The following is a 115,343-nucleotide window of genomic DNA, read 5'->3' as shown; positions in this document are numbered from 1 at the left end:
AAGAATCGGATAGATTTATTGATTAAATAATTCAATTTCAGTATTAGAAACTCTTTTTTTATTCATAACTTTGACAAATTTCATAGTTTTAATTGTAAATGGACAATCTGACATATTTGAGTAATGCTGATTCGGCTTATGTCGATGGCTTATATCAATCGTACAAGCAAGATCCCCAATCGGTAGATTTCGGATGGCAAAAATTCTTTGAAGGTTTTGATTTTGGTCAAAACGCTGGTGGAACAACAAGTTCAGTAGGTGAAGCGACTCCCGAGCACGTATTGAAAGAAATCAATGTACTGAACATGATCAATGGTTACCGTGACCGGGGCCATCTCTTTACACACACCAATCCTGTACGCGAAAGACGCAAATACTACCCTGGCAAAGAGCTCGAAACGTTTGGTCTTGCAGAGACCGATATGAACACAGTCTTCAATGCGGGGGTGGAAGTTGGATTAGGTCCGGCTACATTAAAAGACATCCGTCAGCTGGTAGAGGACACCTATTGCCGCTCTATCGGTGCAGAATTCAAATATATCCGTAATCCAGAAAAAATAAAATGGCTACAAGACCGCATGGAAGCGGATCGCAATATGCCGAAATTCTCCTTGGACACCAAGAAGAGAATCTTAAACAAATTGAACCATGCCGTTGCCTTCGAGAACTTTTTGGGCACCAAATTTTTGGGACAGAAACGCTTCTCTCTCGAAGGTGCAGAGAGCTTAATTCCAGCCTTGGATTCGGTGATCGAAAAAGGAGCTGAGATTGGTATTCAGGAATTTGTGATTGGTATGGCACACCGCGGCCGCTTGAATGTACTGACGAACATTATGGGTAAATCCTATAAGTCTGTGTTCTCAGAATTTGAAGGTAAAACCTACGCCGATGACCCAGAAGTAAATTTTGGCGGGGACGTAAAATACCACTTAGGTTTCTCTTCTGAAGTGAAAACCAACGACGGCAAGACTGTACATTTGAGCTTGGCACCTAATCCTTCCCATCTGGAAACTGTGGATCCGGTTGTAGAAGGAATGGTACGTTCTAAAATTGATTTCAAATACGACGGTGATTCCTCAAAAATTGCTCCGATCCTGATCCATGGTGATGCAGCGATTGCCGGTCAGGGTGTCGTGTATGAAGTGACTCAAATGTCGAAACTGGATGGTTACAAGACTGGTGGTACAGTTCACATTGTGATCAACAACCAGATCGGATTTACCACAAACTATAAAGATGCACGGTCGGGTACTTACTGTACAGACGTGGCAAAAATCACTTCTTCACCAGTCTTCCATGTCAATGGAGATGATGCCGAAGCGGTAGTATATGCGATCAATCTAGCGGTTGAATACCGTCAAAAGTATAAGACCGACGTATTCATTGATTTGTTATGTTATAGAAGATTTGGTCACAATGAAGCCGATGAACCAAAATTCACGCAGCCTTTATTGTACAAAATCATCGAAAAACATCCAAACCCAAAAGAGGTCTATGCGAAAAAATTAATCGCTGAAGGCAGCATTGATGAAGCCTATTCAAAAACTATAGAAAAAGAATTTAAGTCTGAACTACAGGCTAAATTCGAAGATGCAAAAACTGTCGAGGTATTAACCGAAGACATTCCGATGTTCAAAGGCGCTTGGGAAGGATTGCGTCCGGCCAAAAAAGGTGAAGTATCCACCACAACAGACAAAACAAAGGTGTCGAAAGAGACCTTCCTGAAATTAGCAAAAGAGATCACGACGCTACCTTCAGACAAAAAGTTCTTCCGTAAGATTACCCGTTTATTCGAAGACCGTGCAAAAATGATCAGCAGTGATTCATATGATTGGGCAATGGGTGAATTGATGGCGTATGCGACTTTATTGGATCAAGGTAACCGTGTCCGCATCTCCGGACAGGATGTACAACGCGGTACATTTTCACACCGTCATGCGGTATTGACACTGGAAGATTCAGAAGAAAAATATGTGCCGTTGGCTAATATCAAGGGTGGTGACAAATTCTCCATCTACAACTCTTTGCTTTCCGAATATGCCGTTTTAGGCTTTGAATATGGCTATGCTTCCTCTAACCCCAACTCATTAACGGTTTGGGAAGCACAGTTCGGCGACTTCTATAATGGCGCGCAGATCATCGTGGACCAATATCTGTCCAGTGCAGAGACCAAATGGAAGCGTTCAAACGGGCTTGTCATGATGTTGCCTCATGGTATGGAAGGACAAGGTCCCGAGCACTCTTCCGCACGTATCGAAAGATTCTTGGAATTGTGCGCGGATGAAAACATGATCCTTGCAAACTGTACGCTGCCAGCCAACTACTTCCATTTGTTGCGCCGTCAATTAGTTCGCGAGTTTCGCAAACCATTAGTCGTCTTCACACCAAAATCGTTGTTACGTCATCCGAAAGTGGTATCTCCATTGAAAGACTTTACCGAGGGGGCTTTTCAGGAAGTAATCGATGACGCTAACGTAGCGGCCAAAGATGTCAAACGTGTATTGTTCTGTTCAGGTAAAGTCTATTACGATTTATTGGAAAAACAGGAAGCAGACAAACGCAAAGACGTTGCCATCGTACGTCTGGAGCAGTTGTTCCCAATTCCAACAGAACAGCTGAAAGCCGTCCGTAAAAAATACAACAAAGCCAAAGAGTTTATCTGGGTGCAGGAAGAAAATGAGAACATGGGAGCATGGTCTTACTACTGCCGCAAGCTGATGGGAACAGAAATCGCATTTACCGGTTTTGTTGCTCGTAAAGAGAGCGGAAGTACAGCGACAGGTTATATGAAACAACACGTTGCACAACAAGCAGAGATCTTAAACAAATCATTCGAATAAAAACAATTTAAAACCAATTGCGTCTTATGTATAGGACGCAATTGTACATAAAGAACATTATATATGAGCTTAGAAATTAAAGTACCAACCGTAGGTGAATCAATCACGGAGGTAACCTTATCACAATGGTTAAAGCAAGATGGCGATTATGTGGAGATGGATGAAAACATCGCCGAATTGGAATCAGACAAGGCAACGTTTGAATTACCAGCAGAAAAAGCAGGTATCTTAAGAATCATTGCACAAGAAGGTGATACTTTAGAAATCGGTGCTGTCGTTTGTACAATTGAAGAAGGCGAAGCTCCTGCTGGCGGTGCTGCCCCTGCTGCAAAACCTGCCGCCGAAGCAACCCAAGCTGCTGCTCCAGCAGCTGCGGCAACTGATGAAGATCCGGATAGCTACGCTGCCGGTACAGCTTCCCCTGCCGCTGCAAAAATTTTGAGAGAAAAAGGAATCGATCCTTCTACTATAAAAGGAACAGGTAAAGATGGTCGTATCACCAAAGAGGATGCAGAAAAAGCACAGCCTGCTGCTAAGGCTGCCGCTCCAGCTGCAAAACCTGCTGCTCCTGCGACCACGGCTACTGCCGCTCCAGTTGCAGGTGCTAGAAATGAGCGTCGTGAAAAATTATCCTCATTGCGTAAAACCATTGCTAAACGTCTTGTAGCTGTTAAAAACGAAACTGCGATGCTGACGACTTTCAACGAAGTCAATATGCAACCAATCATGGATCTGCGCGCTAAATACAAAGATACGTTCAAAGAAAAATTTGGTATTGGCCTTGGATTTATGTCCTTCTTCACGAAAGCAGTTACAACAGCGTTGGCAGAATGGCCTGCAGTAAATGCCCGTATCGAAGACAACGAAATCGTGTATTCTGATTTTGCAGATATTTCGATTGCTGTTTCTGCACCAAAAGGATTAGTCGTACCAGTGATCCGCAATGCTGAATCCATGTCTTTGGAACAGATCGAAAAAGAGATCGCATCATTGGCCGGAAAAGCCCGTGATAACAAATTGACAATTGAAGAGATGACCGGCGGTACGTTTACCATCACCAATGGCGGTGTATTTGGATCAATGATGTCAACACCAATCATCAACGCACCGCAATCAGCAATCTTGGGTATGCACAATATTATCCAGCGTCCGGTAGCCGAGAATGGTCAGGTCGTGATCCGTCCGATGATGTACATTGCACTTTCGTACGATCACCGCATCATTGATGGCCGTGAATCGGTAAGCTTCCTGGTACGCGTTAAACAATTGTTGGAAGATCCAGCCCGCTTATTGTTGGGCGTATAATATCTATACGACTTACTATAAAAAAGACCTATGCCTCACGGTGTAGGTCTTTTTTTATTTCCGGCCTCAGCCTTGTTGTTTGCCACACTTTTCGAATATTAAATCGTTCATGGACACAAGCACGGTCATTGCATTTTAAATTCTACACCATATTCTTTATTTTCACCTCTGCCCAACTCAGCGTTTAGATGAGTGTGGACCTCAAGTTAGGAAAAGGTTATGAAGAAAAAAATTGCCGTGCTGACAGTTTGCCTTTCAATCTGGACAATGCTCTTGTTTAGTAACATGGCCAATCCAATGGCACCTCATAGTATCACCGGCCAGCTACTTCCAGTCAGCAAGGTTAAGGTCAGCAGCGAACGGATTGATATCCGGATAAAAAGGGATACTCTGGAACACGACTACCAGAGTCATTTTACGATAGTGTACCATATCCAGGCTGCAGAAGCCATGAATCTGCCCCTGCTTTTTCTCGCCTACAATTTGGATGGGCTGCAGCAGGTACTTGTGAACCAGAAGCAGACGGAGGCCAGAACTTTGGACCAGCCCAACGCCACATTTCCTTTTCTCCGTAGAGACAATGGGTCCTATGAAATTACTTACGACAGCCAACAATGGAGGCGGGTATCCCTAACCGATGCATTTTATTTTACAGCCCGCCTTAAACAAGGGGACAATACTGTTCAGGTCCAATACACGGCATCAATGGGCTTCGACCGGCGCGACATCCTGCCCAAGTATGAAATCGACTACCTGCTCTTTCCCTCCAAATACTGGTCTTCCTTTGGTCCAATAGACCTGTACTTGCATCTCGAAGGCAACATGGAAGTTGCAAAACAGGATATAGGAATTCCTGAACAGCAGACCACCGCCATGATCCACTGGATCATTCGCGCAGCCGGGGCTCGGGAAAGTTTTCATATTGACCTAAGTCCCAAAACGTCTATTGTAGCCAAAGCGATCCTATGGGTTAGCCCCAACCTCCTGGCACTGATCGGGTCAGTTGCGCTGCTATTTCTTCACCTACGGGCAATATACAGGAAATATGCACTCGGAAGAAATCGCTTTGCACTTTCAATCGGAAACCTGATCGTCCCAGCTTCGTTTTATACATTTGCATGGTTCTGGTCGGGTTTGGCCAATTATCTGGTTAATGGTGCGTTCGAGCAGCGCTCGCGCGGTTTTATCCTAATGGTCGTGCTGACATTACCCGTCCTATACCTTATCTATGGTTTGGTTTTGTTTTTGGTCGACCGCAGTATGAGAGCCAAACTTTGAAAAGCATTAGCTGATCTATCTGTTCACCGTCAGCTTATTTTCAATCATACGGTTATTGTACTGCTGGATAAAAGCTTTCATTTTGGTTTCCATCGTATCCAGAATGGCTGGCTGGGCTTTCAGCAGATCCTGTTTCATCAGTCGGTCCTGTTTAAGATTATATAAGGAATTAGGTTTCAGACCATCATAAGACATCATATAGTCTTTATAGTAAAAATTATAGCTCCCTGCATTGTTGTTAAGCACAAAATTGTCCCGTCCCGGCTGAAAGGCATCCGACCCGAACGCGAAATAAGGCTTGTCATAATGTAGGTAATTGAGTACGGTAGGCATAATATCTATCTGCTGCACCAGTTTATCTGCTTTGCCTACTAACCGATCCCCCGGCGCATAAAAGATGATCGGGATCTGGAAGCCGCCGGCTGTCGTCTGATATTCGGGCAGATAGCTTACGGTAGCATGGTCTGCACAGATAACAAACAGCGTATTGTCAAACCACGGCATCTTGGATGCCGTAGCAAAAAACTCGCGCAGGGCATTGTCTGTATATCCGATCGGTTCCTGAACAGGCAGCGGACCTTTGGGAAACCGTCCCTGATACTTCGCGGGAACTTTAAATGGATGGTGGGAAGACAAGGAAAAGAAGCTCGCAAAAAATGGCTGTTTGAACGTATTGATCGTTTTGGCAGTGAACTGCAGAAACGGCTCATCCCAGATCCCCCAGATACCGTCAAAGTCCTGATCATTATTATACTCATTCTTCCCATAATAATGCTGGATACCGGCCAATTTCATATAAGCTGAAAAGCCCATGCTGCCGTTCGGAGCTCCATGGAAAAAGGCCGTCTCATAGCCCTTTTCGGCCAGCAGTTTGGCCAGACTGGTAGTCTCGTTACCGGAATATACCGAAAGTACGAAAGGTTCACCTATAGATGGAATGCCGGTGATCACCGAGGGCAGCGCATCGATGGACTTGCGTCCATTCGCATAGGTATCCGTAAATGTGTAGGCATGGCGGATCAATGAGTCCAGGAAAGGGGTATAGCCCTTGTACTTACCCCCTTGGATATCTTTATTCAATTCACCGAAATGTTCTTTCGCAAAACTCTCCAGAATCAACACCACAACATTCTTTTTCTGAAAAGGCTTATCGGTCTTCGGCTGATGAACCGGATTATAAATCGCCATCAGCTGAGGGTCAGAATAATAATGGACGGGTTTGAGATTGACGGCTTTCAGCGTCTTTAAGATGCTAAATGGTGTATTCAGCACAATGTTCATTTCTTCGGGTGTCTCCACATAATCGCCTGCATTGCTCAGGGTGATGGGGCGCGTGCTATGAGCCCAGCCACCACGTACACCTCCTATAAACAGAAATATGGTCAGCAGAAAGAAAGGTATCTGCAACAGCAGTGACTTCCAGGTATACCGCTTCGGACGCTCAATCCGGATCAAACGATAGGATTTGATAAGCCCATAAACAATTAAGGCCAGAATAATGATCAGATACCAATAGTCCAGGCAGAAGTCGAAGGCCAGTTTGAGGAGATTGGACTCGTTTGAAAATTGGTCGAGCACCGTGCCTGTCGTGCGTTTTAGTGTAAAAGGATAATACGCAAAGTCGACCAGGTTCAGTGCAATACCGAGTGAATTGACCACCACAAAGATCCATTTAGACAACTTTTGATAAGTCTGATGATAAGTAAATGGTCCCGGCAGGGTCTGCATCACGATGAAGAGGATATTGAAATACAGTAGCGCTACAATATCAAAACGAACCCCACCGGCAAACATGACGAGCAGTTTGCTTCCATTCACATTGGGGAACAGGGAGGCGTTCATCAGATAAAATCCGCCGCGCAGCAGCGCATAAACGACTAAAAGAAAAGCAAAGCGGATAGCTACAGCAATATAAGGAGCTAGTATTCCTTTTAACTTCATGGCATCAATATTTTAGAAATTCACGATACACTTCCTGGTAATAAGCTTTGGCTATACTTAGAAGGCTGTCTGTCTTAGCCGCCGGATACTCTTTGTTCGCCTTATAATTGACAATGCGACCGACGTTGTCGAAAGATACCGCCTGCTTCGGAGTGATCACGCCAAACGCATCCTTGGAGTTATAAAAAGCCACCTGCGGCGTTGTGGGGTTAAACAGATCGCGGCTCCAGTGATATCGATCAGCCGGCAGTCTCAGCTGCTTCAGCAAGGTAGCAGCAAGGTCCGTTTGATTGCCGATTCGGTCGATTACCTTACCCCGGTATTCCGGTTTGATCACCTCTCCGAAGAAAATCAGCGGAATGTGAAATCTGTTGGGATGAGAGAGGTCCCACTTTTCGGATGGCAGCCGGTGACCATGATCGGCGACAACAATAAACAATGTATTTTTATACCAGGGCTCTTTTTTGGCTTTACTGATAAAATCAAAAACGGCAGAATCGGTATAGTTTGCCGTACTTCTAAACTTATCGGCATTGTTGCTGTTTCCGAACTTGTAACCGTGTTTTAACTCAAAGGGCTCGTGATTGATCAAGGTAAAAACCGTGGAGAAAAACGGTTGTTTTTCCTTGTTAAAATCCTGGATCATCCGATTGAAGACCACATGGTCATACACTCCCCAGGAGGCCCGCTCGGCATCCAGCCCAAAGCTGGCATTGTCAACGACCCTGGAGATGCCGTGAGTGAGCATATAGGATTTGAAATTATAGAACTCGCTCTGTCCACCGTGGTAAAACGAAGTTTCGTAACCTGCCCTGTCAAATTCCTGCCCGATGGCGGGCATATTTTCGTGTTTGTCAATATATTTGATGATGCTTTCCGGGCCTTGAGCGGGGAAACCGCTCAATATCGCCACCATTCCTTTGTCGGAGCGGTCCGCAGCAGCATAAATGCGATCGAATAAAATGCCACCCTTGATTAATTCTTCCATATGCGGAGTAATACCCTTTTCGCCGCCCAGCGACTCGATTAGATCGCCAACAAAGCTCTCCAACATGATAATTACGACATTGGGGCGCGTGGTGTTGAGAACTTCGACAGTGGAATCAGGCTGATTATGAAAGACAGGTTTTAATTGCTCCTGAACGGTCTGCAGATCGTCACCATAAAAGTTATAAGGGTTTTTGAGCTTTGTGCTTTTAGTAAAAAAGTCCCGCAACAATGACCATTGGGTGTTGACCGCCGCATGATTATAAAAGGTTTCTTCCGAGTAGTAAGCTTTGCTCGGGTTGAGGGTAGCGCGGCCATATCCGCCACGAATGAAAGTAAAGAGCACAAAAACACCTACTGCAAGTTTGAGGAAGTTACCGACAGGCGATTTGATATTGTAGAAATGAACCCTTTTAAACATCCAGCGGTAGATATAGTAGCCACAAAATATACCGATCATCATGCCCAGAATCGGAAAAAATACCGGTGTGGATTCAGCAGAGGCAACGGCACCCGAGGGAGATGCAAGAAAGGCGTCGATAGCACGTTTTGATATCTTATCTCCCCATTCACGGTAAATATTAACATTGATAAAGCTGACGACAAAAAATAACACCAGCACAACTACCGTATAAATATCGAGGATCGTCCGTTTGGGATGAGCTTTTGGAAAAAATCCCAGAATACAATACACCAGAAACGGGATCGCACAAATATAAGATACGGCAGAAAAGTCCAGACTCAAGCCGTGATAATAAATTCTGAAAATCTCGTTAAAGTGAGAAAAACCGATTTTCTCAAAGAAAGCGATAATAAAAATCAACCTGTCTATAAAACAGATAATTAACCAAAATAGAAAGTATTGTGTTAACGCTCTAAGCTCGTTTGCAAATCGTTGCATCCCTTATATAAAAATAAAACAGGCAAATTTACATTAATTTACATTAAAATCGGGCTAAATACTTAGTAATATGATGAAAAGATTAAAAACATGTGAACACCCGATAACAAGCTGAGCTCCTCAACAATAATGTTAGCAGAATCATAAGAATTCCTTACTTTTGTGTTCCTAAAAAGTTTGAATATAAAATTTAAAATGAGCATAGCGAAAACTTACAATCCAAAAGAAGCTGAAGAAAAATGGTACAGCTATTGGAAAGAGAACGGCTTTTTCCGTTCTACTCCGGACGAACGTGAACCTTATACGATTGTGATGCCGCCGCCAAACGTCACTGGCGTATTGCATATGGGGCACATGCTGAACAATACCATTCAAGACGTTTTGATCCGCCGTGCCCGCATGCAGGGTAAGAATGCATGCTGGGTACCAGGAACTGATCATGCCTCTATTGCCACGGAAGCTAAGGTCGTCGCTATGTTGAAGGAACAAGGCATTGACAAAAAGTCTTTGACCCGTGAAGATTTTTTAAAGCATGCCTGGGAATGGAAAGAGAAATATGGGGGCATTATCCTGAAGCAGCTTGAAAAACTGGGCGCTTCCTGCGACTGGGAACGCACGCGTTTTACGATGGACCCCGAGTTATACGAGTCGGTTATCCGTGTATTCGTTGACCTGTACAACAAAGGGCTGATCTATCGGGGCTACCGCATGGTCAACTGGGATCCTGAGGCGAAGACCAACATCTCCGATGAGGAAGTTATTTACAAAGAAAAGAATGGAAAGTTATACCATCTGAAATATCAGGTAGAAGGCACCGACAAATACATTGTGGTCGCGACAACCCGTCCCGAAACCATCTTTGGGGACACAGCGGTGTGTATCAACCCCAACGACGAACGGTATACCTGGCTGAAAGGAAAGCAGGTTATCGTGCCGATCGTAGGACGTAAAGTCAATATCATTGAAGACGAGTATGTTGACCTCGAGTTCGGAACGGGCTGTCTTAAAGTGACTCCCGCACATGACGTCAACGACTATGCGCTCGGCAAAAAGCATGATCTGGAGTTTGTGGATATTTTTACGGACGAAGCAAAATTAAATGAAAACGGTCTCCATTACGCCGGCATGGACCGCTTCAAAGTCCGCAAAGAAATTGAGCAGGAGCTCGAAGAAAAAGGACTACTCGAGAAAGTAGAAAATTACACCAATAACGTGGGCACATCGGAGCGCACAGGGGCGGTCATAGAACCAAAAATCTCGAATCAATGGTTCTTGAAAATGGAAGATCTTGCCAGACCGGCTTTGGACAATGTAATGGATGACACCATTAAGTTCCACCCGACCAAATTCAAAAACATCTACCGCAACTGGATGGAAAATGTAACCGACTGGAATATCTCGAGACAGTTGTGGTGGGGGCATCGGATACCAGCTTACTTCTACGGCGACGGCAATGATGACTTCGTTGTCGCACAGACAATTGAAGAAGCACTGGTACTCGCACAGGAAAAGTCCGGTAATGCACGGCTGACAATAACTGATCTGCGCCAGGATGAAGACGTTCTTGATACGTGGTTTTCGGCTTGGCTGTGGCCTATTTCTGTATTCAACGGCATCAACGAGCCCGAGAATGCGGAGATCAACTACTACTACCCCACACAGGATCTCGTTACCGCTCCTGATATTATTTTCTTCTGGGTGGCGCGCATGATCGTCTCGGGCTATGAATTCCGCGGACAGCTGCCTTTTGAAAATGTATATTTTACCGGTATCGTCCGTGACAAGCTGGGCCGAAAGATGTCAAAATCGCTGGGGAATTCACCGGATCCTATTGATCTGATGAATGAATACGGCGCCGATGCGACAAGGATGGGTATGCTTCTTACAGCTCCTGCCGGCAACGACCTACCTTTCGATGTGGAGCTTTGTGTACAGGGACGTAATTTTGCGAATAAAATCTGGAATGCTTTCCGTTTGGTTAAAGGCTGGGAAGCGGTGGAGTCTCCCGCTTCAGAATCAGATAAAATTGCCGCTGCATGGTTTGACGCGAGGTTTAATCAAACATTGACCGATATTGAAGAGCATTTCAAGCACTACCGATTGTCGGATGCGTTGATGGCAACCTATAAACTGGTCTGGGACGACTTCTGCGCCTGGTATCTTGAACTGGTAAAACCAGCGTATGGTTCACCGATTGCTGCCGCAACTTTAGACACTGTTAAAACGTTCTTTGAACGCGTATTGACGCTGGTGCATCCTTTTATGCCATTCATTACTGAAGAGTTATGGCATGATGAACTGTTTGGCAAAAATGCGAAAGACTGTATCATCGTCGCAGCATTCCCTACGGTAGACATTTATGATGAGCAGATGATCAAAGAATTTGCCATCGTCCAACAAATTATTTCTGAGATCCGCAATATCCGCAATTCGAAAGGGATATCACCAAAAGTAGCTTTGCCTCTGGCAGTCAATCAGCAATCAGACATCAACCTTGTGCAATATATTGCGATCATTTCAAAGATTGCGAACTTACAGGAAGTAACCTTTGTGACAGAGAAAGTCGCGGGTGCCACAAGCTTCCTTGCCGGCAAGGATGAATGCTATGTTATACTCGAAAACAACATCGATGTTGCTGCCGAACGCGAACGCATTGAGAAAGAACTCGCTTATCTAAAGGGCTTTCTCGTATCGGTTGAGAAAAAGCTTTCAAACGAACGTTTTGTTCAGAATGCAAAACCCGAAATCGTTGAAAATGAAAAAAGCAAAAAAGCCGACGCCGAAGCTAAGATCAAAATCCTGGAAGAAAGTTTAGCTGCATTGGGCTAATCATCATACAGCAAACAGAAGAGCCCCGTGTCTACCGCAGGACTCTTCTGTTTTATAAGCTCAGTACTCAAGCTGAACTTTGTTGCACGGAATCCTATAAAAAATGAATAACTTTATAAGAAGAAACTTAAATTATACGATTATGGGATTTAAAGAAACATTTCAGATCAACGGTGAAAACCTGCTACAGAAAATTAAGGATATTATCGCTGAGGGCAACGTTAATAAGATCAGTATCTCGGACAAACATGGGAAAGAAATTATGAGCTTTCCGGTTACCGTGGGGGCCATAGGACTTATCCTTGCTCCGGTATTTGCCGCCATAGGTGCTGTCGCGGCTCTCCTGACCGAGTGTACCATCACCGTCGAACGCAATAGCGACAAGAAAGAAGGTGACGGTCCCGATGACAAGCAAGATCCGCCTGCAGACCCTCCAAGGACGATTACCGTTCAGTAAGTAACTTCTTAACGTCTGATCCGATGAAAATAGTAAAGAACATCCTCTGCATTCTTTTTGGACTGCTGTTTATCAATGCCGGCCTGGATAAACTGTTACATTATATGCCTGTCCCGCCGATGGACATAAATATGCAAAAAGTCTTTGAAGCATTTATAACCATCCGGTGGTTATTGCCGCTCGTAGCCATTATTGAAATCATAGGCGGAGCACTGTTCCTTTTTCCACGAACGAGAACTGTCGGTGCTTTGGTTATTCTCCCCATACTTATTGGTATTTTTATCCACAATATGATTTTTGCTCCGGGCGGTCTTCTGTTCTGGGCTCCTCTGTTCCTGATCTGGTTGTGGGTAGTTTTCGAAAACTGGGGTAAGTACAGAAAGCTGATGGCGTAACAGAAAATGCAAAAACTTTGGGTTGCGGCCGATTTTTGGTCAATTATTTGATGTATCCTGCACGACAGTTGCTCCTGTGGGCACATGCTTCAGACAAATGCTGCAGGAGCAATTATTATGCTAGATCCACAAGCTCCTGGCAGCGGGCGTGGGCTATATATTTGCCGACATGTAATTAAACTTGCATATCAAAGCAAATTTATCTTAGTTTGCTGACACGAGCACGATTATAAGTTATTATATGGAAACTTTGCAAACTTTTTTCCGTTTTAATTTTTATTAATAGAAACTTAAATCAAATAATACGTTGAACAGATTTACCCGAATTGCATTTAAAACAATATTGTGGATTATCGGAGTCATCATTGCACTGATCATTCTGGTGATATTTTTAATCAGGCTCCCTGCCGTGCAAAATTATATTGCCGGAAAAGTAACGCATTATGTTGAAGGAAAAATAGGTACTCCGGTCAAAATCGGTTATATCAATATAGACTTTCCGAAAAAGCTAGTTTTAGAGGACATTTATCTTGCGGATCAGAGCCGGGACACATTGGTAGCGGGCAAAAGCATTGCTGTCGATATCAATATGCTGAAACTTCTGAAAAATACAGTCGAGATCCAGAGTCTGGAGGCTGAAGGAATCACTGCGAAAATCCGTCGCACGATGCCCGACAGCGCCTTCAATTTTGATTACATAGTGAAAGCATTTTCCTCCCAGAAAGAGAGTCAGCCCACAGCCGATACTACGTCGGCCCTGCTGTTCAATCTGGATAAAATAAAATTTGACAAATTCCATATCGTCTATTCAGATGAGGTCATCGGCACGAGTGCCGATGTCTACCTAGGCACACTGAATACCAATATCAAAAAGTTTGATCTCACTAAAAATATGGCCTTTAATCTTCCCAAAGTAAAGATTGACGGTCTAAATGCAACGGTAAAGCAATGGAAGCCCGTGGCAGAAGGAGCAGGTCCCGAAGCGGAGGACTTTGGTATCACCGATAAAACCGCCCAGACCACCGAACTGCTTCCCGATGTTGGCATACAGATCGCTGATCTCGCCAATATCGTAGTCCGCTATGAAGACCAGTCCAGCGCCTTAAAAACAAAGTTCATCCTTAAGAACCTTCGCGCCGACATCAATAAAATAGATTTAAACAAGGAACTGGTCGATATTCAGACCATAAATCTCGACGGTTCAGACAATGAGGTCCTCTTTGGTAGATTGGCACGGAAAGCAGCTGCAGATACCAGCAGTGCCGATACAGCCAAAGTCAACTGGGTCGTGTCTGCCAAAGAAATTAACATCGACAATACCCGCTTGGCCTATCGGGATGACAATCAGGCCCGCATGAAAGGTTTTGACTATTTCAATATCAAGATTCCGGGATTAAAAACTAACCTGACGGATCTTTATTATAGCGCTGATTCGATCAGCGGATCGCTGAATGAACTGACGGCATCCGATCACTCCGGACTGCTGATCAAACAGCTTAAGGGGGAATTCAAATACACCGGTACCGGTGCTGAAATTAAAAATTTATATGCCGAGACACCGCGTACGCTGATCCGCGATTACCTAAAAGTAAGCTACCCATCATTGGATGTCGCATCCCAAAAGCCGGAGCTAATCCATGTGGATGCCACGATCAGGAAAAGCCACGTCGATATGCGCGACATTTACTACTTCGCTCCTTTCCTGGACACCATGCAGGTGATGAAGCCGTTGATGGACAAAAAATTTAATATCGACGGCAGAGTAATCGGTAAGGTTAATGATCTGCGTATCCCCAACATTGATTTTCAGACGCTGTCCAATACACGGGTAGTAGCGAGCTTACATCTGAAGGGATTGCCGGACGTAGAGAAAATGTCCATGGACCTAAATCTGAAAAAGCTCACCACAGGCCGATCGGATATCGAAAAGCTAGTCGCCAAATCCATGCTGCCGAGCAGTATTGAACTTCCGAACACGATCGGGCTGACGGGCACATTTAAAGGCGGTATGACTGCCTTCAACACGAACCTTTCCTTGGTAACCGAAAAAGGAACTGCCAAATTCGACGGAAAGGTAGGTATGGCTGGGCGGGATACCACTTACGATGCCTTTGTAAGCATCCGTGACTTTGATATTGGCAAAATCATGAAAATGGACAGTACACTCGGCATACTTTCCTTTGAAGGCAAAATAAAAGGTCAGGGCACCGATCCCAAAAAACTTGTGGCCAATTTTGACGGTAAGCTCAACCGCCTGGATGCAATGGGTTACCGCTACCAGAATATCGACATGAACCTAACGGCAGACAAGGGTGACATGAAAGCGTCTGTCATCAGTCCGGACCCCAATATCAAAGTAAAGCTGGATGCAACAGCGAATATGAAATCCAGATATCCTCAGGTCGATTTTGAACTGGTGGCCGACACCATTAATCTCAAAAATCTAAAACTAATGGATGATGACTTTAAGTATCATGGTAAGCTCGTCGGGCATTTCACCTCCGCTGACCCCAACTTTCTCAACGGCGAAGCCCATCTTACCAATTCATCCATCGCCTACAATAATGCATATTATTCGCTGGACAGCATTTCGCTGATAGCAAAATCAGATACCAGCAGAAACCTGCTGCTGCTAAAATCAGCATTCTTCAATGCCCATCTCGTCGGTAAATACAAGATTCTCGAGCTGCAAAATGCCATTCAGGATATTTTGCAGGTATACTATCAGCCCGGCAAGCCTGTCAAGGTACCAAAGTACGAGCCACAGAATATTGAGTTCTCCGCACAGCTGACCCGAACGAGATTTGTGCAAGATATGGTACCCGAACTAACGGAGATGAAAGATATTACCTTGGATGGTATGTTTAATAGTGAATCGAAAACGATCCTAGCCAAATTAGACGCACCCAAGATTGTATACAACGGGACCGAAATCAATAATGTGACGCTGGATATCAACACTCTGGATAGTACACTCTATTATTCAGCACTGATCAACAAGATCAAAGTTAGTAACATTGAACTCGTCAATACAGTATTCAGCGGCAAAGTCGTCCAGAATAACCTGGACTTTGGCTTATGGATCAAAGATAAAAAAGAAAAAGAGCAGTACCATCTGGGCGCCAATATGCGTGTCGACAATGGTGCTTTCGTATTTAGCCTGCTACAGGATGGTCTGATGCTCAACTACGACAAGTGGACGGTTGATCCAAACAACGTCCTTAAGTTTGGCAGTACCGGTATACAGGCTCAGGATTTTGTCTTGAGCAACAAGGGCCAGGAACTTCGGATATCCTCCCAGGACAGCGTGTTGAATTCGCCGGTCAATATTTCGTTTAAAAATTTCCGCATTGAGACACTCAGCAAAATGCTGGAAAGCGAGACGCTGGACCTGGGTGGTGGCATCAATGGACAGGCTACAATATCCCGGCTCGAAAGCAGCCCTGTATTTGTATCCGACCTGGTCATCAACAAATTCTATGTAGGAAAAGACACTGTCGGAAATGTCAATATCCAGGTCAACAATGCAAAAGAAAACACATATAACGCCAATATCAGTATCAGCGAGAATGGTAATAATGTGAAGCTGAGCGGTGATTTTATCAGTCCGCCGAACGGTGAATCCAGTCTGGATTTCACGCTGGACATCGCGCCGCTGACCATGCAGACTGTACAGGCTTTCAGCTTAGGCTATCTGAAAGATTCCGGAGGAAACCTTGAGGGACAGCTGAAAATAACAGGTTCACCCTCGCAACCACGTATAGACGGCGATGTCCATTTCAAAGAAGCGCAGTTTAATATCGCCATGTTGAATGCGCTGTTTAAGGCGAAGGACGAAACAATCCATTTTGGCAACAAAGGGATTACCTTCCCTAAATTTGAACTGGAAGACAAAAAAGGAAATATAGCCAAGGTGACCGGCTCGGTAGATACCAGAACGTATACGGACTTTGATTTTAATCTCAATGTGAATACAGATAATTTTGAGGTATTAAATTCTACCCAGACCGATAACGACATGTTCTATGGCAAGATGTATCTGACGTCCAACCTCCGGATCCGGGGCAACTTGGACAAGCCGGTCGTCGACGGAACCATCAAAGTATTGGGCGATACCGATTTTATCTTTGTGATGCCAAACGAAGATCCGGGGATGGCCGACCGTAAAGGCGTGGTAGAGTTTGTGGATAAAAGTGATACCACACGCGCCAATGTATTTGCCAAACTCGATTCCATGACCGTTACCAGACTGACAGGTATGGACGTGGATCTGAATCTGCAGACGGATAAGGAAGCAAAATTCAAGATCCTGCTGGATGCCGGTTCACAAGATGCCCTGAATATCCAAGGTCAGGCAGAGCTCAATGCCGGTATCGATGCCAGTAGCAAAATTACACTGTCAGGAACATTCACCGTGGACAAGGGTAGTTATTCATTCAGCTTTGGTCCGGTGAAGAAAGATTTTACTTTTCAAAAGGGAAGCACGATTACCTGGAATGGCGACCCATTGGATGCACAGCTCAATATCACTGCGGCCTATACGACCAAAGCCCCCACGTTGGAGCTGGTGGCTACACAGTTAGGATCCGAAAATCCAAACTTGTACAAACAGCGAGTTCCATTCAATGTACTGCTGAAAATAACAGATAAGCTGTTCCAGCCACAGCTGGGTTTTGATATTGATCTGGATGAGAACAATTCGATCGTTTCGCAGGATGTTGTCAGCAAGGTGAACAATGCCCTGACGACCTTACGCGAGAATCCATCCGAACTCAACAAACAGGTATTCTCATTGATCGTGCTGGGACGCTTTATGTCGACCAATCCGTTTGAAAGTCTTTCCGGTGGAGGCGGCACAGAAGCCATCGTCCGAAATAGTATCAGTTCATTCCTCAGCAGCCAGCTCAACCGCTTGGCATCAGAGCTGATCAGTGGTGTTGAGCTCGATTTCAACCTGACATCCGAGGAAGATTACGCTACCGGAGCCGGACAGACCAGGACTGACTTAAATATCGGTGTATCCAAAATGTTGTTGAACGACCGGCTGAAGATCACGATAGGTTCCAACTTTGAAGTGGAAGGGAATACCCGTCCGGGCGAGTCTGCAAATAATATCGCGGGGGATATTCAGCTCGATTACCAGCTCTCACAGGATGGCCGTTATTTCGCACGGGTATACCGTAAGAACCAGTATCAGGTGACCCTTCAGGGCCAATATGTGGAGACTGGCATTGGCTTCATTATCAATATGGATTACAATAAATTTAAGGAGATCTGGATGAGTTCGAAAAAACTCAAGGAATACTATGACACCAGCAGCAAGGGATTCAGGAAACGATTTGACGTGGAACGCATGGAGACCGACTCCGTATACCGTGACAGCGTGCGCACCGTCATTAGGGATAGCCTTATACTTCATAGTCCAGAATACCGCAAACGGATACAAGAAAGGGAAAAAGAACGACGCAAACAGCAATTGGACTCCAGCAAGACTATTCCCAAAAAAGAAAGTCCAAAAACAAATTTAGATACGATCAGAACGACTGCGATTAAAAATGAAGACGAAGAAAGGAGTTACCATGCGAGCTAAACTGAAATTTACTATTGCCCTATTGTCATTGACGGCACTGATCGCCTCCTGCTCTTCGACCAAGAATCTGAAAGAAGGCCAAAGTTTATATGTCAAAGGAAATGTCATCATCGATTCAGATACCATTTCCAAAGAAAATAAAGAGCGGCTTTCAACACATCTGGAGTCCGCACTGTTACCCAAGCCTAATAAACGCCTTGCCGGAATCCCTTTCAAGCTTTATTTTAATAATATGGCGGGTGACTCCGTGGGTAACAACGTTATCAAAAAGTTTCTCAAGAAGATCGGTGAGGAACCCGTTCTGCTGAGTGACGTTAACCGCGAATACAATGAAAACCTGCTGCGCAACAGACTTGAGAATATTGGTTTTTTCAATGCTGAAGTAAAATCCGATACCTTGGTAGAGGCAAAGAAGGCGACGATCAATTATACCGCCACGCCCAATCTGATCTACCGCATTAGATCGGTCAAGTTTGACGTTGACAGCACGACCCAGCTGGGCAGAGATATCCGTTCGTCTGCGGACAAAAGCCTGCTTCAGGTTGGAAAAAACTATAGCTTGGATGTCATCCTGAATGAGCGTGACCGCATAGACAATGACCTTAAAAATAAGGGATACTATTACTTTAGTCCGGATTACATCCTTGTGCAGGTAGACAGTTCACACCGCAACAACAGGGTCGACATGTATGTAACGGTCAAAAAAGAGACACCTGCTCAGGCCAAGATTCCGTCTAAGATCAATAAAATCTACATCTTTCCTAACTATACGGAGACAAGCGCGGGCTATCAACGCTCAACACGCAACGCCGAACTGTACGATAGCAGTTATTATTTTATCGACCGTAGACACACTTACCGTAGGCCGGTTATCGCCAAGCATATCTTCTTCCGTCCCGGTGACATCTACAATCGTAATGCACACAACCAGACCATCAGCCATCTGGTCAACCTGAACAGCTGGAAGTTTGTCAAAAACAATTTTGTGGACAGCAAAGAAGTGCCCAATGCGCTGGATGTCTATTATTATCTAACACCGTTGCCCAAGAAATCACTTCGGGTCGAGTTACTGGGTAAAATGGCCTCCGTGTATAATGGAACAGAAGTTAATGTCAACTGGACATTACGTAATGCATTCAAGGGGGCCGAACAGCTGAGCTTTAACGTCTTTGGCGGTTATGAGACACAGACCGGTGGAAATGCGGATCTCAATTCCAGCTACTACCGCTATGGAGCAGAAGCGACACTGACCTTTCCACGGATCCTCAGCCCATTTGGAAGCATCAATCCTTCACGCCGTTTCATTCCAAAAACCTACATCAAGGGCCGGTATGAATTTCTAAACCGTCGCAAGGCGTATACGCTTAATTCCATTGCCCTGGATTACGGTTATATCTGGCAAGAATCGGAAGAAAAGCAGCATGATCTTGCTTTATTTGAAGTCACCTATACACAGCCCAAGGGGATTTCCGAAAGCTATCAGAAGCAGATGGATACGATCCCAGCATTGCGCCACGCGATCGAGCCGCAGTTTACCATCGGTCCGAACTACAACTTTACGTTCCAGAATACGATGAAACAGCATTTGAAGAATACCTTTTACTTCAAGGGAAACCTCGATCTTTCGGGCAACGTACTTGGTCTGATCAAAGGAGCTGATTTCAACAAAGGCAAAACATTCAAATTATTTGACGCCTACTTCTCCCAGTACATTAAAATCAGCGGAGATGGGCGGCATTACCTAAAATTGTCAGAAAACTCGCAGCTGGCATCCCGGGTTGCGCTTGGCCTGAGCTATTCGTATGGCAATTCGCGGTCCCTCCCCTACCTAAAACAATATTATGTGGGTGGCCCGAACAGTATTCGCGCCTTTGGTGCACGTGCCATAGGCCCCGGTACAGTTGCTCCTGAAAAGCTCAGCAATGGCTTATTCTATGCTGACCAGACCGGGGATATCAAGCTGGAGCTCAATACCGAATACCGGGCCAAGCTGGCCGGTTTTGTACATTGGGCAGCCTTTATAGATGCCGGTAACGTATGGTTGCAACGGGAAGATCCAAACAAACCCGGAGGTAAATTCAGTAAAAACTTTCTGAATGAACTTGCCGTAGGAGGCGGTGCCGGCTTACGCTTCGATTTCACCTTCTTGATCATACGGACTGATTTTTCCATTCCGTTCCGTATTCCTTACCTGCCCAAAGGCGAACGCTGGGTATTCAAGGATATCGACTTCGGCAGTTCGCGCTGGCGCAAAGACAACCTGATGTTCAACCTCGCTATCGGTTATCCATTCTAATCCTGATGGGGATAGCAGGCTGATAGCAGGGCCTTCGGCAGGTTAACGTTTACGGAAACAATCGACGTAATCTTTTCTTTATTAATCGTTTACAAAAAAAGGGTATCGCCTTATAAGATGGGGCGCATCAGGGTGTTTGTCTCCCTAACTTTAGCGCAACAAGATAACTAAATAGTTGAGAACGATTAAAATTTGAAAAGATGAAATCACCAATGATGAAGATGGCTGGATTATTTGGATTTGTATTCGCCATACTGATGACAAGCCAAAGCGCCCTCGCGCAATCGAAAGTAGACCATGCGCTAAACACTGCAGAAGGAGCTGCAGAAACAGTAAACAAAGCTGGCAAAACCCTTAAGACAATTGGGGGACTATTTAAGAAAAAAAATAAAGATGAGGCGGAGAACGCTCTTCCACCAACCACCACGATACATGTGCAGGGACCGGCTTCATACGATGCTGTAAATCAATTTAAAGAGGCTATAAAATCCTGCAAAGAGGTGAAAAACGCTAACCTAAAATTTAAGAAAGGCAAATCCATGATCACAGTAAATCATACGGGGACGACAGAAGGATTCTTCGAAAGCCTGAATAAGGTGGGTACTTTAAAGGGAAAAAACATTCTTTCTGTGGAAGAAGGAACAATTGAAATCGAAGTTCCGGGAGAATAGCAAAAAACAGGTCTGAAATAGATTGGTATACTGACAATAATTCGTTAAATTCAAGCATTATTTACTAATCCACATAAATGCTCATGAAATATCCATTCTTAGCGAGGGCAAACAGTAGGGAAAGTGGGCTGGATATTCCGTATGACCATGAACACAAATAATTGACATATGAAAGTAACTATTGTTGGAGCCGGAGCTGTAGGAGCAACTACAGCAGACAATTTAATCCGTCGAAATGTCGCAGAAGAGATTGTATTGTTGGATATTAAGGAAGGATTTGCCGAAGGCAAGGCGCAAGATATGGCGCAAACTGCCGCCTTGTTGGGTTTTGAATCCAAAATCAAAGGCGTGACCAATGACTATCTGTCCACTGCAGGCTCTACTGTAGCTGTCATTACTTCGGGCATCCCCCGCAAACCGGGAATGACTCGCGAGGAATTGATCGGAACAAATGCCAATATTGTCAAATCAGTGGTAGAGAATCTGGTCAAACATTCGCCCGACATCATTATTGTCATTGTTTCTAATCCAATGGATACCATGACCTATCTAGCCCTCAAATCGAGTGGCTTACCCAAAAACAGGATTATCGGAATGGGCGGCACACTGGATTCTGCGCGTTTCAAATATCAACTGAGTGAAAAGCTGAATGCTTCGGCCGCGGATCTCAACGCCATCGTGATTGGTGGTCATGGAGATACGACGATGATCCCGCTCATCAAGCACTCCACGTGGAACAGCATCCCTGTCACCAATTTTCTGTCTACCGAGGAGCAGCAGGAGATTGTACAAAAAACGATGGTAGGTGGTGCGACCTTGACGAGCCTGATCGGTACGTCGGCATGGTATGCTCCCGGAGCGGCTACCGCAGCAGTCGTGGAAAGTATCGTGCGTGACCAGAATAAGCTATATACTGCCTCCGTTTATTTAGAAGGTGAGTTTGGGCAGGAAGATATTACCCTTGGTGTACCTGTCATCATTAATAAAAAAGGCTGGGACCGAATTATTCCACTGCAGCTGGATCAGGAAGACAAAGAAAAGTTCAGCAAAAGTGCAGATGCCGTACGCGCCATGAATAATGTACTCAGGGAGATAAACGCGTTATAATAAGACTTTTTTCTTTCCGAGAGGCGGTTATTGACTTAATAATCGCCTTTTTTTGCTACAATCTTTATAGCGAATCATGAAGCTGGCATTTTAAAATAATCCACTTTCGGAAGGCTTAATTTTTTATCTTTGAGCTTATGACGACAGTACCATTTCAAATCTTGGATCTTCAGGGACAAGGAACACATATTTTAGTTGACGTTACACTATACGAGCGCACATTCAAAATGGTCATTGATACGGGCGCCTCGAAAACTGTGTTTGACAAAACACAGCTGGGACATCTTCTGGAAGATCAGCTACTGTTAGAACCGTCCGAAACCCTATCCACAGGACTCGGCACCAACTCAATGGAAAGCTTTAATATGGATATTCCCAGCCTGACTATTGGCGGCTGGCGAATCAGCCATCTCCGGGCGGCCGTGCTGGATCTCAGTTCCATCAACTACGCCTATCAGCAGATGAATCTGGAGCCAGTGATCGGTGTGCTTGGCGGCGATATTTTTGCCAGCTATGGTGCTGTTATAGACTATGCGAAGCAGACACTGAAGCTCAGGGACCGAAAAGTCAGGCGTAAATAGGCCATCGACACTAAAATCTGAACAATCTTTGGTGAATACGCAACCGAAGATAGGTATAATACAGTACAGCGATCAATATACCCAGTCCGCCCATGACATAGAGTGTGGTGCGCAACCCACAGTAGCTGGCCAGCGAACCGATCAGCAGTGTTCCGATCGGAAAGATACCCTGAAAAGCCATTACATAGTAGGAAATAGCCCGCGCCCGATATATTGGAATAGCATGTGTCTGAATATAGGTATTGATACTGGAATTTTGCATCATCATGGCAAAGGAAACCAGCATCACATAGACCAGGGCCATCTGCAGCATGCTGGAATGTGCCAGAAAGAGCAATGCAAGCCCCATGAGTGCGGCAGCCCCCATCACCTGATAGCGAAGGTTGGTTCCCGACTTTAACCGCGCCATGTTGAATGCACCAATCATAGCTCCCAGACCGGCCGCACTTTCAAACCAGGAGAAGGTCCGTTCGTCGCCGAGGAACATTTCTTTGGCAATTGCCGGTAAAAGCGACGTATAGGGAATTACAATCAGGCTGGAAAATGTCATGATAATAATCAGCGATGAGATATGAGGTGAACGTTTCAGATAACGGAATCCTTCCACCAGTCCCTCCCAGTTGCTTCCCTTGCTCAGCTGAACATGCGTTTCGTCTACGCGCATCATCAGCAGGGTAATAATGACCGGCACAAAACTAATGAAATTCAGCGCGAAGCAGACCAGCTCACCATAGGTGCTGAGCAAGATACCACCAATGGCCGGGCCGAGCATCCGGGCGGCATTGAAAATTGTGGAGTTGAGCGCAATAGCATTTGGCAGGTCTTTGCGGTCGCCGACAAGATACATCATGAGGGACTGCCGGCCAAGGACATCGAAGGAATTGATAATCCCCTGTATCAGGCCAAGAACAGACAGCCACAGCACACTTTCCCATTTCAGGTAGACGACCAGTGTCAGCACTCCCGCCTGTATCATCAGGCCGATCTGCGTCATGAGCACCAATTTGTATTTTGGATGTTTGTCGACGAAACTCCCAATAAAAGGAGACAGCACCAGAGAAGGCAACAAGGAAATAAACTGAACAAATCCGAGCCAAAATACAGAGGAAGTCAGTTCATACACCAGCCAGCTGATCGCTATCCGCTGCATCCAAGTTCCCATAAGGGAAATAGCTTGTCCAATCACATGTAAACGGAAGTTTCTATAATGGAGAGATCTAAAAACCTGCATATATAAAGATAATACTATAAAAGTATAACAAAAAATATGGGGAAGAGATTGTGCTTTGCAAAAATAATGATGCAATTCGTCGAAATCAATGTGCAATAGTGGAATATAATCGATAACTTTGTGATGCAATTATTCCGACATTAGAATAATCAAATAATTATCATTCAATAACATATACAATGAAATTTTTTATTGACACAGCGAACCTGGAACAAATCAAGGAAGCCCAGGACTTAGGTGTATTAGACGGCGTAACGACCAACCCAAGCTTGATGGCAAAAGAAGGTATCAGCGGTGACGAAAATGTAATCAACCATTACAAAGCCATCTGTGCGATCGTTGATGGCGATGTGAGCGCTGAAGTTATTTCGACAACTTATGAGGAAATGATCAAGGAAGGCGAAGCGTTGGCAGCTCTTGACAGCAAAATCGTAGTGAAAGTTCCGATGATCAAAGACGGCGTAAAAGCAATTAAATATTTCAGCAGCAAAGGCATTAAGACAAACTGTACATTGGTATTTACGGCAGGTCAGGCGCTATTGGCTGCTAAAGCGGGTGCTACTTATGTATCTCCATTTATTGGTCGCCTGGATGATATTTCTACTGACGGGCTGGCGTTGATCGAAGACATCCGCCTGATCTATGACAACTACAACTTCTCTACACAGATTCTGGCCGCTTCCGTGCGCCATAGTGCACATATTCTGGGCTGTGCCAAAATCGGTGCCGATGTTATGACAGGCCCCTTGTCAGCGATCTTATCCCTGTTGAAGCATCCATTGACAGACAGTGGTCTGGCAACCTTCCTGGCTGATCACGCAAAAGCAGCAGGAAAATAAAAATACTATAGCCCCTATAGGTTCAGAACCGATAAGGAAGATGACAATAATCTTAACCTTATCGGTTTTCTTATGTCGATAAATTCCGTACTTTTGTAGGTGATCTAAGGTTTAACGAACACAAGTCCATGGAACATTCCAACACAGCATATCCAGACATTCTGAAGCGAAACAATCTGAAAGTCACCCAGCCTCGGCTGAGGGTACTTGAGATTATTTCGACGAAAGATTCTGCGATCTCCCAGCCTGAACTGGAAAAGTTATTGGGCAAAGATATCGACCGTGTGACTTTGTACCGCGTGCTGGCGAGTTTCGAGGAGAAAGGCATTATCCACAAGATCTTTGACCTTCATGGTACCGCCACCTACGCCATGTGCTCCACCAATTGCTCCGAGCACGACCATCATGACCAACATGTACATTTCATCTGCCGCGTGTGCAACTCGGTGTACTGTCTGGATGATATCACACTGCCAAAAGTATCGATTCCTGCGGGCTTTAGCCTGGAGGCCATTGCTGTAAATGCACTTGGTGTATGCAATCATTGCAAAAAATAAATCGAACATTATCCGTCCAAAAACTATTTTTCACTTGATTTGTCTATAGTTGGGAATCGAAAGATGTGCCGATTAGATCAGCTATTATCGTGCCGTATGCTGTTTTTTTTGTACCTTGTATGTGGCGCGCCATGGCAGTCATGGATCGATAAGCCGTCAGCGCTGGCGCTGTCATAAGCCCTGAGGGCTGAACATTGAATAAAAATAAAGTAAATGAAAACAAAGAAAGAGAATCCCTATAAGGAGGTGCTGACCCAGCTGATTATCGACATTTTCGAGAAATCAGGCAACAAGCCCCTCAACTATAAACAAGTTTCTTCCAAGCTGAACCTAACGGACAGCGACTCCAAAGCGGCGATTGCCGACATCTTGCAGGATAATGTGCGAAACGGTCTTTTTATCGAAGTAGACCGTGGCAAATTCAGCCTGAAACAACTCAAAGTCTATGTGACCGGAAAAGTAGACATGACGGCGGACGGCTCCGCCTACGTGATTCCCGACGATGAGTTTGAGAACGATATTTACATTGCGCCCCGCAAGCTAAGACAGGCCCTGCATGGGGATATCGTGAAGGTACACACGTTTGAGAAAAGAAGAGGAGGACGCAAAAAAGAAGGTGAAGTCGTGGAGATTCTTCAGCGGGCCAAAACGGACTTTACCGGAACTATCAGCATTTCCAACAATTTCGCATTTTTTATTGCCGATGACCGCAAGATGCTACATGACATTTTCATCCCGCTGGACAACCTGAATGGCGCCAAGGACAAAGAAAAAGTCGTCGTATCGATCACCGACTGGCCTAGCGGCAGTAAAAACCCGGTCGGCACCGTGAAGCATGTACTCGGCGTCAAGGGCGAGAACAATACCGAGATGAATGCCATCCTGGCGGATTTCGGTTTTCCACTGGAGTTTCCGAAAAAAGTCGAGGCCGAAGCCAATAAAATATCCGATACGATCAGCAAGGATGAGATTGCCAAAAGACGCGATTTCCGTCCTGTCACCACATTCACAATTGACCCTGCAGATGCCAAGGATTTTGATGACGCCATCTCTTTCCAGAAGCTGGAAAATGGCAATTATGAAATTGGGGTACATATTGCTGACGTTTCACATTTTGTACTGCCGGACACCGAACTGGACAAAGAAGCCTTCGACCGCGGCACCTCCGTTTATCTGGTCGACCGCGTGATTCCGATGCTGCCTGAAAGGCTATCCAATGGCGTATGCTCGCTACGTCCCCATGAAGACAAGCTCTGTTTTTCAGCCGTGTTTGAGCTGGATGACAAGGCCAATGTGCACCATCAATGGTTTGGCCGTACCATTATCCATTCCGACAGGCGCTTTACCTATGAGGAAGCACAGGAAGTCATTGAAACAAAATCAGGGGACTTTAGCGCTGAGATTCTGAAGCTGAATGAACTGGCCTATATCCTGCGGGAGCGCAAATTCAAAAATGGCGCTATATCGTTTGAAAGTGAAGAAGTTAAATTTATACTCGATGAGAACGGTAAGCCTACAGGTGTATATACTAAAGTCCGTAAAGATGCCCATAAGCTGATCGAAGACTTCATGCTGCTGGCCAACCGCAAGGTGGCCGAATTTATCGGCAAGCAAGGACGGGGCAAAAACAAGCTGACTTTTGTCTACCGTTTCCATGATGTGCCCAATCCAGAGACACTGACCACATTTTCACAGTTTGCCGCCCGTTTTGGTCACAAACTATCGATCAGAACCGATAAGGAAACAGCAAAATCTCTGAATGCCCTGATGACAAAGATTGAAGGCAGCAAAGAACAGAATATGCTGACCTCTCTGGCTGTGCGTTCGATGGCCAAGGCCATCTATACGACCAAGAAGTCTAGTCATTATGGACTGGCATTTGACTATTATACCCATTTCACGTCCCCTATCCGCCGGTATCCGGATGTGATGGTACACAGGTTGCTGCAGTTTTATCTCGATGGAGGCAATAAGATCAATGCTGAACATTACGAGAAGATGGCAGAACATTCTTCACAGATGGAGAAAAAGGCGGCGGAAGCAGAGCGGGCATCCATCAAATATAAACAGGCCGAATATCTACAGGACCAGATCGGCACCGAATATACCGGTATCGTATCCGGTGTGACCGAATGGGGTATGTATGTGGAGATCGAAGAAAATAAATGTGAGGGTATGGTACGCCTGCGTGATATTACCGATGACTTCTACGTGCTGGATGAGAAGAACTATGCGATTATTGGCCAACGGAAGAAAAAGAAATTCCAGTTGGGCGATGAGGTACAGATCCGGGTGAAGAAAGTGGATCTGGATAAAAGACAGATAGATTTTACGTTACTTAGTTAAGATAAAAAAAGCCGGCGCATTGTGTCCGGCTTTATATTTAATACTGAAAGCTAAGCACTGTAGGTGTAGCCTTTGGCACGATTTCTTTGGTTTGATCAACGATTACTTTGCCTCCTTGCTCGATTTTGCAAACCACAGTAAATGGTTTTGAAAACGCTGCTGCAGAAACGGTAATAGTAGCTCCTAAATAAGCTGATGCACTTTCAAACACAGCCGTCTTCCCTCCTGCAAAATATTCATTATTTAAGTCATATATTGACTGCCCAGACGTACCTGCGGCGCCATTCACTTTCCACAACGTTGGTCCTTTAGCATCTGAACCAATTACCTGTGCAGACATTGTACTACCTTCCTCACCTGTATAACCTTTTGCTGTAACTGTAACTTTTAAAGCTTCCTTGTTACCGGTTGGCACCGTGTTGTCATCATCCTTAGAACATCCCACAAACGCTAGAGTCACAAGCGTTAACACCATTAAATACATCGATTTGATTTTCATAATTTGCATACTTTAATTTGTTTTTTTCTGTTAATTATCCGTCCGTGTTTGACAAACGTCTTGCCAAAAAGAAGCATAGACACGCAAAAAGATAAAATATACTCAGAAACCAGTAGAAGAATATTTTCACAGAAAAAACACAGAGCGACTAGTATTCAAGACAATAAAGATTTTGACGAGTCAAACATTGTGTTCTGCTTTTCGCTCCCAGCCTAAGACAACGCTACTATCGTTGTCCTTATTTGACAACATAATAATAACCAGTAGCAGCTGCTAAACTTGCGAGCTCAATATCGGATTGTACAAGCATTAAACGACACCCCATTATTATCACAGCACACCTTACATATTATTGAGCTATCTCAGAAAAGGAAACATTCCGCACTGTTTTTACTCCATTTCGCCAAGTAAAACATCGATTCTGCGCGATGGCAGATTGAATCAAACCAGTGTCGAAATCATTTTTCCATGTGGGAAAATGAAAATTCCACCCGACTAAATTATCCAGACCAAGGACAAAACCGAGCAGACAGGTGGCGGGATCATTTCGACAGTGAACCGGGTCATTTCGTTACAGCGGAGAATGGCACAGACGGGCGTCGAACCGGTTCCGACAGACGGGGAAATGAAACTTCCAACCAGCGAAATCATTTTGACCAAGGACAACATGCACGAGAAGGAGCGCGAACTTTTCAATCCACGCCGGGAAATGGTTGCGCTATTCGGAAAGGAGAACATCCTTTTCGAAAATTAATCTAAATTTTATACACTAACTATTTAATATTCAAAACGGAATCTGTATCTTTGCGAACTTAAAATAATTTAGGTATAAAATTTATAAACAAAAACAGGTAAATGCCTACTATTCAACAATTAGTTAGAAAAGGTAGAGTAGCTCTGGTTGACAAGAGTAAGTCACCAGCGTTGGACTCATGTCCACAGCGAAGAGGTGTATGTACACGTGTATATACTACTACCCCTAAAAAACCAAACTCAGCAATGCGTAAAGTAGCTCGTGTACGTTTAACAAACGGTAAAGAGGTCAACGCTTACATCCCTGGAGAAGGTCACAACTTACAGGAACACTCGATCGTATTGATCCGTGGTGGTCGTGTAAAAGATTTACCAGGTGTACGTTACCACATCATCCGTGGTGCATTGGATACTTCAGGTGTAGCAGGTCGTAACCAACGTCGTTCTAAATACGGAACTAAGCGTCCTAAACCAGGACAAGCAGCTGCAGCTCCAGCAAAAGGTAAAAAGAAATAATTAAACGGAGGAAAGAAAAATGAGAAAGTCAAAACCAAAAAAGAGAATCATTTTACCTGATCCAAAGTTTAATGACGTTCAGGTAACGCGTTTCGTAAACAACATGATGGTAGATGGTAAAAAATCTATCGCTTATGATATTTTTTACGATGCTGTAGAATTAGTAGAACAAAAAACACAAGAAAACGGCCTTGAAGCTTGGAAAAAAGCTTTGAACAACGTTATGCCTTCTGTTGAAGTTAAATCACGTCGTGTAGGTGGTGCTAACTTCCAAGTTCCTATGGAAGTTCGTCCAGAGCGTAAAATCGCTTTAGGTATGAAATGGTTAATTTCATACGCTCGCAAACGTGGTGAAAAAACAATGTTCGAAAAATTAGCAGGAGAAATCATTTCAGCTTCTAAAGGTGAAGGTGCTGCTGTTAAGAAGAAAGAAGATACGCACAAAATGGCGGAAGCTAATAAAGCGTTCTCACACTTCAGATTCTAATTTTGAAGACATTCAAAAAAATATGATTACACCGACCTCCGATAAACGAACAATCCTTTATCAAGGTCGGTGTACTTATTTAACATTACATTTAAACACATAAGGCCATGCAGGCCAGTTGCTTAAAAATATTATGGCAAGAGATTTAAAATTCACTAGAAATATCGGTATCGCTGCACACATCGATGCTGGTAAAACTACAACAACTGAGCGTATCCTTTACTACTCGGGTGTTAACCACAAATTGGGTGAAGTTCACGAAGGTGCTTCCACAATGGACTGGATGGAGCAAGAGGCTGAGCGTGGTATCACGATCACTTCTGCTGCGACAACAGTATTCTGGAACTACCGTGGCAACAAATACCAAGTTAACGTAATCGATACCCCTGGACACGTGGATTTCACGGTTGAGGTAAACCGTTCATTACGTGTATTAGACGGATTGGTATTCTTGTTCTCGGCAGTTGACGGTGTTGAGCCTCAGTCTGAGACAAACTGGCGTCTAGCGGACAACTACAAAGTGCCTCGTATCGGTTTCGTTAACAAAATGGACCGTTCAGGAGCAGACTTCCTGAAAGTTGTAAAACAAGTGAAAGACATGTTAGGTTCTGACGCTGTTGCGTTACAGTTACCTATCGGTGCAGAAGATACATTCAAAGGTGTGGTTGACTTGATCAACAACCGTGGTATCGTATGGAACGAGCACGATAAAGGGATGACTTTTACCGAAGTGCCAATTCCTGATGATATGGTTGATGAAGTAGCTGAATACCGTGAAAAATTATTGGAAGCAGTAGCAGGATACGACGAGTCATTGATGGAGAAATTCTTCGATGATCCGAATTCATTGACTGAGCGTGAAATCTTAGACGCTTTACGTAAAGCTGTGTTGGATAACGCTATCGTTCCTATGGTATGTGGTTCATCTTTCAAAAACAAAGGTGTTCAGACCATGCTGGATTTAGTAATGGAGTTGTTGCCTTCGCCATTGGATCAAGAGGCTGTAAAAGGTACTAACCCAAATACTGGTGAAGAAATCGAGCGTAAACCATCTGTTAATGAGCCTTTCGCAGCTTTAGGTTTCAAAATTGCGACTGACCCATTCGTAGGCCGTTTATGTTTTATCCGTGCTTATTCAGGTAAGTTAGATGCTGGTTCTTATGTATTGAACACACGTTCAGGCAACAAAGAGCGTATCTCCCGTATCTTCCAGATGCACGCAAACAAACAAAACCCTATCCCATTCATCGAGGCTGGTGATATCGGTGCTGTTGTAGGTTTCAAAGACATCAAAACTGGTGATACCCTTTGTGACGAGAAAGCGCCTATCGTTCTTGAGTCCATGACTTTCCCTGAGCCGGTTATCGGTTTGGCGATCGAACCTAAAACTCAGGCTGACGTAGATAAGTTGGGTATTGCTCTAGGCAAACTAGCAGAAGAGGATCCTACATTCGTAGTAAAATCTGACGAAGAGACTGGTCAAACAGTGATCTCTGGTATGGGTGAGCTTCACTTAGAGATCTTGATCGACCGTTTGAAACGTGAGTTTAAAGTTGAGGTTAACCAAGGAGCTCCTCAGGTAGCTTATAAAGAGTCTATCAACGGTACTACTGAACACCGTGAAGTGTACAAAAAACAATCCGGTGGTCGTGGTAAATTCGCAGATATCAAAGTTGTTATCTCTCCAGTTGACGAGGATTGGGATGTTGTTAAGTCTCCGCTTCAATTCGTAAACGAGATCGTGGGTGGTGCTATTCCTAAAGAATACATTCCTTCAGTTCAAAAAGGATTTGAGGTTTCGATGAGCAATGGTGTATTGGCAGGTTACCAACTTTCAGGCATGAAAGTACGTTTGATCGACGGTTCATTCCACGCAGTCGATTCAGACTCCTTGTCATTCGAATTGGCAGCGAAAATGGCTTACCGTGAGGCATTGCCAAAATGTTCGCCAGTATTGATGGAGCCAATCATGAAAGTTGAAGTATTGACTCCAGAAGAGAACATGGGTGATGTCATGGGTGACTTGAACCGTCGTCGTGGTCAAATGCAAGGTTTGGATTCACGTAACGGTGCGCAAGTAATCAAAGCATTGGTTCCACTTTCTGAAATGTTCGGTTACGTAACACAATTACGTACAATCACTTCAGGCCGTGCAACATCTACAATGGAATTTGATCACTATGCAGAAGCTCCACGTAACGTTGCTGAGGAAGTAATCGCAAAATCAAAAGGTAAAATCAAAGGTTCTGTTGAATAATAGAACTTAACAATAAACCGGCCGCTGGTTGTTAATAGCTCTAATCAGCGGTCATTTTTAAATAATATCATATACTATGAGCCAAAGAATCAGAATTAAATTGAAATCTTACGATTACAATTTGGTTGACAAATCAGCTGAAAAAATCGTAAAAACAGTAAAACCTACAGGTGCAGTTGTTAGTGGTCCTATTCCATTGCCTACTGAGAAAAAAATCTACACGGTATTACGTTCACCACACGTTAACAAAAAAGCACGTGAGCAATTCCAATTGTGTGCTTACAAAAGATTGTTGGATATCTATTCATCAAACGCTAAAACTGTTGATGCCTTGATGAAACTTGAATTGCCTTCAGGTGTTGAAGTAGAAATCAAAGTGTGATAGATTTCAATTACTGAACAAAAAAAGGGCTTTTCTTTCGAAAAGCCCTTTTTATTGTAACGTACCTGGTTTAGAATTGGTAACCAACTCCTAGTGAAAAAAGTCTATTCTTAAATTTCCCGGTTTCCTCGGGGTATTTCGAATAATCAGATAAACCAAGTGAATATCCCCCGTTAATTAAAATACCATTTATCAATTTATAACCTGCTAATAAATTGATGCCCGCATCAAACGCCTTATATTTAGCGTCACTAAAGCTTCCTCCAACACTAAGATTTCCTCTTTTATCCTGCACATTTATTCCTACACCAGCATAAGGTCCAGCACCTATTAAAACACTACCGGTATTACCCGTTGGAATATTATAAACAAAATTTAATGGAATCTCAATATACAACAAAGTCTCTTTGACCTCGACTTGATCAATTACTCCAGCAGGAAATTTCCCTCCTTTATTTTGGAGCGAAATTCCCGGCTGAAAGCTAAATACGTTAGACATTGGGATATCAGCATAACCTGTTAAATATGCCCCTAAATTGGCATCACTAGTATAACTTACACCTTGATTGCCTGAAATTTTCATTTTAGCAAAGTTAACACCTGCCTTAATACCATAAGATGTTTGTGCTTTTGCTCCAGCAATAAAACATAGTGCTGCAGCAAATGATAGTAATTTTCTTTTCATTAAAAATAAATTAAATATAACAACGAAAATAGAAAATAATCTCCTGAATTACAATAAGAAATAAAAAATAGAAATTAACTTTCAGACCGAGTCGGGAGATAAATTGCAAACATATAGAGATTGCTAGTTTATGTCTTATTCGCTTTTTGTTCGCACGACGTTCGCCCCTGATTCGCCCATTCTCTACTTTTCCCCTACCCTCCGCCTAGCGCCAACCTACTGGTCTCCTACCGATTATGTAAGGGAGGAATGGAGAATTAGGGAAAAGGTATAGCCATTCCGAACATGGGACGAACAAGTAACGAAGGAAGCAGCGACAAAAGACGATGCATCTGGCCACTCTCCAATTATAATTACTCCACCATGGCAATAGCCGTCCAAGTCCTATTATTGAAACTATCCAAGCAGAGAGATTCAACATACCAATTAAAAACCGACATGGCAATGGCACGCGAACACCTTCTAAGCTTTCTAACAGAATGCGACGCATTTCAAAGCGTTGTAAGCACTTAATTTATTTATGATGGGATTAATCCATCATTTCGATCCCAATACCACAGACGACCTATAAATCCATTAATTTGAATAGTATCGCCCCACTCCACATTTCAATTCGACATTCGCTTTTTTGAAGTACCTCCGATGAAGTACATAACCTTCGACAGTGACTTACCAAAATGGCACTGATCTCTGTACCTATTTAGTAGCTCTTTAGTATATCTCCAGTAGCTCTTTGGTACCTTTTTGGTACCTTATCCGTACACTACCCGTAGCTTAACGGTATATTAAGTACCGACCAACTCCTGACCAACTTCGACCGTTCATCGGGTTTTCATCGGAACGGCATCGGGATTTCATCGAGTCCACCCGATGAAATCCCAATGAAAATTCGAAGCCAGCAGCATAAAAGGCAGAAAAAATACCGGAATTAATTTGGAAATCATTAAAAGCCGCGCCCTACTCCACTGACTTTGCTTCCTTTCAACAACTATTCTTTGCGCTCCTTCGGGTCGCCTTCGAGAAGTATTCGAAACATCTTCGGGAATCTCTCCGGACCATGGTCGGCCAAGCTACGGCTGGCCTCCGACTCAGCTTTGAAGGACCACAGAGTGAAGCCGAGCACCAGCAGAACAACTGTTGAGACTGACTTGACGTTGGTAAAATGTTAGTCGGAAGAGCCCACGAGCGATGTCTGAAAAGCAGCCAGAGACAAGGTAAAGCTAGGCTGAAGAAAAGGAATAGTTAATCCACAATCCATTTTAGCTATCCGACAAGTATTGCTCAAGTATGTTTTAGATATACTGAATCAGTACTGCATCCATACTGCACCCATACTTCAACCGCACATGATGTGAACTCCACAAGCAGATGCACAAACTTCGATACCCATCACAACCTGTTGGAGATTCCTTTCCGGATCACAGCCTGTGGAGTGGTAATTACGAAAGTTACCCTCAGCCCTCACCTTCTTTTTCAATGATTTTCTGTTCAATTGGATTAAGACTGTCGAACAGGTCCTTATACACCTCATCCTTGCTGTCTTCTTCACCCAACAGGAATCCCCAGGGTTTGAGTTCTCTGATCCGATCCATCACAATCTTGGCAATAGCCAGGATAGGAATAGCCAAAAACATACCCGAAATTCCCCAGATCATTTCGCCAATAATAATGGAAAGCATGGCAAATAAGGAATTGACCTTCACTTTAGATCCTACAATCTTCGGAACGATAAAATTGCTGTCGATCATATGCACGATAATCAAGGCCAGGACGACCAGTACCACGTGCGTAAGAGAGGAGGTCGCAAAAGTCAGAATAGCGATGATCAGCATCGAGGAGAAAATGCCAACATACGGCAATACATTGAACACACCGGTAATCAACGCCAAAAGCAGGCTATATTTTACGCCGATCAATGATAATACAATGAAAACCAGCAGGGCGACCAAGCTCATCTGGATCAACAGACCGATAAGATATTTTTTGACGACGTACTGCACCTGTTGAACGACATCCACAACAATCGGCCGGTCTTCGACCCTGTTAAGGAACAACAGAAACTTGACAATATGCCCCCGATAAATAAGCAGAAAAAACGTGTAGAGAAAAGTAAAAACAAATAAAATAAACATAGAGGAAAGCGAGACCAAGGCTGTTCCTAAAAACAGCGTCCCCGAATCCACGGATTTGGAAGCCGTCTTGTTGATGAAGTCCATCTGATCCTTGTGCTGTATACCAAACTGCTGACTTACCCAGGTCTGCAAATTGCCCACCCCGTCCATAATCTGCTGCTTAAAGGCTGGGAAGTCCTCCTTAAGCATGGTCAGCTGCGAGGCTAGCAGAAAAAGCCCATATCCCAGCAGACCAAAAAATAAGATCACACTCAGAATCCCCGCCAAGGTACGCGGAAAACGAAGTTTTCGCTCCATAAAATTGCTCAGTGGGATCAGCAATAAGGCGAATAAAAGTCCCAGAATCATCGGTATCAGGATCGTGTCTCCGATTTTAGCCAGATAACCCAACAATAGGATGCTGATCAATACACAAGCCAACTTGACATAAAAGGGTAAAGGAAGAAATCTTTTCATGTAGCAATCTTTTGAATAAAAATAACAATTTCGGCCGACTAAAGTTTAAATCAATAAAAAAGTCCCCACAAACGTAGGGACTCTTTCCTCATAATAAGTTTAATACTTACATTTCTTATAATCCAAAACCGATACCGATTGACCAGATGCGGTTTTTAGTGGAAAGATTTGAATTTGGCGACAAATTGGTCAAACCCAAACCATAGCCTGCATTAATCTGAAAACCATTAGTTAGCTGATAACCTGCCAAGAAATTGATACCAAAATCGGTACGTTTTAGCTCATCCCCATCGCCACTTCCGAATTGTACATCCTCCTCATCTTGTAAACCACTATTGCCTAGATCTCCTTCAAACTTATTCTTTCCACTAAGTGCAAACCCAACGTAAGGTCCTGCGCCTACAAAGAAATTTCCCGAAGCTCCTGTAGGTAGCTTAGCAACCAAATTTACAGGTATATCTAGTGACATAATGCTTTGCTTTACAGTAATACCATTATTGTTATCATTGAGAGTTTCGGACCATTTACCTCCTTTATTCTGAAGAGACAACCCAGGCTGAATAGAGAAATAAGGTGAAACTGGAGCATCCAAATAACCGGTCACAAAAAAACCTGTATTTGATTCAGAACTTCCATTTTCCATTGAATATTTAGGAATGTTTACACCCGCACGGAGCCCATATCCCAATCCACCTTGTGCGAAAGCTCCTAATGAACCAAATAAAATTGCTGCAGATAATAATAATTTTTTCATGTTTCCTAATTTAATTTACTTTTTTCTATTGCTACTTACTCTCATAATTTCCTGTATGAGATTTATTACAGTGCCATTTGCAATATCTATTCCAAAATCCGTAAACTATTCATATCCACTTCAAAACAAATGAAAAAACTCGTGCCAGATTTATTTTGAATGTCCTCTAAAAGATACAATGACTTGCCTATATTGCTACTTTATCAACATGCTCGCAGACAAAGAAGCAGACAATTAAAAAATGATAGAGAAGAGTGAGCGGGTCGAAAATTACAAGCTTGGTTTTCAGAATAATGGTCACAAACCAAAAAGTTTTATCACAAAGATTTTTTAATTCCAATTATAAGTTTTATTTTTGCAGACCTTCAAAAGGAAAAAAATAGGGTCGGATGGCCGAGTGGCTAGGCTGAGGTCTGCAAAACCTCCTACAGCGGTTCGAATCCGCTTCCGACCTCGTTTTATTTTAAACAATAAAAATATTATCAAAATGGGAGTTACACGTTTAAAAAGAAAAGATAGAAGAAATAAAACTGTTTCACGTGTTGAAGTTCAGTTTTTGAAATTGGGAAGTAACATCGAGTTGGGTTCCAGATCAAAAATGAAAGCTAGCAGCCAAATCGTTAAAAACGATGCTATCTTAAACAAATTAGCTGCAGAAGCTAAATAATTAGAGAAGAAATTAGCAGCCTTTAAAGTATACACTTTAAAGGCTTTTTAATAGGTCCACCATCTGGTGGACTTTTTCTTTTGAGCTCATCCACTGCGCTTCGTCCATCCCCTGTACCTGGCTCTGCGAAAAGTTCATCTTGGAAGGCTGGCTTTCCTTTGCCGAACTGTGAATAGCAATTGCCCCCGTCTCCTGTAGGATCTGTAGAATATTGGAAGCATCCACTCCTGCCCCCGGCATAATGACAATGCGGCCATTGGCGCGCTCGACCAGCTGCTTCAATAACGGAATTCCCTGAACAGCCGTATTCTGTAAGCCCGAAGTCAATATGCGGTCGATCCCCAACGCGATGATATCGTCCAGAGCTCCCAATGCATCGGCGACCCGATCAAACGCACGGTGAAAGGTCACATGCATAGGACGAGCAGCTTCTATCAGACGCTTGGTATTATCCTTGTCTACTGTACCGTCCGCCTTTAGAATACCTATGACGACACCATCCATTCCCAGCTCGTTGCAGATCTGGATATCTGTGATCATCTCCTGGATTTCTTCTTCGGTATATAGAAAATCGCCACCACGCGGCCGGATAAGCACATGAATACCGATATTAACCCTTTCTTTTACGAGTTTAAGTTGCCCATACGAGGGAGTTGTACCACCGTTTTCCAGATTCTGACAAAATTCCACACGCGAAGCTCCGCCCCTTTCGGCCTCGATAGCGGAAGCCACAGAGTTGGCACATATTTCTAACTGATAATTTCCAATTGCTTTTTCTTTCATTCGATATTACGATTAAACACCATACAACGCTCCGCGAATAACGCAAAAAAAAAGCACTTCTCTAAACAGATATCACTCAAATCATCCAAACATTTTTGTAAACCGTTTGTATATACCTTACATGCTTTTATTTAAATTATTAAAAACCAACAATATATAAATTTTAAGTAAAGATCATGGCTATAATATCGAAAAATATGGAAACCCAGGAAAAGATCATCAGTACCTTCGAAGAACTGCAAGATGTAATCCGCAGTTTAAAAAATCAGGTGGTCGAATTCGAGCTGTTGTTTAATCAGGCCTGTGACCGCCATATCGCTTCTGATTTCCAGAAAGAATGGCTTTTGGACCGCATCGCCTCCCGCCACGATATTATATCGCTCAGGCATGACAGTCTGCTGCTCGTCCGCGAGACTGTAGCAGCTTTCAGAGACTTCGACGGCTTCTTCTTGGACCTCGGACAGCTACTGCAGTCACTCGAAGGACTGATGCTAAAACATGCAGAGGAAGAAGAATACGAAGTTGCTGCCATTATCAAACACTGGCATGAAAAGTTTGCCAATGCTGTCTTTTTTACAGCGGATCTGACCTGCTAAGTCCTCCTTTTATTTTACATTTGCAGCATTGTAAAATATTGAATCATGCGCAAACCACCAGCTATCGTTGATCTCCATGCTACCGCTTTTCTTGATGATTGGGAAGACTACTCTGCCGACGAGCTCCTGCTAGAATCCATTGACTACTTAAGATCAAATCTCGACGCCGCCATTTATTGGGAAATGAATGAAATCAAATTTATTCACGGCAAAGGCAAAGGAATATTAAAGAAATTGGTGTTTAAGGAACTGCAGCAATATAAGGAAGCTGGTTCGATCGAACGGTATTACACTTCTTATCAAAATGAAGATATTGTCGTGGTGGTCATCGGTATATAAGCAAAGAGACCGCCCAACAGACAGTCTCTTTGCGATATAAATCAGTTATTTTTAACCGCTGGTGTTATGACCACCTTACGGAATTCAACCGGTCCATGATCACCTTGAAAATAAATTGGTCCGGGTTCAGCCTCCCGGCTATCCAACGCTCCGCCCGTAATGCCCGGGATCTCCTGATTGCTGATGACCGTCTTACCATTGGCAACAACAGTAACCAATCTGCCCACAAGCGTAATGTCATAAGTCTGCCATTGATCGGCCCCCTTGTTGACCATCTCGTTTGCGGCAAGAAAACCATAAACTCCGGCAAACAATACCGAGCTTGGATGCGCATCTTTCGGACTGTCCTCAATCTGAACTTCGTACCGCCCTCTTAAATAGACACCACTATTGCTTCCTGATGGAATTTTAAACTCGACATGCAATTTAAAATCTTCAAACTTCTGTTCTGAAACCAGATTGGAACCGGACTGCGGGCTGGTCAGGATGCCATTCTTTACGATCCACTGGTTTGTTTTGCCTGTTGCTTTCCAGCCCGAAAGATCTTTACCATTAAACAGCTGTATGGGTTTTCCCCATTTTACGGTACCAGTTCTTTTCAACTCAGGCGCACGCACTCCCTTAAAACGGTGTGTCTTTCCGTCAGGCTCCGTTATGGTTCCTTGTAAGACACCATTAACAACCTCCCCTTCTACACTCAGATTCATCTTTCCGCTTTCCCATTGCGGTGGAATCGCAAATCTAAACTTTCCGTTTTCAAAGAAAACCTGCGAAACAGGACGCGCACTTCCTGAAGTGCTTACATAATGGCCCACTAAAGTTTTAAAGCCGGAGAGTTTTACTTCCAGCCAGGAGGGTGTCGGAGTACCATTGACATCAACCTCGATATCCCACCTTCCGATAAGTTCTTTTCCATCGACTTCCTGAGCATAATGAACAGGTGCCTTGGTCGGTGACTTTGCAGCGACAATTTGCGGCAGCGCGCACGCAGCCAAAATACCTAAAAGAAAAGCAGTATTTCTTTTCATCTTTCTATAATTTTAATTTTAAAGCTAATGAAGCGATCCATAGTATCCATCCGGTATATTGAACAGATATGAGGACTTCAAATGATTTATGTTTATATCCTATTGGAATAAATATTAAGCAATTTAACTGTTTCATCGCTGGTATACAAGGTCTGAATGTTAAAAAAGGCAAAAGCTGCTCTGACATCCAACCTAGGGACGAAATAAAAAGAAAGGCTTATACTGGAGAGCGACAAAGCCGAACGAGGAATAAGCATCAATTGATACCTATAAAAAATAAACCAGCTGAGCCATAGACACAGCTGATCCAATTTATTAATTAACCCCTCTGGATACGGCGTGTGGCTTTATACCAGCCTCCACCAGAAAACGCATTACTACTGTTTAGTACCTTCAAAATTAAAGCTGACGTCGGCCGCAGCTTCTTTTTCCGTGGAGACAACCAAGGATTTGGTATCCAGAAGATAGGTAAATGAACCCGAGGGCCCTCCAGAATAGGAGATATGAATATTGGAAATATTCTGCACTTTGAATACTTTAGGCGTCACAGCGCTATATAGCTCTCCGGATTTAGCGGCGACTTTAACAAGGTCGTCCCCCTCTTTTGTCACCATAACGATGGCATTGTAATAATCTCGCCCTGCGACATGAATGGTCCCTTTAAACGTCCCGATAGCTGCTTGGATATCTTCCACTGGTTTGGGCACATTGTCGTCATCCTTAGAACAGCCGACTGCAAAACTCAAAAAAGCAATCGCTAATATACCTGTCTTTACACCGCTTTTAATACTTCGATTTTTCATGTTCTGTTTTTTAATTTTAATATGATTTGTTCCTTTCGAAGAGTTCACCCTTCGCTCATCTGAACAGCAGAATTTCTTCCGCCATTGACACACGAGTATCCAAAAATAGAGAAGCCACGCATGTCAGACGCCCTATCTTATAAGGTGATACCTTTTTGTAGCAGCAACGAGATCGTTTAAACAAATAACAGGGCATTAAAAAACAGGAAGATGAAAAGTATATTGACGATAAAAAGATCTGCGGATAATTCAATCTTTCGATATTAACGTAAACTGCTGTGTTTTTGCATAGGCACTGGGAGACATCTGGGTAATCTTCTTAAAATTCCGGTTGAAGCTGGTCTTCGAATTAAAACCACAGTCGAAGGCTAACGATAGCAAAGTAAACTGCTGATTTTTGGGATCCAACAACAGTTCCTTAAAGGCTTCCACCCGATGGCTATTCACATAATCGTAAAAGGATTTTCCTTCCTTCGAGTTGATTACCTGCGACAGTATCACGGGATGCAGATTCAATCTTTTAGCTAAATCACCTAAAGTTAGCTCCGGATCCTGATAACATTTTTGTTCTTTCATCAGAGCCTTCAGTTGCCCATGGATGAGCGAAGCATCTGATTCCTTCAGTCTCGTTTTTTCATATTTCGATTTTTCAGCTGGTAGAGCAGGATCGGTATTTTGCCAGCTTTGCTTTAGTAAGGCTGGAGCGTATACTTCATGTGCTGCGGATAAATTCGAGAAGACACCGACCTGACGAATACCAAAATAACCGATAAAAAAAATGAACAGCGCAACAACGGTATATAATGCCTGTGGTGAATCGGAGAAAATGACCACTACCCATATTGCACTCATACCAAAGATCAGATACCGGATCCAGTTTAGCGTAATGCGGTCGGTATTCGACAGCTGACCAATTATATTGCGGCGATGTGCATGCAGCAGCCGAAGCGACAGCATCACATAGGTCAGGCCCGAAAGTATGATCGCTGCGACCAAGATTTGGAAAAAAGCTTCAAATTGCGGCAATATCTTTATGCCGGCCCCCACTGGTGTAAATACATCTGGAAGCACAAAAGTTAATATCACAACGACGAGAAGCGCAGGAATAAAATGGAGTAAATAACGCCATCGGTAACGCTGCTGTGCGCTCAGAAATAAAATGTATAAATAAAGGAAAGGCCCATGTAAAAATGGGAATGGCAACTGCCATAAAATGAACTGCGGATTTTTGAGTGCTAATCCCGAAGCGTACCAACCTATAAAAGCCAAATGGATACATGCAAAAAAGAACCATGCACATAAAATCCGATCAGCCACTGATTTTTGACGCTTACTGACAATCATAATGCACAAAAAGAGCGTAATGGACAGTCCCCCGATGTAAATTATCTGCCAAACTGATGTCATAGTCAGGCAGCTACAACAAAAATAACGCCAACCAATACCAGTGAAGGCCCGGCTGCTGGCATATTGTGAATCTTTTGACCTGTCCAGCTTTTATCAGTTGAAGAGGCTTGATTTATCATTGCCTTCAACATTTAACCCTCTGTTTTTAATTGAACATCGAGCCCTTTTGCATAGGCACTGGGGGACATCTGTGTTATCTTCTTAAAGTTCCGGTTAAAACTGGTCTTCGAGTTGAAGCCGCACTCGAAGGCCAATGACAGCATCGTATATTGCCTGCTGTCGGGTCGTAACAACAATTCCTTAAAGGTCTCAACCCTATAGGTATTGACATAATCATAAAAGGACTTTTGTTCTCTGGAATTGATGACCTGCGAAAGTATAACGGGATGCACCTCGAGGATCTTGGCTAAGTCCCCCAAAGTTAACTCGGGATCCTGGTAGCATTTTTGTTCCTTCATCAGCGCATTCAGTTTCCCATGGATGAGCGAAGCCTCAGATTCCGCCAGCCTCGTCTTTTCATATTTGACTTTTTCAGCGGGTTCTGGGGTAGCCTCGTCATATCGTATTTCATCCACTGCTTCCAGTTCCCGCAGCGGTACCACCTCATGTACCGATGACGCATGCGAAAAAATTCCTACCTGTTGTACACCAAAATAACCGAAGAAAAAAATGAATAACGTGATGACCACAAAAAATAGCTCTGGGCTCCCCTCGATAATGACGACAATCCAGATTGCACCAATACCAAAAATAAGATAGCGCATCCAGTTGAGGGTAATTTTTTCCGTATTGGAAAATTGTCCGACAATATTCTGTCTATGCCGACGCAACAACATTAGTGAAAGAATTATATATACGATCCCCGAGATCATAAAACCCAACATCATAATCCAGATGAAAGTATCATATTCCCGCAACATGTAATATTTCCCTTTATATTCTGCGACCGCGTCCGGTAACACAAAAGCCAATATAACCGCTACAATCACAGCAGGAATGAAATGCAGGAGATAACGCCATGTATGCCGCTGCTGTCCGGTCGCAAACAGAATATACAGATATAAGAAAGGACCATGTAAATAGGGAAAGGGCATTTCCCATCCAAAAAGTTTCGGCATTTTCAGTATTTCCCCAGACCCATACAGTCCAACCAAGATCAAATCAAAAAAAGCGAAAAAAAGCCAAGTGCTCAAAATCATATCCGCAGCGCTTTTCTTCGGTTTACTGATTAATAGAATGAAAAGAAACAGGGCCATAAAAACACCACCGATATAAATGATATGCCAGATTGAGGTCATAGGGAATTAGTTAGCATAAATTGTAATAAAGCAGCTGATTTTGAGTCTGCACTTATTTTCTAAAAATCATTTTTACAAACATTGGACATCAGCAATATACTCTCTTTTCGTTTATTTATCAAATTGAAATCTCCGCGTAAAATCAAGGCCAGTAGACCAGCATTTTATTGAAGGTTGCTTTCAAAATTGCGTAAACCTCACATGCGCATCGTCCCATCTTATAAGACGGCACCTTTGTAACATAAGCCACACATAGGTACAGGCGTTCTTTGCGACTAATCAAGCGCAAAGAATACATTTATCTCCAACCCACTTTTCTTTCCCATTCTTCAACTTCCAGTTTCCTTTTTTCAAAATCCAGCGGCGGCAATTGTCTTTCGTTCTTCGCCCGTTCCCTTATACTCTCCGTCTGTTCTTCCAATGTATTAAGTCCTATTGCCTTCCTTCTCTTATTTACTTTAACCAAGCTGTCAAAGGGGTTTGGACTTAAGTCACCTTTTTCATCCCAGTCAAACTGCGTTCCATAGAGCTGTAGTTTACCCTCAAAAACTAATATTCGGTCGGTTAGATAAGCTAAATTTTTCGATTCGGCTTTGTTTTCCTCCACAGCGGTTTCCAATAGCTTGAGACACTTTCTCATAAATTCAGGCTTTTCAATAGAATGCTGTATGACCAGCCAAGCTGCTTCACTGGCCTCTTGACCAACTTTATCGATGGTCGGATAGCCGATTATCTCTACGATATTGTTTAATTCAGTCGCATTATGATTGTGCAGCTGTTGTATCTGTGCGTTATAACCGTCGCTCAATTGTCCCCTTTGAACAAGTTCGCTCCTCAATGCTAAATCCGCATCTTTGAGCTCAATTATTTTTTTTGCTATGCTTCTATAGTCCATTTGATCACGTTGCTTCCCCTATATTTGGTATTGTATTAGCTGTATCCTATCATCATAGCTTCTGAATAAAAGGTAAAGTATGATGCTGTTGTAAACAAATATACCGAACTCGCCTCATTTTTGGGCTTACCTGCACCGACTGGGTCTCCTGAGCCTCCTTCGGTTCAAACCTCATAAACCATAAAAGGTCGCAGGTCCTCTTCCTGCTTAGAAACAAAAAAAGCCCTAACTTTCGTTAGAGCTTTTATGTCGGGGTGGCAGGATTGGCTCAGCCCCGCGTCACCCAAACTACAACCCTGAGCCTCCTTCGGTTCGAACCTCATAATCCTTTAAAAGGTCGTAGGTCCTCTTCCTGCTTAGAAACAAAAAAAGCCCTAACTTTCGTTAGAGCTTTTATGTCGGGGTGGCAGGATTCGAACCTACGACCTCCACATCCCAAATGTGGCGCGATACCGGGCTACGCTACACCCCGAAAAAGATATCACCTTTGTTTTGTGTGGCACAAAAGTACACTAAAAATATGTTGTTTTCAAAAATATTTAAAACAATAGACTTAACAAACTGATATATTGAAAGATAATTTTCAAGATCAGGAATTACAGCAAAGCAAATCATTTCTGTACGCCGAACCGCTCTACCGTTCAAAACGGTTAAGCTATACGGTTTCCTGGCCTCCTTCGGTTCGAACCTCATGGACCATAAAAGGTCGTAGGTTCTCTCCTGACCCGAAACAAAAAAAGCCCTAACTTTCGTTAGAGCTTCTCGGTCGGGGTGGCAGGATTCGAACCTACGACCTCCACATCCCAAATGTGGCGCGATACCGGGCTACGCTACACCCCGAAAAGGTATCACCTTTGCTTTGTGTGGCACAAATATACGGCAATTACTGTTTGCATGCAAGTCCAAACGCAAAAATCTGCGCCCATTTTATATGCGGACCGAAATGCAAGCTGCCTCCCGCGCGTTAGCATAAACAGCACATAGAAACAGACAGAAAACATTGATCTCATAGATGCATTTAAACCAAATTTGTGATAAAATTATCCATTTAGTTATTCATCATAGCATCGAATATAATTTTCATCCAAATAAACTATCGAAATATGGTCATAAAACCAAATTTAAATAAATTTGTAGCCTTTTGGTTAATAATAATCAAGCGATTACTACTTTTTTATTAAAAAATCATTATCAAATTACCTTTATTGTTAAAAATATAACAGAAATTAATTACTTTTATTCCACCATAACATCCCCCATCAGCACAAGATCAGTACTGAACGTGTTATGAGTGCCCTGCTATTATTACAATATCATCAATGCATGAAAAATTTAACCATTATTGGATTAACACCTTTTGAAAAGCCTGACGTCAACCTAATGCCCAAACTGCATCAGGCGGGTGCATTTCCCGTACTAAGTTTGGGACACGACTTAACCAATGCCCGGGAAGCGCTGAAACTGCTTGATAGGACTGCTTTATACCCTTATGGAATTTGTTTTCCAAATGCTCAGCTACTGTCGCTACAGATTCCCGAGAACGTAAAACTTGTCATCCTTCCTTTTGATGCAAAATATCGTCCAGAAATTGCCAAGTCCATCATTTACCAGGTAGGCAGCGTGGATGAAGCCATACAGGCCGAAAAGCTGGGAGCTGCGGGAATTATTATAAAAGGAAACGAAGCAGGCGGTCTGATCGCTTACGAATCTACATTTATACTTTTCCAGCGCATCATCAGGGTCATCCAGGACATTCCGGTCTGGATACAAGGTGGCGTTGGCCTCCATACTGCAGCCGCAGCAAAAGCTTTGGGAGCCACTGGAGTTGTTCTGGACAGCCAGCTGGCTCTCTTTCCGGAAAGCAGTGTTTCGGGAGACTTTAAGGATCTCTGCAGCAAATTAAATGGCACGGAAACTAGGATTATCGCAGGCTACCGCGTACTAGTACGCCCAAATTCGCCTGCGCTGTCGGAACAGTCGGATGCGGAAGAACTCAAGCAACATTTCAAAGATCTTGATCCGGCCTGCAGCTATATCCCTATGGGACAAGATATTGCTTTGGCAAGCGATCTTTATCAGGATTTCAACAGCTTGAAAAAACTTGTCTTTGGATTCAGAGAAGCCATGCATGGTCATCTGAAACAGGCCAAAGAGTTGGCACCAATCGACGAGAACAATGGGCTGGCACAAAAGCTCCGACTGCGCTACCCTATTGCACAAGGGCCCATGACGCGAGTCAGCGATGTCCCTGCCTTTGCTCAGGCCGTGGCATCAGCGGGTGCACTGCCTTTTGTTGCCCTCTCGCTGCTGCGTGGCCAGCAGGCAAAAGATCTGATCAGGCAAACCAAGGAGCTTGCCGGCGACAACACCTGGGGTGTAGGTATTTTGGGCTTTGCACCGCAGGAACTGCGCGACGAACAACGCACATATATCCTCGAAGCGAAACCTCCTGTGGTATTGATTGCCGGAGGCAGACCTGCACAAGCGAAAGTCTTCGAGAAAGCGGGCATCACGACATTCCTCCACGTCCCTTCCCCCGCATTACTGGATATATTTCTCAAAGAAGGAACCAAAAACTTCATATTCGAAGGCCGCGAATGCGGTGGCCATGTGGGACCGCTGTCTAGTACGGTGCTCTGGGAAAAACAGATCGAACGGATCCTTAAAGAAGATCATCCTGAAAACATCAGCGTATTTTTTGCAGGCGGTATACATGACGCCTTATCGGCTGCTTTCGTCTCGGTCATGGCTGCTCCCCTAACTGCCCGCGGCGTCAAAGTGGGTGTATTGATGGGAACCGCATACCTCTACACACAAGAAGCGGTAAACACGGGCGCCATCCAGAAGGAATTTCAGTTACAGGCGATACACGCCAAAGACACTGTCCTACTGGAAACCGCGCCAGGGCATGAAACACGTTGCCTCAATACGGCCTTCGCCCAATATTTCAGTGAGGAGAAAGCTAGATTGTTTGCAGCGGGGATCGACAAGAAGCTGATTTGGGAAGAGCTCGAAAAATTAAATGTCGGCCGTCTTCGAATTGCGGCGAAAGGAGTTGATCGGCAAGGCGACAAACTCATCTCCATTCCGAGAAATGAACAGCTCCAACTGGGTATGTATATGATCGGACAGGTAGCCACAATGCACGATAAAGTCACCTCTATCGACTGCCTCCATCAGCAAGTCGCCACCGGAAATAAACAATATATCCAAGATGCACTTTTGTCCGAACAGCCTGAGTCGCCGGACCAGGCACTAGATATAGCTATCATCGGTATGGACTGTATCTTCCCCGGAGCCAAAAATCTGGAAGAATACTGGCGCAATATTGTCCTCGGAAAGGATAGCGTTACCGAAGTACCCGACGAGCGCTGGAACAAAGATATTTATTACCAGCCCGACGTGGATGGCCCCGATGTTTCGCATTCTAAATGGGGCGGATTTATCCCCAACATAGATTTCGATCCACTCGCATTCGGGATACCGCCTCAGTCACTGGCCGCAATAGAGCCCACCCAGCTGTTGACCCTCCTGGTTGCCAAACGGGCGATGGAAGATGCCGGATATGGTGAAAAACAGATCAACAGAGAAAATATTTCAGTCATCATCGGCGCTGAAGGCGGTAACGATCTGGCTAACAGTTATAGCTTCAGGGGATACTATAAACAGGTCTTTGGGGAACTGCATGACGAAGTCAAAGCGGCATTGCCCCATACAACAGAAGATTCTTTCCCGGGCATCTTGGCGAATGTCATTGCAGGCCGCATCACCAACAGGCTGGACCTCGGCGGCCGCAACTTCACTGTAGATGCAGCCTGTGCTTCATCACTCGCGGCAATTGATCTTGCCTGTCAGGAACTGGTGCTCGGCAAATCGGACATGGTCCTCGCCGGTGGCGCTGACTTACACAATGGTATCAATGATTATCTGATGTTTTCGAGCACTCACGCGCTCTCGCGCAAAGGGCGCTGTGCCACGTTCGACAGCGAAGCTGACGGCATCGCACTGGGTGAAGGGATAGCCATATTGGTACTGAAACGGTATGCCGACGCGGTACGCGATGACGACCGCATCTATGCGGTCATCAAAGGTGTCGGCGGGTCGAGCGATGGCAAGGCGCTGGGGCTAACCGCACCCCGCAAAATAGGCCAGGTACGGGCCTTAGAGCGCGCATATAGCCAAGCTGGTATCAGCGCCGCCGCCGTAGGTCTTGTGGAGGCGCATGGCACAGGTACTGTCGTAGGCGACAAGACCGAACTCAGTGCCCTTACCAATTTATTCAGCCGCGCCGGTGCCCTGCCCGCCCAGACACAGCTCGGATCAGTAAAAACACAGATCGGACACACCAAATGCGCAGCAGGATTGGCCGGTCTGATCAAGGCCTCACTTTCAGTATTTCATGGGGTAAAACCGCCAACACTCCACTTGCAGCAGCCGAATGCATATTACAACGTACAGACCAGTCCTTTTGCCTTTCACGGTGAAACAGGACTGTGGGGAGAAAAAAGACGTTATGCTGGTGTAAGCGCCTTCGGTTTCGGTGGCACAAACTTCCATGCCGTCATTGCCAGCCACCCCCAGCCGGCCAACGACATCACATTGAAATCCTGGCCTTCGGAACTGTTTGTTTTCCGTGGGGAAAGCTACGAAGAGGCAAAAGAGCAGCTGAGACAAACGAAAGCACTGCTTGAGATCAACGATAGTCTCCCCTTAAAAGATATTGCCTATAGCCTAGCCACCGGCTCTGAGAAGCCTGTGCAGCTGAGCATTGTCGCCGACACCGCCGAAGATCTGAGTATGAAGATCGAACTGGTATTGTCCGGAATCGAAAGTAAAGATACCTTTATCGTAAAGCCACTGCCGGGCAAAACCGCCTTCTTATTTCCAGGTCAGGGCAGCCAGCGCCTCAACATGGCCCGCGACCTGTTCGTCATTTTCCCTGCCATGCGCAAGCTAATGGACCAACATCCGGAAATGGAAAAACTTGTTTTTCCAGCGATGGTTTTCGACGGGGATACTTTAAAAAAACAAAAGGAATCCATTAAAGATACACGAATAGCACAACCCCTGCTCGGTATTGTCGACCTCGCCCTAGCAAAATTTCTTCAGTCTCTAGGTATCGCTCCCGACATGCTGGCGGGACACAGCTATGGGGAGTTGCCTGCACTATGTTTTGCCGGCGTATTTGACGAGGATTTACTGGTTGAGTTAAGCAACCGCCGTGCGCAGGCAATCTTAGACGCAGTACAAGATGGAGATCCCGGCAGCATGGTCGCTGTCCATGCGGATACCGAAAAGCTAAAATCGGTTCTCAGCCAGGTGGAGGGATGCTATCCGGTCAACTTTAATTCCCCAACACAATGTGTCGTCGCAGGTAGCACTGCAGCGATAGACCGATTGATGATCTTACTCAAACAGGAACGTGTATCTGCAAAAAAACTGGAAGTCGCCTGCGCTTTCCATAGCCCCCTGGTCGCGAAATCGAAAGACCTCTATGAACAGATCCTTCAAAATGTGCCCTTCGGCGAAATGCAGATTCCCGTTTGGTCCAACACCACTGCCAGTATATATCCGACGACGGCAGCTGCCATAAAAACACGCTTGACCGAGCACCTCGTCCAGCCAGTCCGCTTTGTCGAACAGCTTCAGGCCATGTACGCCGACGGCGCCAGATTATTTATCGAAGTCGGCCCCGGCAAAGTACTCACAGGCTTAACCAAGTCCTGCCTGACACAGGATCAGCTTACACTTTATGTGGAAGACAACAACCGGAATAAACTTACCCATTTACTGTGCATGCTTGCTCAATACTTGGGCACCGGCCGCAATTTCCATATCCATAAATTATTTGACGGGCGGCAAACACAGGTAATTCAGCTTGACCAGCCGCATCTGTATAAAAAAAGTCCTGCCCTATGGCGCGTCAACGGACAAGCAGCGATGCCGATCAACGGTTCGCTGCCAGCCAATGGCGCTATGCCCCTAGTGAAACCGATCCATATGAACTTACCAAGCCCTAACCACAACGTAGCGCCAGAGGCGCATCCTACTGCTGAGCGCATGCTACACGAATATTTAAACAGCATGAAAATGCTCATTCAGGCTCAACGTGATGTCATGCTGTCCTTTCTCGGCCAGCAGCCGCCAGTGAACCCTATGCCTGCCTATGCAGCTCCAGCTGTCCTTCCTGGTGCCGAACAGCCCTCGCCGCTTCCCACCCAGACACTGTTTACCGCCCAGCCGGCAGCAACCGTAGTTCCCCAAACACCGGTGAAAGACGTCAAGAGCCTGTTGTTGCAGATTGTCAACGACAAAACCGGATACCCGCCCGAAATGCTTGGCATGGATATGGACCTCGAGGCAGATCTGAGTATAGACTCCATCAAGCGGGTTGAGATCATCAGCACATTGCGCAGTCAGCTGGGTGCGCTAACGATAGATCATAGCCAAGAGGACACGATCATGGAGCAGCTGGCGGCTATCAAAACATTGAATGGACTGGTCGTCTGGCTAACCGAGCACAGTGGTACTGCGGTAATCGCCGAGGAGGCCTTGTCAACCGAAGTGACATCATCAGCGGCCCAACAGCCCCAGAGTTACACGCTGGCCGAACTACAGTCTGCTATTTTGGATATTGTCAGCGAAAAAACGGGCTATCCCAAAGAAATGCTTGGGCTGGATCTCGATCTGGAAGCTGATCTCAGCATCGACTCCATTAAGCGCATGGAAATCATTGCTGCACTCAAAACAAAAGTGGGATTTGGCAAGGAACCCGAGCAGAACGAGGATCTGATGGAAACGTTAGCCGCCATTAAAACACTAAACGGTCTGGCTACCTGGATTGCGGATATCGGTACTGAAACCACGCCCAAAAGCCCGTTGTCCCGCTTACGTTTCGGTCTGACTCCTGCTGCCACTGGCAAACCTCAGCCCCCCGATATCCTCCAGGGAAAACGTTTTGCGATTGCTCCTGACCATGGGCAGCAAACACAGGCAATCAAAACCATGCTCGAAAAACATGGGGCCATCGCTGAAGTCCTCAATACCGAAAAAGACCTGACGGTATTTGATGGCTTAATCATGACGGATATCTATTCGGCTAAGGTCAAGCGTAGCATTATCGACCATGTAGGTCTGATCAAAAAGATGAACATGGACCGCACGAAATGGGTGTATCTGATTTCGGATATTCCGGCCCATGTCCAGAGATCAGCGGATACTCAGGCATTACGCTATTATCAAGGTTACCCCGGACTATTTAAAAGTCTGGCCCGCGAGTTTGAGCAGACCAACTGCAGGCTGATCAGCTTACAAACTCCTCAGGAAGCTGATGAAATCGCTGAGATCGCTATCAATGAGATTTTGACCGTCGACAAACGGGTAGAAGTAATTTACAAAAATGATCAGCGCCATACCATAGACACCATTCCATCCCCCTTATCCGCAGATATAACGGAAGTACAGATTCAGCTGAACCAACAGTCGGTAGTTCTGGTCCTGGGCGGTGGACAAGGGATTACGGCCGAATTGGTAAAGCATATGTCGGCCTCCTACCCTTGTACTTATATTCTCGTGGGACGGTCGCCAGATCCAAGACTGGCTACAAGCACATCTCTTGAACTGGAGAGGATGACATCCAAGGATCAGATCAGAAGCCAGCTGATCAAATCTGGGCAGCTAAATACCCCAGCAGAGATTGAAAAAGAGACCTTGCGTATCTTTAAGAACAACCAGATCCTTCGTACCATCCGGGAAATGGAAAGCCTGGGCAGCACCGTCGTTTACGAATCGCTGGACCTGTGCGATGAAATAGGGCTAAGTGCCTTGCTCCAGCAGATCTATAAGGAATATGGCAAGCTGGACGGAGTCATTCATGGTGCCGGCCTGCTGGAGGATAAACTCTTTAGACAAAAAACGATCAGCTCTTTTGGGCGCGTCTTTGACACTAAAGTAAGACCACTGCGTGTGCTTGCCGAACAACTGCATCCGGATTGCCAGTTTGTCGTCCTATTTTCCAGCATTGCCTCCGTATATGGCAATAAAGGCCAGACCGACTATGCTGCAGCCAATAGTGTGCTCGACGACTATGCCAATACCCTCAACAAACGGCTGAAGGGCAAGGTTATCTCGATCAACTGGGGACCATGGAAAGGGGCCGGTATGGTATCGCAGACGCTGGAAACAGAATATGAGCGCCGCGGTATATCGCTTATTCCATTGGAAGAAGGAAAGGAAATTTTCCTGAACGAGATCAAGTACGGTACGGAAAGCCAGGTATTAATCATGTCAGGCAATAATTGGTAACATATCCATGATTATGAATACAACAGATGTTGCCGTCATCGGCCTATCTTGTGTTTTTCCCGGTGCACATGATGCCAGCACTTTTTGGCAAAATATCATCAATAAGGTCGATTCCACTCAACCTGCACCAGCGGACCGGATCGATCCCATCCATTTTAGCGACAGTGGGGGAAGCAGCGTGGACCGTTTTTATTGTAAACGGGGCGGATTTATTCCAGACTATGCATTTGATCCCACCGCTTATGGAATACTGCCACTCGCCGTTGAAGGCACCGAACCAGACCATCTGTTGACACTAGATCTGGTACAGAAAGCGCTGGCAGATGCGGGGGTGTTCCAAAAGCAACGTTCGCTTGAAAAAACGGGTATTATCATCGGCAAAGGTAACTATACCGGTCCGGGCGCGACACGCGCCATCGAAATCGTGCGAACCGGTGAACAAATGGCGGCACTCTTACAGGAACTGCTGCCGGATGTACCCGCTTCCGAAATTGAAAAGGTGAAACAGGCCTTTCAGGAGCGAAAAGGACGCTTTGCTGCAGACACAGCCATGGGTCTGATTCCCAATCTTGTAGCCTCCCTGGTAGCAAACCGCTTTAATCTGGGCGGTGTGGCATTCACCGTTGATGCAGCATGCGCCAGCGCCCTGATTGCTGTGGACCATGCTGTACAGGAGCTGCTGCGTGGCCGCAGCGACATGATCGTTGCCGGTGCTGTACACACGGGTCAGAATGCCGCTTTTTGGAGCATTTTTGCACAACTGGGTGCCTTGTCTCGCAACGAGCAGATCAAACCCTTCAGCAAGGATGCCGACGGCCTGCTTATCGGTGAAGGATGCGGTTTCGTCGTCTTGAAACGGCTGGAGGATGCGCTGCGCGACCAAGATAAGATCTATGCGGTGATCAAGGGTGTAGGTGTCAGCAGTGATGGCCATGGTAGCAGTGTGATGACACCGTCGGTCAAGGGCCAGCTGAAGGCTCTGCAGCAAGCCTGGCAAAATGCACAGCTGGATGTAAAACAAATCGGCTATCTGGAAGCACATGGCACGGGAACACCTCTGGGTGATAAGACGGAACTGCAGACCCTTGCAGAGTTTTTTGGAAACGAAGATTCCGTCCTCAGTGCCGGTATCGGATCGGTCAAATCCAATATCGGTCACGCCATGCCCGCTGCGGGAATCGCCGGTTTAATAAAAACCTGCCTCGCCCTATACCACGACACCTTACCTCCAACTCTCTACTGCGAAGATCCTATAGTTGAGATGGAACAAACACGCTTTGCCCCTATACAGGAAGCTAAGCCTTGGTCACGGTCAGGGTTGCCAAAAGTCGCTGGCGTAAATGCCTTTGGTTTTGGCGGCATCAACGCACATGTGGTACTGGAAGCTTACGATAGCATCAAAAAAGACCCCGTACTGGTACTTGCTCGCCCCACCCACGCCGAGCTGCTCAGCGCACTGCATAATAAGGAGACCGATCCGGGCGAAGGTAGCTATCGCCTCGCTGTATTCGACCCCACAGCAGACAGGATCGACAAAGCAATCAAAATCGTTTCCAAGAATAAACCGTGGCGAAATAAACAGGATATCTGGTACACCTGCGACCCGCTGTTGCAACAGGGCGGTAAAATCGCCTTTGTATTCCCCGGGCTGGATGGCCTGGCCAAGGGAGAGGTCGAGTCCGTGAAACGCTATTTTAGTCTGGCAGCCCCGATAGAAATAGAGGGAAACGACCTTTTGAGTGACGCATTGGATATATTTAACAGGTGTAGCATCCTCGACAAATCACTTAAGAAGCTTGGGATATACCCCGATATGAATGCGGGACATAGCCTAGGAGAATGGCTAGCCGGATATTCTTCAGAACTCGCAGAAGCGAGTTCTGTCATGCAGCTCATCGATGTGCTCGACCCGAAGACCTTTGAACTCAGGGATTCTAAATTTATTGCCATCGGGGCCGGTCTGGCAGAAGTGCAACCCTTGATCGCGGAAATTCCCGATGTATACGTATCGAACGACAATTGCCCGCATCAAGTGATATTATGCGGCAGCATTGCGGCCCTTGAAGAGCTCGTTCCAATATTGAAAGCCAGACAGATTTTCCATCAGATTTTACCGTTCCAATCCGGTTTCCATTCGCCCTTTGTGGCAGACAGACTTGAGCTTATTCTGGCCGGTATGGAAAAGGTGACCTTTCAGCAAACAAAGATTCCTTTGTGGTCGGCAACGACATTGCAGCCTTATCCGGCAAACCAGCAAGCGATCCGGCAGCTGAGCGCCGAACACCTTGTCCAACCCGTCCGTTTCCGTGAATTAACAGAAAAGCTCTATGAAGAGGGCGCTCGCTTTTTTATACAGGTGGGTACAGGTGGCTTGACCGGTTTTATCGACGACACACTAAAAGGTAAAACATTCAGCACGCTGGCATCCAGTGTAACAAGCCGCTCCGCTCTAGCACAGCTACAACGTGTCGTTGCGGCACTTTTTGTCGAGGGAAAAACAGTCCCACTCGATTTCCTATCCCTGCAGCAGGCAGTCAAGAAGCCTGCCACAAACGGGATCAGACTGCAGCTGGGATCCCCCATCGTACGTAATTTTGATGCTGTCAAAAGCCTGGGACAGTATTTTAATCTCGCCCAGCAGCAGCCGGCGGTCAGCAAAACAAATATAGGACATCCGCTGGTACGGGCATTTCAGGATAATATGGCTGAAATGATGCGCATGCAGGAGGAAGTGCTGGCCGCCTTCCAAAACCGGATGCAGTCCACTGTGCTGGCACCGAATCCCCCACCTAGTCTATCGGCGGTTCTCCATTCCAACACACATTTTTCAACAGCTTTGAAGGTCAGTCTGGACAGCCATCCTTACCTGATCGACCATAGTCTCCTGCGGCAGCCAGCAGGCTGGACAGAAGTTGCTGATATGGAACCGGTCATTCCCATGACGATGATTTTTGAGCTGCTGGCCGAAATTGCTCAGGCAGAACGACCGCAGACCACAATTCACAAAATTATGCAGGTCAGCGTCTTCCAATGGATGAATGTAGCGCAGCCTTTTGAGAAGACGGTGAACGGAGAATGGCGTTCGGCTCATCATGCCTTTGTAGAAATCGAAAATTTTGCGAATGCCGAAGTACTGCTGGCAGATACATGGCCTGTACCGCCTACCGTGGATTTGTCCATTGGAAAGCTTCTCCCCATTACCCGGACTCCAGAAGAAATCTATGAGAAACATATGTTTCACGGGCCAGCCTATCAAGGCATTCTGGAAATCAGCGCTGTGGGCGAAAAGGGCATCTCCGGCAAAATCAAAGGCAACGGCGGGAAAGGATCTTTATTGGACAACGCCGGTCAGCTGTTTGGCTTGTGGCTGCAGCTTACGTTGACCAAAGACCGCATCGCTTTTCCTGTTAAGATCAAAGAAATAGAGTTTTTTGACGCTATGCACGATCAGGATGGCCTATTCGATTGTACCTGTGTCCTAACCGAGCTGAATGACGAGTTTGCGGTTGCAGACATCACCCTGCTTCGTAAGGGAAAAATATGGTGTGCCATCCGGGGCTGGCAAAACCGCCGACTAGAAATCGACGCTGCTCTGTGGAACGTATCCATGTCGCCCTTACACAATAGGCTTTCCGAGGAAATCGCCCCGGGAATATTCTACTTTCACCAAGCCTATACCCGGGTAGCTTCATGGGACTTCATTCTCAAACGCTATTTCAACCAAACAGAAAAGCAGTATTACCAACAGCTGCTGCCCAACCGCAGAAAAAGCTGGATGGTAGGCCGCGTGGCGGTCAAAGATGCTGTGCGACATCTGTTGACACAGCATAAAGATAGCCCCTGTTATCCCATCGTGTTTGAAATTCGCTCCAACGAAGTCGGCAGACCGTACCTCCATGGGGACATGACAGAAGATATTCATGTCTCCTTGGCCCATAAGGGCAGAGACGCGGTGGCGATTGCACAACAGGGCAAACCTGTCGGCATCGACATGGAGCTTATTGAAGAGCGCAGCGCTGGATTTTATCCGCTGGTTTTTACAGATGCTGAACAGGCATTGCTAAAGGATAAGAATCAGGCCGAATGGACGACGCGCTTCTGGACCGCGAAAGAAGCTTATGGAAAATATATGGGCACGGGCCTCCAAGGGAACCCAAAACGTTATCAGGTAGAGCGCATCGAGGGAGATCACCTCTGGATTAATCAAATAAAAATCAAAACAATCAAACATCAAAATTATATTATCGGATGGACACTTTAAATACCGCATTAAAAATGAACCACGACGAACTCTTTACCTTATTGAAAGGCTTTATCACAGAGGTAATCGGAGAGGAATTCGTCGAAGAAATGGACATCACACCGGAAAGCTCGTTCACAAAAGACCTGGAAATGGACAGCATTGAGATCGTTTCCTTTTCAGAGAAAATAAAAGCTCATTTTGGCGATCAGATCGATTTCACGGGCTGGTTGTCCTCCATGGATCTGGATCAGCTGATCAATCTGGACCTTCGTATGATCATCAATTATATCTACGAATGCCAATAATCACGGTCAACAATTGGAACGTTCATGTGCAGGAACTGAACCGGGGTGCCGAACATACTGTGGTACTGATCCACGGTATGTTCAGCAACCTGTCCATTTATTATTTTCATATCGCTCCGATCCTGGCACAGCATTTTCACGTGGTACTTTATGACCTCAAAAGTCATGGTCTGAGCGAGCGCACACGCGATGGTTATGATCTCGATAGCATGGCTTGCGATCTGAACGGATTACTGGATACTCTTCATCTCCAGAAAGTCTATCTGGCGGGTTATAGTTTTGGTGGTCTGATCGCGCTGAAAACGGCTTTGCGGATTCCGGAGCGGATTGAAGGTTTAGTGGTGATGGAAGCTCCAGATCCACAGGATGAGAAGGCGCGCCATATCATAGATGAATATAGCAAAGAGTTTTTGGCGCATTATATCGCCAATTTTACCGATACGACAAAACTGAAGATGGGTAAACGTCAGTTTGAAAAAAACCACCGCCTTTATGAGTTTCTATTTCACCAGACCAGCATCAAATCTGATATGGCCAGGGAGCAGTATTTTCTGCGCGATATGGATACCGACAGGCTTCCTGCATCCACGCTGCTACTCTATGGGACTAACTCCAACTGTAGGCAGACGGGCGAATGGCTATCTTCCAAAATAAGCACAGCGCAGCTTCAACTGGTTCCCGGTGATCACAACATCCCGATACAGGAGCCGGTAAAGCTCGCGGAGGCTATCATTCAATTTTTATCTAACACTTTATTGCAACACCATGGCTAAATTTGTATTCGTTGTTCCTCCATTAACAGGTCACGTCAATCCAACGTTAAGCATTGGCGCTGCCTTGTTGGCACGAGGACATCAGGTCGCCTGGATCAGTCTTGACCGAGCCCTGTCCGCAAAGCTTCCGGACGGCGGGCAACTGTTGTTGATACAATACGACCAAACTGACGATGAAAAAAAACAAAGTGAAAAATATCTTGATATTATCTCAAAAAAAGTCGTTTATGGCATTGATAGCATCAAGTTTTTATATGAGGACGTACTGGTTCCTTTAAACCGGCATTGCTACAAGGGAACCCTTGCGCTGTTGGAATCGTATAAGCCCGATTTGGTCATCGGTGACCACCAGCTTTTTGCAGCCTCAATCGCTGCGACGCAGCTTGGACTACCTTATGCTACTACAGTGACAGCGCCCGCGGCAATTAAAATCGTCAGCGAACTGCCAAAAGTACATGAATGGGAAGCACAGCAGATTGTGGCCCTGCAGCGGGAACTGGGCGTGACGGAAGATCGGCCATTGGATTGTTCGGATTTACTCACACTTGTCCTCACCTCCCGTTACTTCTTCGGGGAAATGGACCTGCCGAGAAACTACCACTTTACGGGTCCTGTGCTCAGCCAACGCCACTCTGGACATGCCTTTGATTGGGATACCTTCCATGCTAGCAGGGCGAAGAAAATTCTCGTCAGCATAGGAACCACCTTTGACCACGATCATAAGCGGGCATTTTTTCAAAAGGTGATCGAAGCCTTCAGAAACGAGTATCTCACCGTCGTCGTTGTCTCGGATCCACAGCTTTTCGACACCTGGCCGCAGAACTTTATGGTCTGTCAGCAGGTTCCTCAGCTGGAGCTGTTGCCACATCTGGATGCTGTTATATGTCATGGTGGCCATAATACAGTGTCCGAAACCCTTTCTCAAGGCCTGCCGCTCGTTGTGATCCCCATTGCCTATGATCAGTCCCATGTCGCCGGACGTGTAGTGCGCACCGGAGCTGGGGAGCGACTCAATTTTAACCGATTTAAAGCCCATCACCTGAGAGACAGCGTCCACAACGTACTAAATAATCCTGCCTACCGCGAGGCTGCAGGCAGGGTACGCCAGTCTTTTACAGATGCTGGAGGCACAGCAACCGCTGCAGACCTCCTCGAGCGTGCTATTGTCCCCATACCCGCCGTCGCAGACAAACCGGCAAAGTTCCTGTTTGTCGTCCCACCCTTTTTCGGACATATTAGTCCGACCTTAAGCGTAGGTGCCAGTCTCCTTGCACGTGGACATGAAGTCCGATGGTTCGGTATTACGCCACTGGCGGATCAGCACATCCCCGCAGGTGGTCGTTACATCTATCCCAAAGCGGAACTGGCACCTTTTCAGGAAGAACTGCAGTATATCCTAAAGCGCCAGGATGATGGTCCCTCCTGCTCCGGTCCTGAAGTGATGAAACTGGCGCTCGAAGAGACCTATGTTCCGATTGCCAAGATGATGATGCCCGGACTAGAGAGGTTAATGTGTGAATGGCAGCCCGATGTGATTATCAACGATTGCATCACCTTTGGTGGAGCGCTGTTTGCACACAAACATCAGATACCCTGTGTCACAACAACTCCGGTCCCCCCAGATGTGATGGGCGACACGGAGAAAAATGCACCAAAGGTATTTGAGTGGCAGCAAAATCTGATCAAAGAGCTGCAAAAGGCTGTGGGTATCTCTGATGAAGGTATCTTTATCCATTCCCACCGGTTAAACCTGGTGTTCACATCACAGGCTTTTGCAGGGTTCGAAACCGCGCCTGCACATATGAAGTTTGTCGGCCCGGTAAAAGGACGGCCCAACAATGCAGCTTTCGACTGGGAACGGCTTGCAGCCAGTACAACGCCCCGGATATTCGTCTCCTTAGGCACGCTGCTGGTCGATATCCGGAAGGCATTTTTCGGGAAGCTTATCGAGGCCTTTGCGGATCAGCCTGTCACAATTGTTGCGGCCACCGCACCGGAAATATTTGAAGAATGGCCATCCAACTTTATTGTCAGCAGTTTTGTACCTCAATCAGCCTTGATGCCACATATGGATATGGTTATCTGTCACGGTGGATTTAACACTGTGAACGATACTTTTACGAACGGACTACCTATGCTGATCACTCCTATCGCTTATGATCATTTCCATACGGCCAAACTGATTGAGCAGTCGGGTTGCGGGCTCAGTATCCGATATAAGCGCCTACGCATCGAAGTCTTACGGGAAACCGTGTTTGAGCTACTGGAAAACCCGAAATACAGGATCGCGGCCAAAGCGGTGCAAGCAACTTTCCTGACTGCGGGTGGCAACGACCGGACAGTAGCCTTACTGGAAGATTTTGTCGAACAAGAACGTACCGCACTGGTGCAATTATAGAAATGAAAAGAAGACTATTATTTGGCGAACGTATGTTATGGGGCGATGGAACCGAACCCTTCAATGCAGTCATTCCTTTTCGTCTACGGGGTATTTTTAAGGAAGAGGATATCCGAAATGCGCTGGACAGGCTACAGGAAAAACATCCCTGGTTACGGGCCCTGATAGTCTATGACGAGAAAAATGCTCCCTGGTTCAAAGTACCTGAATTGACCGTGCCTATTCCAGTACGGTCAGTCCGACGAAATAGTGAAGAGCATTGGCAGGAGGAATCCATACGGGAATGGCATTCCCCTTTTGATCATCAGGCACCTCTGGTTCGCTTTGTATGGATCCGGGGAGAAGAGGTCTCAGATATGCTTTTTGTAGTTCACCATTGCCTCTGTGACGGCGGCTCTGCAATGGCTTTGTTGTACGCGTTCTTAAAAGTACTGGACAATCCAGCAGCATTCATCGGACATGAACAACCTATCGGCGGCATTCAGGATGTTGTACCCGCTGATATTTTAGAGAATAAGCGGGTACAGCTAAAGGCTAAACTAATTGGCCGCTTAGCCATTTTCGTTATGAAGTGCCTCCCCGTCCGCAAAAAAGCAGTAGACCGACAGGCGGACTATTTGATCCGCTGGAAATTCGATGAGGCCAGCAGTCGAAGGCTGATCTCTCATTGCAAGTCCCTGCGTGTTACGGTCAATACTTTTTTGGCTTGTACCATATTGGATGCATTCCAGAAAATACGGGGTGCCGCGGCTTTCAATAAGGTTTCCTGTCCGGTAGATATCCGTCGTTTTGCTCCGCAGGTAAAAGACGACCATATTTTTGCTTTTGGGCTGATGATAGTGCTTTCGTCAGACCGCAAGCGAACTCCTGTCGATAAACTGCAGATCATGCAGGCAGCAGTGGACCGTAAAACAGCCAAGCTGAATCCCTACCTCACAATGATGGTCATGGAGTCTGCCCACGATGCGCTGCACAACTTTACCCGGCTACTTAAGCGGGGTCGCTCGTCCAACGACTGCATGTTCTCGAATCTGGGGCGTCTTGAGATTCCGGATCAATACCAGTCCTTCAGCCTTGAAGCTATTTTTAGCCCGTCCGTCATTGGCCCTCTGGGTAATACAACAACCATGGTCACGTCCACATTTAAGGAGCAAATGGATTTTTCATTTGTGGGAAGTGAAGGTTATCTTCCAAAAGCCGAGGCAATGGCCATCCGAGATGCCATCATTGATTCCATTAGACAACAGATAGATTATCAGACAGCATCATGAACACGAGAACATTAATGATGGTGGAACGGATCATGTATGTGGATGCGGAGACACCTTTAAACTGTGTATTTGCTGCGAAAATTAGAGGTAACCTAGCTGCCACAGACATCCAGCATGCACTGGATAAAATCCAACAAAAACACCCGCTGTTGCGGTCATCTATTGACACCACCACCGCAGCCAAGCCCACTTTCGTCGTCCAAGAGAACATGTCCCCCATTCCGCTGCGTGTGATCGAGCGTCAAACGGAGGAGGATTGGCTATTGGAATCGGAACGAGCATGGTACCATTCTTTTAAGGACCAGAGGCTCCCGCTTGCGGAGCTGCTATGGATCAAAGGGCAAGATTGCTCCGAACTCCTGTGGGTACTGCCCCATTGCATATGTGATGGCACAAGCATTGTCACCCTGATGCGCGAACTCCTGTCGCTACTAGACGACCCAACAGCGCATCTGCCACCGTACTCCCTTTTCGGATCAGTCGACGAATTCCTCCCCGCAGGATTTAACCTGACTAAAAAATCCCGCAAGGCAAAATTCTACTTAGTCATGGCACGACTGCTCTTTTCCCTGCAGCGCAAAAGCAAGCGAAAAAACGTTGGCCGAAATTATGCCCTTCACTGGAAGCTACCACCTCAGACTACTGCTAATATAACAAGCCGCTGTAGAGCGCTGGGGATTACAGTACATGCTGCCTTATGCGCGGCGTTTATGCAAGCTTTTCAGAACATACAGGGTAAAAAGGCAAAAAATAAGGTCATCAGTCCAATAGATATCAGACATTTTATTCCAGAAATCAGACAGGATCACATGTTCGCTTTCGCTCCTACCGTCGAGCTTTCTCTAAAAAAAGGTGAATATAATCTGCTCAATAATACTGTGTATCTTAAAGCAATGCTGCTGCAAAAAATGGAAAAGATAAATGCCCGTGAACTTTTGTGGCTGGGTGAACAGCTACATCCGCTGGTGCACCGTATGATCGCGATGCTGCGGACCAGCCGAGGTGGACACGACATCACTTTATCGAATATGGGGCGGATACAGATCCCGGCAAATTTCAAAAATTTCAGTGTTGAAAGCGTATTTAGCCCTACAGTAGCGTTCCCTTGGCTAAATGCAAATACCTTGGTGACGACGACCTACCGGGATCAAATGGACTTCTCGTTCATGTCCCACGAAGATTTTCTGCCGAAGGATGAAGCGAACAGAATTAAAGAACGGGCAATTGCATTATTGACATCGCTATAACATACGAAATGATAACAGCACCACCACCAAAGAAAATAAAGAAAACGACACTCCGGCACTTTTTGAGAAAGCGTGCATTATACTATATTATTCCCAACGTCTGTTTTAACTTCCTGATCGCTTATACCAGTTTTCAGGAGCTTGGATACACCCATTTTTTCGCCGGTCACCAGAGCCTTGCCCGATTGACACTGCCTATGGCGATATTTCTGCCTGTTGTCCTGACAATGGACATCATCAAGCGCGTCATTCTGGCCATCGAACAGAAATCCATTGCGCTGGCGGTGGACGGTAAACTGAAACGCCATGCTTTTATTACCAGGCTGTGCATTGCCCATGGCTTGGTTACTGGACTGTTGGTACTATCCTGCCTTCTTTTCGCACAATACAGCCTAACAGCTCACTACAAATTGAATGCAACAGCCATGGCAGCTCTCGACGCCCTGCTTGCAGGGCTGCTTTCGGTCATATTTACCTATTTACCCATACGCAGACTAAGGAAACATCTGTACAAGCCCACCTTGGCCATGGACGAAATACCGGTTGAGCAATCTCCAACTGAGGCGCAAAGCGAAGAAAAGCTCCCTTTAGATCGATAAGCTCAGCGAGGTTTACTCACAGATAATGAGAGAAACGGTGACTAACAGATACTTTAAAATGGACATAACTTTCTTTAATGCTTTCTGCCAGAAGTATAAGATTGGTTCGGACCTCATAAAAGGTTGTAGGATCTTTCCCTGCCTGGAAACAAAAAAAGCCCCAACTTTCGTTAGAGCTTTTCTGTCGGGGTGGCAGGATTCGAACCTACGACCTCCACATCCCAAATGTGGCGCGATACCGGGCTACGCTACACCCCGAAAAGGTATCACCTTTGTTTTGTGTGGCACAAATATCGAATCATTTTTTTAATTTGTCAAGAACTTTGTACAATTTTAAAAGTAAAGCACTGATTGATTGCGGGATATTTTATCAAGTGTCAATCGTGCTGTATAAACATCAGTTGTTATTTACTACATTTCTAAACAAAATATGTTGCTAGCACAAGGAAAACAGCAATCATGGGAAGAGGTAGAAAAGATTGCTGGTCGAAAGCCAATGAAGACTTGGCAAAAGGCTATTTACCTCAGTTTGAGAATATTCAAAATAACTTTAGATAATCGATTTCATTTTTATATCTTTGCATCCAATTTGAATAACAGCAGATAGTTTTTTCAAAAACTATTTCCATATTCAAAAAATAAGTCGTAATATTGCATTCCGATTTTTACAGGATATAAATCGTTAATAATTACTCGAAATCATGGATTTAGTAAAATTTGTAGAAGAACAAGCGGTAGTAAAAAATGAAATTCCCGCTTTCAAAGCCGGAGATACCATCAGCGTTCATTATAAAATTCGCGAAGGAAATAAAGAGCGTGTTCAGGTGTACCAAGGTGTAGTGATCCAATTAAACAGCGAAGGTGCTAACGCTACTTTTACCGTTCGTAAAATCTCTAACGGTGTAGGTGTTGAACGTATTTTCCCTGTAAACTCACCAAACATTGAAAAAATTGTAGTAAACAGCTACGGTAAAGTTCGTCGCGCAAAATTATTCTATTTACGTGGCCTTACTGGTAAAGCTGCTCGTATTAAATCGAAAAGAATCTAATTACGACTACCACAGCATAAAAAAGGCTTTGATGAATTTCAAAGCCTTTTTTTATTTTCTGTCCTCTCCTCGCCTTGCTTCGGCAATCCCGACTGTAATAAAATTAAGACAATACCTTCGTGACGAGCAAATACGGCACACACAATTGCTACGCTAAAACATTTTATTTACTTTTAGCCAGCAAAATACCATGCGCAAAGGTCAACATTGCAGCGGCCTGCTGAATGAAAACCGATATGTAAATGAGATGAAAGAAAAAAATAATGTGATGAGAAATATCCTGCTAGCCCTTGCCCTTACCTTACAGTCCATCAGCATTTTCGCGCAACGGAATCTCGAAGAATTCCACCGTTTACAGAACCAGCCGGCAGTATACTATGTGCAGAAAACCCAGGAACAGATTTCCATTGACGGAAAAGCCGATGAGAAGTCTTGGACACTGGCCCCTTGGACTTCTCCGTTCTGCGATATCGAAGGACCAAGCAGACCTGCTCCGACTCTGAACACACAAGTCAAAATGCTGTGGAATGAGGAAAACTTATATATCTATGCGAAATTGGACGAACCGCATATCAACGGCTACCTTCGGCAACCGGATACGATCATCTATCATGACAATGACTTTGAAGTGTTCCTCAAACCCAACCTTCGATCTCCAGACTATGTCGAAATCGAAGTCAATGCGCTAAATACTGTAATGGACCTGTTAATGACGAAACCATATCGTTTTGGCGGCAAGGCCAATCTAAACTGGGACACCAAAGGCCTCACAAGCGCCGTATACCATGAAGGCACGATCAATAATCCATCCGACCGGGATAAGTTCTGGTCAGTCGAACTAAAGATCCCGGTCAAAAGCCTTAAGTATTTTGGTGAGGGACAACATATCAAGACCAACGAAGTGTGGAAAATAAACTTCTCCCGGGTGCAATGGCATTACGACAGCACAGAAAAGGAATACACGAAAAGAAAGGATACCAAAGGAAAACTGCTGTCCGAACAGAACTGGGTATGGTCTCCTATCGGTTTGATCAATATGCACTACCCCGAACGTTGGGGACATATTAAGTTTGTGGAACATGCCGATCTGCACTTTTTGGATCGCTCGTTCCAAACGATTGAAAAAATAGCCTGGAATATTTTTTATCTGCAAGAGATTTATAAACGCGAAAATAAGCGCTATGCCAGATCGTTGGCAGACCTCAATACACTATATCCAGGTCTCTCCGCGGACAGCAAGGCGTATGATATTACCTTTTCGAACACGAGCAACTTCTATCGTGCTGAAATAAAGTCGAAATCGAAGCCCAGCCTAAAAGCAAGCATCGACAGTCAGGGGAATATTTATTTTTAATTTATTATTCGGCCGATCTTCAATTATAATTTTGAATAAAAATTGCTACCTTTGTATCCCGTACATAGAGCAACTATTTTGGTCGTTTGACCACATAAAATTGAAATCCTTTAATTGTTATGACTAAATATATTTTTGTTACGGGCGGCGTTACTTCGTCGTTAGGGAAAGGTATTATTGCAGCCTCCCTTGCTAAACTTCTCCAGGCACGTGGCTACAAAGTGACCATCCAAAAATTCGACCCTTACATTAACATTGATCCCGGAACCTTAAATCCTTATGAGCACGGTGAATGCTATGTCACCGAGGATGGAGCTGAGACAGACCTTGACTTAGGTCACTATGAACGTTTTCTCAATGTTCCTACTTCCCAGGCGAACAATGTAACAACAGGCCGTATTTACCAGCATGTGATCCAGCAGGAACGTGAAGGCGCATATTTAGGAAAAACAGTTCAAGTCATTCCCCATATCACCGACGAGATCAAACGCCGTATGCAATTGCTGGGTGAATCTGGCAACTATGACATTATCATTACTGAGCTGGGCGGCACAGTCGGTGACATCGAATCGCTTCCTTTTGTGGAAGCCGTCAGACAGTTGCGCTGGGAACTTGGAGCGAATAACTCCTTAGTGATCCACCTGACACTGGTCCCCTACCTGGCTGCTGCAGGTGAGCTCAAAACAAAGCCAACCCAGCACTCAGTCAAAACTCTGCTGGAATATGGCGTACAGCCAGATATTCTGGTATGTCGTACAGAACATAAATTATCGCAGGAAATACGCAAAAAATTAGCGCAATTCTGTAATGTCAATATCAATGCTGTTGTAGAATCCATCGATGCATCCACCATATATGATGTGCCGTTGTTGATGCTAAAAGAAAATCTGGATAAAACTGCGTTAACCAAGCTGAAACTTTCGAGCAAAAACGAACCTGATCTGGAAAATTGGAAAGCATTTTTGGGCAAGCTCAAAAATCCAACAAACGAGGTCAATATTGCCCTTGTGGGAAAATATGTTGAGCTTCCTGACGCATACAAGTCCATTACCGAAGGGTTTATTCATGCAGGAGCGAGCAATGAATGCAAGGTGAAGGTCAGTTATATCGCCGCTGAAAGTGTTACAAAGGAAAATGTTGCCGAGAAACTGAAAGGTATGGACGGAGTGCTGGTTGCTCCAGGATTTGGTGAACGCGGACTGGAAGGTAAATTAAACGCCATTCAGTATGTGCGCGAAAATCATATTCCATTTTTCGGTATCTGTCTGGGTATGCAATGCTCAGTTATCGAGTTCGGAAGAAACGTACTGGGACTGAAAGATGCCAACAGCTTTGAAATGGATGCGAATACCAGCAATCCGGTCATCAACCTAATGGAGGAGCAGAAAAACATCACCGATATGGGTGGAACAATGCGCTTAGGAGCCTATGACTGTGAAATCAAAAAAGGGACAAAAGCATTCGCGATCTATGGAAAAACAAAGATCTCAGAAAGACATCGTCACCGTTATGAGTTTAACAATGCCTATTTAAAACAATATGAAGCTGCCGGAATGATCGCTTCTGGCTTTAATCCGGAAACCGGTTTAGTTGAAATTGTCGAACTTAAAAATCATCCTTTTTTCGTTGCGGGACAATTTCATCCAGAATTAAAGTCAACTGTTGCAAATCCTCACCCACTTTTTGTTAGCTTTGTAGCCGCTGCTTTGGCGAACAAAAAATCAAAGTAGTGTAGAAGGATACAATTAATTAAGTTTAATTATTAAAAATGGATAGAAATACCCTAATTGGTTTGGTCCTGATGTTTGCTATCATCACTGGTTCGTTTTACCTGATGAAGCCCTCAGAATCGGAAATCAAACAAGAACAGGCGCGACAAGACGCAAAAGCGCAGGCAGCAAAGGGATTGCCTGTAAAGAATGACTCTATCGCAAAAGCAGCACAAACAGCAGCGACTGCAGATTCTGCTGAATTGAAGAAACCTTTTGGTGCTTCAAAATTTGGAACTGAAAAAATTATCACCCTCGAGAATGAATCGATCATTGCCAAAATCAGTACTAAAGGTGGTAAAGTAAAATCAGTCGAATTAAAAGGTGAAAAGAATTTCAATGGAAAACCATTGATGCTTTTTGATGGCGAAGACAATAAGTTTGGGTTCCAGTTCAACGCAGCGGGACAGAACATTTCAACAAACGATTTATACTTCCATACGGAGGCTACAGATATTCAAGTGACGGGTGAAGGCAAACAATCGGTCAAATTCAGGTTGAACTACAATGCAGATCAGTATATTGAATACGTATACTCCATCGCGGGCAAAGGCTATAATGTAGCACTTGATGTCAATACAAAAGGTATTCAGAACCTGATCCCGCAAAGCCAGAAAACATTAACCCTCAACTGGAATACAGCGCTCCGTCAAAAAGAGCAGAACATAGAATCTGAAAGACAGAAATCAACACTCTACTACAAAGAGGAGGATAAGGTCGACCACCTGTCCGAATCGAAGGATGACGACGAAGCACTGGAAAAGAAAGTACAGTGGATCGCTTTCAAACAGCATTATTTTTCCAATATCCTCAGCGCCAAAGACGGCTTTGTCAACGCCAAAGTCGACGTGAAGCACGCCACTGAGGGAGATGTTATCAAACTGTATAATACGAATGCAGAATTGAGCTTTGACAACCATAAGGATAATAATTACACATTAAATTTCTTCTTCGGCCCAAATCAGTATAATGTACTGAAGGCGGAGGGTAATGACTATCAGTCCATCATCAACATGGGCTGGGGGCCCATGCGCTGGATTAACCAGTGGATCACTGTACCGGTATTCAATTTTCTGGACGGCTTCCACATGAGTTATGGTATTGTTATTCTGCTGTTAACATTAATGCTGAAACTGATCCTATCACCAATGACGTACAAGTCCTATGTATCGATGGCCAAAATGCGGGTCTTGAAACCACAGCTCGATGAGATCAAGGCAAAGGTCGGTGAAGACAACCAGATGTTGATGCAGCAGGAACAGATGAAATTGTATAAGCAGGTTGGCGTGAACCCATTGGGTGGCTGTCTTCCGCTTCTTTTACAAATGCCATTTACCATTGCATTCTTCTACTTCTTTCCAAACTTATTTGAGCTGAGAGGACAGAGCTTCTTATTCATGAAGGATATGTCAACATACGACACCTTATTTACCTTCCCGGCAATATTTGGGTCCTTTAACCATATCTCATTGATGTGTATCCTAATGACCTTGACAACCTTGCTGACCACGTGGTACAACAATGCGACATCAGGAGCCACCGGACAGATGAAATACATGGGCTATATCATGCCACTGATTTTCTTCTTTGTCCTGAACAGTTTCCCTGCAGGTCTGAATTATTACTATTTTCTAAGTGCATTGTTCACATTCCTGACGCAGCTGGTAATCCGTTCAATGGTAGATGACGACAAAATCCTCGCGAAACTGGAGGAAAATAAGAAAAATCCAAAAGTGGAGAAAAAATCGTCTTTTCAGGCCAAATTGGAAGAAATGATGCGTGCGCAACAACAAGCGCAACAAAACAAAAATAAATAGCAATATTTATCTTACTGATAGAGAAGGCTTCCATTGAGGAAGCCTTTCTTTGTTTATGGATTTGTGTAGCGGTTCGCCAAACCAAACGTTAACTATGGTGTTAATATTAAAAACACTACACATGAGATTGATAAAAATTATGATGCTGACCATGTCGATTCTGGGGCTGGCAAGTTGTTCGGTGATAAACAGAAGTGCTGATAAACCGCAGTCCGACAAAGCCGGCATGGACATCATCGGAAAAAAATGGCAGTTAATTGAAGTGAATGGAAAAGCTGTTGCTGCAGAGATCAATGGCAGAATACCGTACCTGCAGCTGGATGAAACACGCTATAGTGCGAACGGCGGCTGCAATGGAATCGGCGGTGAACTGACGCTGGAAAAAAATGGAAAGATCAAATTTTCAAAAGGTATGTCCACGATGATGGCTTGCCCCGACATGTCCATCGAGCGTGCTCTTTCTACGGCTTTGCTCAGCACTGACAACTATACAGTAAATGGTAATATTCTCAACCTAAACAAAGCAAAGATGGCCCCGCTGGCCAAGTTCAGATTGCTCACTGCAGACCAACAGGATATCAGCGGCAGCTGGGAGCTCGACTATATCTCCGGTGCTCGCATAGCTTTCGAAGGACTTTATCCGCATCGTAAACCAACGATGAACTTCAGCGCCAAAGAAGGTAAAGTGAATGGCAACAGCAGCTGCAACAATTATAATGCAACCTTTAAAACAGCGGGCAATAAGATCAGCTTCGGGCCGATAATGTCGACGAAAATGGCTTGTGAAGGCAATGGTGAAGCGACATTTTTCTCCACTCTGGAAAAGGTAAATACGTATAGTGTCAGCGGCAATACATTGACCTTTATTATGGGCGACATCGCGGTGATGAGACTGCATCGTAAATAGCTCTTCGCTCAGCGCATATAAAATCAAATCAGGCGCCGATCCTGATCATCGCCTGATTTGATTTAATCCGAGGACCACATACAACTTCTCTTCAGCAGCCTTTCATCTGTGTCAGACAAACGCGCTGAATCCCGTGATGCTCCTTCCGACAATCAGCGAGTTGATCTCCTTTGTACCTTCATAAGAATAGATTGCCTCCGCATCGGCTAGAAATCTAGCGACGTTATATTCCAGTAAAATACCATTGCCGCCCATAACTTCCCTGGCCTTGGACACAATGTCTCGCGTACGTAACGAACAGAACACTTTAGCCAGAGAAGCATGTTCATCACGCAACTGTCCCGCATCCTGCAGTTCGGACAACCTAAACACCAGCGTCTGCATCGCCGTCAGATTGGAAAGCATCTCCACCAAATGGTTCTGGATGAGCTGGAAAGATGCGATGGGTTTACCAAATTGCTTTCTCTTTCGGGTATAGTCCAATGCATTTTCATAGGCGCCCCTGGCACAGCCTACAGCCATCCAGGCGACTCCCGCCCTTGTCATCTGAAGAACCTTACCGGTATCTTTGAAGGAATTCGCATTCTGCAAGCGGTCGGTTTCGGGAACAACACAATTATCCAGCGTAATAAGGCCATTTTGAACAATACGTAAGGCCATTTTATCCTTAATTTTTTCGACAGAAAAGCCGGGATTATCTTTACGGACAATGAAGCCTTTCACCTCTCCATCGTCGAGGTCCCTGGCCCAAATAATCGTCATATCGGAAAAGGTGGAATTGCCGATCCATTTCTTTTGGCCATTCAGCAACCAGCCGTCAGCAGTTTTCTTACAGGTCGTCGTCAGTCCGCCAGCAGCGCCCGATCCGACTTCGGGTTCGGTCAGACCAAAGGCGCCTATTACCTCCATCTTTTGCATCCTTGGCAGCCACTCCTGTTTCTGTTCATCCGAACCACAGATATAAATGGAGCCCATTGCCAGACCACTCTGCACACCAAAGAAAGTAGCTACCGATGCATCCACACGCGCAATTTCAGAGGCAATAATACCTTCCATTAGCGAACTGCCGCCAGCACAGCCGTAGCCATCATAGGTATATCCACATATATTGAGCGCCGCCAGTTTAGGAACGATCTCGAAAGGGAATTCGTCCCGTAACCAATATTTGTTTACAATAGGCTTGACTTCCTGTTCCATGAATTCGCGTACTTTCAGCTGTAGCTCGCGATCAGCACCGGTCAGTTTGCTGTCCATATCATAAAAATCTCCATTTATTGCAGGCAGCTCTTTCTTTTCCTTGCCAGCACCGAGCATCTTTATCAGCCCCTGCAGCTGCTTGTCATCCATTTTTGAGACGGCATCCATCACCGCACCCAAATCGACCTTCTTCGATATTTCTTCTAACTTGCCAAAGTCGATAGACTTGGCCAGATCCATGATATTCTTGACTTTATCAAACATAGTTGCAATATATTTTTAACAAAGGTGTTTCTTTTAAAATAAGAAAAATATTCCAAAATTGTTTGCTGCAACTCGACGGAACCCGTCATTATTTATTGCTGATCTTCAGAAGCCAAGCTTCACAAGAGCGCCAACACCCCAGCTCAAAAACAAGAAGACAAAATACAAAACACTGACAAACAAACATTTGAATCTATTTTAAAAAAAATAGCTTTTTTTGGGTTACCTTTTTGGGTAATGTGTATTAAGAAATGAAAAAAGAAAATTATTTCAATTTAAATTAGAAAATTAGAAAATGAAAAACGCATTAAAATTCGGTTTCTTAGGTTTAGCTTTAACTGTAGCTTTCGCATCTTGTAACAATACAGAGAAAAAAGCTGAAGGTGCTAATGATTCAGTTGCTAACACATTGGATTCAGCTGCTAACACTTTAGATTCAGCTAAAACTACTCTTGATTCAGCTGCTAACAAAGTTGACTCTGCTGCTAACAAAGTTGATTCAGCTGCTACAAAATAATTCGGAACCGAATGAGTTATTTGGAGAGGTTTTTCGAAAGAGAAACCTCTCTTTTTAAAAAAAAATAAAAAGCTGGGTTACCTTTTCAATTTATTGGTATAAACCCTTAAATAACAAGATTTGTAAATTATTTTAATTTTAATAAGATGAAAAACGCATTCAAATTAGGTTTCTTAGGATTAGCTCTAACAGTAGCTTTCGCGTCATGTGGTGAAACTGGTAAAAAATCCGACGCTGCTACTGATTCTGCAAACACAGCTTTAGATTCAGCTAACACTGCATTGGATTCAGCTAATACAGCATTAGACTCAGCTAAAACTGCTGTTGATTCAGCTAAAACTGCTGTTGATTCTACTAAAGCTGCTCACTAATTCTTCGAAACAGAATTTTATCAGCATAGAGATGCCTCCTGACACAGGGGGCATTTTTTATATCTACCCAATTAAATTGCTAAGCTCCAAGCATTTTTTTACCTTTGCCAAAAAATCATTCAATCTATGGCTTTATCATCTCTAACAGCAGTTACGCCTATTGACGGACGCTATTACAATAATACCAATGAGCTTGCCGCTTTTTTTTCTGAGTTTGCCCTGATAAAATATCGGGTTCGTGTCGAAGTCGAGTATTTTATCGCACTGAGCGAATCCGGAATTCCGCAGCTACAGCATTTTGACAAAACATTGAACGAGAAGCTAAGAGATATCTACCGCAATTTTTCGGAGGAAGACGCTATATGGATCAAAAATACTGAAAAAGTAACCAATCATGATGTTAAGGCGGTTGAGTATTTTCTAAAAGATCAATTTGAGAAACTGGACCTACAGGATTATCTTGAATTTATTCATTTCGGGCTCACCTCTCAAGATATCAACAATACAGCGATTCCCCTTTCGTGGAAAGAAGCCATTAAGGAAAGCTACATGCCTGCTATCGACGAACTGCTTCAGGAACTAAAGTCACTGGCAACATCTTGGTCAGATATCCCGATGCTCGCCCGTACGCATGGCCAGCCAGCATCGCCCACACGACTGGGTAAGGAATTGTACGTATTTATCGAACGCATCGAACGTCAGCTGCATCTTTTGCATGCAGTACCCTATTCAGCCAAATTTGGCGGGGCAACAGGTAATTTTAATGCACATCATGTAGCCTATCCAAATACCGATTGGGTAAGCTTTGGCAACAATTTCGTCAATATGGTCTTGGGACTGGACCGCTCGCAGACAACCACCCAGATCGAACATTATGATAACTTTGCCGCCAGCTGTGATGCACTGAAACGGATCAATACCATTATTATCGATCTATGCCGGGATATATGGACCTATATTTCCATGGAATATTTCAAGCAGAAAATTACTGCCGGACAAATTGGTTCTTCGGCCATGCCTCACAAAGTGAACCCGATTGATTTTGAGAATGCCGAAGGAAATCTCGGCATTGCCAATGCAATCTTCGAACATCTAGCCGCAAAACTGCCGGTTTCCCGCTTACAACGGGATCTGACGGACTCAACTGTCTTACGCAATATCGGTGTGCCGTTTGCCCATACGTTAATCGCTATAAAATCGACATTGAGAGGTTTACGCAAGCTCATCCTCAACGAGCCAGCTCTAGCCAATGATCTGGACAACAACTGGGCTGTGGTTGCTGAAGCATTGCAAACGATATTGCGGAGAGAAGGCTACCCCAAACCATATGAGGCATTGAAAGATCTTACACGCACCAACACACATGTGACACGTGAGACTATTGCCACATTTGTAGACAATCTCAACGTATCGGATGAGGTGAAAGCCGAGCTAAAGGCTATCAGTCCATCAAATTATACCGGCGTCTCTTTATAAGCTTTGACTTATAAATGACCTTAAGAGAACTTCTTTTGAACTATCTTTGTTTGGAATAAAAATTGAAATTCAAATGGCTACGATCAACGTATATACAGAATCTACTCCCAACCCTTCGACCATGAAGTTTCTGGTCAATAAATTACTGATCAACGGGAGTGTGGATTTTCCAAATAAAGAAGCGGCACAGGATTCCCCTTTTGCTCAGGAACTGTTCAAGTTCAATTTTGTGAACGGCGTATTTTTTGCTAGCAATTTTGTAACGGTCACCAAAACGGATGATGCGGAATGGGAAGATATCGAGGCCCTGTTAAAAGACTTTGTAAAAGGCGCTGTTGAATCTGAACTAGCCGTAAAGGCTGTCCACCATGACACCGAGGTAAACTTTGAAGGAACAGACACCGAAGTCAAGATCCAACAGGTTCTACATGATTACGTACGGCCCGCTGTTGAGCAAGATGGTGGTGCTATCCATTACAAGTCTTTCCATGAAGGTGTGGTGACTGTTGAATTAAAAGGTTCGTGCAGCGGCTGCCCTTCGTCTACCATCACGCTTAAAGCAGGTATAGAAGGCTTATTGAAACGCATGGTACCCGAAGTGACCGAAGTGGTGGCAGAAGCCATGTAAATTTTCGTCAGCATAACTATAGCAAAAAAAGGATTCAGTAAAATTTGCTGAATCCTTTTTTTTGGTCTGTGATCGCCTACCGCTTGGACGGCTTTCGCACAGCAATAGACCTCATGATATCCACCATATACACCTACTTCAGAAAACTGTCGTGCAACCGCAAATTGACGACGAATCCCCATATAAAGTTCAAATTTTCCTAGCCCCACCTTTCATGAGTAGTATTGGCCCAATAGCCCCGGGGTGGGCGGGCAGGCACATCCATGCATACATGGTTACCGTCGACAAAAGGTCTTTTGTTTTCCACTCTGGAGATCAGCAAAGAAATTCACTTTTTAACAAGCATCTAGCTTAAAAATAGTTAACTTTACGACCAATTGTGAAACCAACAAAAAAAATGAGTGCAGATATTAACAAACTAGAACAAATCGCATCACAGGTAAGACGTGATATCGTACGTATGGTACACGCTTGTCAATCAGGCCACCCTGGTGGTTCATTAGGTTGTACAGATTACTTTGTGGCGCTTTATTTCAATGCAATGAAACGCAATCCCTCCTTTGACATGGATGGGGAAGGGGAAGATTTATTCTTCTTGTCAAACGGCCACATTTCGCCAGTATTTTACAGTACATTGGCGCGTGCGGGTTATTTTGAAGTGAGTGAATTGGCAACCTTCAGAAAAATCAATTCGAGACTTCAGGGCCACCCTACTACCCATGAAGGTCTTCCGGGTATCCGTGTGGCTTCAGGATCGTTGGGTCAGGGATTGTCTGTTGCGATTGGTGCAGCACAGGCAAAAAAATTGAATAAAGACAATAATCTAGTTTATGTATTGATGGGCGATGGCGAGCTGCAGGAAGGACAAGTCTGGGAAGCAGCGATGTATGCACCGCACAACAAGGTCGACAACCTAATTGCAGCTGTTGACTATAACAATGCCCAGATCGATGGATCGACGGATCAGGTATTATCATTGGGTGATCTACGCGCAAAATGGGAAGCTTTTGGCTGGGAGGTGATGGAAGTGGCCAAAGGAAATGATATGGCGTCTGTCGTAGCTGGCCTGGCAGAAGCGAAGTCACGTACCGGAAAAGGCAAACCGGTAGTTATCTTATTGCACACAGAAATGGGAAAAGGTGTTGATTTCATGATGGGTTCTCATAAATGGCACGGTGTGGCGCCAAATGACGAACAGTTGGCATCGGCTTTAAATCAACTGACTGAAACTTTGGGAGATTACTAAGAATGAAACCGAGCTGTAGATAATGCTGTACTGTGGGTCAGTACTATTTACACCGAGTTCATCAGCCGACAAAAGAAAAAAATAATTAAATGAAAAAATATACTTACACAGAGTCAAAAGATACACGTTCGGGATTCGGCGCCGGTTTACTGGAAGCTGGAAAACAGGATGAGAATGTAGTTGCATTATGTGCAGATTTGATCGGTTCATTAAAAATGAACGATTTTATAAAAGAATTTCCACAACGCTTTTTCCAGATTGGCATTGCTGAAGCGAACATGATGGGCATCGCTGCCGGCCTGACTATTGGCGGCAAAATTCCGTTTACAGGGACGTTTGCGAACTTCTCTACGGGCCGTGTTTACGACCAGATCCGTCAATCCATTGCTTATTCAGGCAAAAATGTGAAGATTGCTGCTTCACACGCAGGGTTAACTTTGGGAGAAGACGGGGCTACCCACCAAATTCTGGAAGATATCGGCTTAATGAAAATGCTACCAGGGATGACGGTGATCAACCCTTGCGATTTCAACCAGACAAAAGCAGCTACCATAGCCGCTGCGAAATACGATGGCCCTGTTTATTTGCGTTTTGGCCGTCCAGTAGTACCTAACTTTACTCCTGCCGACCAAGAATTTGTAATCGGAAAAGCAGTTTTGTTGAACGAAGGTTCTGATGTGACGATCATTGCTACTGGACACTTAGTCTGGGAAGCAATTCAAGCGGGTGAAAAATTAGCAGAACTCGGCATCAACGCCGAAATTATCAATATTCACACCATTAAACCACTGGACGAAGAGGCCATCTTAAAATCTGTTGCCAAAACAAAATGTGTGGTGACTGCAGAGGAGCACAACCGCCTGGGAGGGTTGGGTGACAGTGTAGCGCAAGTGCTGGCAAAAGCATTGCCTAGCCCGCAGGAATACGTAGCTGTCAACGATAGCTTCGGCGAGTCTGGTACACCTGCACAATTAATGGAAAAATACGGACTGAATGCAGATGCAATCGTCGCTGCTGCTCAAAAAGTAATCAATAGAAAATAACAACACCACGCAGGTCAATATATGGATGACGCTTTAATTATAGCAAAATTCGCAGAAGAGAGTACGCGAGAAGAAGCTTTCCGTTCTTTGTTGAAAAAATATCAGCAAAAGATTTATTGGCATGTGCGAAGAATGGTAATCGATCATGATGATGCTGACGATGTTGTACAGGATATCTTTGTGAAAGTATGGAAAAACCTCGGTAATTTCCGCGAAGATTCACAATTGTATACCTGGCTATATCGAATTGCAACCAACGAATGTATTACATTCTTAAATAAGAAAAAGCAAAAGCAGAACGTGTCGTTGGATGACGACACCTCTGCTTATTTAGCAGAAACACTTGCTGATGGCAATTACTTTAGCGGCGACAAAGCCCAAATGAAATTGCAGCAGGCTCTATTAACATTACCCGAAAAGCAGAAATTGGTTTTTAACATGAAATATTTTGAAGATATGAAGTATGAAGAAATTTCTGAGGTTCTTGGCACAAGTGTCGGCGCATTGAAGGCGTCATACCACTTAGCTGTCAAAAAAATAGAGTCTTTTTTTAACAACCACGATTAAACCTTTTAGCGAAATCAGGCTCTAACAGATACTATGAAGGAAAATAGTACATATCATGATGGGCTGGAACCTACTAATCTTCCAGAATCATTGCGTAAAAATCCTTTTGGCGTGCCTGAAAACTATTTCGAGGATTTAGAATCGAAAATAATAGCGCATGTCAGCTTGGGTAAATGCAGTGAAGAAGGTGTATTTGAGGTTCCCGAAGGATATTTTGACAGCCTTCCTGATCGTATTATGGGCGAAATTGCTATGGATTCCATTGCATCCATAGCGGCCATAAATGACTTCGATATCCCTGAGCATTACGAAGCTGTATTGACCGACAGCATCTTTCATCGCATTGCAGAGGAAAAACTAAAAGAAAAGATTCAATCCGACGGCTTTAAGGTCCCTGTAAATTATGAACATGCACTTGAAGACGACATCTTTGCCCGTATCACGGCGGAGGAATTAAAGAATACGGTTCCAACAGATGGATTTACGATCCCGGCGGATTATATGCAGGCCCTTGAAGGTAGCATATTTGCACGTATAGCAACAGAGAAATTAAAAAATAGTATTTCTACCGACGGATATACGGTCCCGGGGGATTATGAACAGACGCTTGAAGACAACATATTTGCCCGGATTGCTGTAGACCAATTGAAGCAGAAGGTTCCAAACGATGGTTTTGAGGTACCGCCACATTATTTTGAGCGACTTTCGGACACGATCGTTGACACGATCCGACATAACGACGACGTCGTACTGCCGGAAACACCGATCCGCCGGCTCGGACGGCCTAAAAAATGGTACGCACGTTATGCCGTTGCGGCCTCACTGGCAATGACACTCGGACTGGGCGGGTATTGGGGATATCAATATCAGTCGCAAAACACGATTTCTGCAGATAATACAGCGGAACAGCAGTTGAGCCAGCATCTATCGGAAATCCCTAAACAGGAAATTATTAATTACCTTGCGGCTTCAGCATCGGGAGACGATATGATATATATGTCTCAATACACTGACGAAACCAATCTCCCGACAAAAGGATTTGGAACGAATGTATCTAAACAAGACATAGAAGATTATCTAAATTATAGCTTATAATGATGTTCGATAAAAAAAACATATGGATAACATTGTTCTTTAGTATATTCTCTATCGCTTTGGGCTTTTCACAAGACAGAAATCGATTTCAGGCTATTGAAAATGAGAAGATCGCTTACATTACTAAAGAACTCAATCTGACGCCGAGGGAAGCTCAGCAATTCTTTCCTTTGTACAATGAGTATAGCCAGACGCTGTGGGATTTAAGGAAAGCAAAGTTAAACGGTGCTCCTAAAAATAGTTTTCGGGGTGGCTCTAGAGATGTACTGCAATACGATGCCAAAGAGGTGGAGGTAAAAAAAGAATACCGGTCAAAATTTGCCAAAGTCATCGGAAATGCACGTGCATCCCAATTCTTCGAAGTGGAACAGGAATTTCGGGAACATCTGTACAAATCATTACAGCGAAAAAAATAATCGCAAAAATAAAGGAGAAGTCTTCAGGACTTCTTTTTTTATTTTCGGACATTTGTACCATCATGCTAAGTAATAGAGAATTGTTTTTAATGAACACCGCGCAGACCTCGAGCTCCCCTAGACTGGTCGAGGTGGTTAAAGCCGAAGGTGTATACCTATACGGCCCTAATGGAGAAGAGTATATGGACCTGGTCTCAGGGTTCAATGTAAGCAATATAGGACATCGTCATCCCCGGGTGCTCGATGCAATAAAAGAGCAGCTGGACCAGTATTTACATGTCACTGTCTACGGTGAGTTCGTGCAGGCGCCACAGGTGCAGTTTGCCACAGAGTTATTAGCGGAGCTACCAGCTCCCTTGCAGTCTGTGTACTTTACCAACAGCGGTACGGAAGCAGTGGAAGGGGCTATGAAAATCGCCAAAAAATATACTGGAAGAAGGCAAATCCTCGCCGCAAAAAAGGCCTATCATGGAAGCACGCAAGGTGCATTGAGCCTCATTGGAAATGAGGACTATCGCCGGGCATACGCTCCGCTTCTCCCGGAGATAGACTTTATCAGCTTCAATGATATGGAGGACCTCGACAAAATTACTGCAAGCACTGCTGCGGTAATTTTGGAAGCTATACAAGGCGAGGCTGGCGTTAGAGTTCCTGATGTCGCTTACATGCAGGCGGTAAGAAAACGTTGTGACGAAACCGGCACCTTGCTGATTTTTGATGAAATCCAGACCGGTTTCGGACGTACAGGGAAACTATTCGCTTTTGAACATTTTGGTATTGTGCCTGACATTCTCATGCTGGCAAAAGGCATTGGCGGCGGCATGCCACTGGGTGCTTTTGTCGCTCCAAAAGAAGTAATGGATGTCATTAAAGACAATCCTATACTTGGCCATATTACCACCTTTGGTGGTCATCCCGTAAGTTGTGCAGCAGCAAGAGCTTCGCTCGCGGTAATTAAAGAAGAAAAGTTAATTGAACAGGTTGAGTATAAGGCGAGCCTATTCCGACAGCAGCTTCACCATCCTTCGGTCAGAGAGATCAGGGGACTAGGACTGATGATGTGTCTACAGCTGGATTCTTTCGAGCAAGTGTACCAGGTCAGCAAATACTGCGCTGATCATGGTGTCATGATCGACTGGTACCTTCATTGCGAGACCGCGCTCCGCATCGCGCCCCCGTTGACGATTACGGAATCCGAAATAGAAAAAGCCTGTAACATCATTATGAAAGGTTTGGAAAAGTGTACTTAAAGTACGTAACTTTAGGTATAACAAAACCTAATAATGAACACAGACCGCAGATCATTTATCAAAAAAAGCATTATTGGTGCTGGCCTTCTAACCAGCGCCAATATATTGGGTAACGAAGCTTTTGCCCACGAAGAAGCCGCCAGACCTTCCAAAATAAGTTTAAGCAAGGGAGACGTTATCCTCTTTCAGGGCGACTCGATTACCGATGTCGGCCGTGACAGAAATAACCGCAATGCCAACGATCCGGTAGCCCTGGGCCGGGGCTATGCGTTGCTCGCAGCCAGCCAGCTCCTCAATAAGTATGCTGCAAAGGAACTGAAAATTTACAATACCGGTATCAGCGGCAACCGCGTCCCCGATCTTCAAAAACGCTGGGCCGAGGACACGGTGGCACTCAAACCCGCAGTACTGAGCATTTTGATTGGTGTTAACGACTTTTGGCGGACAATAGACCGCGGTGCTAAAACTACCGTTGAAGAATACAAAGCGCAATATCAGCAACTGTTGCAGGAAACCTTACGGCGGCTTCCCGATGTGAAGTTAATTATCGGTGAACCTTTTGCTGTCAGAGGAGTTGGACACATCACAGAAGCCTGGTATCCCAAATTTCTGGATTATCAAGAAGCTGCACGTGATATAGCTCAAGAATTCAATGCGATACTTATACCCTATCAAAAAATATACGATAACGCCCAGAAAACGGCGCCCGGAGCTTATTGGGCTGCTGATGGAGTTCATCCAACACTTGCTGGTGCACAGCTCATGGCTAACGCCTGGATGGACTGCATCAAATAGAAAAAAAGGGCGGATCAACTGCATTTAACATCCGCCCTTCTCTTTTTATCTTACGACACCTCTTTATAAGGTGTCTTTTGCAAGTCTGGCAAATAATATGCAACCACGCCGATCAAGGGCAGGTAGGAACACAAGTGATAGATAAACTCGATGGAAGTATGATCTGCTTGCCATCCGAGTACAGCCGATCCTATTCCCCCCATCCCAAAAGCAAAACCATAAAACAAACCCGAGACCATGCCTAGTTTTTTAGGTAACAGCTCCTGAGCATACACGATAATTGCCGGAAAGGCAGATGACAATATCAGACCGATAATAACAATTAAGATCCCGGTCATGGTAAGCCCCACATAAGGAAGCGCTAAGGCGAAGGGTGCCACCCCCAGCACGGAGAACCATATAACATATTTCCTGCCAAAGCGGTCTCCGAAAGCTCCTCCTAATAAAGTGCCCAAAGCGACAGCAATCAGAAAATAAAACAGGTATACCTGTGCCTCAACTTCATTGATCCCGAATTTTTTTATCGTATAAAACTGAAAATAGTTGGTGATACTGGCAATATAAAAATATTTGGACACGATCAATAACAACAGGATAATCACCGTCGTCACGATACGTGAATTGGGAAGATCCGGTACACGGATAATCTTCCTGACAGACCGGGACACATGTTCAAGACGGCGCTTGTACCAAGTCCCGATATAATACGAAATAAATTGGCCGACGATCGTAAATAAGCACATCCAGGCGATAGCTTGTTGCCCTCGGGGCAATACCAGAAAGGCCACAATAATCGGTGCTAATGCTGTACCGGCATTCCCGCCAATCTGGAAAATCGACTGTGCCATACTCCGCCTTCCGCCGGAAGCCATATACGCTACCCTGGAGGATTCCGGATGAAAGATCGAAGATCCTATACCGACTAAGAAAACAGCAACTAAAATCCAGGCATAGCTGTGCGCCTGAGAAAACAGCAACATCCCAACCAGGGAAAACGACATACCGATAATCTGAGAGTAAGGCACGGGACGCCGATCGGTAAAGGAACCTACAACAGGCTGAAAAATGGAAGCCGCAATCTGATACACCAGAGTAATCATACCCACTTGTGAAAAACTCAGATGATGTTCCTCCTTCAGAAGCGGATACGTTGCCGGAATCACCCCCTGGATCAAATCATTCAGCAGGTGAACCATACTTACGGCAAACAAAATCGAAAAAATAGGCCTAGTTGTTTTTTCTTTGATCATGATCTCACTCGCATTGAAAAAGTCGATTTATTTCAATCAACCTATATATCTGCATTTAATTTATAATACACGCACCAATAATCCTTTCAGGTATTCGCCTTCAGGAAAAGATGCCCTGACGGGATGGTCTTCCGGCTGGTGAAATTGTCGGATAAACTGGATTTCTTTGCCAGCATCCAGTGCTGCCCAGGCAAGCACTTGTTTGAAAGTATCCATGTCCATAGCGCCTGAACAGGAAAATGTGGCTAATAACCCTCCGCTCTGCAATAGCATGAGGCCCCGGCGATTCAAATCTTTATACGCACGCGAGGCACGCTCCAAGGCAGAGCGGGATGGTGCATATTTGGGCGGATCAAGTACAATGACATCAAATTTTTCTCCCGCATCAATAAACTTGCGTAATTGCTTATTCACATCCGACAATATCGCTTCATGCCGGCCGGCTCCAAATCCATTTTCAGTTACGTTTTTTTCCAGCGTCTCAATAGCCAACGCGGAACTATCCACCGATATCACCTGCGATGCACCAGCCTTCAGGCTATTCAACGTGAAGCCACCTGAATAGCAAAAGCAATCCAGCACCCGCTTGCCCACGGCATATTGTGCGGCCAGCAATCGGTTTTCCCTCTGGTCACAGTAAAATCCTGACTTCTGTCCATCGATGATATTTACTTTATAATGGATACCGTTTTCGATTACATCAACAAATTCGGGCGGCAGCTCGCCTGACAAAAGTCCATTCGTATCCGGCAACCCTTCATGCTCCCGGGATTTTAAGTCACTTCTTTCATAAATGCCCTTGGGCTTCAACAACGCATTTAATTCCGCTATTATAATTTCTTTGACTCGCTCTACGCCTACAGAATGGACTTGAATGGATATAAAATCTGCATATTTATCGACAATAAGACCGGGAAGAAAATCGGCTTCGGCGAAAACAAGACGTACAGCATTCGTCTCACCATCGGTCAATAGATGCTGCCTCGCCCCAACAGCTTTCCGGATGCGCGTGCGCCACCAGTCAGCATCGATGACCACCTGCGGGTTCCATTCCAGAAGCCGGATCGCCACGCGCGAACTGTTATGAAAGAGTCCATAGGCAATAAACTCGCGTTCGACATTATAAACCCCTACGACTTCGCCGTCGTCAATCTTATCAGATAATGATTTAATAGCGCCAGAAAATATCCAAGGATGCAATTGCCAAGCAGCTTTATCCTTCCCCTTATTCAAATAAACTGATTTCATTGCTGCAAAATTAACTTATTAATTGCAAAACCTCGCTTATTTATTTGTCATAAAAACACCGAAGGAATAGTTACTCCTGAATAGTTACAAAATGAATTTAAAACATCTTTCTTTAACTACGTGCATTACTTTTACACGATACTCTTGGGCTTCTTAGCGAACAAAATGGGGATTTTATAGCCTTCGACAAATATGCTACTATACCTATTTATAACATAATTTCTGACAAAAACAAAAGTCAGGAACTAATGAACGATATAGAAAGGTATCTTGGTCAAAAAAAGGGCTCCTAATGGAGCCCTCAGCGTTTAGTTATGGTTGATTAAATATGTTTTGAACGCCTCGAAGTCGACCTTCAACGGTTCCGCTAATTTTTCCTTTCCTTTCAGCGCTTCTGCACCCGCAGGCAATTCTATCTTGGTAAACACTTCATTTTCAATAGCATCCGGAAATTTGCAGGGATGAGCCGTCGACAGAAAAACCGAAGCATATTGGCCAGGATGTTCCTGTGCATATGTTCTGGCACCAAGCCACGCAATCGCAGTGTGCGGACAGGCAATATAATGGCACTCCTTAAACAGGGAATCCATCCCGGCCTTTGTTTCCTCATCGGTAAAAGTATAAGAAGAAATCATTGTTTTTAATTCGTCCAAGCTACCCGAGAACAGGTCCTGAATACGTACCCAGTTGCTGGGATTGCCCACGTCCATCGCATTGCTCAATGTCTGAACAGAAGGCTTTGGCTCATACTGACCGGAGGCAAGAAATCGCGGCACAGTATCATTCACATTGGTTGCGGCAACAAAATGCTTGACCGGAAGCCCCATTTTATAAGCCAGCAAACCCGCACCTATATTTCCGAAATTGCCACTTGGCACTGTGAACACCACTTCATCGATTCCTTGTGATCTTAGCTGGGCATACGCGTAAAAATAATAAAAGGTCTGCGGAATTAGCCGGGCAATATTGATTGAGTTGGCCGAAGTCAGTCTTAAAGCCCTATTCAATTCAGCATCGTTGAACGCCTGTTTGACCAAGGCCTGGCAATCATCAAATGTACCGTCTACCTCCAATGCTCTAATATTCTGCCCATTGGTGGTCAGCTGAAGCTCCTGCACATCTGACACCTTACCTTTAGGATATAAAATCGTCACCCGGGTGCCTTCTACCCCCAGAAAACCCAGTGCCACCGCACCGCCCGTATCGCCTGACGTTGCAACAAGCACATCCAGCAATTTATCGTCAGTTTTGGAGAAGTAGCCCATGATACGGCTCATAAACCTTGCTCCAAAATCTTTGAAAGCATACGAAGGACCATGAAACAGCTCGAGCACCGCTGTACGGTCCGTTAGGAATTTGACCGGGGCATCGAAATTAATCGCATCGTCAATGATCTTCTTCAATTCCGGCCGTGGTATATCATTTTCCAAAAGAGCAGAAGCAACCTCCAAAGCGATTTCTTTCAGCGAGTACTGCTGTATGTTCTTAAGGAACAAGGGATCTAACTGCGGAATGTGCTCAGGCATATACAGTCCTTTATCCTCCGGCAATGAGTTAAACACCGCATCTTTAAATGAAACGGCCAATGTCTTATTATTTGTGCTGTAAAATTTCATTTTTTATTTAATTGTATTTCATCCTGTTATTGATCTGAGAATGCTCTTTATCATGTCAGGACATCCTTGATTTTGTTTGGAATAAGCTAATTCAGTACCCTTGGTCCTACGGTATTGACCCGCGACACGTAGCCAAAACTTTCGATATCCTGGTTTTTCAAATGCGCCTGGATTTTATCGGCAATGTTCTTGGCGACTTCTTCATCCTTTGTAATAACAACAACAGACGGTCCAGACCCCGATATGCCAAAAGCCAGCGCGCCATTCTCCATGGCAATTGCTTTCATCTCATAAAACTGGGGGATCAAAATTGCACGGGTAGGCTCAATCAGTATATCCTTCATACTCCGGGCAATTAGATCATAATCTTCTTGGAATAAGCCTGCTACTAATCCGGCAATATTTCCCCATTGCGTTACCGCATCTTTTAACAATACCTTATCTTTAATCAGCTGCCTTGCGTCACGAGTTGGCACATCGACCTGCGGGAATACGACCGCTGCGACCAGCTCCGGAGGAGATGGAATAGAGATCACATCAAGAGGCTGATTTCCTCTGATCAATGTGATGCCACCATATAGCGCCGGTGCCACATTATCGGCATGCCCGGTACCGCAAGCAAGGCGCTCCCCCTCTACGCAGAACGGAAGTAGCTCCTCTTTGGTCAGCGGGTTGCCAAGCATGACATTGATTGCAAAGATACCTGCGACGGTACTCGCCGCGCTGGATCCCAGTCCGGATCCTATAGGCATGTGCTTATGCAGTTCGATCTCCACGCCTACCTTAGCAGCAATGTTCAGCGCCTGCAGCAAATACTGCACACAGGCCGACACGGTATTTTTGTCAGGGTCAAGCGGTAACCTGCCATCGTCACCTGTAATTTCTTTTATGGTAACGCCCGGCTGTTGCTTGCGTCTCATGATCACTTCGTCACCCGGTTGATCTACCGCAAATCCCAATATATCAAAACCGCAGATCATATTGGCGACAGTTGCCGGCGCGAATACCCGGACCTCGGGTAGCATCTTTTCCAAATGAATTACTTTATCCTTTAGGTACTCCACATTTAAATTATTGCCCATTGCTTTTATTCTTATTTTTTCAACCTCGTATTACGCGCCTACATTAACCAGATCTGCAAATACACCTGCGGCGGTCACTTCTGCACCGGCACCAGGTCCTTTCACAACCAACGGACGTTCTTTATAACGCTCTGTTGTAAATGATATGATATTATCACTGCCAGAAAGCGCATAAAAAGGGTGGTTTTCATCGACAAACTCAATTCCAATGGAAACTTTCCCCCCTTCCAGTTTGCCAATATACCGAATGACTTTTTTCTCCTGGGCAGCCTTTGCTTTCATGGCCTCGAAATAGGCATTTTCATTTTGCAGCTCCGTATAAAAAGCATCAACTGTATCAGCCTGCAAACAGGCCTCGGGCAGAATGGCCCCTAGTTCCACATCCTCTGCCTCAACGGCATAACCTGCATCCCGAGCTAAAATCAGCATCTTTCGCATAAAATCGATACCACCGAGGTCGTCTCTTGGATCCGGTTCAGTATAGCCCAGTTCCTGCGCTTTCTTTACTACATCATAAAAAGAGGCCTCATCTTTGAAATTATTGAAGATATAGGAGATGGTACCCGAAAGAATCGCTTCAATCTTCAATATACGGTCTCCGCTCAACATCAAATCTTTAAGCACCCGCACGATAGGTAAGCCGGCGCCTACATTCGTTTCGTAGAAGAAATCCACGCCATGTCTGTGCGCCGTGTCCCGCAGGGTCTTGTATTGTGCGTACTTGCCAGAATTGGCAATTTTGTTGCAGGTGACGATGGAAATATTCGCTTTAAAAATATCTTCGTAATACGTGGCTGGCAGCTTGCTCGCGGTGTTATCTATAAATACGCAGTTCGGCAAATTCAATGCTTTCATTTTTTCAATGAACAGTGCCAAATCGGCTTCCGAGCCATTATTTTCCAGCTCTGCTGACCAGCTGCTAAGATTGACGCCCTCTGTGTTAAACAACATTTTACGGCTATTGGATATCCCCACCACTTTGATCTCGATATCGTTTTTATCTAAGAGAAAATCGTGTTGTTCCTCCAGTTGTTTGAATAAGGTCGCGCCAATATTACCTGTGCCTATATTGAAGACGTGCAGGGTCTTCTTCAGTTCGGCAAAGAATGCGTCATGCACAGCATTGAGTGCCTTGGCCAGATCTTCTTTACCGATAATCACGGAAATATTGTACTCAGACGAGCCCTGCGCGATTGCACGAACATTGATTCCATTCCGCCCGAGGGCAGCAAACAAGCGGCCGGACATGCCTGGAGTACGTTTCATATTTTCTCCAACGATGGCCAGCACCGAAAGGTTTTCCTCCACGGCGGGGATTACCAGTTTATTCGCCTGAATTTCCAGTTCAAACTCGATTTCGATCAGCTGAATGGCACGCTTGGCATCAGCGGGATTAACGGCAAAAGTAATGCTATGTTCGGATGACGACTGGGTAATAAGCACGACATTGATTTGCTCTCTGGCCAGCAGGGTAAACAGCCGCCCACTGAAGCCTGATTTGCCAATCATTCCTGAGCCACTTAAATTGATGACAGAAATATCCGATATCGAGGAAATACCTTTTATCGGCAATGAAGTCTTACCGCTGTCAAACTGGATCACTGTACCTGAAAAGTCGGGTTCAAAAGTATTCCGGATGACAATTGGAATTTTTTTGAGGAAAGCCGGGATCATTGTTGGTGGATAGATGACCTTTGCCCCAAAGTATGAAAGTTCCATCGCTTCCGTATAGGAAAGTACAGGAAGTGAAAAAGCTTTTTTAACAATACGCGGATCAGCAGTTAGCATGCCGTTGACATCCGTCCAGATCTCAATGGCAGTGGCATCCAATATAGACCCGAAGATCGCTGCAGTATAGTCTGACCCACCACGGCCTAAAGTAGTGATCCGCCCGTTTTCATTACTACCAATAAATCCAGTGACAAATAACAGCTTATCGCCATGTGTAATATAGAGAGACTTGATGAGCTGCTCCGTCAGGACTTCATTTAAATGGGCATTGCCAAAATTGGAATCTGTCTTCACATAATGGGAAGCATCGACAAATAAAGATTCAGGAATATATTGCTCCATGACCTTAGAGACCATATAATTGGAGCAACGTTCACCATAGCTAATAATCAAATCTTTGCTCTGGTTACTCAGCTCCCGAAGTGCAAAGATTCCTTGGAGTAGATCTTCAATTTCATTAAAAAATAGCTTAAGTTTAGTAAAGACCGGATTCTGGTACTTGACCGCCAATAACTCCTTTACTACGGTAAAATGTTTATCTTCCAGCAATTTAAGACCCTCCGAAAAGGCTTTGCCTTCTGAAGCATCTTCTGCCAATTGAGTCAACAAATTGGTCACACCAGACATTGCCGATAAAACGACCAAAGGTTTTTCCTTGGCCTCATAAGACTTCTTGACTATGCTGAGGACGGCTTTGAGACTTTCTACTGTACCGACTGAAGTTCCTCCAAATTTTAAAACTTTCATACTGATTTATACCTGTTTGTTTGAGTTGATTTTAAGTGAAAAAAAAAGCGCTTTCCCATCTGGAGGAAAGCGCTTCGAAATATTGTGTCTACAATTATATACAATGAAACTATTTCCTCCTGAGTCTTATCCCGGTGGTAATAATAATCGTTGTAATAATTGAATTTGTAATCATCGCATTTATTTTTGTGCTGTAAATATAGAACAAATATTATCACATTACCAAAGAAAATTAATATTTTTTTTAAGATTCACAAAAAAAGCGTATCCGTGCTATCATCGTCGTACTTAAACTTCTTTCGGCTTGTAGTTAAGGAACTACATTTTGTAGCTGTTCGTCGACAAAAGAACAAACTCGTGTCAGATCCTATAAGGGCGTTTGGGAAGATGTTAAAATTGTTAAAGTTTCGTTAAATAGCGTAAAAAAAATTTGACCCTAAACTGATATTGTATTATATTCGCAACAGTGCTGTCCAAAATAGATGACAGTACCCATGAATTACAAAGGTTAAATGTTGTACAAAAAAGCGATTTAATGAAAACAAAGAAATTTATAGCGTCATTGCTATTTATCGGCTTATGTCTAGTGTCGCAGGCACAAACCAACAGAAACGCCAAACCGGAATCAGATCCGGACAACCTCGCCAAAGAATACTTCTCACAAATCATGGGTGTCGCAGTCTCGGCAACCACAAATACAAAACTTTATCAATTTGTCTACGAATGGTTAGGTACACCTTACCGTCTTGGCGGAGATTCGAAAAGAGGCATTGACTGCTCTAAATTTTCTTATGAATTATATGACAAGGTGTTTAATACAACACTAGGTTATAATAGCCGCAACCAATATTCGCAGGTAAAGACTGTTGACAAAAATGAGTTGAAAGCAGGTGATCTGGTATTCTTCAAAATCAGAAGCAGAAACATTACGCATGTTGGCGTTTATATCGGGGATAACAAATTTGCCCATGCATCATCCAGCAAAGGCGTAATGATCAGCAATCTCAATGAACCATATTGGAGACGTTATTATTATAATGGCGGCCGTCTGCCTGAAGATAATAACAAAACGCTCACGGCAGAGATATTGAAAGCTGAAAAAGACAATAAGCTGAACTAAAGATCAGCTTGATCATATAAAAAAAGTCCAAAGCTTTAACTGGCTCTGGACTTTTTTTATACAATTTAATATCCTATTTTTACCCCATAATCATTGAAATACGACTATGTCTTCGAAGAAAACGCTCATCTTAAATAAAGAACAAATAAAACAGAAATCAATCCGTATTGCCTATCAAATTTTAGAAGACAATTTTGAAGATGAAACACTGGTTTTAGTTGGAATTGCCGATAGAGGATACGTGTTCGCACAGCGTCTCAAAGCGATTTTACAGGACATTTCTGATAAGGAGATCCTGCTGATCAAAGTGACCATGAAAAAAACAAGCCGTTCTCTGAATGCCAGCACAGATTTACCTGTAGAGATGGCCAAGGACAAAACCATTATCTTAGTTGACGATGTCTTAAATAGTGGCAGAGCACTGGCTTATGGCCTGGGGGTATTCTTAAATGTTCCGCTAAAGAAAATGAGAACGGCAGTCTTGATTGACAGAAGCCATCATAAATTCCCGATATTCAGTGACTACTATGGCACCAAATTATCCACTATTCTCAAGGAACATGTCACTGTTACATTAGAAGAATTTGACAAGGAAGAAGATGCAGCGTGGTTGGTTTAGACCATGTTGCTATTTCTTTGATACCTTCAATTTCATTCCCGGCTTAATACGGCTTCCGCTTAAATTGTTATCCCGTTTGAGCCGGCTCAGTGACACTCCGTTTTTCTGAGCAATCTGAGAGAGGCTGTCTCCTTTCTTAACCGTATAATATGCTGTACGGGAATTTTGCTGTTGCTGCTTCTTAACCGATTTTTCCGTCTTCTGCGCTAATTTTGTACTGACAAAATTGTCTTCCTTTTTAATCAGTAAAGGTTGCCCGGGCACAACTTTATCGCCTCGTAGATTGTTCCATGACTTTAGATCCTGCACCGAAACCTCAAATTTATCAGCAATGCTGGCAAAGGTCTCTCCCACCTTTACTTTATATTTTCCATCCTTTAGCAGCGGTTCAGGCGCAGCATTGGCATGCTGCACGATTGTGGTAGATACCGGTGTGTTGAGTGCCGCATACAATTCTTCTACGGCTATTTTCCTGTCTACCACCGGCAGGACCAGTCGCAGGGGAGCTTCCTCAGTCCCGTTTATAATATACTTTTTACAGCTGGGATTCAGGGCACGGAGGCTCTCCTTGGATACTTGCAACGCGTCAGCAATCTGGTTTAATGAAATGCGCTTATTGACTTCCAGTACCTGTGTGCGTAAGGAGAGCGCAGTCTCCGCAGCGCTGATATCGTTTTCTTCTGCATAGTTCATCGCATAGGTCATTGCGATGAACTTGGGAATGTAGTTTTGCGTCTGCTGGGTTAGGTAGGGTGCAATATCCCAGAAAGTTGGCTTTTCTTTTCCCGAACGTTGGATAGCCCTGCCAACTGCGCCCTTGCCACCATTATAGGAAGCGATAGCCAAAAGCCAATCGCCATACTCTTGATAAGCCTCTTTCAATATTTTAGCGATAGCATAGCTGGAAGCAACAGGATCCATACGTTGGTCCGTATAACTATCGACTGTCAGATTATAAGTTTTGGCTTCGTAGTACATCAATTGCCATAATCCCGTTGCTCCGGCACTTGAAATGTCTTTGGGGTTTAGCGAGGATTCGACAACGCTCAGATATTTGAGTTCTCTCGGCACACCCACCTCATCAAGAATGCGGTCAAAAATGGGGAAATAGTATTGCCCGAGACCCATCATTTGACACATATACGGGTTATAGTTGCGCGAGGTATACTTATCGATGAGTTCTTTTACGCGAGGGGAGTAATCCAGAGGCACCTCCCGTTCGATCGCTTTGAGTTTTCGAACAAGCTGTACTTCTTCGTCTGTAATGGTGACGTCTTCCTGCTGGTTGCTACCTGAAGATTTTAAGCTATCCAGATATTGATAGATTTCCTGTTTTTCTTTTTCAATCCGTTCGTGGATGATGTGATGAGTAGCCTCTCTCATGCCATCTACAGCGCTTTCCTGAGCCGTGAGCGGCAGGACATAGCACAGCCCTCCTAGTAATGAAATTAACCTCTGTTTACCGATCATAAATTTACTGTTAATCCAGGTCTGATTTGCCTTTTAAAAATCAACATTAATTTAAACGTCCAGATATGGATTTTAGTATAAACTGGTTTTTTGACCTATATCAACAGGTCCAACAATAAAACAAAATACGATTTCGTTCCTCACAAAATCGTATCAATGTCTTATAGGGATTGAATCCCTTATTTATTATCTTCTACTTCAGGTTTCTTTTCAGGAGAAGACTCATCTTTCTGGCCTTCTTTAAACTCTTTCACCCCTTTACCCAATCCGCGCATCAATTCAGGAATCTTCTTGCCGCCAAACAATAGTAACAATATTACTACAATGACAATTAATTCTTGCCCCCCGATTCCCATGATCAATAATGATGTTGACATAACTATAATTTCTTGTTTTTCAATTCTTTTAAACTAAATCTTTTCTCTCTCTTTACAAATGTAATGATAATTATTAAATATAGTAATTATTTCTTATCTCGCCAACCAGGACATCGGATTGAGTGGAGTCGAACCTTGATAAACCGAGAATTCAATCAAAGGTACCCCCGTATCCGAATCCACATCTGCAGTACCAATCGACTGTCCAGTACTTACTTTCTGTCCTTTCGACACATTTACACTTCCGAGATTATTGTACACCGTAAAGTACTCACCATGTTTGACCATAACAATTCGTTGTCCATACATAGTCAGAACACTACTTACTTCGCCGGCAAATACTGCTTTTACCGCAGCCCCATTGGAGGTTTGTATTTTTACTGAAATGTGTTCCACATTGACATTTCGCCCTACACTCTCGCCTCCAAACTCCTGCATGATGCGTGCATTGGACACCGGCCAAGGCAATCTTCCCCTGTTGGATCTAAAGTCATTGGAGAGCCTAACTGCCTCAGGCGTACTACGGAGTGCTTCAGAATCGGTCATCCTCGAACTACCCTTCGTGTTTGTACTTTTACCTTTCGAAGCACTGGATTCATCCGTTTTTTTGTTTCGCGCCGCGGCAGCCTCGGCAGCACGTCGGGCGGCTTCTGCCCTTCTCCTTTCGGCTTCAATTTCTCTTCGGATGATTTCCTTGATCGCAGCATTGATACGACGTTCCTCTCTCTGCTTTTGTGTGATATCCTTCTTGACACCACGCTCGGTCACAATCAGATCACTCAACTGATCCGAATAAACCGCACGCTGCTGCGATATGGTGCGCTTTTCATTTTCCTGTTCTTTCAGCAAAGCTACCTGTTTATTGCGGTCAGCCTGCAACTGCGCTATTTTCTGTTCAATCTGCTTTTTCGTTTTCTCGATATCCGCGGCTTTTAACTTTCTGGAATCATTGAATTGCTGCAAATATTTGACGCGCCTGAACCCTTGATTAAAGTCTTTCGAGGCAAAGATGAACATCAGTTTGTTATAGGCATTCCGATTACGGAAGGCAAACATGATCATCTTTTCGTAATCACGTTTCATCTTCTCCAGTTCTGCTTTCAACTTATTGACAGAAGCTGTGTTTGCGTTTATATGCCTATTGATCACCCTTACTTCCGCCGTAATCGTATTGATCTTTTGTTCCCGCAGGTTGATCTGTTTGCTCAATGCAGACACCTGCTGCTGTGTCAACGATTTTTCTTTTGCAATCTCTCTAACTGTTTTTTGCAATTCAGCAATCTCACGGGTGAGTTTTTCGCGCTGTTTCTCCAGTTCAGCACGGGTCTGTGCAGAAGAAATCCCCACCATCAAAAAGAATGCTATTATACCGAATATCGTCTTCTTAAAATTCATTTACAGTACTGTTTATTTTAGTGTTTGCCCAATCCGTAACTCCGTTATTTTCATTCAAAAGCGCAAACTAAATGCGAAAGTAATAAATCTAACGGAAAATAGATAAATCTCATCGGACTACTTTGTAACGCGATGATACGGAAAACGGCATTTCGACCGGTTCGTTAAACGTCACTTTGTTAAAATTGATCTGTGTTTTTATCTCCTGTCTTCCATCGGAAATGATCAATTTTAGCAACATCGGAAATTCCTGATCAGCCGCGACGGCATATTCGCCATAATTGGCTTCCAGCAGCTGTCTTTTTGCCGGCTGTGACAGCCTGAACTGATAGGGACGGTTGTTATTGTTAAGCTTATACAAGAAATCCAGTTCGTTCAGCCTTCCGTCCAACTGTACCGAATGAGCGTCCTGGTTGAAATTTACATGATCTATATCCGAAAGCAGATTGACTGAAAGATTGGCTAACAATAAGTCCTGCAGATTGCCAAAAGTAAGATCTGGACTCGCAAAACGGTACAAATAATCAAATGGTTTAACGATATATTCGCTTTGAAATTTGTTCAGTATCTGCACGCTGTCCGGTGTAATCAGCAGGCGGGCTACCTCGATCCCTAAAGTAGCCGTAACAGAAATCCAGATTTTCTTGTCTTTTTCAATACGGATATTAGACGTAACATCGTAATTATCTTTCCCCAGATCAAGCCGCATCTTTGCTTTTCCGGAAAAGGTCGTATAATCCAGATTTGTCAGCAAGAGATTACGGAGCGTATTCTTTTTAGCTTCCCGCGTATTATCCTTGACCACCAATTCGTTCTCAGACTTAAGTTCGGCCTCTTTCAGCAGCTTCTTTTTTGAGCTGCAGGAAGCAAACAGAAGAACCATAATTCCAGCACAAAAGACTTTATTCCACATAACTTTTCGTCTCAATCTTCTTTTTTAACTTCTGTTTACTTTCGTCCGAATCAGGCCCTTTTTCCATGGCCAGATTCCACTGTTTGACAGCATCAGTTGTTTTTCCCAGCTTCGCCAGAATATCTCCATAATGCTCCAGTAGCACTGCACTGGGCGGATTGGTATTCTTTATTGCTTTTTGGATCCATACCAAGGCATCCTCATACTTACCGTCAGCAAAAAGGACCCATGCGTAGGTATCTTCAAAAGTGCCGTTGTTGGGCTGTAGCTTTGTGGCCATCGCAGCAAACTTCGCAGCCTCATCCAGCCGTTCCTTTCTTAACGATAAATAATACGCTAAATTGTTCATTGCCGTAACATTTGTGCTATCCAGCCTGATGGCTTCCATATAAGCAGCATCCGATGCCTTATGCATCTTTAGCGTATTGTAGATGTCGCCTAATCCAGCATAAATGTTGGCCTGCAGGAATGGCGTTTCATCCTGCGCATTATTGAGCGCAGCCTCCATAAATTTACGGCTATTTTCCGTATCCTTCTTCATTAAGTAAGCCATACTGGTAAAATAGAGTATCGTTGGATTGTTGGCAACGTAATGCAGCGCTTCGGCTCCATGGGCAATAGCCTGATCAAACTCTCCCTTATCCATATCCAAGCTCATCAGCATGCGCCATGCATCAATCTGATATGGATTGACACTGACCGCCACTGCCAGGGAGCTCTGAGCCGCTGTCTTGTCGTCATTCAACCAAAGTACCTGCCCTTTGGCCATGTGGCTTTCTGCAATCCGGGGATGTACTTCAACAAGCACATTTGCCAGATCCAGGAGCTGAGCACTTGTATACGGACTTTTTGGTCCCAACAGCGTCATCATAATTCTGTTTTTGTCACCAAAATCAACCTTTTTAGACTGAAAACCTTTTTTGAGTGCTTCAAATGACAGTTTGAGTTTTTTGTCAAAGCGGTATAAGTCAGCGAGATCAAAATAGAGGAAATCTTCCTGTGTGGTCTGAATCCCTTTATTAATATATTCCAGGGCGAGTTTCGAATTCTTGGAGAGGTTATAGGCCTGTGCCAATTGCCCGTAGACCTGCGGGAGGCCTGTTCCTTTGTCGGCCCATGGTTTTAGCAACTCGATCACAGTTTTGTAATCTCCCGCATCATTTAATAGCACACTGCCCACCATATCTAATGTATCGGAAGCAGGGCTGATTTCCTTAGTGCTATTAAAATAGGTTAGTGCAGCATCTTTATAACCTCCATTAAAAAGGAGCATAATCCGCTCCCGTTTCAACGAAGCGGTATTGTTATCATCAATATCGATTAATTTATCTAAATAGATCAGTGCGCTATCCGCGTCATTTTTACTTTTAAACGCATCGACTGCGAAACTCAGGTATTCGGGTTTTGCTTGGATCTCCAGCGCCTCCTTGATCGCTTCAATGGCAGCGGTCTGGTTGCGCATCTGTGCAAAAAGTATAGCCTTTGTGAAATAGATCTCGTCAGCCTGGGGATAGTCGTCAAGGATTGCATCCAAGGAATCCAGGCCGGGACCTATCTTCCCCTGTTTCAGCATTTCCTGTACATTTTTGAATCGGGCATCATAAGGTTTGCCTTTTTTTTCTACCGATTGCGCCTGCAGCCCATTTACTATACCAACGAAAAATATAACAAAACTTAAAAAAACTCGCTTAGCTAAAAAATTCAATCTCATCTACTTCCACTAAATAATTAAAAATTCTTCCTGCAATATACTAACTAATGTAACAATATTCAGTCCCGGAAGTTGTAAAAATATTGAGATGGGCATGCTAAGCGGAAAATTATGCTCGTTTACAACAAAATAAGTAAAATAGATTTTAAAATATAGAATAATAGATGTACCTTTGCAGACCCTTGTGATAAGGGTGAGATAAAGAACATTTTAATAATTATTTAAACAAAAGCAAGTGAATACGTTAAGTTACAAAACTGTCTCTGCCAACAAGAACACCGTTAACAAAGAGTGGATCGTTGTTGACGCTGAAGGAGAGATTTTGGGGCGCTTGGCGAGCAACATCGCGAAAGTAATTCGTGGTAAGCACAAGCCAACATTCACCCCACACGTAGACTGTGGAGATAATGTGATCGTTATCAATGCAGACAAAGTTAGATTGACAGGAAACAAATTGGGCGACAAAGTTTACGTTCGTTACACAGGATATCCAGGTGGACAGCGTTTTGTTTCTCCAAAAGAGTTAATGGCTAAATTCCCTGAGCGCATCATCGAAAAAGCTGTGCGTGGTATGCTTCCTAAAAACCGTTTAGGTCGTCAATTATTTAAAAACCTTTACGTTTATGCTGGTACTGAGCACAAACATGAGGCACAAAATCCAAAACCAGTTAAATTTTAAGGAGAATCGTCATGTCAACAACTAACACTTCAGGAAGAAGAAAAACTGCTGTTGCCCGCATTTACTTAACTGCTGGTAGCGGAAACATTATCATAAACGGTAAAGACTACAAAGAGTATTTCCCAACATTACCTTTGCAATACATCGCTACACAATCATTGAATGTAGCTGGTGAATTAGCAAACTTTGATGTAAAAGTAAACGTTAACGGAGGTGGTGTTAAGGGTCAGGCTGAAGCTGTTCGCTTAGCGATCGCAAAAGCGTTGATTGAACTTAACCCAGAAGTTAAACCTGCATTGCGCGCTAAAGGTTTAGTAACACGTGATGACCGTATGGTTGAGCGTAAGAAACCAGGACGTCGTAAAGCTCGTAGAAGATTCCAATTCAGTAAACGTTAATCAAAGGAGGATCAAAAAATGGCAAGAACTACTTATCAAGATTTATTGGATGCAGGTGTGCACTTTGGTCACCTTACACGTAAATGGGATCCGAAAATGGCTAAGTACATTTTCATGGAGCGCAACGGTATCCACATCATTGACTTGAACAAAACTCTTACGAAATTAGAGGAAGCTGCTTCAGCTATCAAACAAATCGTAAAATCAGGTCGTAAAGTTTTATTCGTAGCTACGAAAAAACAAGCAAAAGAAATCATCGCACAACAAGCGAAAGAGGTTAACATGCCTTTCGTTACTGAGCGTTGGTTAGGTGGTATGCTTACTAACTTCGCTACAGTTCGTAAGTCTATCAAAAAAATGTCTAACATCGACAAAATGCAAAAAGATGGTACTTATGATGTACTATCTAAAAAAGAGAAGTTGATGATTCAACGTGAGCGTGTTAAATTAGAAAACCTTTTGGGAGGTATTGCTGATCTAAACCGTTTACCAGCTGCTTTATTCATCATCGATGTGAAAAAAGAACACATCGCTGTTTCTGAAGCAATGAAATTGAACATCCCTACTTTTGCGATGGTAGATACAAACTCTGATCCTTCAAACATTGATTTCCCAATCCCTGCAAACGACGACGCTAGCAAATCGATTAGCTTAATCGCAAGCATCATTGGTCAAGCGATCCAAGAAGGTTTGGACGAGCGCAAACGCGATAAAGAAGAAGAAGCTGAAAAAGATGCAGCAGCTGCGAAAGCAAAAGCTGACAATGGTGAAGCTTCAGAAGCTAAACGTCCTCGCAAAGCGAAAGACGGCGAATAATATTTTTATTCCAAACCGGATAGCGTAGCGTTAGTTTCTGGAAAAGATTACTTTTCTTGAACTAGCCTATCTGTCCGGTTTTTTGGTTTAACAGCTCTTTTCTATCAAGGAATGTTAAACTTCATATTAGCTTAACCTAATTTAAGTTAATATTGTACAATTTTCAGTAGTAAACAATAATAAAAAGAAATAAACATGTCAGTACAAATTTCTGCATCAGATGTAAACAAATTGCGTCAACAAACTGGCGCTGGTATGATGGATTGTAAAAAAGCTTTGGTTGAATCTAACGGCGATTTCGAAGCTGCTGTGGATTACTTGCGTAAAAAAGGTGCAAAAGTAGCTGCTAGCCGTCAAGATCGCGATTCCAACGAAGGTGTTATCATTGCCAAAGCCACTGCTGATGGTAAATCAGGTATCGTAGTGGAAGTAAACTGTGAAACTGACTTCGTCGCTAAAAACGCTGATTTCGTAGCTTTCGCAGAGAAAATCGCAGACCTAGCATTAAACAGCAAACCAGCTTCTTTAGAAGAATTAAAAGGGTTGGAACTTGATGGTAAGAAGATCGCTGATGCTCTGATCGAGCAAACTGGTGTAATCGGAGAAAAAATTGACGTTTCTAAATACGAGACAATTGCTGCAGAAAAAGTGATCGCTTATATCCACGGAAACTACCGTCTAGGTGTACTGGTAGGTCTTTCAGCTGATGCAGCTGGTGCTGAAGAAGCTGGTAAAGACGTTGCGATGCAAATCGCTGCAATGAACCCTATTGCTATCGATAAAGACGGTGTTGACCAACATACTATCGACCGCGAAATTGCCATCGCTAAAGAGCAAATCATTGCTGAAGGTAAACCTGCTGAAATGGCTGAGAAAATCGCTCAAGGTAAATTGAACAAATTCTTCAAAGATACAACTTTGTTGAACCAGGAATTCGTCAAAGATTCTTCTAAAAACATTGCTCAATTCTTGGATTCAGTATCTAAAGGATTAACAGTAACTGCTTTCAAACGCGTTCAATTAGGTGCGTAAGCCCATTGAAAATTCGCTATAGGATAGATGACAGGGACTTTTTAGTCCCTGTTTTTTTTTGAAAGTACCTAGTTGATTAACTACTCACCGCTATCGACTTTTTCATACGGCAGCTTCCATTTTCATCCGATTTTGTGTAACTTGATCTTATACAAAAACGACGCTGTATTATGGGCATGCTAAAAGACAACGCATTAAAAGGAAAACGCATATTAATTACCGGCGGAGGTACAGGGCTCGGAAAAGCGATGACCGACTATTTTTTGGAACTGGGAGCTTCCTGTCTGATCACGAGCCGTAAAGACGAGGTCATCCAACACACCGCAAAGGAATTGGCTGCCAAGGATCAAGCCAGCTGTCTGGCCATGGCAGGCGATGTGCGTAACTATGAAGATGTCGAACGCGTCGTATCCTATGGTTATGAGCAGTTTGGCGGCATCGATGTCTTAATTAATAATGCCGCAGGAAATTTTATATCCCCTACCGAACGGCTGAGCCACCGTGCTTTTGAATCCGTAATCGGAATCGTACTCCAGGGAAGCATCAACTATACCCTCGCCCTTGGCAAACGTTGGATCCAAAACAAGGAGCAGAACAAAAGCATACTCAATATAGTGACGACTTATGCATGGACAGGTTCGGCATACGTAGTCCCATCGGCTACGGCCAAAGCTGGAGTGCTCGCCATGACCCGTTCTCTCGCTGTTGAATGGGGAAAGAAAGGGATTCGTTTAAATGCCATTGCGCCAGGCCCATTCCAGACCTCTGGAGCTATGGAACGCCTACTGCCCGGCGAGCTGAGCGAGCTACTATCGCCGGCCAAACGCATTCCATTGGGGCGCTTGGGCAAACTGGACGAACTCGCAGATCTTTCCGCTTACCTCGTTTCGGATTATTCGAGCTATATCAATGGGGAAGTCATCACAATCGACGGGGGCGAATGGTTAAAAGGTGCCGGGGAATTTAACGGGCTGGATAGCATTCCCGAAGCACAATGGGATGATATTGAGAAAATGACCAGAAATGCAAAAAGCACCTAAATGATGAACACCTCCTTCCGCGCCGAAAGAATCAAACACAAGCAAAAAGTAAATCTCAGCGAGCAGGGGTTTGACTTTGCGATGGCCTATATTTCCAAAGGTACCCTGGAAGCAAAAGCCCATGGGTTAAAATTCACGGAGCAAAACCTTCTTTTCCTCAGCACTAATTCACTGGGTCTGGAAACCAAAAAAGATACTGTCGTATTCATTTTATACTTCTCTGCATGCTATTTTAGGGATTTACACCACGTACAACAAAATTTCTGCTTATCTCACACACCTCCAGAGATCTTCCGTTCAACTACATTGTTGAATAAAAGTCTTTCCCTAAAAAAGGAAAATCGAAAATTGGTCGAAAAAGTACTGGCCTTGATCTTCCAGCAATCCGCTCATGAAAATAACATGACTTCTACGTTTATCTTCCACCAGATCATGTCCTTATTTGCCTTAATAGAAGGTATATTGAAAGATCTTGAGCTTCCAGTTCACCAATCCTATGGCCTATCACAGGAAATCGAGACCTATATACAACATAACATTTACTTTCCGGATCGCTTACAGATTAAACAAATCGCTGGGCAATTTCAGATCTCGGCGAATTATTTTGGCGCTTTTTTCAAGAAAAAATACCTAAAGAGCTACAAGTGCTATATTGATGAGATGCGGATCCAGCTTATCGAAGAACGGCTGGCATCACCGCGATACACCATGAGGCAGATTGTCGATGAACTGGGTTTCAACGATGAAAGTCACCTTACTAATTTTTATAAGAAAAAAAGGCATATGACTCCCAGTGTTTACAGAAGATCACGAAATACTGGATAAAGACACACTTCTAATGTTCCAGCTGCACCACCCCATTGATATCATTGTTTAAGGATCGTCGGATAGCTTCTTCCAGTACAAGAATTTTGTGGCCTTGTAACTTACTATCTTCCGCACGGACGAAAGCTTCATCAATATTGGTGAAGGACTCCAATTTCAGGGGTAAATAAATCGGGTTCTCATCTGTAGCACTACCAATGGTCAATAGGATATTATATCCCTGAAGATGTAGGCTTTGTAAAGTTTGATAATTTAGACGCTTGAAAATCATAATGGCCAAGATTTTATGGTTAAAACAAAAATCCTGGTGCTTTGTTTTTAGTATCCCGATTTTTATGTTGTATGCAAAACTTTTTTTCAATACCATCTGTTTTATTGACAGAGGTAAAATTGAAAGACTATGGCGAAGACAGAAGATAAAAAAAACAACGGAAAAGTCGAAGAGGATTATCCGGATATGGAGCAGAATCTCGCTTATAACGAGGAAGAAGATAGTTACGAAATGGATGTCGACGACAATGATCCCGACTATGACCATCCCGCAAACTACGACACCCTTTCTGAAGGCGCTGTAGACGATGATTCTACTTATGACGATTCAAACCCCTTTGTCGGCGACGAGTATGCCGACCAGGAAGAGCTTAAAGAAGACGAGCTCAGTGATTCGCATATGCGAATTGAATCCTTTAGCCACGAGCGCTTATCTCCATTGGATAAAAAACTGGCGGAGAACGAGGAAGATTTACGGGATGACCTCGATGAAGAAGGATATCCTAAAAACGACAGGTAGTTTTCCAAAAAATAAATACTCGAAGAAGGAGCTCTTGGGCTCCTTTTTTTATGCTCCCGATAGCGCCCATTCTCTGTAATAAAGTTTTCACAGCCAAAAATCGCAGACAACTCTGTATTTTTATGTAAGTTTACATTATAAGCTTAAGAATATATGGAAAATAAGCCGCCGCTCATTCGTATTGTTGATCTAAAGAAGTCTTATGGAAGTAAAGAGGTTCTGAAAGGAATCAATCTCGATATCTTCCCCGGCCAGGTCATTGGTTATATTGGTCCAAATGGTGCGGGAAAATCCACAACCGTTAAGATATTAACTGGTCTGATCGAAGATTTCTCCGGCACAGTAGAGATTAATGGCCTCAATATACGGGATAACGCGCTGTCCATAAAAGCACAACTTGGATATGTTCCGGAAAATGCTGAGCTTTACGATGTGCTGACTCCAATGGAATACTTGGATTTTGTAGGAAAACTATATGGTATGGATGACCAGATAGTGCAGGATCGCTCTACAAAATTATTGGCGGCGTTCGGCCTGGAGGCCAATGCCAATAACAGAATGGATACCTTCTCCAAAGGAATGCGTCAGAAAGTGCTGCTCATTTCCGGTATTATCCATAATCCCCAGATTATTATTCTCGATGAGCCGCTGTCGGGACTGGATGCAAATGCAGTTATTTTCGTGAAAGAGCTGATATCACTGCTGGCAAAGGAGGGTAAAACCATTTTCTACTGCTCCCATATGATGGACGTTGTCGAAAAGGTGTCGGACCGAATCCTGCTGATCAACCAAGGTAGCATCATCGCTGACGGCACGATATCCGAATTGAAAACTAATCCGGATGAATCATTAGAACACATATTTTCTAAACTAACCAATCATACTAGCACCGCATTGGATGCCTCACACATTATCTCTGCCATTCAATAATCTATGGAAAGGTTTATCTTAGCATTTCTGCTCCTATTTCGGGGTTTCTGGGAACGTTTAGGCGTGAATTTTGAGCAATTTGCAGCCATACTCAAAACCAAAACGGTACTGGAAAACAGAAAGCCGCTCACTTTCAAGAAACGGAATACCGGTAGTTCATCCTCATCGGCATCTATCGTTCAATTTATCATGTATCTAATATTCGGCCTGCTTTTTATGGCCATTATTATACTGATTCCAGACAAATATCTGGCCGTATCCATCATGTTGCTCTGTTTTACCAGCATGCTCAGCATCACGTTGGTCTCGGATTTTTCACCGATACTATTGGATACACGGGATCAGTACATCATTATGCCCAAGCCCGTTAATGACCGCACCATAACCCTATCTAGGATCACCTTTATCGCGATTAAGCTGTTCAACCAGGTCATCACACTATCCCTACCCCTGCTGGTTTATGTTTTATTCAGCTGGAAGATTATTGCCGTGTTGCTACTGTGCTTGCAGCTTATCCTAAGTACTCTTGTGGCATTGGTGTTCGTCAATGGTTTTTATCTGATCAGTATAAAATACCTGCCCATCCAAAAATTCAAGGACGTCATTAGTTATATACAGATCGGGCTCTCGCTACTTATATTTTTATCATATTATATCGGCCCTAATTTGATCCAGACGATCGTGGAATCGCAAATGACAATTGAACAGCTGAAATTTCTCTGGCTATTTCCAAGTACCTGGATCGCCTCTTTTCAGTCTTTAGCCCTAGGCAACTTCACTCCGCTCAACATCGTGTTGTCTGTGCTGGGCTTTGCAGTCCCTTTTCTGGGGATCTACGCTTGTACGCAGTTATTCTCCGAAGGTTTTAATGCCAAAATAGCGGCACTGGCCAGCGCTGATGCTGTTTCCAACGAAACCCCGAGCTCAACCTTACAAGGCAACAGCAAATTGCCGCTATATAAAAAAATTGCCGCTCGAGCTTGCTCCACACCGCTCGAGGAAGCCGGATTCAGTATTATATGGCTGATAAGTTCAAAAACGAGGGAGTTTAAGCAACAGTTGTACCCTTCTCTGGCTTATCTTCCCATTTACTTTGTATTCCTATTTCTACGCACCGGAGAAGACCTATCGCTCAGCAAAAAGCTGGATAAACTGGCCGAATCAGGTCTCTATATTATCATGTTCTACCTTTCGCTGCTAACTATCTTAACTGTTTTTCAATTGATTACACAAAGTAATAAATACAAAGCGGCATGGATATATTATGTCTCGCCCATTAGCCACCCCGGACAGCTGATGAGCGGTGTATTAAAAGCCTGCCTTATTAAATATGTACTCCCATTCAACATTCTATTTATTTGCATTTGCATTCCTTTGTTTGGGCTCAGCGCTATCAATGACTTACTCCTTTCGGCTGCTGTCGGCGGTATTGAAAGTATCCTCATCATGCTTTTCCTTGTTAAAAACTATCCTTTCTCCAAAGCGAGCCAGTCCAGCTCCAAAGTATTGGTCAATCTGTTTATCCTGGGCTTTCTAGGGCTTCTCGGCTATCTGCATCAAGTAATTTTTCGGCACGAGCTATTGATCTGGTGTCTCGCCGCCGTGGGCTGGATCTTATTTTTTATTATGCTAAAATACCTGAAAAAAGAGGACTGGAAAAGCTTAGCTTACGAGGACAATTGACAAGCAACACAAAAAAAGGTTAAAAGATCACCGACTATACATTTGGTCCGAAAGTAGAATGCAACAAAAAATGGGCTGCTAAAAGATTCCCTGTTGTCCTGCAAGGATAAAAGATATATAAATAAAAAAGAGGAATATCAGAATCCATTCTTGATTTTCCTCTTTGTTTTTTCGTAGCGGGGAGCAGGATCGAACTGCCGACCTCAGGGTTATGAATCCTGCGCTCTAACCATCTGAGCTACCCCGCCGTTTCGGTATGCAAATATACCACTTCACCTGTCAATTCAAAAGATTTTTTTATTTTTTTTCGTCGATTAACACACCAAAAAAGCGACTCGATCTACAACAAACTCATTTATAACGAAGTAAAATGACACCCGTAAAAATAAGAAATAGGTGTCCGCTAGTACCAATTGAATGAGGGTAGATGGCTTCGTTTTGAAAATGAAATTTTTGAGAAAAATGGCCGCAACTTTTCACAAAAAAACTTGCAATAACAAAATAAATATGTATTATTACAAATAATACGCTGCGTGAACAAAAAGTAATTTGGGAAGGGATTTGTAGCGGGGAGCAGAATCGAACTGCCGACCTTTGGGTTATGAATCCAACGCTCTAACCATCTGAGCTACCCCGCCATTTTTGGGAATGCAAATATAGCTTATTTTTGATGTAAACAAACTAAAATTTAAAAAAACATTTTTATGGCAGATAAAATAAAATTCCAACTAGAATATATCATCAACTCTTCACCTAGAATTTTATTTCCGTATTTGCAAGAACCAAACGAATTGGCACAATGGTTTGCAGATGATGTAAACTATAGAGACACTGTATATACCTTCATTTGGGACGATGAACCACATCGTGCAAAAATCGTAGCATCAAAAGAAAACAAATCGGTGCGGTTTAAATGGCTCGATGATGATCCCTATTATTTTGATCTTGAGATCGACCAGGATGAGCTGACCAATGATGTCGCCCTTAAAATCACGGACTTTGCCAAAGAGGAAGATTTAGAAAACAGAAAATTAATCTGGAAAAATTCAATAGTCTATCTTCAAAGTGTTATAGGTGCGTAAAAAAAGCCTATCTTTGCAATATGTTTTCACCGGGAACTCTCAAAAAGTTCCCAGGATGAAAGATGCTTTAATGCAAGAGCATCACTTTGCTTAGGGTCACGGATGAAAAAGGTTCATTTACTTATTCTTCAAGCTTTCATTAAACCATTTATCGTCACATTCTTTATTGTGATGTTTGTGTTGTTGATGCTCTTCCTGTTCAAATACATTGACGATTTGATCGGAAAAGGCTTTGAATGGTATACGATTATGGAGCTGATCGGCTATCAATGTATCGTTCAGATCCAAATGGCGATGCCGCTTTCCATGCTCCTATCCTCTATTATGACCTTCGGTAATCTAGGTGAAAGCTATGAATTGGTAGCCATCAAAGCTGCTGGCGTTTCCCTGCGCAAAGCAATGACTCCCCTGTTCATACTTGTTGGTATTTTTGCGGCAAGTTCCTTTCTTTTTTCCGATTACATTTTGCCTGTTGTCAACCTGAAAATGGGAACGCTACTGACCGATGTCAGAAATAAAAAAGCCGACTTTTTGATCAAACCGGGTATCTTCAACAATACGATTCCTGGGTATTCGATTCGGGCAAGAGGAAAAAATAAAGAAGGAACGATTCTGTACGACCTGATGATATACGATCATCGGGGTGGCAATACTGCCAACAATGTACTGATGGCCAAAGAGGGCTACATCTACAACTCTCCAGACAATAGTTACATGATCCTTAAACTGAAGGATGGCATTCGTTATGAAGAGTCTCGCGCCCAAAATTCGAAAACCTACGACCCGCGACAGCAGTTCACACGGTTTAAGTTCAAGGAAACCGAACAGAAGTTTGACATGGAGAGCTTCAAAGGTGGTAAAACGGATGAAAACCTGTTTAAAAGCCACCATGCCATGCTGAACCTCAAACAGCTGGATATGTATATTGACTCCAATCATGTCAAGATTGATAGTATGGGTAAAGCCATAACCAGAACTTTGGATACACGCTATAATATTTATTCGAGATATTTCAGCTTAAACCAGCCCGGGCAGCCAAAGGTAAAAGAAGCCAAAATCAAACCTTATAAGGACCTGTTAAAAGATCTTGTACCTGCTGAACAGCGCACACAGATTACCATGAATGCCTTGAGCCAGCTCAATTATCTTAAGGAAGACCTCAATAGCCGGGTACTGGAGTTTAAAGATTACAAGACCAAAGACATCCGTTATCGCATTGAGTGGCACCGCAAATTTACGCTGGCCGTCTCCTGTCTCCTGCTGTTTGCCATTGGCGCACCACTGGGAGCAATCATAAGAAAAGGAGGACTCGGACTACCCGTTGTCATGGCTATTATTTTCTTCTTAATATATCATATTATCTCAACCGTAGCTGAAAAAACGGCCAAAGATGGCGCGATTTCCTCTTTCGTCGGCATGTGGATGGCTATTATTGTATTAACCCCATTGGCAGCATTCCTAACGTATAAATCCACAACCGATTCCGCCCTCTTTGATATCGAACAGTACAAATTGAAAGCTGAGGCGGCCTGGAAATGGATTAGGGAAAAATTAGGTAAAAAGAACAAATTAAAAGCCTCACACTAGATTGTGACAGGGCTATTATAAATAAAATCAGATTCTACACTAACTTTGTATCAATTACAATATAACAATAAATGGAATTCAAATTAAACACGATCGAAGAAGCGATCGCTGATATACAAGCAGGAAAAGTAGTTATCGTCGTAGATGACGAAGATCGTGAAAATGAAGGTGACTTTGTCACCGCAGCCCGCAATGCAACTCCCGAAATTATCAACTTTATGGCGACTCATGGTCGCGGCTTGGTCTGTGCTCCGATTACCAAAGACAGAGCGGATGCCTTGCATCTTGACCTTATGGTAGGTCAAAATACCGCCGTGTATGAGACTAACTTTACCGTCTCCGTTGATTTGCAGGGCTATGGCTGTACGACTGGTATCTCTGCTTCCGACCGTTCCAAGACCATAAAAGCACTGATTGACCCGAATATTCACTACGAGGAACTGGGCAGACCAGGACACATCTTTCCACTCATCGCTAAAGACGGCGGGGTCCTTCGCCGCACTGGGCACACTGAGGCCACGGTAGACTTAGCCCGTTTGGCGGGTTTCGAGCCGGCAGGGGTATTGGTCGAGATTCTGAAAGAAGATGGTGAAATGGCCCGACTCCCCGAATTAATGGAAGTTGCCAAAAGATTTGATCTGAAGATCATCAGCATCGAAGACCTAATCGAGTATCGCCTAAAGCATGATTCTCTGATTAATGAAGAAGTGACCGTTAATATGCCGACACAATATGGTGATTTCAAAATGAGAGCCTTTACACAAAAGGATACCGGCGAACAACACCTGGCACTGTATAAGGGAGAATGGAACGAAGATGAACCTATCCTTGTGCGGGTACACAGCTCATGTGTGACAGGCGATATTTTTGGTTCTTGCCGCTGTGACTGTGGTCCTCAGCTCCACAAAGCCATGGAGATGATCCAGCAAGAAGGAAAGGGTGTCATTGTCTATATGAATCAGGAAGGCCGCGGCATTGGCCTGATCAATAAGTTACATGCTTATAAACTTCAGGAAAACGGCATAGATACCGTAGATGCCAATGTGCAGCTTGGATTTAAAGCCGACTTAAGAGATTATGGCGTAGGCGCACAGATCCTGAGAAGTCTTGGCGTTACCAAAATGCGGTTGATGTCCAACAATCCGACAAAAAGAGCCGGACTAATCGGCTATGGTCTTGAAATCGTAGAAAATGTTCCCATTGAAATAGAGGCCAATCCCTATAACGAGGAATATCTGAAAACAAAGAGGGACCGCATGGGACATACGATCATGAAAAACCTGTAAAATTCCCATTTATTAAATATATCTAAGTGGAGTGTTCATCTGAACACTCCACTTTTTTTGAGCATGCGACGTATTGATTTTTGTTTTTCCTGAAGGCATCCATGGATTCCCTCCCCTCGCGTATCAGCCAGAAGAAACTTTTCGTGTTTTTCGTCCTTATTGGTACTCAGACTCGATTCCAGTACTGCGAATGATGCTTGGTGTGCGAAGACCATAAGGAGGTTAGGAATTGTGATGTTATGATAGTAGTATTTAAGTGAAATAGCGCTAACTTTATTGTGAATGGAAACCCTAAGGAAACATATTATCTTTTTTGATGGTGATTGCTTAATCCGCAACCGTTTTGTTCAGATGTTATTAAAAATAGACGGGAAAATAAGTTTCATTTTAGCTCGCTCAAATCTGACTTCGCCCTGAACCGCTTGATATCTTTACCAAAAAATACCGATTCTATTGTGTATTTGTCTCCGAAAGGACTTTACATAAAGAGTGAGGCGATATTGGTTACACACTGGCAAAAACAATAGGTCCATGCTTATTGTTTCCAAAATACTGGGACGCCAGCTCCTAAGCGACGGGTAGTATCACTACAGCTCGTCGAACATATGAAAAATAATTAAATAACTAGCATAATGAAAAATCCACTTCTAATAGATAAAGCTTATATAAACGGTAAATTCGTTACTTCAAAGCAGACATTTGATGTCATCAATCCAGCGACAGGCAAGACAATTGCAGCTTTGCCCGACCTGAATATTTCAGATTGTACAAAAGCTATACAGGCAGCTCATTCGGCATGGGAAAGCTGGAAGAACAGCACAGCAACAGAACGGTCGGTCATTGTCCGCAATTGGTATAACCTTATACAACAGCACAAAGAGTCACTTGCTGAAATTATGACGTTGGAGAGTGGCAAGCCGCTAGCCGAATCCAGGGTAGAAGTCGATTATGGGAGCTCCTTTGTCGAATGGTTTGCCGAAGAAGGGAAGCGGGCTTATGGCGAGACCATACCCAGCCATAAAAAAGCTTCGCGGATGATGACCATCCGGCAGGGCGTGGGTGTCGTTGCAGCAATCACCCCCTGGAATTTTCCGCTGGCAATGATCACCAGAAAGGTTGCGCCGGCTTTGGCCGCAGGGTGCAGTGTGGTGCTTAAACCCGCATCACAAACACCACTATCCGCCATTGCACTTGCCAAGCTGGCCGAAGATGCAGGCCTGCCCAAAGGGCTCTTCAATGTAATAACGGGAAAAGATAGCGCAGGCATAGGAAAAGAACTGGCGACGAATGATCTGGTGCGTAAGCTGTCGTTTACAGGTTCTACAGAAGTCGGCAAAACGCTGATGGAGCAGTCCGCCTCAAATATTAAAAAGGTATCGATGGAACTAGGTGGCAATGCCCCTTTTTTAGTTTTTAATGATGCAGATATAGACAATGCTGTTGAAGGTGCGATCGCCGGCAAGTTCCGCAATTCGGGGCAGACCTGCGTATCGATTAATAGATTCCTTGTCCAGGAGGACATATATGAGGCATTTTCCAGAAAGCTTGCCCATGCAGTCAGTAGACTAAAAGTAGGCAACGGGCTCGACAAAGGGGTACAAGTAGGCCCCCTGATCAATGCCAAGGGATTGGAGAAGGTACAACATCATGTGCAGGACGCCCTTAGCCGTGGGGCGGACCTGCTTACAGGTGGAAAAGCGATCAAAGACCTCTTTTTCGAACCAACCGTGCTGACCAATATTCCCACAGAAGCGCTTATATTCCGTGAGGAAACCTTTGGCCCTGTCTGTGCACTTTTTAGTTTCAGAACCGAGGAAGAGGGTATAGCCATGGCCAATAACACCGAATTTGGACTAGCTTCTTACTTCTACAGCAGCAATATCAACCGCTGCCTCCGGGTCGCAGAACAACTCGAAGCAGGTATGGTGGGGGTCAATACGGGGCTGATTTCAAATGCTGCAGCACCATTTGGCGGAGTAAAACAGTCCGGCATTGGCCGGGAAGGATCCAAACATGGCCTCGACGAATATATGGAACTCAAATACATCTGCTTTGGCGGGGAATAGGAGGTGCAGTGGAGGCCTTCAGCCTCCTTTTTATTTTTCCCTACTACTTAAAAATGCAGTTAGTTTATCGCGGGTCGATGTAAAAGATAAAGCATCGCCTACCTGATTATAATTTTGTTTGTCTATGCAGCTTGGATATGCATATTTGGCGAAGGCCAGCTTATTGTCGTCGCGGATAAACAGTTCCATTAAATCAATGATTTCGGCCGTACGCAACCGCATTGTTTTCAGTTCCTCTGCTGCTACCTGCAACCGGCCTTCATCATTCTCCTTTTGGTTCAATAGGTCATTCAACTGGTTCGCGTTATTTTTCTCGATATAGCTGCCTTCGAAAGGTTCATCTGCTTCCTCCCGTTCGTCTATTTCATTATTCTCTCCTTGCTGATCGCCATACTCCTCACCCGTTTCAGATCGACTATATTGCTCTTCCCGCTGTCGTCCCTCATCGTAACGATCCCCACCTTCATACCTATAGTCTCTAGGATTGCTGTTATACCGGCCAGCCGGATTCATGGATTCCAGAACAATACCGCTATTGCCACGGCGGCTACTCACCGAAAAAACGACGTCCATATACTGTCCATCGCGGTTCACGAGCTGCACACCGCTCCCGTTCAGGGTCCTGCGCCGGCTATCTGCAAATACTATACGCAAGTCATATCTCGGATTCCTCAGGTTAGCAACACGGATATCCGTCGATGGCCGACTATTGTACAAAACATGATTGATGTAAAGAAAAAAGGGAACATCGATTGAATAGATAGACAAACTCCCACCATAAGGTCTGTAACGTTGGGCAAATACGCCGGTTGCTAAAACAAGCAACAGCATGACAGTCAAAAATCTCTTGAACATAATTTTTGTCAATTTCTAAGCTTCGACTATGAACAATGAAAAAGGATTAAGAAAGACTATGAATTTAACGTTTTTTTGGAACTACTCTTATTGCGGAACTTTTTGTAAAGTTTAACCGCCATCATCAGCGAGATAGACAATATTAAAAGCCCAAGCACACCAAATATCCAATTCAGAGCAGACTTGAGTACCACCGTAAATACAATGGCAAATAACAGCACGGTTGCAAGTTCATTCCAGAGACGCAATTTGGTCGAAGACCAGCTGCACATTTCACATTTCAGCTGAAACATAATACGCTGGCAGGCAAAATGATAAAGGATAAGTCCCAATACAAAAGTAAGTTTAACGTGCATCCAGCCCATGCCGAGCAGGCCCGGATTAATATAAAGCATAACCAACGCAGCTACGATGGTTAGATACATCGCGGGAGTCGTGATGATCCACCATAGTTTAGCTTCCATCACTGTAAATTGTTTATGTAGGATTTCATACTCTGCCACAGATTTGGACTTTGCCTCCGTGTGGTAAATAAACAGGCGGACCATATAAAACAATCCAGCCATCCAGCAAACGACAAAGATAATATGAACTGCTTTTGCATATAAATAAACCATAGCACAAAAGTACGAAAAGTTGACTGGAATTGGCTAGTTTGGGTGCCTATTGATTAAACTCTTACACTGATAATACAATGGCCTTAGACCGACCTTGCCAGCGCGGATAGCGTAAAAAAAAGGCCTGCCTAAGCAAGCCTATTCGATTCGGATGAATGAAAGAATTAATACCTAAATTCTTTTACTACTTCAATAGCGTATTTGACATGGTCAAAAGGAATATCGGGCATGATGCCATGTCCCAGATTAAAGATGAAGCCATTCTCACCCCTCATACGTTCAAATAATTCGATAATTTTCTTCTTGATCACAGGTTTGTCAGCATAAAGAACAAAAGGATCTAAATTACCCTGAACAGCGATGCCCTGAGGTAAAGACTGCTTTATATTTTTAAGGTCAGCATTCCAGTCTATCGAGACCACATCAGGCTGAGCATCCACCATCATCGGCGCAAACACCGACGATCCCTTACAGAAGGAGATCACCGGAATATCCTTTCGGTTCAATTTGGAAAGAATCTGTTTGTTATAAGCATGCGAAAAATCACGGTAGTCGTTCCAGGATAAGGCCAACGCCCAGCTATCGAATAACTGAATCGCATTTACACCTGCGGCAATCTGCATATTTAGATAGTCCACCGTCACATCCGCAATCTTTTGCAGAATCAGATGAGCGAGCTCCGGCTGGTTGTTCAGCATCAATTTTGTCAGTTTGAAATCTTTAGAAGAACCGCCCTCCACTAAATAGCTCAATATGGTAAATGGAGCACCCGCAAATCCAATCAATGGAATACGGCCATCCAAGCGCTGCTGTATCACCTTAATGGCGTCAGCGACATATTGCAATCGATCCAAGCAGTCGATAGATAACGCTTCGGCATCTTTTACAGAACGAACCGGATTAGAGAAACGTGGACCTACGCCTTGTTCAAAAGATAGATCTCCGCCCATTGCTTCGGCAGTGACCAAAATATCTGAAAACAAGATCGCGGCATCAATTCCCAGCAGATCTACCGGCAACATGGTGACATCTGCGGCAATCTCTGGAGTTTTGCACATTTCAAGGAAAGAATACTTATTTTTGATATCCCAATATTCCTTCATAAAGCGTCCCGCCTGACGCATCATCCACACAGGAGGTCTCTCCGTTTGCTGCGAGAATGCAGCTCTAATCAATAAGTCGTTTTGTAAAGTAGTACTCACTATAAATGTTTTGATATTTCGTTTTCTATTTTTTTAACAATGTTGGTTTGCCTGGCTGTAAGATGCAGCTTGCTGGCCACATCTGTATACGCCTTTGCCCGCGCATAGTCCAATTTGCGGAGAGCAATATTCGCCAAGTTGATCATGACCATCCCCTTTTCATTGTCCTTTTTCCACGGCAGGCGGGAGGCCAATTGAAAATGGTATTCTGCCTCATCAATACGGTCTTCCTTCAGGGCAATATTTCCCATCATGAATTCATAAAAGTTACGACGCCCTTTACGCAGTGTATCCGGATTTTTAATTTCGGACAGGAGGCTCTTCGTTTTTTCATAATCCTGCCGATGGAAAGCCTGAGTCGCCAGAAAAACAGACCCCTCCCTAAAATGGCTCCAGATCAGATAGCCAATGCCTCCAGCAATTAACACCGAGGTCTGATAATGACCTTGGTACAACCCGTAGCCCAAAAGTAAAGCAGCGATAAAAATAACGGCTATTCTAGCCTTAATTGTCATCATCTTTCTCGACTATACGTGATTATTGTCGGTAAACTTATAACCAACTCCGCGGATTGAATGGAAATAAATAGGATGCTTTTGATCCGGTTCGAAGTATTTCCGGAACGTCAAAATAAAATTATCTATTGTACGTGTCGAAGGATACACGTCATAGTTCCATACAGTCTCTAAAATCTGTTCGCGCGAAACAGCCTCATTACGGCGCTCGATCAACAGTTTTAACAGCATGGTTTCTTTCTTCGTCAGCGAGGTAATCGTTCCATCCGCATGGTGCAATTCATACGAATTGAAATAAATGGTCTTATCACCGATCTGGTAAGAATTCAGTTCCTTCAGGTCATCAGGCTTCATGCTACGGCGTACCAGGTTGCCCACACGGAGGATCAGCTCCTCCAGATTAAAGGGTTTAACCAGATAATCATCAGCCCCTTTCTTAAGTCCCGTAATACGGTCTTCACTGCTGTTTTTAGCAGTCAAAAACATAATCGGCACTTCGGTATTCTGTAGTCGAATGGTTTCAGCCACCTGGAATCCGTCAATCTCAGGAATCATTACATCGAGAATGACCAAATTGAAACGCTCTTCTTTAAAGACTTTCAACGCTTTCTTTCCATCAGTGGCCGTAGTCACACGGTAACCTTCCATTTCGAGATTCAACTTGATAGCTTCTAACAAGTGTTCTTCATCTTCGACAAGTAATATTCTTTGTTTACTTTGCATTTCTTTCAAATGTTACTTCAAAAATACTCCCTTTCGGAGTGTTATCTTTAACTTTAATGGTGGCGTCATGTTTCTGTAATACCGTTTTCACGATATATAACCCCAATCCAGTACCTTTGGTTTTCCGTGTTGCCTCACTGCCCACGCGA

General features: G+C 44.2%; 92 protein-coding genes and 6 tRNA genes (1 of these 98 only partly in view). 62 read left to right on the top strand and 36 right to left on the bottom strand.

Annotated features, from left to right (window positions below; translation table 11 throughout):
- The first annotated feature begins 98 nt into the window (after positions 1–98).
- The 3 genes from K7A41_RS16370 to K7A41_RS16360 all read left to right on the top strand — a co-directional run bounded on the left by K7A41_RS16370 (position 99) and on the right by K7A41_RS16360 (position 5,423).
- Positions 99–2,840, top strand: coding sequence for a 2-oxoglutarate dehydrogenase E1 component (locus K7A41_RS16370; protein ID WP_028070480.1), 2,742 nt, complete (start codon positions 99–101; stop codon positions 2,838–2,840).
- A 63-nt stretch (positions 2,841–2,903) separates the two neighbouring features.
- Positions 2,904–4,145, top strand: coding sequence for a 2-oxoglutarate dehydrogenase complex dihydrolipoyllysine-residue succinyltransferase (gene odhB / locus K7A41_RS16365; protein ID WP_028070481.1), 1,242 nt, complete (start codon positions 2,904–2,906; stop codon positions 4,143–4,145).
- A gap of 219 nt (positions 4,146–4,364) precedes the next feature.
- Positions 4,365–5,423, top strand: a complete 1,059-nt coding sequence (locus K7A41_RS16360) for a hypothetical protein (RefSeq protein ID WP_265714548.1) — start codon at positions 4,365–4,367, stop codon at positions 5,421–5,423.
- 15 nt (positions 5,424–5,438) lie between these two features.
- Here the strand turns inward: K7A41_RS16360 and K7A41_RS16355 are convergent, their stop codons facing one another.
- Entirely contained in the window at positions 5,439–7,364 is a 1,926-nt protein-coding gene (locus tag K7A41_RS16355; RefSeq protein ID WP_265714547.1) for an LTA synthase family protein, read from the bottom strand.
- Between the two features lie 4 nt (positions 7,365–7,368).
- Positions 7,369–9,252: an LTA synthase family protein gene (locus K7A41_RS16350; protein WP_265714546.1), complete on the bottom strand. Its 1,884-nt coding sequence runs from the start codon at positions 9,250–9,252 to the stop codon at positions 7,369–7,371.
- Between the two features lie 195 nt (positions 9,253–9,447).
- On the opposite strand from K7A41_RS16350, the gene K7A41_RS16345 reads away from it, so the two are divergent.
- The 8 genes from K7A41_RS16345 to K7A41_RS16310 all read left to right on the top strand — a co-directional run bounded on the left by K7A41_RS16345 (position 9,448) and on the right by K7A41_RS16310 (position 23,178).
- Positions 9,448–12,081 carry a valine--tRNA ligase gene (locus K7A41_RS16345; RefSeq protein ID WP_265714545.1) on the top strand — a complete coding sequence of 878 codons (2,634 nt, stop codon included), beginning with the start codon at positions 9,448–9,450 and terminating at the stop codon, positions 12,079–12,081.
- 142 nt (positions 12,082–12,223) lie between these two features.
- Positions 12,224–12,538: a DUF4342 domain-containing protein gene (locus tag K7A41_RS16340; protein ID WP_028070486.1), complete on the top strand. Its 315-nt coding sequence runs from the start codon at positions 12,224–12,226 to the stop codon at positions 12,536–12,538.
- A 23-nt stretch (positions 12,539–12,561) separates the two neighbouring features.
- The gene (locus K7A41_RS16335) at positions 12,562–12,933 is read left to right on the top strand and encodes a MauE/DoxX family redox-associated membrane protein (RefSeq protein WP_028070487.1); all 372 of its coding nucleotides are present in this window, start codon (positions 12,562–12,564) and stop codon (positions 12,931–12,933) included.
- 307 nt (positions 12,934–13,240) lie between these two features.
- On the top strand, positions 13,241–18,523 hold the full coding sequence (locus tag K7A41_RS16330) for a translocation/assembly module TamB domain-containing protein (protein ID WP_265714544.1): 5,283 nt from the start codon (positions 13,241–13,243) through the stop codon (positions 18,521–18,523).
- Positions 18,489–20,819 carry a BamA/TamA family outer membrane protein gene (locus tag K7A41_RS16325; protein WP_265714543.1) on the top strand — a complete coding sequence of 777 codons (2,331 nt, stop codon included), beginning with the start codon at positions 18,489–18,491 and terminating at the stop codon, positions 20,817–20,819. Before K7A41_RS16330 ends, K7A41_RS16325 begins: the two co-directional genes overlap by 35 nt.
- Before the next feature lie 200 nt (positions 20,820–21,019).
- The gene (locus K7A41_RS16320; RefSeq protein ID WP_265714542.1) at positions 21,020–21,490 is read left to right on the top strand and encodes a hypothetical protein; all 471 of its coding nucleotides are present in this window, start codon (positions 21,020–21,022) and stop codon (positions 21,488–21,490) included.
- Positions 21,491–21,658: 168 nt separating this feature from the next.
- Positions 21,659–22,597 carry a malate dehydrogenase gene (locus tag K7A41_RS16315; protein ID WP_028070491.1) on the top strand — a complete coding sequence of 313 codons (939 nt, stop codon included), beginning with the start codon at positions 21,659–21,661 and terminating at the stop codon, positions 22,595–22,597.
- Positions 22,598–22,734: 137 nt separating this feature from the next.
- On the top strand, positions 22,735–23,178 hold the full coding sequence (locus K7A41_RS16310; protein ID WP_265714541.1) for a retropepsin-like aspartic protease: 444 nt from the start codon (positions 22,735–22,737) through the stop codon (positions 23,176–23,178).
- 10 nt (positions 23,179–23,188) lie between these two features.
- Here the strand turns inward: K7A41_RS16310 and K7A41_RS16305 are convergent, their stop codons facing one another.
- Positions 23,189–24,409, bottom strand: coding sequence for an MFS transporter (locus K7A41_RS16305; RefSeq protein WP_028070493.1), 1,221 nt, complete (start codon positions 24,407–24,409; stop codon positions 23,189–23,191).
- Between the two features lie 179 nt (positions 24,410–24,588).
- Between K7A41_RS16305 and fsa the strand changes: the two genes are divergently transcribed.
- From fsa to rnr, 3 genes are all read left to right on the top strand, one after another.
- A complete protein-coding gene (gene fsa, locus K7A41_RS16300; RefSeq protein ID WP_028070494.1) occupies positions 24,589–25,248 on the top strand; it encodes a fructose-6-phosphate aldolase in 660 nt (219 codons plus the stop codon).
- A gap of 128 nt (positions 25,249–25,376) precedes the next feature.
- Positions 25,377–25,805: a Fur family transcriptional regulator gene (locus K7A41_RS16295; RefSeq protein WP_265714540.1), complete on the top strand. Its 429-nt coding sequence runs from the start codon at positions 25,377–25,379 to the stop codon at positions 25,803–25,805.
- 213 nt (positions 25,806–26,018) lie between these two features.
- Positions 26,019–28,151 carry a ribonuclease R gene (gene rnr, locus K7A41_RS16290; RefSeq protein ID WP_265714539.1) on the top strand — a complete coding sequence of 711 codons (2,133 nt, stop codon included), beginning with the start codon at positions 26,019–26,021 and terminating at the stop codon, positions 28,149–28,151.
- A gap of 37 nt (positions 28,152–28,188) precedes the next feature.
- On the opposite strand, the gene K7A41_RS16285 is transcribed toward rnr, so the two are convergent.
- Entirely contained in the window at positions 28,189–28,650 is a 462-nt protein-coding gene (locus K7A41_RS16285) for a hypothetical protein (RefSeq protein ID WP_265714538.1), read from the bottom strand.
- A gap of 583 nt (positions 28,651–29,233) precedes the next feature.
- Between K7A41_RS16285 and K7A41_RS16280 the strand changes: the two genes are divergently transcribed.
- The 5 genes from K7A41_RS16280 to rpsJ all read left to right on the top strand — a co-directional run bounded on the left by K7A41_RS16280 (position 29,234) and on the right by rpsJ (position 33,045).
- Positions 29,234–29,404: a hypothetical protein gene (locus K7A41_RS16280; protein ID WP_265714537.1), complete on the top strand. Its 171-nt coding sequence runs from the start codon at positions 29,234–29,236 to the stop codon at positions 29,402–29,404.
- A 101-nt stretch (positions 29,405–29,505) separates the two neighbouring features.
- Entirely contained in the window at positions 29,506–29,919 is a 414-nt protein-coding gene (gene rpsL / locus K7A41_RS16275) for a 30S ribosomal protein S12 (protein WP_002993550.1), read from the top strand.
- Positions 29,920–29,938: 19 nt separating this feature from the next.
- Entirely contained in the window at positions 29,939–30,406 is a 468-nt protein-coding gene (gene rpsG, locus K7A41_RS16270; RefSeq protein WP_028070499.1) for a 30S ribosomal protein S7, read from the top strand.
- 133 nt (positions 30,407–30,539) lie between these two features.
- Positions 30,540–32,663 (top strand): elongation factor G, encoded by a 2,124-nt coding sequence (fusA, locus tag K7A41_RS16265; protein ID WP_028070500.1) that lies wholly within the window; start codon positions 30,540–30,542, stop codon positions 32,661–32,663.
- A 76-nt stretch (positions 32,664–32,739) separates the two neighbouring features.
- Positions 32,740–33,045, top strand: coding sequence for a 30S ribosomal protein S10 (rpsJ, locus tag K7A41_RS16260; RefSeq protein ID WP_028070501.1), 306 nt, complete (start codon positions 32,740–32,742; stop codon positions 33,043–33,045).
- 70 nt (positions 33,046–33,115) lie between these two features.
- Here rpsJ and K7A41_RS16255 read toward each other — a convergent pair whose 3' ends face one another.
- From K7A41_RS16255 to K7A41_RS16245, 3 genes are all read right to left on the bottom strand, one after another.
- Positions 33,116–33,730, bottom strand: coding sequence for a porin family protein (locus tag K7A41_RS16255; protein ID WP_265714515.1), 615 nt, complete (start codon positions 33,728–33,730; stop codon positions 33,116–33,118).
- A 1,454-nt stretch (positions 33,731–35,184) separates the two neighbouring features.
- On the bottom strand, positions 35,185–36,318 hold the full coding sequence (locus K7A41_RS16250) for an AI-2E family transporter (protein WP_265714514.1): 1,134 nt from the start codon (positions 36,316–36,318) through the stop codon (positions 35,185–35,187).
- A 115-nt stretch (positions 36,319–36,433) separates the two neighbouring features.
- Positions 36,434–37,072: a porin family protein gene (locus K7A41_RS16245; RefSeq protein WP_265714513.1), complete on the bottom strand. Its 639-nt coding sequence runs from the start codon at positions 37,070–37,072 to the stop codon at positions 36,434–36,436.
- A gap of 383 nt (positions 37,073–37,455) precedes the next feature.
- On the opposite strand from K7A41_RS16245, the gene K7A41_RS16240 reads away from it, so the two are divergent.
- Both K7A41_RS16240 and K7A41_RS16235 read left to right on the top strand, forming a co-directional pair.
- Positions 37,456–37,526 (top strand) — tRNA-Cys (locus tag K7A41_RS16240).
- Positions 37,527–37,559: 33 nt separating this feature from the next.
- On the top strand, positions 37,560–37,739 hold the full coding sequence (locus K7A41_RS16235; protein WP_028070512.1) for a hypothetical protein: 180 nt from the start codon (positions 37,560–37,562) through the stop codon (positions 37,737–37,739).
- Between the two features lie 36 nt (positions 37,740–37,775).
- Here K7A41_RS16235 and K7A41_RS16230 read toward each other — a convergent pair whose 3' ends face one another.
- On the bottom strand, positions 37,776–38,522 hold the full coding sequence (locus K7A41_RS16230; RefSeq protein WP_265714512.1) for a copper homeostasis protein CutC: 747 nt from the start codon (positions 38,520–38,522) through the stop codon (positions 37,776–37,778).
- Positions 38,523–38,719: 197 nt separating this feature from the next.
- On the opposite strand from K7A41_RS16230, the gene K7A41_RS16225 reads away from it, so the two are divergent.
- Both K7A41_RS16225 and K7A41_RS16220 read left to right on the top strand, forming a co-directional pair.
- Positions 38,720–39,118: a hypothetical protein gene (locus tag K7A41_RS16225; protein ID WP_265714511.1), complete on the top strand. Its 399-nt coding sequence runs from the start codon at positions 38,720–38,722 to the stop codon at positions 39,116–39,118.
- A 45-nt stretch (positions 39,119–39,163) separates the two neighbouring features.
- On the top strand, positions 39,164–39,457 hold the full coding sequence (locus K7A41_RS16220) for a Smr/MutS family protein (RefSeq protein WP_265714510.1): 294 nt from the start codon (positions 39,164–39,166) through the stop codon (positions 39,455–39,457).
- Positions 39,458–39,498: 41 nt separating this feature from the next.
- Here the strand turns inward: K7A41_RS16220 and K7A41_RS16215 are convergent, their stop codons facing one another.
- From K7A41_RS16215 to K7A41_RS16185, 7 genes are all read right to left on the bottom strand, one after another.
- Entirely contained in the window at positions 39,499–40,485 is a 987-nt protein-coding gene (locus tag K7A41_RS16215; RefSeq protein ID WP_265714509.1) for a 3-keto-disaccharide hydrolase, read from the bottom strand.
- A gap of 377 nt (positions 40,486–40,862) precedes the next feature.
- Positions 40,863–41,288 carry a hypothetical protein gene (locus tag K7A41_RS16210; RefSeq protein ID WP_037533663.1) on the bottom strand — a complete coding sequence of 142 codons (426 nt, stop codon included), beginning with the start codon at positions 41,286–41,288 and terminating at the stop codon, positions 40,863–40,865.
- Positions 41,289–41,537: 249 nt separating this feature from the next.
- A complete protein-coding gene (locus K7A41_RS16205) occupies positions 41,538–42,557 on the bottom strand; it encodes a helix-turn-helix domain-containing protein (protein WP_265714507.1) in 1,020 nt (339 codons plus the stop codon).
- A 269-nt stretch (positions 42,558–42,826) separates the two neighbouring features.
- Positions 42,827–43,993 carry a helix-turn-helix domain-containing protein gene (locus K7A41_RS16200; RefSeq protein WP_265714505.1) on the bottom strand — a complete coding sequence of 389 codons (1,167 nt, stop codon included), beginning with the start codon at positions 43,991–43,993 and terminating at the stop codon, positions 42,827–42,829.
- A gap of 298 nt (positions 43,994–44,291) precedes the next feature.
- Entirely contained in the window at positions 44,292–44,888 is a 597-nt protein-coding gene (locus K7A41_RS16195) for a DUF6624 domain-containing protein (protein ID WP_265714504.1), read from the bottom strand.
- Between the two features lie 398 nt (positions 44,889–45,286).
- Positions 45,287–45,360 (bottom strand) — tRNA-Pro (locus K7A41_RS16190).
- A gap of 294 nt (positions 45,361–45,654) precedes the next feature.
- Positions 45,655–45,728 (bottom strand) — tRNA-Pro (locus K7A41_RS16185).
- A gap of 483 nt (positions 45,729–46,211) precedes the next feature.
- Here K7A41_RS16185 and K7A41_RS16180 point away from each other — a divergent pair.
- From K7A41_RS16180 to K7A41_RS16145, 8 genes are read left to right on the top strand one after another with little or no spacing between them, the layout of a single operon-like run.
- Positions 46,212–53,192: a type I polyketide synthase gene (locus tag K7A41_RS16180; RefSeq protein WP_265714502.1), complete on the top strand. Its 6,981-nt coding sequence runs from the start codon at positions 46,212–46,214 to the stop codon at positions 53,190–53,192.
- 13 nt (positions 53,193–53,205) lie between these two features.
- A complete protein-coding gene (locus K7A41_RS16175; protein WP_265714500.1) occupies positions 53,206–57,453 on the top strand; it encodes a beta-ketoacyl synthase N-terminal-like domain-containing protein in 4,248 nt (1,415 codons plus the stop codon).
- Positions 57,441–57,740, top strand: a complete 300-nt coding sequence (locus tag K7A41_RS16170; protein ID WP_028070551.1) for an acyl carrier protein — start codon at positions 57,441–57,443, stop codon at positions 57,738–57,740. The genes K7A41_RS16175 and K7A41_RS16170 overlap by 13 nt, the downstream gene beginning before the upstream one ends.
- A complete protein-coding gene (locus K7A41_RS16165; protein WP_265714496.1) occupies positions 57,731–58,513 on the top strand; it encodes an alpha/beta fold hydrolase in 783 nt (260 codons plus the stop codon). Before K7A41_RS16170 ends, K7A41_RS16165 begins: the two co-directional genes overlap by 10 nt.
- Positions 58,506–60,911 (top strand): glycosyltransferase, encoded by a 2,406-nt coding sequence (locus tag K7A41_RS16160; protein WP_265714494.1) that lies wholly within the window; start codon positions 58,506–58,508, stop codon positions 60,909–60,911. The genes K7A41_RS16165 and K7A41_RS16160 overlap by 8 nt, the downstream gene beginning before the upstream one ends.
- Positions 60,912–60,913: 2 nt before the next feature.
- Complete coding sequence (locus tag K7A41_RS16155) at positions 60,914–62,182, top strand: condensation domain-containing protein (protein WP_265714492.1); 1,269 nt, start codon at positions 60,914–60,916, stop codon at positions 62,180–62,182.
- On the top strand, positions 62,179–63,429 hold the full coding sequence (locus K7A41_RS16150) for a condensation domain-containing protein (protein ID WP_265714491.1): 1,251 nt from the start codon (positions 62,179–62,181) through the stop codon (positions 63,427–63,429). The genes K7A41_RS16155 and K7A41_RS16150 overlap by 4 nt, the downstream gene beginning before the upstream one ends.
- Before the next feature lie 8 nt (positions 63,430–63,437).
- Positions 63,438–64,028, top strand: a complete 591-nt coding sequence (locus tag K7A41_RS16145) for a hypothetical protein (RefSeq protein ID WP_265714489.1) — start codon at positions 63,438–63,440, stop codon at positions 64,026–64,028.
- Between the two features lie 184 nt (positions 64,029–64,212).
- Here K7A41_RS16145 and K7A41_RS16140 read toward each other — a convergent pair.
- Positions 64,213–64,286: transfer RNA gene (locus K7A41_RS16140), tRNA-Pro, on the bottom strand.
- Positions 64,287–64,729: 443 nt separating this feature from the next.
- Here K7A41_RS16140 and rplS point away from each other — a divergent pair.
- The 5 genes from rplS (at position 64,730) to K7A41_RS16115 (ending at position 70,924) form a co-directional block, all read left to right on the top strand.
- Complete coding sequence (gene rplS, locus K7A41_RS16135) at positions 64,730–65,077, top strand: 50S ribosomal protein L19 (protein ID WP_209581561.1); 348 nt, start codon at positions 64,730–64,732, stop codon at positions 65,075–65,077.
- A gap of 268 nt (positions 65,078–65,345) precedes the next feature.
- A complete protein-coding gene (locus K7A41_RS16130; protein ID WP_265714487.1) occupies positions 65,346–66,431 on the top strand; it encodes a carbohydrate-binding family 9-like protein in 1,086 nt (361 codons plus the stop codon).
- A gap of 119 nt (positions 66,432–66,550) precedes the next feature.
- Positions 66,551–68,161, top strand: a complete 1,611-nt coding sequence (locus tag K7A41_RS16125; protein ID WP_028070557.1) for a CTP synthase — start codon at positions 66,551–66,553, stop codon at positions 68,159–68,161.
- Positions 68,162–68,199: 38 nt separating this feature from the next.
- On the top strand, positions 68,200–70,017 hold the full coding sequence (gene yidC / locus K7A41_RS16120) for a membrane protein insertase YidC (protein WP_265714486.1): 1,818 nt from the start codon (positions 68,200–68,202) through the stop codon (positions 70,015–70,017).
- 121 nt (positions 70,018–70,138) lie between these two features.
- Positions 70,139–70,924 carry an META domain-containing protein gene (locus K7A41_RS16115; RefSeq protein ID WP_265714484.1) on the top strand — a complete coding sequence of 262 codons (786 nt, stop codon included), beginning with the start codon at positions 70,139–70,141 and terminating at the stop codon, positions 70,922–70,924.
- Positions 70,925–71,035: 111 nt separating this feature from the next.
- On the opposite strand, the gene K7A41_RS16110 is transcribed toward K7A41_RS16115, so the two are convergent.
- Positions 71,036–72,385: an acyl-CoA dehydrogenase family protein gene (locus K7A41_RS16110; protein ID WP_197734466.1), complete on the bottom strand. Its 1,350-nt coding sequence runs from the start codon at positions 72,383–72,385 to the stop codon at positions 71,036–71,038.
- A 295-nt stretch (positions 72,386–72,680) separates the two neighbouring features.
- On the opposite strand from K7A41_RS16110, the gene K7A41_RS16105 reads away from it, so the two are divergent.
- From K7A41_RS16105 to K7A41_RS16055, 11 genes are all read left to right on the top strand, one after another.
- Positions 72,681–72,902: a hypothetical protein gene (locus tag K7A41_RS16105; protein ID WP_028070561.1), complete on the top strand. Its 222-nt coding sequence runs from the start codon at positions 72,681–72,683 to the stop codon at positions 72,900–72,902.
- Between the two features lie 146 nt (positions 72,903–73,048).
- Entirely contained in the window at positions 73,049–73,273 is a 225-nt protein-coding gene (locus tag K7A41_RS16100; protein WP_265714480.1) for a hypothetical protein, read from the top strand.
- Between the two features lie 126 nt (positions 73,274–73,399).
- Positions 73,400–74,749 (top strand): adenylosuccinate lyase, encoded by a 1,350-nt coding sequence (gene purB / locus K7A41_RS16095; protein ID WP_265714478.1) that lies wholly within the window; start codon positions 73,400–73,402, stop codon positions 74,747–74,749.
- Between the two features lie 73 nt (positions 74,750–74,822).
- On the top strand, positions 74,823–75,377 hold the full coding sequence (locus K7A41_RS16090) for a NifU family protein (RefSeq protein ID WP_028070564.1): 555 nt from the start codon (positions 74,823–74,825) through the stop codon (positions 75,375–75,377).
- Between the two features lie 397 nt (positions 75,378–75,774).
- Complete coding sequence (locus tag K7A41_RS16085; protein WP_265714476.1) at positions 75,775–76,623, top strand: transketolase; 849 nt, start codon at positions 75,775–75,777, stop codon at positions 76,621–76,623.
- 89 nt (positions 76,624–76,712) lie between these two features.
- Complete coding sequence (locus tag K7A41_RS16080) at positions 76,713–77,666, top strand: transketolase family protein (RefSeq protein WP_265714475.1); 954 nt, start codon at positions 76,713–76,715, stop codon at positions 77,664–77,666.
- 21 nt (positions 77,667–77,687) lie between these two features.
- Positions 77,688–78,233: an RNA polymerase sigma factor gene (locus tag K7A41_RS16075; protein ID WP_028070567.1), complete on the top strand. Its 546-nt coding sequence runs from the start codon at positions 77,688–77,690 to the stop codon at positions 78,231–78,233.
- A gap of 33 nt (positions 78,234–78,266) precedes the next feature.
- On the top strand, positions 78,267–79,328 hold the full coding sequence (locus tag K7A41_RS16070; protein WP_265714474.1) for a hypothetical protein: 1,062 nt from the start codon (positions 78,267–78,269) through the stop codon (positions 79,326–79,328).
- Positions 79,328–79,744: a hypothetical protein gene (locus K7A41_RS16065; RefSeq protein WP_232048683.1), complete on the top strand. Its 417-nt coding sequence runs from the start codon at positions 79,328–79,330 to the stop codon at positions 79,742–79,744. Before K7A41_RS16070 ends, K7A41_RS16065 begins: the two co-directional genes overlap by 1 nt.
- Positions 79,745–79,806: 62 nt before the next feature.
- Positions 79,807–80,994, top strand: coding sequence for an aspartate aminotransferase family protein (locus K7A41_RS16060; protein ID WP_265714473.1), 1,188 nt, complete (start codon positions 79,807–79,809; stop codon positions 80,992–80,994).
- 33 nt (positions 80,995–81,027) lie between these two features.
- Positions 81,028–81,789 carry an SGNH/GDSL hydrolase family protein gene (locus K7A41_RS16055; protein ID WP_265714472.1) on the top strand — a complete coding sequence of 254 codons (762 nt, stop codon included), beginning with the start codon at positions 81,028–81,030 and terminating at the stop codon, positions 81,787–81,789.
- A gap of 50 nt (positions 81,790–81,839) precedes the next feature.
- On the opposite strand, the gene K7A41_RS16050 is transcribed toward K7A41_RS16055, so the two are convergent.
- From K7A41_RS16050 to thrA, 5 genes are all read right to left on the bottom strand, one after another.
- Positions 81,840–83,039, bottom strand: coding sequence for an MFS transporter (locus tag K7A41_RS16050; RefSeq protein ID WP_037533675.1), 1,200 nt, complete (start codon positions 83,037–83,039; stop codon positions 81,840–81,842).
- 60 nt (positions 83,040–83,099) lie between these two features.
- Positions 83,100–84,287 (bottom strand): class I SAM-dependent rRNA methyltransferase, encoded by a 1,188-nt coding sequence (locus K7A41_RS16045; protein ID WP_265714471.1) that lies wholly within the window; start codon positions 84,285–84,287, stop codon positions 83,100–83,102.
- A 308-nt stretch (positions 84,288–84,595) separates the two neighbouring features.
- Positions 84,596–85,903, bottom strand: coding sequence for a threonine synthase (thrC, locus tag K7A41_RS16040; RefSeq protein ID WP_265714470.1), 1,308 nt, complete (start codon positions 85,901–85,903; stop codon positions 84,596–84,598).
- 86 nt (positions 85,904–85,989) lie between these two features.
- Positions 85,990–86,928, bottom strand: coding sequence for a homoserine kinase (locus K7A41_RS16035; protein WP_265714763.1), 939 nt, complete (start codon positions 86,926–86,928; stop codon positions 85,990–85,992).
- An 87-nt stretch (positions 86,929–87,015) separates the two neighbouring features.
- Positions 87,016–89,463: a bifunctional aspartate kinase/homoserine dehydrogenase I gene (gene thrA / locus K7A41_RS16030; RefSeq protein ID WP_265714469.1), complete on the bottom strand. Its 2,448-nt coding sequence runs from the start codon at positions 89,461–89,463 to the stop codon at positions 87,016–87,018.
- Positions 89,464–89,998: 535 nt separating this feature from the next.
- On the opposite strand from thrA, the gene K7A41_RS16025 reads away from it, so the two are divergent.
- Together K7A41_RS16025 and K7A41_RS16020 are read left to right on the top strand one after the other, a co-directional pair.
- Positions 89,999–90,583 (top strand): C40 family peptidase, encoded by a 585-nt coding sequence (locus K7A41_RS16025; protein ID WP_028070578.1) that lies wholly within the window; start codon positions 89,999–90,001, stop codon positions 90,581–90,583.
- 106 nt (positions 90,584–90,689) lie between these two features.
- The gene (locus K7A41_RS16020) at positions 90,690–91,202 is read left to right on the top strand and encodes a phosphoribosyltransferase family protein (protein ID WP_028070579.1); all 513 of its coding nucleotides are present in this window, start codon (positions 90,690–90,692) and stop codon (positions 91,200–91,202) included.
- A gap of 9 nt (positions 91,203–91,211) precedes the next feature.
- Here the strand turns inward: K7A41_RS16020 and K7A41_RS16015 are convergent, their stop codons facing one another.
- From K7A41_RS16015 to K7A41_RS15995, 5 genes are all read right to left on the bottom strand, one after another.
- On the bottom strand, positions 91,212–92,672 hold the full coding sequence (locus tag K7A41_RS16015; RefSeq protein WP_265714468.1) for a LysM peptidoglycan-binding domain-containing protein: 1,461 nt from the start codon (positions 92,670–92,672) through the stop codon (positions 91,212–91,214).
- 179 nt (positions 92,673–92,851) lie between these two features.
- Positions 92,852–93,049 (bottom strand): twin-arginine translocase TatA/TatE family subunit, encoded by a 198-nt coding sequence (gene tatA / locus K7A41_RS16010; protein WP_028070580.1) that lies wholly within the window; start codon positions 93,047–93,049, stop codon positions 92,852–92,854.
- Positions 93,050–93,142: 93 nt separating this feature from the next.
- On the bottom strand, positions 93,143–94,444 hold the full coding sequence (locus tag K7A41_RS16005; protein ID WP_265714467.1) for a murein hydrolase activator EnvC family protein: 1,302 nt from the start codon (positions 94,442–94,444) through the stop codon (positions 93,143–93,145).
- Positions 94,445–94,553: 109 nt separating this feature from the next.
- Positions 94,554–95,357: a DUF4292 domain-containing protein gene (locus tag K7A41_RS16000; protein ID WP_265714466.1), complete on the bottom strand. Its 804-nt coding sequence runs from the start codon at positions 95,355–95,357 to the stop codon at positions 94,554–94,556.
- The gene (locus K7A41_RS15995) at positions 95,347–97,068 is read right to left on the bottom strand and encodes a tetratricopeptide repeat protein (RefSeq protein WP_265714465.1); all 1,722 of its coding nucleotides are present in this window, start codon (positions 97,066–97,068) and stop codon (positions 95,347–95,349) included. Before K7A41_RS15995 ends, K7A41_RS16000 begins: the two co-directional genes overlap by 11 nt.
- 235 nt (positions 97,069–97,303) lie before the next feature.
- Between K7A41_RS15995 and rplM the strand changes: the two genes are divergently transcribed.
- The 6 genes from rplM to K7A41_RS15965 all read left to right on the top strand — a co-directional run bounded on the left by rplM (position 97,304) and on the right by K7A41_RS15965 (position 101,858).
- Positions 97,304–97,747 carry a 50S ribosomal protein L13 gene (gene rplM / locus K7A41_RS15990; RefSeq protein WP_028070584.1) on the top strand — a complete coding sequence of 148 codons (444 nt, stop codon included), beginning with the start codon at positions 97,304–97,306 and terminating at the stop codon, positions 97,745–97,747.
- An 11-nt stretch (positions 97,748–97,758) separates the two neighbouring features.
- Positions 97,759–98,145 carry a 30S ribosomal protein S9 gene (gene rpsI, locus K7A41_RS15985; protein WP_028070585.1) on the top strand — a complete coding sequence of 129 codons (387 nt, stop codon included), beginning with the start codon at positions 97,759–97,761 and terminating at the stop codon, positions 98,143–98,145.
- Positions 98,146–98,163: 18 nt separating this feature from the next.
- Complete coding sequence (rpsB, locus tag K7A41_RS15980; RefSeq protein WP_028070586.1) at positions 98,164–98,961, top strand: 30S ribosomal protein S2; 798 nt, start codon at positions 98,164–98,166, stop codon at positions 98,959–98,961.
- A 195-nt stretch (positions 98,962–99,156) separates the two neighbouring features.
- A complete protein-coding gene (gene tsf / locus K7A41_RS15975; protein WP_265714464.1) occupies positions 99,157–99,993 on the top strand; it encodes a translation elongation factor Ts in 837 nt (278 codons plus the stop codon).
- A 176-nt stretch (positions 99,994–100,169) separates the two neighbouring features.
- Positions 100,170–101,033: an SDR family oxidoreductase gene (locus K7A41_RS15970; RefSeq protein WP_265714762.1), complete on the top strand. Its 864-nt coding sequence runs from the start codon at positions 100,170–100,172 to the stop codon at positions 101,031–101,033.
- Positions 101,034–101,858 (top strand): helix-turn-helix domain-containing protein, encoded by an 825-nt coding sequence (locus tag K7A41_RS15965; protein WP_265714463.1) that lies wholly within the window; start codon positions 101,034–101,036, stop codon positions 101,856–101,858.
- A gap of 10 nt (positions 101,859–101,868) precedes the next feature.
- On the opposite strand, the gene K7A41_RS15960 is transcribed toward K7A41_RS15965, so the two are convergent.
- Positions 101,869–102,129 carry a hypothetical protein gene (locus K7A41_RS15960; RefSeq protein ID WP_265714462.1) on the bottom strand — a complete coding sequence of 87 codons (261 nt, stop codon included), beginning with the start codon at positions 102,127–102,129 and terminating at the stop codon, positions 101,869–101,871.
- 129 nt (positions 102,130–102,258) lie between these two features.
- On the opposite strand from K7A41_RS15960, the gene K7A41_RS15955 reads away from it, so the two are divergent.
- The 3 genes from K7A41_RS15955 (at position 102,259) to K7A41_RS15945 (ending at position 105,261) form a co-directional block, all read left to right on the top strand.
- Entirely contained in the window at positions 102,259–102,648 is a 390-nt protein-coding gene (locus tag K7A41_RS15955; protein WP_265714461.1) for a hypothetical protein, read from the top strand.
- 153 nt (positions 102,649–102,801) lie between these two features.
- Positions 102,802–103,578 (top strand): ABC transporter ATP-binding protein, encoded by a 777-nt coding sequence (locus tag K7A41_RS15950; RefSeq protein WP_265714460.1) that lies wholly within the window; start codon positions 102,802–102,804, stop codon positions 103,576–103,578.
- Between the two features lie 3 nt (positions 103,579–103,581).
- Positions 103,582–105,261 carry a hypothetical protein gene (locus K7A41_RS15945; protein ID WP_265714459.1) on the top strand — a complete coding sequence of 560 codons (1,680 nt, stop codon included), beginning with the start codon at positions 103,582–103,584 and terminating at the stop codon, positions 105,259–105,261.
- Between the two features lie 174 nt (positions 105,262–105,435).
- Here K7A41_RS15945 and K7A41_RS15940 read toward each other — a convergent pair.
- Both K7A41_RS15940 and K7A41_RS15935 read right to left on the bottom strand, forming a co-directional pair.
- Positions 105,436–105,509: transfer RNA gene (locus K7A41_RS15940), tRNA-Met, on the bottom strand.
- 316 nt (positions 105,510–105,825) lie between these two features.
- Positions 105,826–105,899, bottom strand: a tRNA-Met gene (locus K7A41_RS15935).
- Positions 105,900–105,965: 66 nt separating this feature from the next.
- Here K7A41_RS15935 and K7A41_RS15930 point away from each other — a divergent pair.
- The 4 genes from K7A41_RS15930 to K7A41_RS15915 all read left to right on the top strand — a co-directional run bounded on the left by K7A41_RS15930 (position 105,966) and on the right by K7A41_RS15915 (position 111,282).
- On the top strand, positions 105,966–106,343 hold the full coding sequence (locus K7A41_RS15930) for an START-like domain-containing protein (RefSeq protein WP_265714458.1): 378 nt from the start codon (positions 105,966–105,968) through the stop codon (positions 106,341–106,343).
- 102 nt (positions 106,344–106,445) lie between these two features.
- Complete coding sequence (locus K7A41_RS15925) at positions 106,446–107,930, top strand: LptF/LptG family permease (protein ID WP_265714457.1); 1,485 nt, start codon at positions 106,446–106,448, stop codon at positions 107,928–107,930.
- Between the two features lie 71 nt (positions 107,931–108,001).
- On the top strand, positions 108,002–109,216 hold the full coding sequence (locus tag K7A41_RS15920) for a bifunctional 3,4-dihydroxy-2-butanone-4-phosphate synthase/GTP cyclohydrolase II (protein ID WP_265714456.1): 1,215 nt from the start codon (positions 108,002–108,004) through the stop codon (positions 109,214–109,216).
- Between the two features lie 632 nt (positions 109,217–109,848).
- Positions 109,849–111,282: an NAD-dependent succinate-semialdehyde dehydrogenase gene (locus K7A41_RS15915; protein ID WP_265714455.1), complete on the top strand. Its 1,434-nt coding sequence runs from the start codon at positions 109,849–109,851 to the stop codon at positions 111,280–111,282.
- A 30-nt stretch (positions 111,283–111,312) separates the two neighbouring features.
- Here K7A41_RS15915 and K7A41_RS15910 read toward each other — a convergent pair whose 3' ends face one another.
- From K7A41_RS15910 to K7A41_RS15885, 6 genes are all read right to left on the bottom strand, one after another.
- Positions 111,313–112,137: a DUF4476 domain-containing protein gene (locus K7A41_RS15910; RefSeq protein WP_265714454.1), complete on the bottom strand. Its 825-nt coding sequence runs from the start codon at positions 112,135–112,137 to the stop codon at positions 111,313–111,315.
- A 56-nt stretch (positions 112,138–112,193) separates the two neighbouring features.
- On the bottom strand, positions 112,194–112,754 hold the full coding sequence (locus tag K7A41_RS15905) for a CopD family protein (RefSeq protein ID WP_265714453.1): 561 nt from the start codon (positions 112,752–112,754) through the stop codon (positions 112,194–112,196).
- Between the two features lie 164 nt (positions 112,755–112,918).
- Positions 112,919–113,956 carry a uroporphyrinogen decarboxylase gene (gene hemE, locus K7A41_RS15900; protein ID WP_265714452.1) on the bottom strand — a complete coding sequence of 346 codons (1,038 nt, stop codon included), beginning with the start codon at positions 113,954–113,956 and terminating at the stop codon, positions 112,919–112,921.
- On the bottom strand, positions 113,956–114,474 hold the full coding sequence (locus K7A41_RS15895; protein WP_232048682.1) for a hypothetical protein: 519 nt from the start codon (positions 114,472–114,474) through the stop codon (positions 113,956–113,958). Before K7A41_RS15895 ends, hemE begins: the two co-directional genes overlap by 1 nt.
- A 9-nt stretch (positions 114,475–114,483) precedes the next feature.
- The gene (locus tag K7A41_RS15890) at positions 114,484–115,194 is read right to left on the bottom strand and encodes a response regulator transcription factor (RefSeq protein WP_028070604.1); all 711 of its coding nucleotides are present in this window, start codon (positions 115,192–115,194) and stop codon (positions 114,484–114,486) included.
- Positions 115,184–115,343, bottom strand: partial view of a sensor histidine kinase gene (locus K7A41_RS15885; protein ID WP_265714451.1) — the final stretch only. 716 nt of this gene lie beyond the right edge of the window; 160 of the gene's 876 nt are visible here — the last part of the coding sequence; its start codon lies off the right edge, out of view — the gene reads right to left on this strand; it ends in the stop codon at positions 115,184–115,186. Before K7A41_RS15885 ends, K7A41_RS15890 begins: the two co-directional genes overlap by 11 nt.

Source organism: Sphingobacterium sp. InxBP1, assembly GCF_026191775.1.
Lineage (GTDB): Bacteria > Bacteroidota > Bacteroidia > Sphingobacteriales > Sphingobacteriaceae > Sphingobacterium > Sphingobacterium thalpophilum.
Note: the sequence above shows the minus strand (reverse complement) of the source record. Positions and strands in the feature narration are given on the sequence as shown.

Coding starts and splice junctions, on each gene's coding strand:
- K7A41_RS16370 (WP_028070480.1), top strand. CDS start 99: ATGGACAATCTGACATATTTGAGTAATGCTGATTCGGCTTATGTCGAT.
- odhB (WP_028070481.1), top strand. CDS start 2,904: ATGAGCTTAGAAATTAAAGTACCAACCGTAGGTGAATCAATCACGGAG.
- K7A41_RS16360 (WP_265714548.1), top strand. CDS start 4,365: ATGAAGAAAAAAATTGCCGTGCTGACAGTTTGCCTTTCAATCTGGACA.
- K7A41_RS16355 (WP_265714547.1), bottom strand. CDS start 7,364: ATGAAGTTAAAAGGAATACTAGCTCCTTATATTGCTGTAGCTATCCGC.
- K7A41_RS16350 (WP_265714546.1), bottom strand. CDS start 9,252: ATGCAACGATTTGCAAACGAGCTTAGAGCGTTAACACAATACTTTCTA.
- K7A41_RS16345 (WP_265714545.1), top strand. CDS start 9,448: ATGAGCATAGCGAAAACTTACAATCCAAAAGAAGCTGAAGAAAAATGG.
- K7A41_RS16340 (WP_028070486.1), top strand. CDS start 12,224: ATGGGATTTAAAGAAACATTTCAGATCAACGGTGAAAACCTGCTACAG.
- K7A41_RS16335 (WP_028070487.1), top strand. CDS start 12,562: ATGAAAATAGTAAAGAACATCCTCTGCATTCTTTTTGGACTGCTGTTT.
- K7A41_RS16325 (WP_265714543.1), top strand. CDS start 18,489: ATGAAGACGAAGAAAGGAGTTACCATGCGAGCTAAACTGAAATTTACT.
- K7A41_RS16320 (WP_265714542.1), top strand. CDS start 21,020: ATGAAATCACCAATGATGAAGATGGCTGGATTATTTGGATTTGTATTC.
- K7A41_RS16315 (WP_028070491.1), top strand. CDS start 21,659: ATGAAAGTAACTATTGTTGGAGCCGGAGCTGTAGGAGCAACTACAGCA.
- K7A41_RS16310 (WP_265714541.1), top strand. CDS start 22,735: ATGACGACAGTACCATTTCAAATCTTGGATCTTCAGGGACAAGGAACA.
- K7A41_RS16305 (WP_028070493.1), bottom strand. CDS start 24,409: ATGCAGGTTTTTAGATCTCTCCATTATAGAAACTTCCGTTTACATGTG.
- fsa (WP_028070494.1), top strand. CDS start 24,589: ATGAAATTTTTTATTGACACAGCGAACCTGGAACAAATCAAGGAAGCC.
- K7A41_RS16295 (WP_265714540.1), top strand. CDS start 25,377: ATGGAACATTCCAACACAGCATATCCAGACATTCTGAAGCGAAACAAT.
- rnr (WP_265714539.1), top strand. CDS start 26,019: ATGAAAACAAAGAAAGAGAATCCCTATAAGGAGGTGCTGACCCAGCTG.
- K7A41_RS16285 (WP_265714538.1), bottom strand. CDS start 28,650: ATGAAAATCAAATCGATGTATTTAATGGTGTTAACGCTTGTGACTCTA.
- K7A41_RS16280 (WP_265714537.1), top strand. CDS start 29,234: ATGGCACAGACGGGCGTCGAACCGGTTCCGACAGACGGGGAAATGAAA.
- rpsL (WP_002993550.1), top strand. CDS start 29,506: ATGCCTACTATTCAACAATTAGTTAGAAAAGGTAGAGTAGCTCTGGTT.
- rpsG (WP_028070499.1), top strand. CDS start 29,939: ATGAGAAAGTCAAAACCAAAAAAGAGAATCATTTTACCTGATCCAAAG.
- fusA (WP_028070500.1), top strand. CDS start 30,540: ATGGCAAGAGATTTAAAATTCACTAGAAATATCGGTATCGCTGCACAC.
- rpsJ (WP_028070501.1), top strand. CDS start 32,740: ATGAGCCAAAGAATCAGAATTAAATTGAAATCTTACGATTACAATTTG.
- K7A41_RS16255 (WP_265714515.1), bottom strand. CDS start 33,730: ATGAAAAGAAAATTACTATCATTTGCTGCAGCACTATGTTTTATTGCT.
- K7A41_RS16250 (WP_265714514.1), bottom strand. CDS start 36,318: ATGAAAAGATTTCTTCCTTTACCCTTTTATGTCAAGTTGGCTTGTGTA.
- K7A41_RS16245 (WP_265714513.1), bottom strand. CDS start 37,072: ATGAAAAAATTATTATTATCTGCAGCAATTTTATTTGGTTCATTAGGA.
- K7A41_RS16235 (WP_028070512.1), top strand. CDS start 37,560: ATGGGAGTTACACGTTTAAAAAGAAAAGATAGAAGAAATAAAACTGTT.
- K7A41_RS16230 (WP_265714512.1), bottom strand. CDS start 38,522: ATGAAAGAAAAAGCAATTGGAAATTATCAGTTAGAAATATGTGCCAAC.
- K7A41_RS16225 (WP_265714511.1), top strand. CDS start 38,720: ATGGAAACCCAGGAAAAGATCATCAGTACCTTCGAAGAACTGCAAGAT.
- K7A41_RS16220 (WP_265714510.1), top strand. CDS start 39,164: ATGCGCAAACCACCAGCTATCGTTGATCTCCATGCTACCGCTTTTCTT.
- K7A41_RS16215 (WP_265714509.1), bottom strand. CDS start 40,485: ATGAAAAGAAATACTGCTTTTCTTTTAGGTATTTTGGCTGCGTGCGCG.
- K7A41_RS16210 (WP_037533663.1), bottom strand. CDS start 41,288: ATGAAAAATCGAAGTATTAAAAGCGGTGTAAAGACAGGTATATTAGCG.
- K7A41_RS16200 (WP_265714505.1), bottom strand. CDS start 43,993: ATGACCTCAATCTGGCATATCATTTATATCGGTGGTGTTTTTATGGCC.
- K7A41_RS16195 (WP_265714504.1), bottom strand. CDS start 44,888: ATGGACTATAGAAGCATAGCAAAAAAAATAATTGAGCTCAAAGATGCG.
- K7A41_RS16180 (WP_265714502.1), top strand. CDS start 46,212: ATGAAAAATTTAACCATTATTGGATTAACACCTTTTGAAAAGCCTGAC.
- K7A41_RS16175 (WP_265714500.1), top strand. CDS start 53,206: ATGAATACAACAGATGTTGCCGTCATCGGCCTATCTTGTGTTTTTCCC.
- K7A41_RS16170 (WP_028070551.1), top strand. CDS start 57,441: ATGGACACTTTAAATACCGCATTAAAAATGAACCACGACGAACTCTTT.
- K7A41_RS16165 (WP_265714496.1), top strand. CDS start 57,731: ATGCCAATAATCACGGTCAACAATTGGAACGTTCATGTGCAGGAACTG.
- K7A41_RS16160 (WP_265714494.1), top strand. CDS start 58,506: ATGGCTAAATTTGTATTCGTTGTTCCTCCATTAACAGGTCACGTCAAT.
- K7A41_RS16155 (WP_265714492.1), top strand. CDS start 60,914: ATGAAAAGAAGACTATTATTTGGCGAACGTATGTTATGGGGCGATGGA.
- K7A41_RS16150 (WP_265714491.1), top strand. CDS start 62,179: ATGAACACGAGAACATTAATGATGGTGGAACGGATCATGTATGTGGAT.
- K7A41_RS16145 (WP_265714489.1), top strand. CDS start 63,438: ATGATAACAGCACCACCACCAAAGAAAATAAAGAAAACGACACTCCGG.
- rplS (WP_209581561.1), top strand. CDS start 64,730: ATGGATTTAGTAAAATTTGTAGAAGAACAAGCGGTAGTAAAAAATGAA.
- K7A41_RS16130 (WP_265714487.1), top strand. CDS start 65,346: ATGAGAAATATCCTGCTAGCCCTTGCCCTTACCTTACAGTCCATCAGC.
- K7A41_RS16125 (WP_028070557.1), top strand. CDS start 66,551: ATGACTAAATATATTTTTGTTACGGGCGGCGTTACTTCGTCGTTAGGG.
- yidC (WP_265714486.1), top strand. CDS start 68,200: ATGGATAGAAATACCCTAATTGGTTTGGTCCTGATGTTTGCTATCATC.
- K7A41_RS16115 (WP_265714484.1), top strand. CDS start 70,139: ATGAGATTGATAAAAATTATGATGCTGACCATGTCGATTCTGGGGCTG.
- K7A41_RS16110 (WP_197734466.1), bottom strand. CDS start 72,385: ATGTTTGATAAAGTCAAGAATATCATGGATCTGGCCAAGTCTATCGAC.
- K7A41_RS16105 (WP_028070561.1), top strand. CDS start 72,681: ATGAAAAACGCATTAAAATTCGGTTTCTTAGGTTTAGCTTTAACTGTA.
- K7A41_RS16100 (WP_265714480.1), top strand. CDS start 73,049: ATGAAAAACGCATTCAAATTAGGTTTCTTAGGATTAGCTCTAACAGTA.
- purB (WP_265714478.1), top strand. CDS start 73,400: ATGGCTTTATCATCTCTAACAGCAGTTACGCCTATTGACGGACGCTAT.
- K7A41_RS16090 (WP_028070564.1), top strand. CDS start 74,823: ATGGCTACGATCAACGTATATACAGAATCTACTCCCAACCCTTCGACC.
- K7A41_RS16085 (WP_265714476.1), top strand. CDS start 75,775: ATGAGTGCAGATATTAACAAACTAGAACAAATCGCATCACAGGTAAGA.
- K7A41_RS16080 (WP_265714475.1), top strand. CDS start 76,713: ATGAAAAAATATACTTACACAGAGTCAAAAGATACACGTTCGGGATTC.
- K7A41_RS16075 (WP_028070567.1), top strand. CDS start 77,688: ATGGATGACGCTTTAATTATAGCAAAATTCGCAGAAGAGAGTACGCGA.
- K7A41_RS16070 (WP_265714474.1), top strand. CDS start 78,267: ATGAAGGAAAATAGTACATATCATGATGGGCTGGAACCTACTAATCTT.
- K7A41_RS16065 (WP_232048683.1), top strand. CDS start 79,328: ATGATGTTCGATAAAAAAAACATATGGATAACATTGTTCTTTAGTATA.
- K7A41_RS16060 (WP_265714473.1), top strand. CDS start 79,807: ATGCTAAGTAATAGAGAATTGTTTTTAATGAACACCGCGCAGACCTCG.
- K7A41_RS16055 (WP_265714472.1), top strand. CDS start 81,028: ATGAACACAGACCGCAGATCATTTATCAAAAAAAGCATTATTGGTGCT.
- K7A41_RS16050 (WP_037533675.1), bottom strand. CDS start 83,039: ATGATCAAAGAAAAAACAACTAGGCCTATTTTTTCGATTTTGTTTGCC.
- K7A41_RS16045 (WP_265714471.1), bottom strand. CDS start 84,287: ATGAAATCAGTTTATTTGAATAAGGGGAAGGATAAAGCTGCTTGGCAA.
- thrC (WP_265714470.1), bottom strand. CDS start 85,903: ATGAAATTTTACAGCACAAATAATAAGACATTGGCCGTTTCATTTAAA.
- K7A41_RS16035 (WP_265714763.1), bottom strand. CDS start 86,928: ATGCTACCCGAGGTCCGGGTATTCGCGCCGGCAACTGTCGCCAATATG.
- thrA (WP_265714469.1), bottom strand. CDS start 89,463: ATGAAAGTTTTAAAATTTGGAGGAACTTCAGTCGGTACAGTAGAAAGT.
- K7A41_RS16025 (WP_028070578.1), top strand. CDS start 89,999: ATGAAAACAAAGAAATTTATAGCGTCATTGCTATTTATCGGCTTATGT.
- K7A41_RS16020 (WP_028070579.1), top strand. CDS start 90,690: ATGTCTTCGAAGAAAACGCTCATCTTAAATAAAGAACAAATAAAACAG.
- K7A41_RS16015 (WP_265714468.1), bottom strand. CDS start 92,672: ATGATCGGTAAACAGAGGTTAATTTCATTACTAGGAGGGCTGTGCTAT.
- tatA (WP_028070580.1), bottom strand. CDS start 93,049: ATGTCAACATCATTATTGATCATGGGAATCGGGGGGCAAGAATTAATT.
- K7A41_RS16005 (WP_265714467.1), bottom strand. CDS start 94,444: ATGAATTTTAAGAAGACGATATTCGGTATAATAGCATTCTTTTTGATG.
- K7A41_RS16000 (WP_265714466.1), bottom strand. CDS start 95,357: ATGTGGAATAAAGTCTTTTGTGCTGGAATTATGGTTCTTCTGTTTGCT.
- K7A41_RS15995 (WP_265714465.1), bottom strand. CDS start 97,068: ATGAGATTGAATTTTTTAGCTAAGCGAGTTTTTTTAAGTTTTGTTATA.
- rpsI (WP_028070585.1), top strand. CDS start 97,759: ATGTCAACAACTAACACTTCAGGAAGAAGAAAAACTGCTGTTGCCCGC.
- rpsB (WP_028070586.1), top strand. CDS start 98,164: ATGGCAAGAACTACTTATCAAGATTTATTGGATGCAGGTGTGCACTTT.
- tsf (WP_265714464.1), top strand. CDS start 99,157: ATGTCAGTACAAATTTCTGCATCAGATGTAAACAAATTGCGTCAACAA.
- K7A41_RS15970 (WP_265714762.1), top strand. CDS start 100,170: ATGCTAAAAGACAACGCATTAAAAGGAAAACGCATATTAATTACCGGC.
- K7A41_RS15965 (WP_265714463.1), top strand. CDS start 101,034: ATGATGAACACCTCCTTCCGCGCCGAAAGAATCAAACACAAGCAAAAA.
- K7A41_RS15960 (WP_265714462.1), bottom strand. CDS start 102,129: ATGATTTTCAAGCGTCTAAATTATCAAACTTTACAAAGCCTACATCTT.
- K7A41_RS15955 (WP_265714461.1), top strand. CDS start 102,259: ATGGCGAAGACAGAAGATAAAAAAAACAACGGAAAAGTCGAAGAGGAT.
- K7A41_RS15950 (WP_265714460.1), top strand. CDS start 102,802: ATGGAAAATAAGCCGCCGCTCATTCGTATTGTTGATCTAAAGAAGTCT.
- K7A41_RS15945 (WP_265714459.1), top strand. CDS start 103,582: ATGGAAAGGTTTATCTTAGCATTTCTGCTCCTATTTCGGGGTTTCTGG.
- K7A41_RS15930 (WP_265714458.1), top strand. CDS start 105,966: ATGGCAGATAAAATAAAATTCCAACTAGAATATATCATCAACTCTTCA.
- K7A41_RS15925 (WP_265714457.1), top strand. CDS start 106,446: ATGAAAAAGGTTCATTTACTTATTCTTCAAGCTTTCATTAAACCATTT.
- K7A41_RS15920 (WP_265714456.1), top strand. CDS start 108,002: ATGGAATTCAAATTAAACACGATCGAAGAAGCGATCGCTGATATACAA.
- K7A41_RS15915 (WP_265714455.1), top strand. CDS start 109,849: ATGAAAAATCCACTTCTAATAGATAAAGCTTATATAAACGGTAAATTC.
- K7A41_RS15910 (WP_265714454.1), bottom strand. CDS start 112,137: ATGTTCAAGAGATTTTTGACTGTCATGCTGTTGCTTGTTTTAGCAACC.
- K7A41_RS15905 (WP_265714453.1), bottom strand. CDS start 112,754: ATGGTTTATTTATATGCAAAAGCAGTTCATATTATCTTTGTCGTTTGC.
- K7A41_RS15895 (WP_232048682.1), bottom strand. CDS start 114,474: ATGATGACAATTAAGGCTAGAATAGCCGTTATTTTTATCGCTGCTTTA.
- K7A41_RS15890 (WP_028070604.1), bottom strand. CDS start 115,194: ATGCAAAGTAAACAAAGAATATTACTTGTCGAAGATGAAGAACACTTG.